Origin of the sequence: Amycolatopsis sp. cmx-4-83, assembly GCF_046548815.1 — a bacterium.
Classification (GTDB): Bacteria; Actinomycetota; Actinomycetes; order Mycobacteriales; family Pseudonocardiaceae; genus Amycolatopsis; species Amycolatopsis pretoriensis_A.
Window position 1 is genome coordinate 1 of sequence record NZ_JAEBEF010000020.1, and the last position, 112,078, is coordinate 112,078.

Below are 112,078 nucleotides of genomic sequence, written 5' to 3' on the forward strand. Positions count from 1 at the left end.
GGCGCCGCCGGTGGAGAACTGGATGATGCCGTCGCTCTCCGCCTCGGCGAACCCGCGGATGGCGGCGTTCACGGTCTCGGACGAGGTCACGTTGATGGCGGGGTAGGCGAACTCGTTCGCCTTCGCCTGGTCCAGCATCTCCGCGTAGACCTCGGGGGTCGCGATGGGCATGCGGGCTCCACTTCGGACTCGGATGGGTTCGGCCGGAACGCTAGCGGCGCGATGCTGGGGTTTTCCCCAGTGGCGGCCCGGTAGAACGGTGGTACCGGTCCGGCCGGTGGCAGGTGACGACGTCGTCCCGCCCGTGCCGTGTTCGTCCCGCCGGCCTTCCCCCTGAACCCGAGGTGCGACCCCGTCGTGCCGCTGAGGAGAAAAATGACTGCCATCGTCCAAGTCACCGGCCGGGAGATCCTGGACAGCCGCGGCAACCCGACGGTCGAGGTCGACGTCGAGCTGGCCGACGGGTCGTTCGGGCGCGCGGCGGTGCCGTCGGGTGCGTCGACGGGCACGCGCGAGGCCGTGGAGCTGCGGGACGGTGATCCGAGCCGGTTCCTCGGCAAGGGGGTCCGCAAGGCCGTCGACGCGGTGAACGGCGAGATCGCCGCCGCGGTCGTGGGTCTCGACTCGCGGTCGCAGGTCGAGGTGGACCGGGTGCTGTGCGAGCTGGACGGCACGCCGAACAAGGCGCGGCTGGGCGCGAACGCGATCCTCGGGGTGTCGCTGGCGGTGGCGAAGGCGGCCGCGCAGGCGCACGTGCTGCCGCTGTACCGGCACCTGGGCGGGGAGGGCACCTACCGGCTGCCGACGCCGATGATGAACATCGTCAACGGCGGCGCGCACGCCGACAACGGGATCGACTTCCAGGAGTTCATGATCGCGCCGGTCGGCGCGTCGAGCTTCGCCGAAGCGGTCCGGGTCGGCGCCGAGGTCTTCCACACGCTGCGCGGGATCCTGCGCGACGCGGGGCACAGCACGAACGTCGGCGACGAGGGCGGGTTCGCGCCCCAGCTCGACACCGCCGAGCAGGCGCTGGACTACGTCGTGCGTGCGATCGAGCGGGCCGGGTACGTGCCCGGCGACGACGTGGCGCTGATGCTGGACCTGGCCGCGTCGGAGTTCCACGAGGACGGGATCTACCACTACCGCGGCGAAGGCGTGAAGCGCTCGGCGTCCGAGCACGCCGGCTACCTGCGCGACCTGGTCGCCCGGTACCCGATCGCGTCCATCGAGGACGCCATGGCGGAGGACGACGTCGCCGGCTGGCAGCTGGTGACCCGCGCGCTGGGCGAGGAGATCCAGCTCGTCGGCGACGACGTCTTCTGCACCAATGTGGCGCTGCTGTCGGAGGGGATCGAGCAGGGCGTGGCCAACGCGATCCTGGTCAAGGTCAACCAGATCGGCACGCTGACCGAGACGCTCGACGCGGTCGAGGTGGCTTCGCGCGCCGGCTACGGCGTCGTGCTGTCGCACCGCTCGGGGGAGACCGAGGACACGACGATCGCCGACCTTTCGGTTGCCGTGGACTGCGGTCAGATCAAGACGGGGTCGCTGTCGCGGGCCGACCGCACGGCGAAGTACAACCAGCTGCTGCGGATCGAGGAGGACCTGGGCGCGGCGGCGGAGTACGCGGGCCGCGCCCCGCTGAACCGGAAGCGCTGAGCGAGCCGGCGCCGGGGCCCGCGGGTCCCGGCGTCAGGCTTCGGCCGGTGCCGCGCCCAATGCGTCGACGAGCGCGAAGTGCCGCAGCCCGGCGAACAGCCGCTCACCGAGCAGGGTCGCGATGAGCGCGGTCTCTGCCGGGCGCCGCGCCGGCCCGACGTCGTCGATCAGGGCCGCGTCGACGGCGGCGACCTCGCGGGCGAGCGCGAGGTAGTCGGCGAGCCTGCCGGAGACGGCGTCGTGCCCGAGACCGTGGCAGACGGCCAGCACGGTGACCAGGTTCGCCACGGCGGGATCGGTGTCGTCCGCGGGCTCGCCGAGCAGCTCGCCGACCCGTCCGAGCGCCCACGCCCGCGCCGGCGCGGAAACCGGCCGCACGGTGACCCGCCCGTCCTGCGCGACCCCGAGCACGACCCGCGCCGCACGGCCGGCGTCGAGCGCCCCGAGCACGTCGGCCACCTCGGCCAGCGACAGCCCGCCGATCTCGCGCAGCGCGCAGACCAGCCGCAGCCGCTTGACGTGCTCGGGGGAGTACTGCGCCTGGTTCGGCCCGACCCGGCGGCCGGCGGGCAGCAGGCCCTCGCGCAGGTAGTACTTGACGGTCGCGACCGGAACACCCGTCTCCGCGCTGAGTTCAGCCATCCGCATTGCGCCCGGTTCCCCCTTCTCCGCCCGCTCGCGCGGGGAGTCCAGTGAACCGCCCGCGGCCGCGCCGGGCCCAGCACCGGGCGCGAAGTCTGGTGGGATGCCCAGATTTCGGGCCCGCTCGACTAAGTGGGACAGTGTCCCGTAGGTTAAACGGGACAACGTCCCACTTGAAGGGTGACCGTTCATGACGACGACGTACGTGCTGGTCCACGGCGCTTGGCACACCGGCCAGGCCTGGGCGCGAGTCGTACCCCGGCTGGCCGCGAGCGGCAGCCGGGTCTTCACCCCGACGCTGACCGGCTACGGCGAGACCACCCACCTGCTCGGCCCGGACGTCGGGCTCGGCACGCACACCGCCGACGTCGTGCGGCTGCTGGTCGAGGCCGACCTGCACGACGTCGTCCTGGTCGGGCACAGCTACGCGGGCCTGGTGATCTCCGCGGTCGCCAACCAGGTGCCCGAGCGCATCGCGCGGCTGGTCTACCTCGACGCGATGGTGCCCACCGACGGCGAGAACGCGCTCGACGTCATGCCGGTCACGCGCACCATGCTCGGGAACGGCTGGCGCGTCCCGCCGCTGCCCGAGCTGCCCGCGCCCTTCGGGCTGTTCGGCGTGACCGATCCCGGGGACGTGGCCTGGGTGCGGACCATGCTGTCCGACCAGTCGCTGCGCTGCCTCGAAGAGCCGGTGGCGATGGACAACCCGGCCCTCGCCGCGATTCCGCGCACCCACATCCACTGCACCGTCAAGCCCGCGGGGTTCGACCGGCGCCCGGTGCCCGCCGTGCAGCCGAACGGCGAGCCCGCCGACGTGCGGGAGCTGGCCACCGGCCACGACTGCATGATCATCGAGCCGGCGGGGCTCGCCGCGCTGCTGCTGGACGTCGGGGAGCGGGCCGGTAGCCTGCGGACGTGAAGCGTGCCGACGCGCGGCGCAACGCCGAGAACGTCCTGGAGGCCGCGGCCGCGGTGTTCGTGACCACCGGCGTCGAGGCGCCCATCCGGGAGATCGCCGCACGGGCCGGGGTGGGCACGGCGACCATCTACCGCCACTACCCGACCCGCGCGGACCTGATCCTCGCGGTCTACCGGCTGCAGGTCGAGTCGCTGGCCGAAGCCGGCCCGGCGCTGCTCGCGGCCGGAGGAGGCCCGCACCGGGCGCTGGTGGCGTGGATCGACCGGTTCGTCGACTTCGTGATCACCAAGCAGGGGCTCGCGTCGGTGCTGCAGTCCGACGACCCGTGCTACGACCCGCTGCACGCCTACTTCCTCGAGCGCCTCGGCCCGGTGTGCACGCAGCTGCTGGAGGCGGCCGCGGAAGCCGGCGAGATCGCCCCCGGCCAGGACCCGTACGAGCTGATGCGCGGCGTCGGCAGCCTGTGCGCCGGCGCGGGCGCCGCCTACGACCCGCGTCACCTCGTGCGGCTCCTGGTCAACGGGCTCCGGCGCGCCTGAGCCGTCCGAGGGGTGGAACGCCCGCCGCCGGCCGGAGCGGTTTCTGCACGATGACCGCGTACCCCCGGCGCGAGCGAGGAACGCGATGAGATTCCAGGTCCTGGACATCCTGCCCCACCTGACGAACCCGGTGACCGGCCGCCGGATCCGCACTGACGAGCGCTTCGCGCAGGCGCTCACGTCGGCGCGCTACGCCGAGGAGTTCGGGTTCGACGCCGTCGCGCTCGGCGAGCGCCACGCCGGGCACTTCCTGAGCAGCGGCGTCACCGTGCTGCTGGGCGCGATCGCGGCGACGACGAGCCGCGTCCGGATCCAGACCGGCGTCTCGGTGCTGTCGGTGCACGACCCGCTGCGGGTCGCCGAGGACTACGCCACCGTCGACCAGCTGTCCCGCGGGCGGCTGGAACTGGTGATCGGCAAGGGCAACGAGCTGCGCCAGCTGCCGATGTTCGGCATCGGGAACGGCGACCAGTGGGACGCGCTCGCGGAGAAGTACGCGCTGCTGCGGCGGCTCTGGCGCGAGGAGGACGTCACCTGGACGGGCCGCTTCCGCGGTCCGCTCGACGCGGTCACCAGCCTGCCGCGCCCGTTCGCCGGCGCGCCGCGGGTCTGGCACGGTTCGGCCACGACGTCGACCTCGGCCGAGCTGGCGGCGCGGTGGGGCGACCCGCTCTTCTCGGCCAACGCGATCCAGCCGCGGGACAACTACACCGTGCTGATCGAGCACTACCGGAAGCACTACGCCGAGCACGGCCACGACCCGCGTTTCGCCTACGTCGGGGCAGGGGCGGGGTTCCTGTACCTGGCCGACACCACGCAGGAGGCGCGGGAGGCGTTCGGCCCGACCTACGAGCGGATCGTCGAGTACTTCAACCGGCCCGGGAACCACACGCCGGGCAACGCGATGGAGTTCCCGACGATCGACGACGCGATCGCGCGCGGCCCGGTCCTGGTCGGCAGCCCGCGGCAGATCACCGAGAAGATCCTGTGGTGGCACGAGGCCTACGGGCACGACCTGCAGTCCTTCAGCCTGCCGACGATGATCCCGCACGAGCAGCAGCTCGCGATGCTCGAACGCTTCGCCGCCGAGGTCGTGCCCGCCGTCCGCGCCGCGGCTTCGACGACACTGTGGACGGAGCACGATCCCTACGGCGGCCGCCCGGCCGTCCACGGGCGCACCGCCGCCGACGCGGCACGGACCGTCGAAGGAGCCTCGCTGTGAAGTCCCTGCACTTCAACGCTTTCATCTGGCCGAACGGCTACCACGAGTCCGCGTGGCGGGTGGTGGACGACGACGTCCGCGGCGTGCTCGGGCTGCCGTACTACGCCGGCATCGCGCGGACCGCCGAGCGCGGCCTGATGGACTCGATCTTCCTCGCCGACAACATCGCCATCGCCGAATACCGCGCCACCCACCTGCCGCAGACGCAGTTCGACCCGATCGCCGTGCTCTCCGCGCTGGCCGCGGTCACCGAGAAGATCGGCCTGATCGGCACCGGGTCGACGACCTACAACAAGCCGTGGGAGCTCGCGCGGAGGTTCGCGACGCTGGACCACCTCAGCGGCGGGCGCGCGGGCTGGAACATCGTCACGACCATCACTTCGCTGGCGGCGGCGAACTTCGGCGAGAAGGCCCACCCCGACCACGCCGACCGGTACGAGCGCGCGCACGAGTTCGTCGACGTCGTCACCCGGGTGTGGGACAGCTGGGACGCCGACGCGATCGTCGGCGACCGCGAGAACGGCGTCTGGGCCGACCGCGCGAAGCTGCACGCGCCGCGGTTCCACGGCCGGTTCTACGACGTCGAGGGCGTCCTGCCGTTCCCGCGGCCGCCGCAGGGGTGGCCGGTGCTCGTCCAGGCGGGACAGTCGGCCGCCGGGATCGGGCTCGCGGCCCGGTACGCGGAGCTGGTGTTCTCCGGGCCGCCGTCGCTGGAGGCGGCGGTGAAGTTCCGCGCGGAGCTGGACGCCCAGGTCGTCGCGGCGGGCCGGGACCCTGCCGGCGTGCGCGTGCTGCCCGCGCTGATGGTGACGCTGGGCGGCACCGAGGCCGAGGCGAAGGCCCGCGCGGAGCGGCTCGAAGAGCTGGCCAGCCCGGAGTTCCGCTGGCAGAACGCGTTGTACACGGCGGGCCTCGACCCGGACGCGTTCGACCCGGACGCCCCGCTGCCCGCCGAGCTGCGGGCGGAAGGCGGCTCGTCCCGGCTGCAGCAGCTCGCGGCGGCCGCGCGGGAGCGGCCGGAGGCCCCGCTGCGCGAGATCGCGGCCCGGATCACCGGGGGAGCGGGGCAGGTCCACTTCGTCGGCACGCCGGAGCAGCTCGCCGACCACGTGCTCACCTGGCAGGACGCCGGCGCCGTCGACGGGTTCACCATCATGGGATCGACGCTGCCGTACGAGCTGACCGCGTTCGTCGACCACGTCGTGCCGATCCTGCAGGCCAAGGGCCGGTACCGGACCGAGTACGAGGGCTCGACGCTGCGTGAGCACCTGGCCGGGTGACTCCCAGCATGTGGTTTCTGTCGGTGGTGCTGGTTAGGGTCGGAGACCGTCCGATCTTGACGACAGGAGTGTGGGACGTGGGCTGGACCCGGAACATCCGAGTGGCCGCGCTGGTGGCGGTGGCCGCTCTGGGCCTGACAGCGTGCGGCGGCGGGGACGACAAACCCGCCGCGGCGGGCAAAGGCGGGGCGCCGATCGTCGTCGCGTCCTTCAACTTCACCGACAGCCAGATCCTGGCCGAGATCTACGCGCAGGCGCTGGAGGCCAAGGGTTACCCGGTGACGAAGAAGCTGAACCTGGGCTCGCGGGAGCTGATCTACCCGTCCCTGAAGTCGGGCGAGCTGCAGTTCATCCCGGAGTACCAGGGTTCCGCGATCGCGGCCGGCTTCGGCAAGGAGCCGGTGAAGGACGCGAAGGGCGAGCACGAGCAGCTGGCGAAGCTGCTCGAGCCCAGCGGCGTCTCGCTGCTGGACTACGCCGCGGCCGAAGACAAGAACACCTACATCGTGAAGGCGGACCTGGCCCAGTCGAAGGGCCTGGCGACCATCGGCGACCTGAAGAAGCTGGACAAGGTCGTCCTGGCCGGAGGTCCGGAGTGCGAGAAGCGCGCGACGTGCTTCAAGGGCTTCACGGACGTGTACAAGCTGACGAACGCGACGTTCCAGACGGTCCAGGAGCTCGGGCCGCGCGCCCAGCAGCTCGATTCCGGCGCGGTGACGGTGATCCCGGTCGACTCGGTGAGCCCCCTGGCCGGTGACCCGAAGTACGTGGCGCTGAAGGACGACCTGAACATCGTGCCGACCGAGAACGTGGTCCCGGCGGTGACCAAGAAGGTACTGGACGAGCGAGGAGCCGACTTCGCGGCAGCGGTGAACGCGGTGAGCGCGAAGCTGACGACCGAGGGGATGCGGGAGCTGAACAAGCGAGTGGATTCGGAGGGCGAGAAGGCGGCGGACGTGGCGAAGGACTGGCTGGGACAGCAGGGCTTGGGCTGACGCTTCGGGGACCCGGGCGCCCGCCCGGGTCCTCACTCACCAGCAGCTGCTCGGCCGGCGAGCCGTGATCGGCCGGCGGTCGGCCACAGCTCGGCTGCTCGGGGCGTGGATCGTGCACTTCTTCTGCGCGCTCGGCATGGTCGTCGTCTGCCTGTGGCTGCTGGGACCCCTCGCACGCTGGGACCTGCTCGGGAAGCCTCGCCCGCGGGGTTGTCCCACGCCGGCGTCGCGGCGGCCGGCGCCCAGCTGCGAATCTCGCCGCCGGAGGGCCGTCAGCGCCTGCGGCGCACCGGTTCCGCGGCACTTGTGGAACCGGCAGGGGCCAGTCAGGCGTGGTACATCCGCGCCGGTTGTTCGAGTCGGCCTCGGGCGTAGCGCTCGTTCGGCGTTGGCCGGTCAGCTCCGGTCAGCCGGCGAGCAGCAACGGCACCAGGGCGTCGGGCCGGTCCAGCGGGATGATGTGGCCGCAGTCCTCGAGCAGGTGCTCCGTGAGGTCGTCGGCCACCGGGCGCAGCTGGCGTGCGAGCGCAGCACCCACCGGGTGCGCGCCGATCGCCGTGGTGGGCACCGTGAGGCGGCCGGCCGCGGTGGCCTCCGCGATCTGCCGCGCGCTCTCCGGCATCGCCCGGTAATGGCCGAAAGCGCTCCGCAGCGCCTCACTCCCGGTGTAGGCCGCGGTGAAGTGGTCGCGGACCGCGGGCGGCACCCCACGCCCGTGTGTCCCCGCGGCGAGGAACCAGTCGATGTACTCGGCCTCGTGCCCGGCGAGCACCGTCTCCCCGAGTCCGGGGACGGCGTGGAACCCGAACCACCACGGCGGCCCGCCGGCCAGAAAGTCCTCGGCGCCGGGCAGCCGTCCGAGCAGCGACTCCATCAGCACGAGCCGCCGCACCCGCTCCGGCCGTCGCATCGCGAGCAGGAACGCGGGTGGCGCACCCGCGTCGATGCCCGCGACCGTCGCCTCGGGTTCGCCCAGCGCGTCGAGGAGCGCCTCGGCGTCGTCGGCGAGGGTTCCGGCGTCGTAGCCGCCGTCGGTGCGGGTGGTCGCGCCGAGGCCGCGCAGGTCCGGCGCGATGACGCGGTGGTGCCGGGCCAGGTGCGGGACGACCTCCGTCCACAACCGCCAGGTGTGCGGGAAGCCGTGCAGCAGCAGAAAAGCCGGTTCTTCCCCGGCGACGGCCACGTTCACCTCGATGCCGTTCGCCCTGACCCGCCGCTCGCGCACGTGACCTCCTCAAGGGGTTACCATTGGTTACCGGCTGAGCGTAAGTAACCAGCCCGGCCGAGCCAAGAAGGCACTTCCCCGACAGGTGGTGAGCTCCAGGTGACCCCCTCACCCCGAGGCACGCGCGGCGACCTCTTCGACCCCGCCTGCCCGACCCGCAAGCTCCTCGACCGCATCGGCACGAAGTGGACGTCGATGGCGGTCAAGGTCCTGGCCGAAGCCGCCCCGGCCGAGGTGCGGTTCGCGGAGCTGCAACGCCGCATGCCGGGCGTCTCGCAGAAGATGCTCTCGACCACCCTGCAAAGCCTCACCCACGACGGCCTGGTCGCCCGCCGGGTGGAACCGACGGTCCCGCCCAAGGTGCACTACCGCCTCACCGAGCTGGGCCTTTCCCTGGAGGTCCCGCTGGCCGCGTTGCGCACGTGGGCGGAGGAGAACATGCCGGCGATCGACCGGGCGCTGAAACAATCGACCGGCTGAGGGCGACTCACCGGTGGTGAACGACACCCCGCCCACCGTCAGGCGAATCATCGAGGAGGAGGGCCGCACGCCGGGCCCCCGGATCGCCGAGTTCGCCTCGATGGTCTCGGCCGCGCAGCGGTACCGCCGCGAGCAGGGCGCGAGCGACACCACCGGCGTCACCAGGTCCACCGCGCTCCTGGCGCTCATGATGATGGACGAGGACATCAGGCGCGCGTTGCTCAAAAGCGGCGTGGAACCCGATCGGCTCGGCTCGATCCTCTCGCTCGAGAGAGTCACGTTCAGCTCGGCCGGCGAAGAAGGAGCGGTGCACGAGTGGTTCGCCCGCGCCCTCGCCGCCCACCTGCGGTCGCTGCCCCGCGACCAGCAGGTCGTCGACCTGGCCGACATCGCCGTCGCGATCATGCGGTCGGCCCGTGACGACAGAAGCGGCGCCTTGCCGGAACGGCTGAGGCAGATGGGCGCCGACGTCGATGCGGCCTTGACCGGCCTTTCGCGGCTCACCGGGCCGCGCGCCCGCCGTCCGGTGCCGTTGTCGCACAGCATGCAGGCGGTGGCCGACAGCCTTCCCGCGACCGGGCTGACCACCGTGGAGATCGTCCGGGCGATCGGACGGCGGCACCCGGAATACGCCGCCGGCCGGCTGGGGTCGGTCGTCACCCGGAGTCCGCGCCGGCAGCGCGACTGGGCCGAGTGGTACGAGCTGGTCACGCGCTGGTTCGACGCCGACGTCGTCGCGAAGACCCGCCACGAGGTGCTCGACGGGCGGCTGTTCCTGCTCGGCCTCGGTCTCGAAGCCCCCAACCTCTTGGACTCGCTCAAGAGCGAAGGCGCCTGGAGCGCGTTGCTCACGGAGATCGACGAGGCCGTCGCCCCGCCCGGCTCGCCCCTCTGGCCCGTCCTGAACGGCATCCGCTTCGCCCACGGCTACCGCAACGACGGCACCGGCGGCGCCGACCAGCTGGACGTCCAGGGGTACGTCAACGCCGTCTGCGAAGTCATCACCGATCCCGACGTCACCCCGCCCCTCTCCATCGGCCTCTTCGGCAAGTGGGGCACCGGCAAAAGCTTCTTCATGGAGAAGATGCGTGAACGGATCGCCGGACGCATCCCCGGTGAAGACGGCTTTTCCATCACCCAGATCCGCTTCAACGCCTGGCACTACGCGGACACCAGCCTCTGGGCGAGCCTCGCGATCGAGATCTTCGAGCGCCTGGCCGACCCCGAACCGGTCGACCCCCGCGAGCGGGAGGAGTGGCACCGCAGCCACGGCGACGCGTACCGCGCCGAACGTGAGGCGCTGCTGTCCGAGCTCGAGACCTACCGCGACGCCAAGTCCACATTGGACGCCGAGTGCACGCAGCTGGAGGGCGAGCGGAAGCAGCTCGAGGACCGGCGGACCGAAGTCACGGAGAAGCGCAAGGCGGAGATCCAGAAGGTCCGGCTCACCGAAGTCGCCAAAGAACTCGCGAAAAACACCGAAGTACAAGGCAAACTGAAGGACATTTCGAAAGAGCTCGGCTTCGAACCCGCCGTCGACGAACTCACCGGGCTCGGCAAGGACCTCCGCACCACCGCCGGCTACCTGCCGGCCCTCTGGCGTGGCATCAAGTACAAATCCCTGTTCGGGACGCTCGCCGCGGGGATCGCCGTGCTGGCCGTGCTCACCATCGCGCTCGCCGGGCGTGGGGGAGTGGAGTGGCTGTACTCCCTGGGCGCTACCGCCGCCTCGATCGTCGTGGTCACCCAGCAGCTCCGGCCGGCCGCGAAGCGGGTCAACACCGCGCTCGGGCACGTCCAGGACGCGATCCGGATCACCAACGAGGCGCGGGAAACCCTGCGGAGCAAGCGAAGCCGTGAGGAGCGCGTCCTCGACCTCGAACTCGCCGACGCCGAACGCGCGATCGCCGAGACCACGCAGGCGATCACCGCGCTCGACGAGAAGATCGCGACCGCCCGGGCCGCCGCCGAGGCGCTCAGCGTCGGGCGGAAGCTGTACGAGTTCCTCAACGATCGCGCCTCCGGGTACCAGAAGCACCAGGGCGTCGTCGGCACGCTGCACCGCGACTTCCGGTTCCTCGACGCCCTGCTGCGCAACCACGGCCGGAGCGTCGAGGCCGGTGTCAAACCCGTCTCCCGGGTCGTGCTCTACATCGACGACCTCGACCGCTGCCCGCCGGCCAAGGTCCTCGAGGTGCTGGAAGCGGTGCACCTGCTGCTCGCGCTGGAGCTGTTCGTGGTCGTCGTCGGCGTGGACCCGCGCTGGCTGAGCAGCAGCCTGTGGCACCAGTACCGCGACCTCGCCGTCGGCGGCGATCCCCGCACCGACGCCTACCTGCGCGGCATGCCGGTCGAGTACCTGGAGAAGATCTTCCAGATCCCCTTCACCCTGCCGGAAATGGAACCCGAGGCCTACGCGCGGCTGATCGGGAGTGTCGCGGACGTCGCGCTGGCGCCCACGTCCGTGCCGGCGGACACGCCGGCCACGGTCCGCCCCGACGACTCGGCCACCGGTGAAGAGCGCACGCCGGCCCGGGCCGAGCTGGACGTCGAGCCCGGCTCCGCGGCCGCCGCCGAGCCGGGGGAGCGGATCGGGCTCACCGGGCCCGAGGTGGAGTTCGCCCAGCAGCTGGGCGCCCTGGTCACCAGCCCGCGGGCGGCGAAACGGCTGATGAACACCTACCGCCTGATCCGCGCCACCAGGCACGTCGGGTCGCGCTCGCGCTTCCTCGGCGGCGACGGGCGGCCGGGTGAGTTCCAGGCCGTGCTCACGCTGCTCGCGGCGGTCGCCGGGCGCCCGACGCTGGCGAACCCGCTGTTCCTCGCCCTCCAGGACGCCGACGGCGACAGCTGGGCCGGCTTCCTCGCGCAGCTGGCGAACGACACCGAGCCCAGCGGGCTGCCGCATGACGTCGCGGAATGGGGGCGCCTGCACCGCGGCCTCGAAGCGGGCCGCCGACCGGGCACGCTCGACGACCTCGCCACCTACCAGCGCTGGGGCCCGGTCATCGCCCGGTTCGGGTTCACCCTCTAGCGCCGCTCCAGCAGCGGCAGGAACAGGTCGTCGACGATCGCCCGGATGCGGGCGGGCGACGGCGTCTTCAGTTCCATCAGCAGGTCGTGGCGCACCAGGTCGAACGGCATCTCGAGCAGCGTGACGGACACGCGCTCCAGGTCGAGCTCGCCGCGGTCGTGGGCGCGCCGGTACAGGGGCCGCTCGCCCGGGCGTGCCGCCTCGCCCAGCACCCGCGTGCGGACCTGCGCCGGCGTCAGGCCGGTGCCGGCCAGCAGGCCCGAGTACGCGGTGGCCGCGGCGATGGCGAAGAACGTGGCGCGGGTTTCGCTCACCGCCGCCAGCTCGGCGAGCAGGTCGCCGCGCAGGGTGCCGGTGTCGGGGATCGCCACCCGGTGGGTGGCCCGGTAGTGCTCGAGCGCGGCCATGACGACCTCGTCCTTGTGGGCCCAGCGGCGGTAGAGCACGGCCTCGCTGGTGCGCGCGCGGACGGCGATCGACTCCATCGTCAGGCGCGCGTACCCGGTCTCGATCAGCTCGTCCCAGGCCGCCGCGAGGAGCTCGGCTTCGAGCTGCTTGCCGTGCCGGCGACGGCGGACGGGTTCGGTGGCCACGCGCTCACGATAGGGCTACGCTGACAAGAAAGGAAAAACTTTCTTGGGGGCAGGAAGATGCCGACCGAAGTGCTGATCGCCGGCGCGGGCCCGACCGGGCTCACGCTGGCCTGCGAACTCGCTCGCGGCGGCGTCCCGTTCCGCCTGGTCGAGGCCGCTCCCGGTCCGCGGCCCGGCTCGCGCGGCAAAGGCGTCCAGCCGCGCACCCTCGAGGTGTTCGACGACCTCGGCGTCGTCGGCCGCGTGCTCGCCCACGGCCGGCTCGCGATGCCGATCCGGTCGACCGCGCCCGACGGCGGGGTGACGACGAGCGGTGCCGAACCGGCGGGGGAGCGGCCCGACATCCCTTACCCGGCGAGCCTGATCACGCCCGAATGGCGGGTCGAAGAAGCACTGCGGCTGCGGCTGGCGGAACTCGGCGGCGCCGTCGAGTTCGGCACCGCGCTCGACGGCTTCGAGCAGACCGGCGACGGCGTGACGGCGGTGCTCGTCAAGGACGGCCGGCCCGAAACGGTCACCGCGCGGTGGCTGGTGGGGTGCGACGGCGGCCACAGCGTCGTCCGCAAGCGGGCCGGGATCCCGTTCGAGGGCGAGACCCGCGACGAGGTGCGGATGATCGTCGCCGACGTCGGTGCCGACGGCCTGGACCGCGACGCCTGGCACATGTGGCGCCACCCCGAAGGACTCGTCAACCTCTGCCCGCTGCCTTCGACGGATCTTTTCCAGTACCAGGCGAGCATCGCGCCCGGGCAGGATCCCGGGCTCGGTCTGGCGAACCTGCAGGAGATCCTCGACCGGCGGAGCGGCCGCACCGACCTCCGCCTGGGCGAGCCGGAGTGGGTTTCGTTGTGGCGGGCCAACGTCCGGCTCGCCGCCCGCTACCGCGAAGGACGCGTGTTCCTCGCCGGCGACGCCGCGCACATCCATTCGCCGGCCGGCGGGCAGGGGATGAACACCGGTATCCAGGACGCGCACAACCTCGGCTGGAAGTTCGCGGCGGGCGCCTCGCCGGTGCTGCTCGACAGCTACGAAGCCGAGCGACGACCGGTCGCCGCGGACGTGCTCGCGCTGTCCGACGCGCGTCTCAAGCTGGCGGTCGAGCAGAAGGGCATCCCGATCCGCCGGGACGCCAAGACGATGCAGCTGGGCGTGAACTACCGCGGCTCGGTCCAGGCGCGCGACGACCGCGACGAGACGGCCGCGCTCCGCGCCGGCGACCGGGCCCCGGACGCGACCGGTCTGTCGACAGTGGACGGTGATCGCCGGCTGTTCGACCTGACCCGCGGCGGCCGCTTCACGGTGCTGGACTTCGGGACCGCGGAGCTTCCGCCGGACCTGACGACCTACCGCGTGGTGGCGCGACCGGCCGGTGCCGGCGAACTCGCCGACACCGCCGGTCACCTCGCCGCCGCCTACGGGGGGACCGGCAGCACGCTCGTGCTGATCCGCCCCGACGGCTACGTCGGCCTGATCTCCGATGCGGGGGACGGCGAGGCGGTTTCGGCCTACCTCGCCGCGCTCCGCTAGCCGAAGTTCACGTCACTGCACCACATGTACGTCTGGTCCAGGTGCGAGGCCTGCCAGATCGTGAACACCACGTGCCGGCCCCGGTAGGCGCCGGACGTCTGGACGGTGAACGTGATGTCCTTGGCCGGGGCGTACTTCCCGGTCTGGGTGACGAAGTCGAGGTTGCCCCAGCCGAGGCGCTGCGTGGTGGGGTCGAACCCGTTCTTGCTGACGTAGACCCGGAAGTAGTCGGCGCCGTGGCTGGCCTGGTCGTACAGGTGCATGGCGAAGCTGCTGCCGAGGCTGGTCGCCTTCCACGCGCCCGGGGTGTTGAGGGAGTTGTTGCGGGACAGGGCGTTGCTGCAGAGCTGCCCGTCGGGGGTCAGGCCCTGGAAGTTGCCGCCGAGCCCGTCCCGCAGCGCGCTCATCCAGTTCCACATGGTGTCGGCGTTGGCCTGGAAGGCCTGCCAGCACATGGGGTCCTGCTGCTGCATGGCCGGGTTCGTGTGCTGGCTGCCCCAGTCCGTCCAGCACTGGTAGGCGCGGGTGGCGGGGCTGACGATGGTGCCGTGCGCCGACGCGGCCGGGACTCCGATGAAGAGTCCGGCGAGCGTGGCGATGATCAGCGCGAGGACGCTCCGCCGTCGGGTGACGGACCTGGAGCTGCTGCACTTGCGCATGGATGGGCCTCCATTCTCGGCGATGAGTGGTGCTGATCCATGTGGGAGCGCTCCCAGTGCGGAAGGGAGCTTAGCGGCGAATCGGGCAAAGTTCAACCAACAAGGTGGCCGTGCTGTTGGTCTGTTCCGCACGAGAGCCGGGTCGTTAAGGTGAAGACGTGGTGACCCGGGCGGAGCGCAACGCGACGGACCCCGATCTGGGCGTCCTGTCCGGCCGGCTCCTGTTCGCCGTCCAGCGCGAGCTCTTCGCCACGCTCGCCGCCCAGGGCTTCGACGACCTGAAGCCCCGGCACGGCGCCGTGCTCGCGTACCTGGACGACGGCGGCGTCCGGGCGACCGAGCTGTCCCGGTCTTCCGGGCAGCACAAGCAGATCATCGGGACGCTCATCGACGAACTGGAAGCCCTCGGTTACGTCGAACGGCGGCCCGACCCGCGCGACCGGCGCGCGAAGCTGATCTGCCCGACCGGGCGCGGGCTCGCCCAGATGCGCGCGGCCGACGCGATCATGGCCGCCATCCAGCAGCGGCACGCCGACCGCGTCGGCCCGCGGGCCTACCAGGAGTTCAAGCGGGTCCTCGCCGACATCACCGAGCACCAGCGCGGCCGGTCCTGACCCCGATCCACTCGACGACGGCCGGCCAGGCCGGGTTTCCCGGCTGTAGCACGTCGAAGTGGCTACCGCCGTCGACCTCGAGGTAGCGAGCCTCGCCGCTCTTCTCCGCGTAGCGGCGGCTCCACTCGGCGGGGACCACTTCGTCCGCGCCGCCGTGCACGGCCAGGACCGGGACGCCCGCGCCGGCCAGTTCGAGCGGCGACGTCCAGCGGTAGCGCTCGGGGTGGTGCCCGCCGAGCAGGAGGGGCACGACGCCGTCGCCGACGGTCTCGGTGAGGGCGGGCCACAGGTCGGGACGCGCCGGCTCGGGCGCGCCCTGCGGCGGCTCGGCACCGGGGTCGGTGAGGACGGCGCCGGTACCGGCCGCGGCGGCCGCTTCGAGGTCGAGCGCGCCGGCCAGCGTCACCACGCCGACCGGCGTGATCTTCGGGCGGGCGCCCGGCGCGTCCGGCGGGAGCACGCCGCGGTGCGCGGCCCACGCGGCCAGGTGCCCGCCCGCCGAGTGCCCGAGCAGCACGACGCGGCCGGTGTCGAGGGCCGGGTCCATGCCGTCGAGGGCGTCGACCGCGGCGGCGACGTCGAGGAACGTGCCGGGCCAGCCGCCGCCGGGCTCGCCGAGCCGCCGGTACTCGACGTTCCACACCGCGTACCCGCGAGCGACCAGGTCGTCGGCGACGCCGGTGGTCTGGCGGCGGTCCCAGAGCGCGGTCCAGAAGCCGCCGTGGAACACGGTCACGACCGGGAAGGGGCCGTCGCCTTCGGGCAGGTACAGCTCGCCCACCTGCGACGGCCCGGTTCCGTAGGCGACGGTGCGCACGCGGCGCGGACCGTCCTCGGCGTCGTCGTAGCGCACTCCGCGCTCGGCGCCGACCAGCCCGCCGATGGTGCCGAAGAAGGCGGCGATCGCGGGCAGGTTCGCGCCCTTGGCCTTCGACTCGTCCCACGCGGTGTCGTCGGTCCACTCCACGAAGTCCAGCCACGTGGTCTCGTCGACGCGGACCAGGCGCGCGGACAGGAACCCGCGGCGGTCGGCCCGGAACGCCGCCACCATGCCCGGGCGCGCGTCCAGCATCGCCTGGGTGTTCTCCGGAGCCACCGTGAAGGTGGTCATTTCGATGACGGACATCGCCGGCTCCTCGCTCGTTCCAGATAGTCAAGATTTATGACTAAATCCGGCCGGTCGGCATTCCGCGGTGGGGCGGTTGCGTTCGTGTGGCACATCACACTTCGAGTGCACTTGATCCACTAGTGGCCGTCTTTCTTCGTGAGAGCACTTCCGGTGAAAAGATCACCGGAAGGTGGAGGGAGATCTCATGAACCGCATCGGAATCGTCCGCACCGCCACGGTCACCGGCGTCGCCGCCGCGCTGGGCCTGGCCGCCGTCGTGCCGGCGCTGGCCGCGCCCGCCGCCGACCCGGTCACCACGGTCGCCGACCTGAACGGCGACGGCGAACTCGAGACGGTGACCGCGCAGCTGGTGGGGGACGACCAGGTCATCTCGGCCACGGTGAACGGCACCTACACCTCGATCCACCTGCCGGCGGACAGCCAGGCCGGCCTCGAGGCCCCGCGGGTGGCCGACCTCAACGGCGACGGCCGCGCCGAGCTGATCGTGACCCAGTCGGTCGGCGCCAACACCACGTTCTTCTCCGCGCTGCACTTCGACGGCCGCAACCTCAGCCCGGTCGTCGGCCCGGACGACCAGCCGTTCTCGCTCGCCGAAGGCGGCGGCGTCGCCGCGCACCTCGGCTACCGGTGCACGCCGTTCGAGGGCGGCCGCGCGTTCGCGGTCGTCGCCAGTGAAAACGACGACGTCAGCCGCCCGGCCGACCGGTTCACCTACTCGGGCACGCGCACGGTCTACACCCTGCGCGACGGCGCGTTGAGCATCCAGGAGTCGACGCCGATCACCGCCCGGCCGGCGACCGACCCGCTGCTCGCGGTGGACGCGGCCAGCTGCGCCTGACCCCTTTGTTTTCCGTATGCCGTACGATGTCGTACGGCATACGGGAACGAGGAGGGTGCGATGACGATCCTGGTGACGGGCGCGACCGGCAGCGTGGGGCGCCTGGTGGTCGACGAGCTGCTGGCCACGGGGGTGCCGGTGCGGGCGCTGACCGTCGACCCCGGTCGCGCGAAGCTGCCGCCGGAAGCCGAGGTGGTGGTCGGTTCGCTGGCCAAGCCCTCGACGCTGCCGGTCGCGCTCAAGGGGGTCTCGGCGGTCTACCTGGCACCGATGGCGCGGACCGTGCGGCGGTTCTGCGAGCTGGCGGCCGACGCCGGTGTCGAGCGGGTGGTCGCGCTGTCGGGCAGTAGTGTCGGGGACGGCCACGAGGGGTCCAGCGGCAACGAGTACGGCGCCGTCGAGGCGGCTGTCCGGGAAGCCGGGTTCGCCTGGACCTTCCTGCGGCCGGGGGCGTTCATGAACAACACGCTCGACTGGGCCGACATGGTCCGCGCGGGCGAGGTCCGGATGGCGTTCGGCGACGCCACGCAGACGCCGATCGACCTGGCCGACATCGCGGCGGTGGCCGCCCGGGTGTGCACTTCGGACGGACACGTCGGCGCGACGCACGTCCTCAGCGGGCCGGAGGCGATCAGCCTGCGTCAGCAGGTCTCTACGCTGGGATCGGTGCTGGGCAGGGAGATCCGCTTCCACGAGCTGACCCGCGACGAGCAGCGCGCGCAGTGGATCGGCTACGGCGTCCCGGAAGCAGCCGTCGACTGGCTGCTCGACGGCTTCGAGGAGACGCTGCGGCACCCGCAGGTCCCGACCGGCGTCGTCGAGGACCTGCTCGGCCGCCCCGGGACGACGTACGCGCAATGGGCGGCCGCGCGGCGGGACGTCTTCGCCTAGGACGTGTCCTGGGGATCTTCATCGGAGATGGAGCACGATGCGGGCGAGGACGATCTCTGCGCGGTGATAGGCCGCTCGTTTGGCACAATTGCGCAGCTTGTGGAGGCTGGAGTCGAAAGCCGCCCCCTTTGCCTTGCGACGGGCGATCTGGTCCGCGCGTTCGGGAATGGTGGCCTTGATCCTGCGCGACCGCAGAGCCTTGCGTGTGCTCGGGTGGGTGTAGGCCTTGTCGGCCAGCACCCGCCCGGCCCGCACCTGCTGCCCGTTCACGTCGAGATCCCGGATCTCGTCCAGCGGCGGCGTCAACGGCCAGGTGAAGTTTGGTCGTCAGTCCTCCGCAGGAACGTCCGAGGCACTCCCCGTCGATGGCGAGGATGCGGCCGGCGCCCGGAAAAAGGGGGCTGTGCGGACTGGATCGAAGACGCTCGTGCGCGGTCTTCCCCGGCCCGTACCGCTCAGGCAGGTCACGCCATGGTGCACCGGTCCGCTCATTCCACAGAATCGCGTTGATCACCTGCCGGTGACTCCGCCGCCCACCTCGCCGCCCCGTCTCTGCAGGTAGCAAAGCCTCGATCCGCGCCCACGCCTTGTCTGTCAGCTCACCACGCCCAACCACAACCCATTGTCTGCACACGATCATGAACAAGATCCGCAGGACACGTCCTAGACGCGGGTGCGGGCCATCCCGGCCAGGCCGAGCAGGGGGAGCACGCCGGCGAAGACGACGACCGCCGTCCAGCCGCCGAGGTGGAACGCGATCGAGCCGGCCTGGGAGCCGATCGCGCCGCCGATGAAGAACGTGCCGAGGTAGATGCTGTTGACGCGGGCGCGGGCCGACGGGTCGAGCTGGTAGATCACGTGCTGGCCGGTCACCAGCGTCGCCTGGACGGCCATGTCGACGGCGATCGCGGCGATCGCCAGCAGGACGACGTTGTGCGCGCCGAACCCGGCGAGCGCGAAGGCGGCCGCGCACAGCACGAAGGCGCCCGCGGTGAGCCGCCGGCCGTGGCCGTGGTCCGCCCACCGCCCGGCCAGCGGCGCCACCGCGGCGCCGGCCGCCCCGGCCAGCGCGAACAGGCCGACGCCGAGCTGGCTGTAGTCGAACGGCGGCGCGGTCAGCACGAAGGCGATCGTCGTCCAGAACGCGCTGAAGGCGCCGAACATCGCCGACTGGTACAGCGCGCGGTGGCGCAGCGCGGGGTGCTTGCGCCACATGGCCAGTGTCGAGCGGATCAGCTGCCCGTAGGGGACGTCGGTCTTCGGCGCCCGCCGCGGCAGGGTGAACCGCAGCACGACGGCGAGCGCGGCCATCGCCGCCGCCGAGATCAGGAAGACGACCCGCCAGCTCGTCACCTCGGCCAGGAAGCTGGCGACCACGCGCGAGAGCAGGATGCCGAACAGCAGCCCGCTCACGACCCGCCCGACGATCCGGCCGCGGATGTCGTCGGGGGAGAGGTCGGCGGCGAACGGGATGAGGATCTGCACGACGACCGACGTCGCGCCGACGAGCAGGGAAGCGAGCAGCAGCACGGCGAACCCGGGCGCGACGCCGGTGACGACCAGGCCGCCGCAGGCGACGGCGAGCAGCGTCGCGACGAGGCCGCGGTTCTCCAGCCGGTCCCCGAGCGGGACGAGCAGCAGCATCCCGGCCGCGTAGCCGATCTGGGTGGCGGTGACGACCCCGCCGGCCGCGGCTTCGCCCACCCCGAACGTCCCGCGCAGCTCGGCGAGCAGCGGCTGGGCGTAGTAGAGGTTCGCGACCGTCAGTCCACAGGAGACGGCCAGCAGCAGCACCAGCCAGCCGGGCGGCGCCTGCTGCTTGGTCTCGGTCATGCGTGCCCCCAGGATCGGCGGAACCGTTTTGATCGGTTCCCAACGGTACCAGTCAAACCGGTTCCGGCGTACTGTGACCCCTATGACGGAACGCTTCCGCTCGGGCGCGGGCAGGCTGTGCCTCGACTTCATCCGCACGCTGCGCTACCGCGGCACGCCCGCGGAGACGGAGGAACTCCCGGACGCGGCGGCCTGGGGAGCGTGGATCGACCAGCTGGGCCCGTTTTCCTCGCCGGTCCGCCCCGCGGATGTCGACGACGCCCGGAGCGCGCGGGAGGCGATCCACGAGCTGCTCACCGGCGCGGTGCGGCCGTCGTCGCGGCAGCGGTTGAACCGTTTCGCCGCGCTGCCGGTACCGGCACCTTCGCTGACGTCGTCGGGCGAAGTGCGTTGGCAGGCCGAGGATCCCGCGTCGGCGATGCTGGCCCTGCTGGTCCGCGACGCGCTGGACCTGGCGACGTCCCCGGAGTTCGCGCGGGTCCGCCGATGCGCGGGCCCGGCGTGCGGCGCGCTGTTCCTGGACACGTCGAGGCCGGGCACGCGCCGGTGGTGCTCGATGGAGATCTGCGGCAACCAGGCCAAGAAGTCGACTTATCGAGCCAAGGCGACCACCCGCTGACACGGGAACGGCCCCTCGCCGAGCCGGTGAGGGGCCGTTCGCGGGGCTGGGGCTCAGTTGATGGCCGCGTCCAGGGTGATCGTCGTGCCCGCCAGCGCCTTCGACACCGGGCAGGTCTTTTCCGCGGTCTCGGCGTACTCGGCGAACTGCTCCGCCGTCACGCCCTCGATGGACGCGCGCAGCGTGATGGCGATGCCGCTGATCTCGAAGCCGCCGCCGGCCGCCGGGCCGAGCGTGACCTCCGCGCTCACGTCGATCGAGTCCGCGGTGAGCTTCTGCGCCTCGAGCACGCCCGACAGGTTCATCGCCAGGCACGACGAGTGCGCCGCGGCGATGAGCTCTTCGGGGCTGGTCTGGCCGTCCGGGTTGCCCGCGCGGGTCGGGAACGAGACGGAGAACGTGCCCGCGTTGGACGAGTCCAGCGTGACCTCGCCCTTCCCGTTCTGCAGTCCGCCGACCCAGTGGGTGGTCGCGTCACGGCTGGGCATCAGGGCCTCCAAGTGAGTAGGCGGCGGCCGACGCCGTCAGCCGCCGCAGGGTGTCGATGAGCTGCCGCCGCTCGGTGTCGTCGAGGCCCAGCGCACAGCCGATGGCCGAGGGGACACCGGCGGCGCGCGTACGCGTCGAACGGCCTTCCTCGGTCAGGCTGACCACCACGGTGCGTTCGTCTTCGGGCAGCCGCGCCCGGGTGACGAGCCCGTTGGCCTCGAGTCGTTTGAGCAGCGGGGAAAGCGTGCCGTAGTCCAGGTGCAGCGCCTCGCCGATCTCCTTGACCGGCCGGGCGTCGGACTCCCACAGCACCAGCAGCACCAGGTACTGCGGGTAGGTGAGACCCAGCTCGCCCAGCAGGGGACGGTACGTGTCCGTCACCGCTCGCGACGCCGCGTAGAGCGCGAAGCAGGCTTGCTCGTCTAGAAGGAACTCGTCCGGCACGTCCGCAAACCTAGCCCACGATTACATCGTGCGCAAGGTATTTGCGGATCAGGGTTGCCTGCCAGCGGGAGACCGCCTTGCTCGAGGGCTCGGGGACCGGATCCCCCGGGCGGCCGGGGCGGGTTCGGCTCACGCTCGGTTCGCGTGGCGGGCGGGGTGCGGGAGGAAGGCAGGTCGCCGACCGGGCGATGCCGGCGCGGCTCGTCTCAAGCCGACTCCGAGCCACGCGCCGCACAGCAGAAAGTGTCGGACCCCTCTGGCAGAGTCCCCGCCATGACCCGACCCGAGCGCCCGAAAGTTCCGCTGACCGGCGGCGAGCGCGAAATCCTGACCAGCCAGCTCGACTACCTGCGCGCCACCGTCGCCTGGAAGTCCGAAGGCCTCACCGACGAGCAGGCGCGGCGCGTCCACCTGCCCAGCGAGCTGACCACCGTCGCCGGGCTGCTCGGCCACCTCACCCTGAACGAGTGGTTCTGGTTCGCCGTCGTCGTCGACGGTGAGGAGGACACCTGGGACGAGCGGCTCGAAGCCGATCCCGATGCCGAGTTCCGGTTCGCCGCCCAGACGCCGGTGCCGCAGCTGCTCGCGGACTACGCGAAGCAGTCCCAGCGCAGCCGGGAGATCGTCGCGGCGCGCGATCTCGACGACCAGGTGACGCACAAGGGCGAAACGTTCAACGTCCGCTGGGTGCTCACCCACATGATCGAGGAGACCGCGCGCCACACCGGTCACTTCGACGTGCTGCGCGAGCTGACCGACGGCCTCACCGGGGAGTGACCTTCTTGGGCGGCAGCGGGAAGAAGCCGCTCGTGCGCTCGACGTAGTGCGCGTACGCCGGGCGGGTCTTCGCCATGCCCTTCTCCAGCATGGGTTTCCCGGTGCCGCGGGCCAGGGTGAACGTCATCGCCACGGGGGAGAGGATCGTCAGCGCGCCCGGCCACGTCGAGCAGGCCAGCAGGTAGAGGCCCCACCACACGCACGCGTCGCCGAAGTAGTTCGGGTGCCGCGTGTAGCGCCACAACCCCGTGTCGAGCACTTTGCCCTTGTTCGACGGGTCGGCCTTGAACCGGCGCAGCTGGTCGTCGCCGATCGTCTCGAAGCCGAACCCGAGCAGCCACACCGCGACGCCGAGCCAGCCGAGCACGCCGATCCCGGTGCCGTACATCGCGAACTGCACCGGCAGCGAGACGAAGTACAGGATCAGCCCCTGGAACAGGTACACGCGCACGAAGATCCGCAGCGGCTCCTGCCGCATCCGCGCGTACCGCGGGTCCTCGGGCAGCTTGTGGTTGCGCAGGTGCAGGTGCAGCGAAAGCCGCCCGCCCCAGACGACCGTCAGCACCAGCACCACCAGCCGCAGGTACAGCGGCCCGTCGCCGAAGGGGAATGCGGCCAGCGCCACGACCGCGAAGCCGAGCCCCCAGAACGTGTCGACCGTGTCGTAGCGCTTGCGGGCCCGCGCGATCCCGAAGGTCACCAGCACCGCCACCACCGTGACGCCGGCGGTGAAGAGCAGCGTCGTGCCGAGCGTCATCGCAGCCACTCCCGCGTCGCCGGCATCCCGCTCGTCCCGTCCGGGTGCGGTCGCACCGACAGGATCTGGTCCACGCCCATCCGGTTCTCCTCGAACGCCAGTGCCCCGCCCACCAGGTACAGCCGCCAGACCCGCGCGCCGGTCTCGCCGATCAGCGCGACGACGTCGGCCCAGTTCTCCTCCAGGGTGTCGGCCCAGGCGCGCACCGTCCAGACGTAGTGCTCGCGCATCGCGTGCACGTCCCGGACCTCGAGGCCCGCGTTTTCCAGGTGCTCGACCGTGCGGCCCACCGGGCGCATCGTCATGTCGGGGGCGATGTACCGCTCGATGAACGCGCCGCCGCCGGGGGCGACGTTCCCGCGGGACATCTGCTGGATCAGCACGCGGCCGCCGGGCTTGACCATCTTGTGCAGCGTCGCCGTGTACACCGGGTAGTTCACCTCGCCGACGTGCTCGCCCATCTCGATCGACGCGACCGCGTCGAACGGCGCGTCCGGCAGCTCGCGGTAGTCCTGGCGGCGGACCTCGACGCGGTCTTCGAGGTCGTGCTGGGCGAGCCGGGCGCGGATGTGCTGCAGCTGCTCGCCCGAGAGCGTGATGCCCACGGCGTGCACGCCGTGGTGCTTGGCCGCGTGGACCAGCAGCGAACCCCAGCCGCAGCCGATGTCGAGCAGCCGCATGCCCGGGCGCAGGCCCAGCTTGCGGCAGATCATCTCCAGCTTGTCGTGCTGCGCTTCCGCCAGGCCGTAGCCCGGTTCGTCGGAGGTGAAGTACGCGCTCGAGTAGGCCATCGACTCGTCCATGAGCAGCTGGTAGAACGCGTTGCTCAGGTCGTAGTGGTGGGCGATGGCGGACCTGTCGCGCAGCAGGCTGTGCAGCTTCCCGGTCAGCCGGGCCTCCTCGGCGGGCGGCTTCGGCGGCGGTCCGACGACGCCGAGGCGGGCGGCGAGCTTGACGGCTTCGGCCCAGTCCGCCGGGCCCAGTTTCACGCGGTTGAGCTCCCCCGAGCGGGTGAGGGCCCAGATCCGGCGGAAGCCGTCCGCCAGATCTCCTTCGACGTCGAGGTCTCCGGTGACGTAGGCGCGGGCGAGCCCCAGCTCGCCCGGTGCGTAGAGCAGGCGCCGCAGGGCGCGGCGGTTGCGCAGGACGACGGTGGGCGCGTCCACCGGACCCACCCGGGTCCCGTCCCAGGTCCGGAGGCCGACGGGGAGCTGCCCGCCGAGGAGCTTCCCGGCGAACGAGGCGAGGCGGTGCGCGGTGCTGTTCGGCATGTCCGGGATTCGCTCCGCCCCGCGCGGTGGATTGGTGCCGCCGCCCGCCAATCCACATCCGCACCGGTGGCGAAGTACCGGTGTGGAGATCACGGGAGAACGCATCGCCGTCATCGGCAGCGGGGTGGCCGGGCTGACGGCGGCATACCTGCTGCAACGCAAGTACGAGGTCTTGCTGTTCGAGGCCGACGACCGCCTGGGCGGACACGCGCACACGCACGACGTGCCGAGCTCGCACGGCGGCACGATCGGCGTGGACTCCGGCTTCATCGTCCACAACGAGCGCACCTACCCGACCCTGCTGCGGCTGTTCGCCGAGCTCGGCGTCCGGACCCGCGACACCGAGATGTCGATGAGCATCCGCTGCGACGGCTGCGGCCTGCAGTACGCCGGGGCGAAGGGGCTGGCCGGGCTGTTCGCCCAGCGCGGCAACCTCGCCCGGCCCCGCTACCTGCGGATGCTCGCCGAAGTGAAGCGGTTCCACCGGCACGCGAAGCGGCTGCTGGCGGCGAAGGACGCGGGGGACGTCACCCTCGGCGCGTTCCTCGCCATCGGCGGCTACACGCGCTACTTCGTGGACCACTTCATGCTGCCGCTGGTGTCCACGGTCTGGTCCGCCGACCGCAGCGACACCCTCCGGTACCCCGCGCGGTACCTGTTCGAGTTCCTCCGCAACCACGGCATGCTCTCGGTCAAGGACTCGCCGTCCTGGCGGACCGTCACCGGCGGGTCCCGCGAATACGTCGAACGCGCGGCGAAGCAGCTGACGGCCGTCCACCTCTCGACGCCGGTGCGGTCGGTGCTGCGGACCGCGAACGGCGTCGAGATCCGCGACGACGCCGACACGCCGCACCGGGTCGACAAGGTCGTCGTCGCCACGCACGCCGACCAGGCGCTGGCCCTGCTGGCCAACCCGACCGCCGCCGAGCGCGAGGTGCTCGGCCCGTTCCGCTACTCCGCCAACGAAGCCTGGCTGCACACCGACACGAGCGTGCTGCCGTCGCTGGCCGACGCGCGGGCCGGGTGGAACTACCGCGCGCCCGTCTGCGGCGCGCCGACCGGTGCCGTCCAGGTCAGCTACGACATGAACCGGCTGATGCGGCTCGACGAGCCGACCGGCTACGTCGTCACGCTGAACCCGGGCGACGGCCCCGAAGCGGCGCACCTGGTCGCGCGGATGCGGTACGAGCACCCGGTCTACACGCCGGAATCCGTTGCCGCGCAACGACGGCTGCCCGAGCTCAACGACGGCGTCTTCGCCTACGCCGGCGCCTACCACGGCTGGGGCTTCCACGAGGACGGCTGCTCGTCGGGGGCCCGCGCCGCCGAAAGCCTCGGGGTGACCTGGTGACGAACGCGCTCTACGACGCCACGGTCGCGCACGTGCGGCGGATCGACCCGCCGCACTCCTTCGCCCACCGCGTGTACCTGTGGCTGGTGGACCTGGACGCGCCGCCGCGGCTGCCGTGGTGGCTGCGGCCGTTCGCGCGCTTCGACCGCCGCGACCACTTCGTCGCGAGCGACCCCCGCGGGATCCGGGAGAAGCTCGACGCGTGGCTCGCCGAACGCGACGTCGACCTGCGCGGCGGCCGGGTCGTCATGCTGGCCGCTGCGCGCGTGCTCGGCTACGTCTTCAACCCGATCAGCGTCTACTGGTGCCACGACCCGGACGGGCGGCTCGAGTGCGTCGTGGCCGAGGTGCACAACACCTACGGCGGGCGGCACGCCTACCTGCTGCGCCCCGACGAGGCCGGCCTCGCCTGCGCGGCCAAGGAGTTCTACGTCTCGCCGTTCCAGGAGATGGACGGCGAGTACCGGATGCGGCTGCCCCACCCGGAAGCGTTGCTCGACCTCACGGTCGCGTTGCGCCGCGGGAGTTCCACGCCGCTGGTCGCTACGCTGCGGGGAGTCCGCCGCCCGGTGGACCCGCGGTGGCTGGCCCGGCTCGTGCTGGCCCGGCCGCTGCTCCCGCAGCGGGTGTCCGCGCTGATCCGCCGCCACGGCGTCGCACTGTGGCTGCGGAAGGCGCCGGTCATCGCGCGCACCCCGCAGAACGCCGGAGGACAGCTGCATGGATGAGCAGGCTCGACGGCGCCCGTTGGCGCCGGTGCCCGCCGAAGTGCCGGCGGGTCCGACCGCGGAAGAGCTCATGGTGCGCGTCGCCAAGGGCGACGAACGGGCCTTCGAGCTGCTCTACGACCAGTTCGCGGGCCCCATCTTCGGGCTCGTCCGCCGGATCGTGCGCGATGCGGCCCAGTCCGAAGAGGTCGCCCAGGAGGTCCTCGTCGAGCTGTGGCGCACCGCGACGCGGTACGCGCCGGAGAAGGGGTCCGCGCTGAACTGGGCGATGACGCTGGCGCACCGCCGCGCGGTCGACCGGGTCCGCTCCGCCCGGGCCAGCACCGAACGCGAGCAGAAGGCGACCTTCGAAGCCGCCCGCGGCCGTCCCTTCGACGAGGTCGCCGAGTCCGTCACCGCGCGGCTCGAACGCTCCCAGGTGCGCAAGTGCCTGTCCTTCCTGACCGATCTGCAGCGCGAGTCCGTGCTGCTCGCCTACTACCAGGGCTATACGTATCGCGAGGTGGCCGAAGTGCTGTCGACGCCACAAGGAACCATCAAGACGCGGCTGCGGGACGGGCTGATCCGCCTGCGGGACTGCCTGGGGGTGACCGCTTGAGCACGCCGGAAATGCACACCCTGGCCGGTGCCTTCGCCCTCGACGCCGTGTCGGACGTCGAGCGCGCGGAGTTCTCCCGCCACCTCGAGCAGTGCGAGTCGTGCGCCCAGGAGGTCGCCGAGCTGCGCGCGACCGCGGCGCGGCTGGGCGCGGCGATGGCCGAGGAGCCGCCGCCGGAGTTCAAGGACCGGGTCCTGGCCGCCATGCACGCCACCCGCCAGCTGCCGCCGCGCACCCGCCCCGGCTCGCCCGAGCGGCACCGGCGGTCGGCGCGGGCCCCGCGCTGGGCGGTCCTCGTGGCGGCCGCGGCCGCCGTCGTCGGGCTCGCCGCGGGCGGCGTGTTCGGCTGGATCGCGCTGACCCAGCAGCAGGAGCTGCAGTCCGCGCAGTCCCAGCTCGACCAGGCGAAGGACCGGTACGCGCCGGTCGCCGCGCTGCTCGCGGCCCCGGACGCGAAGACCGCGCACGGCGAGGCGCCCACCGGCGGCGGCGTGACGGTCGTCCTGTCGAAGTCGCTGAACCGCGTGATGGTGATGGACGCCGGGCTGCCGGCGCAGGCGGGCGGGAAGGTCTACGAGGCCTGGCTGATCACCGGTGCGGGCGCGCCGCGCTCGGCGGGCGTGCTCACCACATCCGACGACGGTGGCCTGGTCGTGGCCGAGGGCATCGGGAACGCCGACCACCTCGCGGTGAGCCTCGAGCAGGCCGGGGGATCGCCCAGCGGGACGCCCACCGACGTGCTCATGAGCATGCCCGTGCCGGCCTGATCCGGGTGCCATACCAGACCGGGCCGGAGCGGTGCTCGCGGCTCCTCGCTCTTGCGCGCTCGAACGTGTTGTGGCAAAACACCTTTGCGACACACGGCGTGCCTACTGGATTAGAGCGTGCCTGGTGCCTACCGTCCTGCCTAACGTCGGCAGTTGACATAACTCTCAATCTGGGGTTTAGGTTGAGAGTTCGATCACCCGCCGGCGGGCTGTACGGGCACAACGATCAGGAAGGCGGACTTCGATGACGCCCCCGCACAACTACCTTGCGGTGATCAAGGTGGTCGGCATCGGCGGTGGCGGCGTGAACGCCGTGAACCGCATGATCGAGGTCGGCCTCAAGGGTGTCGAGTTCATCGCGGTGAACACCGACGCCCAGGCACTGCTCATGTCCGACGCCGACGTCAAGCTCGACATCGGCCGCGAACTCACCCGGGGCCTCGGCGCGGGTGCCGCCCCCGAGGTCGGCCAGAAGGCCGCCGAAGACCACCGTGAAGAGATCGAAGAGGTCATCAAGGGCGCCGACATGGTGTTCGTGACGGCCGGCGAAGGCGGTGGCACCGGCACCGGTGGCGCCCCGGTCGTGGCGCAGATCGCCCGCAAGCTGGGCGCGCTGACCATCGGCGTCGTGACCCGTCCGTTCACCTTCGAGGGCAAGCGCCGCGGCAAGCAGGCCGAGGACGGCATCCAGTCGCTGCGCAACGAGTGCGACACCCTCATCGTGATCCCGAACGACCGGCTCCTGCAGCTCGGCGACATCGGCGTCTCGCTGATGGACGCGTTCCGCTCCGCGGACGAGGTGCTGCTGTCCGGTGTCCAGGGCATCACCGACCTGATCACCACCCCGGGCCTGATCAACCTCGACTTCGCCGACGTCAAGAGCGTGATGTCCGGCGCGGGCTCGGCGTTGATGGGAATAGGGTCCGCACGCGGTGAAGGCAGGGCCATCCAGGCGGCCGAGAAGGCGATCAACTCGCCGCTCCTCGAGGCCTCCATGGACGGTGCGCACGGCGCGCTGCTTTCGATCGCGGGTGGTTCGGACCTGGGCCTGTTCGAGATCAACGAGGCCGCCTCGCTGGTGCAGGAGTCGGCGCACCCCGACGCCAACATCATCTTCGGCACGATCATCGACGACTCCCTCGGCGACGAGGTCCGCGTCACGGTGATCGCGGCCGGGTTCGACGCCGGCGCGCCGACGCACAAGAAGCTCGACCCGTCGACCTTCGGCTCCGGCTCGCGCCAGTCGTCGACGACCGCGTCGGCCTCGGCCGGCCAGGTGTCGAACCCGCCGGCCCCGTCGTCGGGGGCCACCCCGGTGCCGTCCACGGGCAGCTCCGGCTACCCGGTGGCGCCGCCGCGCTCGCACTCGCCGCTGCCGTCGGCGACCGGCGGACAGCCGTCCGGCGGTCTCCCGCAGCCCGGCGGCGGCTCGCGCGGCTACTCGCCGATCGGCTCCAACTCGACCCAGGGCAGCCTGCCCGGGCGCGCGATGCCGGTCCACGACGACCCGTCGGACGACGAGGTCGACGTCCCGCCGTTCATGCGGCGCTAGGTCAGCTGCTGTCCGTGAAGGCCACCTCGGGGAACTCGTAGTTCCTGGAGGTGGCCTTCGCGGCGTTTGGGAGGATGGGGACATGCGGGTACGGCGAGTGGTGACGACCAGGGCGGGCGGCGCGTCGCGGCCGCCGTACGACACTTTCAACCTGGGGGACCACGTCGGCGACGACGAGGGCGACGTCTACGCCAACCGCAAGCGCCTCGCGGCCGAGCTGGGCCTGGCCGAGGACAAGCTGGCCTGGATGGAGCAGGTCCACGGCCGCACGGCGACCACTGTGGACGGCTCCGAGACCAGCGCCGCCGAAGCGACCGACGCGCTGGTGACCGCGACCCCGGGCGTCGCGCTCGTGGTGCTGGTCGCGGACTGCGTGCCGATCCTGCTGGCCGACGCCGAGGCCGGCGTGGTCTCGGCGGTGCACGCGGGCCGCGTGGGCACGCGCGTCGGCGTCGTCCCGGCCGCCGTGGCCGCGATGCGCGAAGCGGGCGCCGAGCCGCACCGGATCGAAGCGCTGCTCGGCCCGGCCATCTGCGGCGACTGCTACGAGGTCCCCGCGGAAATGGCCGCCGACGTCGAGAAGCACGTCCCCGGCAGCGCCTGCAAGACCCGCAAGGGCACGCCCGGCCTCGACCTGCGCGCCGGTCTCTGGCGCCAGCTCGCCGACCTCGGCGTCGGCAAGATCGGCGTCGACCCGCGGTGCACGAACGAGGACAAGACGCTGTTCAGCTACCGCCGCGACGGGACGACCGGGCGGATCGCCGGCATCACCTGGGTCGAAGCGTGACCGACCGCAAGGCCGAGCTGGCCGGGAACCTCGCCGAGGTCGAAGCGCGGATCGCCGCCGCCTGCCGCGCCGCCGGGCGCGCCCGCGACGAGGTGAAGCTGATCGCCGTCACCAAGACCTTCCCGGCGTCGGACGCCGCGCTGCTCGCCGACCTCGGCGTCACCGACCTCGGCGAGAACCGCGACCAGGACGCCGGGCCGAAAACGCTCGAAGTCGCCGAGCTGCGGCCCGGGGCCCGCCTGCGCTGGCACATGGTCGGCCGGCTGCAGCGCAACAAGGCACGATCCGTGGTCGCCTGGGCGCACGAAGTGCAGTCCCTCGATTCGGCGCGGCTCGCCGACGCGCTCGCGAAGGCGGTGCGTGCGGCCCGGGACGCGCAGATACGTGACGAACCCCTCGACGTGCTGCTCCAGGCCAGCCTCGACGACGACCCCGCGCGCGGCGGCTGCCCCCTCGGCGAGCTCGGTGCGCTCGCCGAGCATGTCACCCACATGGATGAGCTGCGGCTTCGCGGGCTGATGGCCGTCGCGCCGCTCGGCGCCGACCCCGCCGCCGCCTTCGAACGCCTCGCTCGCGCGGGTGAGGCGCTCCGCAAAGATCACCCGAATGCCGCAACGGTGTCCGCCGGGATGAGCCATGATCTCGAACAGGCGATCACGCACGGCTCAACCTCTGTGCGTGTCGGAACCGCGTTGCTCGGTGGACGCGGTTTAGCCTCGCCGTAGGGAGCTCGCACGGCCGTCACGTTTAGTGGCCGTCCGCGCGGGGCATTGACGGCGTGGAGAATCGTTGGTGCGGGAGCGGCTAGGGCTAGGGAGAGGCATGAGCGCGCTGCAGAAGCTGAAGGCCTACTTCGGGATGGTGCCCGCTGACGACGATGGCTACGACGCCGAGGACGATTACCGGCGCGGTTACGACGACGAGTACGACTCCTACGAGGAGCCGGCTCCCCGGTCGTCCCGCTCACGGTACCGCGACGTCGACGACACGTACGACGAGCCCGTCAGCCGCAGCAGGTCACGCTCCGTGCCCAGCTCGGAGCCGGCCGTCCACGGCGCGCTCGCGATGGACCGGCAGCCGGAACCCGTGGCACGGCTCCGGCCGGTCACGGAGCCGGTCGTGCGCCAGCCGGTGCGTGACCCGTTGAGCCGGATCACGACACTGCACCCGACGAGCTACGCGGAGGCGCGGGCGATCGGGGAGCACTACCGCGAGGGCATCCCGGTGATCATGAACCTCACCGAGATGGAGAACGCGGACGCGAAGCGCCTCGTGGACTTCGCGGCCGGGCTGGCGTTCGCGCTCCGCGGGTCGATGGACAAGGTCACCAACAAGGTGTTCCTTCTCTCACCGCCCGATGTGGACGTGACCGCCGAAGACCGTCGGCGGATCGCCGAAGGGGGATTGTTTTTGCGGGGCTGAAGTCGCGCGGACCGCTGAGCGCAAGCAGACGTGATTTTGTCGACTCGATGCGGCGTCGACCCCCCTTGACTGCGTCTTATGGCCGGACGCCTGGTTAGAGTAGGCATGTGGAAGCTGTGTGGCTGGTCGTCTGGTACGTGCTGTTCGCCTTTTGGCTGCTGCTGACGGCGCGGATCGTGGTCGAACTCGTCCGGACGTTCGCGCGTGAGTGGCATCCGGCCGGAGGGGTTGCGGTGACGCTCGAGACCATCTACACAGTGACGGACCCGCCGGTCCGGTTGTTCAGAAGGATCATTCCGATGGTCCGGATCGGCGGCGTCGGACTGGACTTGTCGATTATGGTGCTGCTGTTGGTTGTGTTCTTCGCGATGCAACTGGCGACTCCAAGTTGATCGGGGAAACTTGGGTGGACCCTGCAGGCCATGGAGTGCGTGAGGTGATCTGATGTCGTTGACCCCCGCTGACGTGCATAACGTTGCGTTCAGCAAGCCGCCCATCGGCAAGAGGGGCTACAACGAGGACGAGGTGGACGCGTTCCTCGACCTGGTGGAGACCGAGCTGGCCCGCTTGATCGAAGACAACAACGAGCTGCGCCAGCAGATGGAACAGCTCGACTCCGAGCTCGAGTCGACTCGAAGCGAGCTCGACAGTGCCAAATCTGCACAGCCCCCGATGCGTGAAGAGCCGTCGCGCCGGCTGGCGCCGGTGCCGCCGCCGCAGTCCGCCATGGAGCAGACCCAGGCGCACTCGATGGTCGGCGACAGCACGGAGCCGAACGTGCAGGCGGCCAAGGTCCTGGGCCTCGCCCAGGAGATGGCCGACCGGCTGACCGCCGAGGCGAAGACCGAGTCCGACGGGATGCTGGCCGAGGCCCGCACCAAGTCCGAGCAGCTGCTCTCGGACGCTCGGGCGAAGTCCGACTCGATGGTCAACGAGGCGCGCACGCGCGTCGACACGATGCTGAACGACGCGCGGACCCGGGCCGAGACGCTGGAGCGCCAGGCGCGCGACAAGGCGACGACGCTCGAGCGCGAGTCGCAGCGCAAGTACACCGAGACGATGAACAGCCTCAACTCGGAGAAGAGCGGGCTGGGCAAGAAGATCGAAGAGCTGCGCACGATCGAGCGGGAGTACCGCACGAGGCTGCGCGGGTTCCTCGAGTCCCAGCTGCGCGAACTCGACGACCGCGGTTCCGCCGCGCCCGCGTCGGCTTCGTCGGGCTCCGGCCAGTCGTCCGGCTCGTCCAGCGGCGGCCAGGGCTACTCGTTCGGCCCTCGCGCCGAAGCCGGCTGATTTTCCTTCCGGGCCTACCCCGCCGGCACGAGCCGGCGGGGTAGGCCACGGTTCGGAGTCGATCCGGTACGGCACGTGGGTGGGTCGCAGGCCGATCTTGCCCGGTTCGTGCTCTAATGCAGCGTGCTTTACATCGTGCTGGTACTGGTACTGGCGGCTCTGGGGTTGCTCGTCACCGCGCTGATCACCGCTTCTTCGCTGTGGGCGTGGGTTTCCATCGACTTGTCGGTACTGGCGGGCCTGCTCCTGGTGGCCGACTGGCTGCGCCGCCGTCGCCGGGCTTCGGCCGCGTCGGCTCCGGAGCCTGCCGAGTCCGCGCCCGAAGCGGAACCCGAGCCGGCGCCGGAACCCGAGCCGGCCGAGGAGCAGACGACGCTGATCCCGAAGGCCGGCGAGCTGGGCGACCCGGCCGACACGCCCTCGCCGGAACCCGAACCGGAACCCGTCGCTGCGGAGGAACCCGCCGAGGACGAGGAAGCGGAACCGGACGAGGAGAAGACCCCGGCCGCCGACATCGCGCTCCTGGCGGACCTCGAGGACGAGGTCGTGGTCGTCGACGAGCACCCGCGCTACCACTTGAGGGCCTGCCCGTGGCTCGGCAGGCGCGAACTGATCCCGATCGGCATCGGCGAGGCCCGCCAGCTCGGCTTCACCCCGTGCGGCCGCTGCGCCCCGGACGCCACCTTGGTGGCTGCTCACCGTTAGGCCGCGAGGTTGGCCGGTCCCGTGGGACTGGGCCTGCATGCGCTGTGCGATCTTGGTGGCCGCTCACCGTTAGGCCGCGAGGTTGGGCGGTCTCGTGGGCCTGGGCCTGCATGCGCTGCGCGATCTTGGTGGCCGCTCACCGTTAGCCGCGAGGTTGGCCGGTCCTGTGGGACTGGGCCTGCATGCGCTGCGCGATCTTGGTGGCCGCCCACCGCTGAGCCGACAGGCCGGGCCGGCCCCGGATTGGTGGCCGCGCACCGTTAGGCCGCCAGTCGGGCCGTCCTGTGGGACTGGGCCTGCATGCGCCGCGCGATCTTGGTGGCCGCCCACCGCTAACCCGCCAGGCAGGGCCAGCCCCGGACCTGGCCCTGCTGCGCGACCCTGATGTTCCCACCGCTAAGCCGCCAGACCGGCCAGTCCCAAGTGGATCGCCAGCGCCCGCGCCCCTTCCGGTGTGAGCCGGATCGCTCTATGGGCTTCCGCACGCCGTCGGACCCAGCCCGCTTCCGTGAACCGCGTCGCCACCGCCGCGCCCAGGGCGCCTGCCAGGTGGTGGCGTTGCTCGCTCCAGTCCAGGCAGAACTTCAGCAGCGGCCGGCGTCCGGTCGAGGCCGCGGCCAGGTCGATGCCCAGCTCACCGAACACCGGCTCCGCCGCCGGGCCGAGGGAGTACGGGTGTTCGCGCAGCGGAGCCGAAATCCGGTCGCCCGCGCGCCGTCGCGTGTCCGGGGCTCCCGCCAACGCGCCCCGCGCCAGCAACGCCGACGTCACCGCGACCCCGAGCCGGCCGGCCAGGTGGTCGTAGCACGTCCGGGCCGTCCGCAACGCCTCCGCGCGCGTGCCCTCGCGCAACGACGTCACCGGCTGGGACGGCGAGAACCGCGCCAGCGTCTCCAGCAGCTCCGCCGGGTCCGGCCCGGCCAGCCGGTAGAACCGGTGGCGCCCCGACTTCTCCGCGACGACCAGGCCCGCCGCCCGCAGCTTCGCCAGGTGTGCGCTGACCCCCGGTGCGGACAGGCGCGCCTCGGCGGCCAGCACGGACGCCGCCAGCGCCCGGCCGTCGGCGAGCGCGAGCAGCACCCGGACCCGCGCCGGGTCCGCGAACAACGCGGCGGTGCGGGCGATGTCGGCGTCCCCTTCCACGGCTCCAGGATGCCCCCGGCACGCTTCCACCGCGACGGAAGCGTCCGCGCGGTGCACTGGAGGCATGCTCCTGTTCACCCTGTGCGCCGGGATGTTCCTGGTGCAGCTGGACGTCACGGTCGTCAACGTCGCCCTGCCCACCCTGGGCACCGGCCTGCACGCGGATCTCGCCGCGCAGCAGTGGGTGGTCGACGGCTACACCGTCGTCCTGGCCGCGTTCCTGCTCACCGGCGGTGCGCTCGGCGACGTCGTCGGCCACCGCCGGATCGTCCTGACCGGGTTCGGGCTGTTCGGCGTGGCGTCGGCGGCGTGCGGGCTCGCGGCCACGGCCCCGGAGCTCGTCGCCGCCCGCGCCGGCCAGGGGCTGGGCGCGGCGCTGCTGCTGCCCGGCACGCTCGCCGTCATCACCAACGCCCACCCGGGACGCGCCGAGCGGGCCCGCGCCCTCGGTGTCTGGGCCGGGGTGTCCGCGCTCGCGCTGGCGGCGGGCCCGGTGCTGGGCGGCGCGGTCGTGACGGCGGGGGGCTGGCGGCCGGTGTTCTGGCTCAACGTCCCGATCGTGGTCGCGGCGGCCTTCGCCACCTGGCGGCTCGTGCCGCGGGGAGAGCGGGCGCCCGGCCGGCTCGATCCGGCGGGTGCCGCCACCGCCGCGCCCGCTCTCGGCGCCGGGGTGTACGCGGTGATCGGCGGGAGTGCGGTGGCCGCGGTGGTGGCGGCCGTCGCGCTGGCGGCGTTCGTGGCCGTGGAGCGCCGGTCACCGGACCCGATGCTGCCCCTGGACGTCGTCAGGCGGACGCTGAGCGCCACCTTCGTGGCGGCGGCGATGAACTTCGTCGGGATCGGCGCGATCCTGGTGCTGACGCTGTACTTGCAGGGCGTGCGGCACGCGTCCCCGCTGACGACGGGGTTCGAGGTGCTGCCGTTGTTCGGCCCGCTGTCGGTACTGGCCCCGATCGCGGGCCGGCTGACCGCCCGGTTCGGGCCGCGGCTGCTGATGGTCGCCGGGCTCGCGCTGGGGGTGCTCGGGATGGCGAACCTGGTGCTGCTCGGGGAAAACAGCGGCTACCCGGCCCTCCTACCGACGCTGCTGGGCCTCGGCGCGGGCATGGGCCTGCTGACGACGGCGGTGGTGACGGCCGCGGTGTCCGGCCTCCCGCCCGGGCGGGCGGGGGTGGCCAGCGGGGTCAACAACACGGCCCGCCAGGCGGGCGGCGCCCTCGGGGTGGCGGTACTGGGCGCGGTGGTGGGGACGCCGGGGGAGGGGTTCCTCGACGGCCTGCACGTGGTCGGCGCGATCGCGGCGGCCCTGTGGCTGACGGCGATCGGCGTGACACTGGCGGGCGTGCGGAACCCTTCCCCCGCACCGGTTCAGCCCTCGAGTTCCGCCAGCAGCGCCTCGATGTCCGCGCGCTGCCCGGCCGCCTCTTCCGGCAGCCGCGACAACGCCGCGGTCAGCACCTCCCGGGCCTCCGCCACCTTCCCGAGGTCGCGCCACAACCGTCCACTGAGGACGTCCGCAGCCGCCGCCGGGCCCTCGGCTTCCATGGCCCGCAAGGCTTCCGCCGCCGCCGTGGCGCGGGGAAGCGCCTCCGCCGGACGCTCCAGGTTGGCCAGCAGCCGGGCGCCGTCGTAAGCCGCCAGTGCGCTTTCCCACTCGAACTGCGGTCCTTCGCCCGTCACCGCGTCGGCCACCGCCAGCGCTTCCTCCGCACTCGCGGGTTCGCCGGCCCACAGCCACGACAGCGCCGCGCGACGGCGGTTGCGCAGTTCCTCGGCCGGCAGCCCGGCCGTGTGGAAGTACGAAGCCGCGGTGGTGAAGTCGGCCGCCGCTTCGGCGTCGCGGTCCAGCCGGTCGAGGACCTCGGCGCGGGACTCCGTCGCCTGCCCCGCCGCGGCCTCGTTCCCCATCGCCGCAAAGTGCCCGGCGGACACGGCGAACAGCTCCGCCGCCTGGACCTCGCGGTCCAGCTCCTGGCACGCCTTCGCCAGCAGGTACCGGCCGCGCGCCAGCTCGTGGTCCGCGCCCGCCCGCTCCAGGACCGCTTCGGCGTCCTCGATCGCTTCGGCCGCCTCTTCCGGACGGCCGGCGTCCAGGGCCGCGGCCGCGAATTCGACGCGGGCCACCGCCGCGTCCACGTCGGCGCCGAGCGCGGTGAAGTCGCCGGCGGCGGCCCGGAAGCCGGCGGCGGCGTCCTCGGGGCGGCCGAGGTCGTTGGCCAGGTGCCCGCGCAGCTGGTGCAAGCGCGCCGACGCCGACCGGTCCGTGCCCGGGTCGATCGACGTCGTCTCGGCGAACGCCGTCTCCCGGTCGCCGAGGCCGGCCCGGAACTGGACGCCCAGCAGCCGCGAGTTCGCGGCCCGTTCGGGCGAACCCAGCTCCGTGTACCGCTCCGCCGCGTCCACGACCAGCTCGATCGCGCCCGGGAGGTCGCCCTGGTTCGCCAGCACCAGGGCCCGGCGCTGCAGCCACGCCGCGGCGAGCTCGGGGGTGGCGCGGACCGGTTCGGCGGCCCGGTCGAGGACGTCGGTGGTGGCGTCGAAGTCGTTCCGCGCGAAGTGGAGCACGGCCACCCGCAGCAGGGCGCGGGCGTGGTCGGCGGGCTCGCCGATGGCCGCGAGGCGCGCGGCGGACGCTTCGAGCTCCTCGCCCGCGCCCGGGCGGTCCCCGGCCAGCGCCGCGAACAGGATTTCCTTGCCCCGCGCGGCTTCCGCCCCGACGGCGTCGCCGGCTTCCTCGAACACCCCGGCCGCCCGCGCGAAGCCGCGGCTCGCGGCCTCGAGGTCGCCGGGCAGCTCGGCGTCCGCCGCCGCGGTCAGCCGCCGGGCCCGCAGCGTCCCCGACGGTTCCGGGCACACCTCGTCGAAGCGGGCCCAGACGTCGTCGGGCGAGCGGCCCAGCCGGGCCTCCTGCTCGCCGAGGTCGGCCAGCTCCGCCGGCGACTCCGGCCAGACCCGGGCGGGTGCGGGAACCGGCTCGGGTGCGGTGGTCCCGGACAGCGGCAGGTGCTCGACGAGCGGTTCGGCGGCGAGCACCGCGCGGACCCGCTCGCCCTGTTCGGCCGTGCCGTTGCGCGCGTCGAACCGCGCCGCGATTTCCAGCGCGCGCCCGGCCAGCTCGTCGCGCAGCTCGGCCACCGTGGTCGTGCCCCCGGCGCGGCGCACCGGCGCGTCGCCGTGGCCGCCCTCGGCCACCAACCGCAGGTTCAGCGCGGCCGCGGCGGCGAACTCCTGCTCCGCGTACGGCGTCGGCGGCGCCTCGAGCCAGCCGAGGTGCCGCTCGACGAGGTCGAGCCCGCGGGCGTGGTTCCCGGTCAGCGCGCAGAACGCGAGGTGCGTGGCGATCGACTGCAGCTGCGCCGGGTCGTGCCGCATCGCCCGGTACGCGCGGCGGTGCGCCTGCACGGCGTCGTCGTACCGGCCGATGTGGACGTAGGGGAGCAGCAGCTCGGTCAGGATGTGCTGCGGCTGCTCGACGCAGCTGAACTCCCCGCCCAGCACCGGCTCGGCCACCTGGGCGGCTTCGGCGTACCGGCCGAGCCAGTTCAGGTGCGCGACCTTGTCGCTCGGTTCGCAGCCGACGCAGTCGGACATCCGGCCGCGGGGCGCGGCCGACCACAGCCGGTACTGCTCGGCGGCCGTTTCGCGGTCGCCGATGTGCCGCGCGAGCACCGCGCGGTACTGGTGCACCGGGTTCATCGAGTACCCGGCCTGGCGGTACCGGCGTTCCATGTCGTCGAGCACGGCGCGGGTGCGGTCGAGCGGCACCTCCGGGAAGGTCGCCATCGACCCGGCCATGAACTTGAAGTACCAGTGCAGGTCGTGGGTCCAGCGCGAGTCGGCCTCGCCGCGGTCGTGCACCGCCAGGCACCACGCGAACGGCACGAACGCCTTCGCCGGCTCGCCGCCCTGCTGGTAGGCGCTGGTGATCAGGATCCGGGCGCCGAAGCGCAGCTCGGGCGAGCCGTGGGCGTCGGCTTCCCGGAGCCCGGCTTCGAGCGCGGCGATCTGGGCGCGCCCGCGCGGCAGCCGCTCGGCGGCCCACAACCGGTCCCAGACCTCCTGCTCGCCGGCGGTGGGGGTGGTCATCGGGTCTCCTCTTCGGGGACGGCCTGCTCCAGCAGGCCGAGGAACGAGCGGTTCAGCAGCGCGGCGTCGGCCGGCCGGATCGGGTGCCTGCCGAAGAGCAGGGCCTGCCCGTAGAGCGACTCGACGGCCAGCCCGCGCAGCGTGTCGTCCCGCAGCAGGCTGATCCGCCGCACCAGCGGGTTGCGGTGGTTGAGCACCAGCTGCGGGCGGTCGTCGGCCGGCTTCTCGAACGCCGAAAGCACCCCCGCCCACAGCTCGTCGACCTGCTCCTTGGTGGCCCGCAGCTCGCCGGCGAACGCGGCGGCCCGGTCCAGCAGGTAGAGCACCGGCAGGCTCGAGGGCTGGAACTCGCGCAGCACGACCTCGCAGCCCAGCCGGTCGAGGTGGCGCTGCGCGGCCGCGACGAACGGCCGGGTGGCCAGCGCCGTGGCGCTGTCGAGCTCGGCGAACGCCGTGGTGAGGTCGCTCGGGTCGAGCCGGGTCACCACCAGGTCCGGTTCGAGCGCCCGCAGCCGCTCGGCCAGCTCGCTGTCGTAGGTGTAGCCGCCGTTGATCACGGCGATGTCCTGCGCGGCCGCGACCCCGGCCAGCTGCTGGAACTCGTCGGTGGTGGCGCAGTAGCGCAGCAGCCCGTAGCGGCCGCGGAACTCGGCCATGGTCATCCGGCCGACGTTGGTCTCCAGCGGCCACCACTGCTCGACCAGCCGCAGCATCTCGTCGTCGTGCAGGGCGAGGGCCTTGACGCCGAGGTGGTGGATCCCGAGGAACCGGTTCAGCCGGTCGGGCGCGGTCCGCGCCAGCCCGGCGAGCCAGCCGCGCAGCCGGTCGCCGAGCGCCTCGCGCGCCGCCTCCAGCTGGCCGTCGTCGTAGAGCGCTTCCCGGCCCGCCGTCGGCCGCAGCTCGCCCGCGTCGACGACGCAGCGGGCGAAGAACGCCCAGTCCGGCAGCAGCCCGGGCGCGTTTTCCGCGAGCAGCATCCGCTTGAGGTAGACGCGGTGGCCACCGTGCTCGGCCGGGCTGGCCGGGAACGGCAGCACGTACGCCACGCCGGTCAGCCCGGCGGCGGGCACGTCCAGCTCGACGACGTCGAACGGCGTGAAGCCCAGGGTGTCCTGCGCGTAGCCGACCAGATCGGCCTGCCGCCGCCCGGGCGCGCGGTCGTCGTGGGCCCACGGCACGGGGGTGGTGACCGGACGGCCGTCGACGGTGATCCCGAACGGCAGCATCGAGCCGTAGAGCGTGGCCAGCTCGGTGACCGTGCCGGGGACGAACCACTCTTCGGCGCCGGGGCGCGCGGCGAGGGTGACCGTGGTGCCCGGGGCGTCCCGTTCGCCCGGTCCGATGGCGTACGTGCCGTCGGACCGGCCGGTCCACGTGACGGCCGGGCCGCCGCCGGCCGAGCGCGTCACGACGCGCACCTCGTCGGCGACGAGGAACGCCGACAGCAGCCCGATCCCGAACTGGCCGAGGAACTCGTGGCGCTGGAAGCCCAGTTCGTCCCTTTTGGAGCTGCGCCCGATCGTCGCGAGCAGTTCGTGCACCTGGGCTTCGGTCAGGCCGATCCCGGTGTCGGTCACGCGCAGGACGCCGTCGCCGGCCTCGACCGCGATCTCCGCGGGCGCACCGGGTTCCCGCGCCCGGCGCGCGGTCACCGCGTCGACGGCGTTCTGCAGCAGTTCCCGCACGTACACGCGCGGGCTCGAGTAGAGGTGGCGGCTGAGGAGGTCGACGACCCCGCGAAGATCCACCTGAAAAGTGCGGCTCACCGTGAAAAGTTCCCCCGTGGGTTCCGGCCGCGGACCCTTCGGCGGCACGCGGTCATGCTAACGGGGGATCGCCGCGGCGGTCGCGTTCGTTTCCGGTGCGCCCCTCGTGGCAACGGGTTGCGCGGGGCGGTTAACCTGGTACCAGCAAGGCGCCGATCCGGCCATCACCGGGGAGCCTCCGGAAGAACCGAGCTTCACCGCTCTCAGTAGAACCGGACGGGTGCGGCCCGTGACAGCCGTCGAACGAAGCGGCCCGCGAGAGCGGGCAAGCGGGGTGGTACCGCGGAACGCCGCAAGGCGTCTCGTCCCCGTGTGGGTGACCGGGAGCCGGTCGTCCGTACGAGAGCGACGAACCGAGGAGCACCCGGATGTACCCCCAGGCCCAGCTGAACGACGGTGCGGGCGTCCCGTCGCAGCCGTCCTTCCCCGAGCTGGAGAAGCAGGTCCTCGCCTACTGGGAGACGGACCGGACGTTCCAGGCGACCATCGACGCGCGCCCGGCCGGCGAGCGCGGCGACAACGAGTACGTCTTCTACGACGGCCCGCCCTTCGCCAACGGCCTGCCGCACTACGGCCACCTGCTCACCGGGTACGTCAAGGACCTGGTGCCGCGCTACCAGACGATGAAGGGCCGCAAGGTCGAGCGCCGCTTCGGCTGGGACACCCACGGCCTGCCCGCCGAACTCGAGGCCATGCGCCAGCTCGGCATCACCGAGAAGGCCCAGATCGACGAGATGGGCATCGCGAAGTTCAACGAGGTTTCGCGCGAGTCCGTCCTGCGCTACACGAACGAGTGGCGCGACTACGTCACCCGCCAGGCCCGCTGGGTCGACTTCGACAACGACTACAAGACCCTCGACGTCAGCTACATGGAGTCGGTGCTGTGGGCGTTCAAACGCCTGTGGGACAAGGGACTCGTGTACGAGGGCTACCGCGTCCTGCCGTACTGCTGGCGCGACGAGACGCCGCTGTCCAACCACGAGCTGCGGATGGACGACGACGTCTACGCCACCCGCCAGGACCCGGCCGTCACCGTCGGCTTCCGGCTGCAGGACAACGGCACCGAGCTCGACGGCACCTACCTGCTGATCTGGACGACGACGCCGTGGACGCTGCCGTCCAACCTCGCGACGGCGGTGCACCCGGACGTCGACTACGTCGTCGTCGAGAGCGACGGCAAGCGGTTCCTGCTCGCCGAAGCACGCGTCGCCGCGTACGCGCGGGAACTCGGCGAAGAGCCGCCGGTCGTCGCGCGCTACACCGGCGAGCAGCTGCTCGGCACCCGCTACGCGCCGCCGTTCCCGTACTTCACCGGCACCGAGAACGCGCACCGGGTCCTCCCCGCGGACTACGTCACGACCGAAGACGGCACCGGGATCGTGCACATCGCGCCCGCCTACGGTGAAGAGGACAAGGTCGTCACCGACGCCGCCGGCATCACCCCGGTGACGCCGGTCGACGCGCAGGGCAAGTTCGACGCGACCGTGCCGGACTACGCCGGCCAGCAGGTGTTCGACGCCAACCCGAACATCATCCGCGACCTGAAGAACGGCACGGGTTCCGCGGCCGAGCAGGGCGCGCTGCTGCTGCGCCACGAGACCTACGACCACCCGTACCCGCACTGCTGGCGCTGCCGCAACCCGCTGATCTACCGCGCGGTCTCGTCGTGGTTCGTCGCGGTGACGCAGTTCAAGGACCGGATGATCGAGCTGAACCAGCAGATCACCTGGTACCCGGAGAACGTCAAGGACGGCCAGTTCGGCAAGTGGCTGGAGAACGCGCGCGACTGGTCGGTCTCGCGCAACCGCTACTGGGGCACGCCGATCCCGGTGTGGCAGTCCGACGACCCGGCGTACCCGCGCACCGACGTCTACGGCTCGCTCGACGAGCTGGAGGCGGACTTCGGCGTGCGGCTGGACAACCTGCACCGGCCCTACATCGACGAGCTGACCCGGCCGAACCCGGACGACCCGACCGGCAAGTCGACCATGCGCCGCGTCGAGGACGTCCTGGACGTCTGGTTCGACTCCGGCTCGATGCCGTACGCCCAGGTGCACTACCCGTTCGAGAACGCCGAGTGGTTCGAGCACCACTACCCGAGCGACTTCATCGTCGAGTACATCGGGCAGACCCGCGGCTGGTTCTACCTGCTGCACGTGCTCGCGACGGCGCTGTTCGACCGGCCGGCGTTCCGCGCCTGCGTCTCGCACGGCATCGTGCTGGGGTCCGACGGCGCGAAGATGTCGAAGTCGCTGCGCAACTACCCGGACGTCAACGAGGTCTTCGAGCGCGACGGCTCCGACGCCATGCGCTGGTACCTGATGGCGAGCCCGATCCTGCGCGGCGGCAACCTGATCGTCACCGACAAGGGCATCCGCGACGCCGTCCGCCAGGCCGTGCTGCCGCTGTGGAACTCGTACTACTTCCTCGCGCTGTACGCGAACGCCGAGGGCGTGGCAGGCAAGTGGCGCACGGATTCGCCGAACGTGCTCGACCGGTACGTCCTGGCGAAGACGCACGAGCTGGTCACCGACGTCGAGTTCGCGATGGACAGCTACGACGTCGCGGGCGCGTGCCAGACCGTGCGGGACTTCCTGGAGGTGCTGACCAACTGGTACGTGCGCCGCTCGCGGGACCGCTTCTGGGCCGGCGACCAGGACGCGATCGACACGCTGCACACCGTGCTCGAGGTGACTTCGCGGGTCACGGCGCCGCTGCTGCCGCTGACCACCGAGGTCGTCTGGCGCGGCCTGACCGGTGGCCGCTCGGTGCACCTGACCGACTGGCCGAACGCGCTCGACCTGCCCGCCGACGCGGCGCTCGTCACCGCGATGGACCGGGTGCGGCAGGTGGCGTCGTCGGCGCTGTCGCTGCGCAAGGCGAACAAGCTGCGCGTGCGGCTGCCGCTGTCGTCGCTGGTCGTGGCGGCCGAGGACGCCGAGTCTCTGACGGCCTTCGCGGACATCCTGCGCGACGAGGTGAACGTCAAGGCGGTCGAGCTGACCACTGACGTCGCCGCGCACGGCGGGTTCGAGGTCGCGGTCAACGCCCGCGCCGCCGGCCCGCGGCTGGGCAAGGACGTCCAGACGGTGATCAAGGCCGTCAAGGCGGGCGACTGGTCGCTGCAGGGCGACACCGTCGTCGCGGCCGGGATCGCGCTGCAGGAGGGCGAGTTCGAGCGCCGGCTGGTCGCCAAGAGCGGCGGCGCGGCGGCCGAGCTGCCCGGCGGGTCCGGGCTGGTCCTGATCGACACCGAGGTCACGCCGGAGCTGGCGGCCGAAGGTGTGGCCCGCGACCTGGTCCGGGTCGTGCAGCAGGCCCGCCGCGACGCCGGGCTCGACGTCGCGGACCGGATCGCGCTGACCGTCGACGCCCCGGCCGACGTCGTCGAGGCCGCCCGGGCGTACGAGGAGTTCCTGGCCGCGGAGGTGCTGGCGACGTCGGTGGCCTACGAGCCGGTGGGCGAGGGCTTCGCCGGCACGGTCGGCGACGGCACGAAGGTGACCGCCGGGGTCGCAAAAGCCTGACGCCGATCGTGAGTGGCAAGTAAGGTGCTGACCCGACTTGCCACTCACGGTCGTGGCGGGCACGGGGGAGGGAACCGGGATGAGTCCTGGCAAGAGACGCGGGATCCTGATCGGCGGCGCGCTGCTGGTCGTCGCGGTCGTGGTGGCGGCGTTCTTCGTGCTCAACGGCGGGGACACGGCGCCGACGGCGGAAGCCGGGGCGACTTCGGTCGACAACCCGGGCGCGCTCGACCCGCACTCGGCCATCACCGAGTACCTGCAGGACCTGACCGAGAACAACCCCGACGCGGCCGCCCGGCTGACCGACGACAACGCGGCGGCCGCGGTGGCGCTGCGGGACGCCCGGAACACGCTGAACCCGACGTCGGTCGGGGCCAAGCTGACCCTGCTGCAGCCGACGCCGGCCGGCGCGAAGACGACCGGGGGCACGTTCACCTTCTCGTGGTCGCTGAAGGGCGGCCTGTGGAGCTACGACGTGCAGTTCCAGCTCGGGCTGGCCGGCGGCAAGTGGCTCGTGCACTGGGCGCCGTCGCTGCTGCACCCGAAGCTGGAGGCGGGCCAGCGGCTGGTGGTGGGCACCGTCGCGACGGACACCACCGCGGTCGCCGACCGCGACGGCAAGCCGCTGCTCATCGCCGGGTCGGGCGGCCTGCGCCCGGTCGAGGGCAACCCGGCGCCGCTGCTGCGGTCGGCGCTCGCCGGCCAGGTCACGGCCGCTTCGGGCAGCGGGTTCGCCGTCCAGCGCGTCGACGTCGGAGGCAAGAGCCTGGAGACGCTGTTCGGGAAGCCGGCCGACGCCGGGTCCAAGCCCCTGACGTCGAGCTTGAGCCTGGCCGCGCAGAACTCCGCGCAGGCCGCGGTCGACGGCTACCCGGGATCGGCCATGCTGGTCGCGCTCGACACCGGCTCGGGCGACCTCCTCGCCGTCGCCCAGAACGCGGCGGCCGGGAACTCCCCGAAGGCGCTCAGCGGGCTGTACGAACCCGGTTCGTCGTTCAAGATCGCGACGTCCGTGGCGGCGGTCCAGCAGAGCGGGCTCACCGCGGGCTCGCCGGTGGACTGCCCCGGCGTCGCCACGATCGGCACGCGCACGGTGCGCAACGAGGACTTCGAGCTGGGCGCGACGAACCTGCAGACGGCGTTCGCGCGGTCCTGCAACACGACGTTCGGGCAGCTCGCGCTGGCGCTCCCGGCGGACGGGCTGAAGAAGGCGGCCGACGAGCTGGGCCTCAACGCCGACTACGAGATCCCCGGCATCAAGACGGAGCTGGGCAAGGTCGAGCCGGCGGCGAGCAAGGACGAGCAGGTCGAGGACGGTTTCGGCCAGGGCCGCATCCAGGCCAGCGCCCTCGGCGGCGCGGTGATGGCCGCGACGGTGGCGGCGGGCAAGGCGATCACGCCGAGGCTGTGGCACGACCTCCCGACCACGGTGGTCAAGGGCTACTCGGCCCCGCCCGCAGCGGTGCTCGGCGAGGTCCGCAAGCTGATGCGCGCGGTGGTGACCAGCGGAACGGGCCGAGCCGCGGCGGGCGCGGGAACGGTGTTCGGCAAGACGGGCACGGCCCAGTTCGGCGACGGTTCCGACGCGACCGGCTGGTTCGTCGGGTACCGGGGGACCGTGGCGTTCGCGGTGGTGCTGGAGAACTCGAACGACTCAGGCCCGGCGGTCACCCTGGCGGCGAAGTTCCTGAAAGCGCTCTGACCGCCCAAGCCGCACTTTCACGTGAAAGTGCGGCTCCCAGGTGGGCACTTTCACGTGAAAGTGCCGGGTCCTTGGACGGAACTTTCCCTATGAAAGTGACGCTTCGGCGGGGGCCGAAGGGTGGAGCTCGTAGCGTGGGGGCATGGAGACGATCGCCCTCGCCGAGGTCGCCGCGGTGCTCGCCGACCCGAGCCGGGCCACCATGTGCCTCGTCCTGCTCGACGGGCGGGCCTGGACCGTCGGCGAGCTCGCGAAAGCGGCCGGGATCGCGCTCTCCACCGCCAGTGAGCACGTCACGCGGCTGTCCGACGCCGGCTTCGTCGCCCGCGTCAAGCAGGGCCGCGCCAGCTACGTGCGGATCGCCGACCCGCGCGTGGCCGAGCTGATCGAGCACCTGGCCCAGCACGCCGCACACCGCCCGGTCACCGGGCTGAAGGCGTCGCTGCGGGTGAAGCGGCTCGGCTTCGCGCGCACCTGCTACGACCACCTCGCCGGCGTGCTCGGGGTCGCCCTCCGCGACGGCATGCTCGCGACCGGGCTGGTCGACACCGCCGACGGCCTGACGCTGACCGGGCACGGCCGCGAGGTCCTGGACGGTCTCGGCGTGCCGGTCGCCGCCGGGCGGCGGGCGCTGCTGCGCGACTGTCTGGATTGGACGGAGCGCCGCGACCACCTCGCCGGCGCGCTCCCGGCGGCGTTGCTGGACCGGGCCGTCGACGCCGGCTGGGTCGTCCGCGACGGGCACCGCGCTGTGAAGGTCCTCCCGGCGGCGCGGCGGCCGTTCGCGGCGCTCGGGGTCGAGCTCGACGCGCTCGGCTGTCCTTAACACACCGGGTGTCCGACTCGCGGCAGCGGTACACGAACGTGTTAACCCGCCCGCCTCACTATTCTGAGGGCCCCACGGCACTCGGGAGGGAGGCGGCATGGACCAGCTTCCCGTGCTGCTCGGCGTCGGCGGCGTCGTGCTGCTCGCCTCCGTGCTCGCCGTGCGGGTCTCGATCCGGCTCGGCCTGCCCTCGCTGCTGCTCTACCTCGCGATGGGCGTGCTGCTGGGCGAAGCCGGCTTCGGCATCCGCTTCGACAACCCCGAGCTGACCCAGTCGCTCGGCCTCGCCGCGCTCGTCATGATCCTCGCCGAAGGCGGGCTGACCACGCGGTGGTCGGCCGTCAAACCCGCGCTGGGCATCGGTATCGCACTGTCCACAGTGTCCGTCGTGGTCAGCGTCGCGGTCACCGGCGCGGCTCTGCACTGGCTGCTGGGCCTCGACTGGCGGATCGCGCTGCTGTGGGGCGCGGTGCTCGCCTCGACCGACGCGGCGGCGGTGTTCTCGGTGCTCCGCTCGGCCGGGATCGGCAAACGGCTCACCGGCGCGCTCGAACTGGAGTCCGGCATCAACGACGCGCCGGCCTACATCGCCGTCGTCGTGCTGGCCGAAGGCACCACTGTGGACTGGTCGCTGCCGCTGCTCGTGGTCTACGAGCTCGCGGCGGGCCTGGCCATCGGGCTCGCGTTCGGCTGGCTCGGTGGGATCGCGCTGCGCCGCGCCGCGCTGCCGGCGACCGGCCTGTACCCGCTGGCCACGGTCGCGGTGTGCGTCGTGGCGTATTCGTCCGGGCAGCTGCTGCACGCGTCCGGGCTGCTCGCCACCTACGTCGCCGCGCTGGTGCTCGGCAATTCGCGGCTCCCGCACCGCTCCGACACGCTCTCGTTCGCCGAGGGGCTGGGCTGGCTGGCCCAGATCGGGTTGTTCGTGCTGCTCGGCCTGTTCGCCTCGCCGGGCCGGCTGCTCGACGCGATCGTGCCCGGCCTGGTCGCGGGCGCCGTCGTGCTGCTGCTGGCGCGGCCGATCTCGGTCGTGCTGGCGATGCTGCCGTTCCGGCTGCCGTGGCGGGAACAGGCGTTCCTGTCGTGGGCCGGACTGCGCGGCGCGGTGCCGATCGTGCTCGCCATGATCCCGCTGTCGCACGGGGTGCCCGGCGCGCAACGGCTGGTCGACGCGGTGTTCGTGCTGGTCATCGTGCTGACGCTGCTGCAGGGCGCGACGCTCGGCCCGCTCGGGCGCTGGCTCGGGCTGGCGAAGAAGTCCGAGGCGCACGAGATCGAGGTCGACTCGGCCCCGCTGGACGAGCTCGGCGCCGAACTGCTGCAGGTGCGCATCCAGCCCGGGTCCAAGCTGCACGGCGTGTACCTCTCCGAGCTGCGGCTCCCCGTCGGCGCGACGGTCAGCCTGGTCGTCCGCGGCGAAGCGGGCTTCACCCCGCAGAAGACCAGCCGGCTGCAGGAGCACGACCAGCTGCTGGTGGTCACGACGTCGGCGGTGCGCGACGCCGTCGAGCTCCGCCTGCGCGCCGTCGACCGGGCCGGGCGCCTGGCCCGCTGGAAGGGCGAGTCGGGTCGCTGACGCGGCCGGCTCTCGTTCTCATGGGTGGCTACCCACGCCGCTCGCCGCCACCGGCCACCTGCAGCACCGCGCCGGCGGCCACTGGGTGACCCTCGACCACGCCGAGCAGTACGAAGGCACCGCGACGCACCTCGCCGACGACGCCGTGATCCCGCTGCCCGGCCGGTTCCGCGCGAAGCTCTGACCAGGGCGCGCTGTGAACGGCGTCTCAGAATGTGAGGAGGGGGTTGGCCACCCGGCGCGTTCTCGGTTACCTTCTGTGCCAGGTCATGAGTGCCAGCGCGAAGCCCCGGCTTGCTGGCCGGCAACCCTCCTACCGCGGTGGGGTGCCCCGGGTGAAGACCGGGCCGGTCGCGTCCCGCGACGGGCAAGCGCGGGCCCCTCGCCGGGGTCCCCCGGACCGCCAGGAGGCACCCCGATGACTCTCGCCATCGACCGCACCAGCGCCACGACTTCCGGAACCCCGCACGCCGCCGAACCGGGTCTCGCCACCGCCCCGGCCGCCCGTGGCACCGAAACCCTTGCCCCGCAGGGCATCCCCACTGTCGCCGGCGCGTCGCTGCGCGTCCCGCTCGTCACCGGCGAAACCATCGGGTACGCCAACCTCGACCACGCGGCGAGCGCCCCCTGCCTCGACGCCGTCCGCGCCAAGGTCGACGAGTTCCTGCCCTGGTACGCCAGCGTCCACCGCGGCGCCGGCTTCGCCTCGCAGGTCTCCACCAAGCTCTACGAGCGCACCCGCGACGTCCTGCGCCGGTTCGTCGGCGCCCGCCGGACCGACACCGTCGTCTTCACCCGCAACACCACCGACTCCTTCAACCTGCTCGCCCGCAGCCTGCCGCGGCACACCACCGTCGTCGTCTTCGACACCGAGCACCACGCCGCGCTGCTGCCGTGGCAGGGCCCGAACGTCCGGCGGATCCCGGCCCCGCGCACCCGCCTCGCGGCAGTGTCCGCTGTGGACGAAGCACTCGCGGGTTCCCCGCAGGGGCCCCGGCTCGTGGTCGTCACCGGCGCGTCCAACGTGACCGGTGAGCTGCTCCCGGTGGCCGAAATCGCCGCCGTGGCGCGGAAGCACGGCGCCCGCATCGCCCTCGACGCCGCGCAGCTCGCGCCGCACCGCCGGATCTCGATCCGGGACCTGGACGTCGACTACGTCGCCGTTTCCGGCCACAAGCTGTACGCCCCCTTCGGCGCCGGCGCGCTGATCGGCCGCGCGGACTGGCTGCGCGCCGCGCGCCCGTACCTCGCCGGCGGCGGCGCGACGAAGCTCGTCACCGAAGACGCCGTCGTCTGGAACGACGGCCCCGAGCGCCACGAAGCCGGTTCGCCCAACACCGTCGGCGTGTACGCGCTGGGCGTCGCGTGCGAGACCCTCTCCCGCGACTGGGACGCCGTCGTCGCGCACGAGCAGGCGCTGCTCACCCGGCTGCGCAAGGGACTCGAGAGCATCCCGGGCTGCGCCGAACTGCGCCTGTTCGACGCGCCGGTCGACCGCGTCGGCACGGTCAGCTTCACCGTCGCGGGGTTCGACCCGGGCTGGCTCGCGGCGGTCCTGTCCGCGGAGTACGGCATCGGCGTGCGCGACGGCGCCTTCTGCGCCCACATCGCGGCCAAGCGCCTGATCGCCGTCGCCGGTGGCGAGGGGCAGCAGGCGATCCGCGTCAGCCTCGGCCTGGGCAGCACCGAAGAGCACGTCGACCGCGTGCTGCTGGCGCTGCGCCGGATCGTCGCGCGCGGAGCGGACTGGGAGTACGCGAAGGTGGACGGCCGCTGGGCGCCGGTCGGCGACCCGCGGGAGCTCCCGCCGTTCTGCTGAGCGTTAGCCTGGCCCGATGGGGAGAGGACCGCGTTTCTGGTTTCCGCTGGCGTTGCTGGGTTTCGCGCTGATCGGCGCGGCGGTGGTGCGGCTGCTGTCGCGCCGGAGCCCGGCCGAGGGCGACGCCGTGAACCTCGTTTCCGGACCGCTGGAGCAGCAGCACCTCGGCACCGGCGGCGTCGGCGGCACGGGCTACCCGGCGACGCAGTTCTTCACCCAGGACACCTACTACGCCGCGGGGGCGGAGCTGCCCGCCGGGCCGGTGTGGCTGGTCGCGCTGCTCGTGGTGGTGGCCGGCACGGCCGTCTGGTACGCCCTCGCGCTGCGCCCGGCCGCACCGGGTGGTTCGTCCTCGGCACGCTCGGCGCGCTGCTCGCCGTCCCGCTGCTCGACCTGGTGGGGTCCTGGCAGTTCCGGCTCGGGGACGGGCTGCGCGGCCCGCTGCTGGCCACCCTCGGCCTGCTGGTGCTCGCGGCGTACGAACGCAGCGTGTTCCTCCTGGTCACCGCGGCCCTGTTCGCGCTCGTGGCCGTCGTGCTCTCGGCGGACCTCGTGGGCGTGCTGCTGGCGGCGCTCGTCCTGCTCGCCGCCGCCTTCGCCGCCCTGCTCCGGCACCGCCGCGACACCGCTTGACCAGCGCCGTGGACAATGGACCGGTGAGCACCGAGCCCAGCCGTTCCGAACCCGACACCGCCGCGCCCGAAGAGGCGGTGCCCGACCCGGCTGCCGACGCCCCGGAGAACCCCGAGGTCCCGGCGAAGCCGTTGCTGCCGAAGCGGCGGGTCGGCTGGGTGTTCGCGATCGCCGTCGTGTTCTGGGCGATCGACCTGGTGACGAAGAACCTGGTCACCGCCAACCTGGAGGGCAAGGAGCCGGTCAAGATCCTCGGCGGGCTCATCTACCTGCAGGTGATCCGCAACCCCGGCGCCGCGTTCTCGATGGCCACCGGCATGACGTGGGTGCTGGCGCTGGTCGCGCTCGCCGTCGTCATCGCGATCATCTGGCTGTCGCGGCGGCTGCGCTCGATCGGCTGGGCGATCGGCCTGGGCCTGGTGCTCGCCGGGGCCACCGGCAACCTGACCGACCGCATCTTCCGCGCGCCCGGCGGGCTGCAGGGCCACGTCGTCGACTTCATCTCGGCGTTCGCGCCCAACGGCAAGGGCTTCGCGATCTTCAACATCGCCGACTCGGCGATCTGTGTCGGCGGCGCGCTGATCGTGCTGCTGTCCCTGCTGGGCAAGGACTACGACGGCACGTCGACCAAGGACAAGAAGAAGATCGAAAAGACGCAGGAGGAGCAGGCGTGAGCTCGCGGATGCTCCCGGTGCCCGACGGGCTCGACGGGATGCGGGTCGACGCCGGCCTCGCCAAGCTGCTGGGCCTGTCCCGCACGGTCGTCGCCGAACTGGCCGAGTCCGGGGACGTGCTGCTCGACGGCCGTCCCGCCGGCAAGTCCGACCGGCTCTCCGGCGGCGGCCTGCTGGAGATCACCCTGCCGGAGCCGGCCAACCCCGTCGAGATCGTCGCGGAGCCGGTCGAGGGCATGAAGATCCTCCACGACGACGACGACATCGTGGTGATCTCGAAGCCGGTCGGCGTCGCCGTGCACCCGAGCCCGGGCTGGACCGGCCCGACGGTGGTCGGCGGCCTCGCCGCGGCCGGCCTGCGCATCGCGACGTCGGGCGCGGCCGAGCGCCAGGGCGTCGTGCACCGGCTCGACGCGGGCACGACCGGCGTGATGGTGGTGGCCAAGAGCGAGCACGCGTACACGGTGCTGAAGCGCGCGTTCAAGGAGCGCACGGTCGACAAGGGCTACCACGCGATCGTCCAGGGCCACCCGGACCCGACGCGCGGCACGATCGACGCCCCGATCGACCGCCACCCCCGCCACGACTACAAGTTCGCCGTGGTCCAGGGCGGCCGCCCGAGCGTGACGCACTACGAGGTGGTCGAGGCCTTCCGGGCCGCGTCGCTGACGCACATCAAGCTCGAAACCGGGCGCACGCACCAGATCCGCGTCCACTTCTCGGCGCTCCGGCACCCCTGCGTCGGCGACCTGACCTACGGCGCGGACCCGGTGCTGGCCCGCCACCTCGGCCTGAGCCGCCAGTGGCTGCACGCGAAGACCCTGGCCTTCGCCCACCCGGCGGACGGCCGGTGGGTGGAGTTCGAGTCCGAGTACCCGGACGACCTGGCGAAAGCGCTGGAGACCCTGCGGGACGAGAGCTACTAGTCCTCGATCGCCCAGGTCAGCGTGCGCTCGTCCGGCTCCGGCCGGGGGCTCCACCGGACCGACACCACGCGCGTCGCGTCCGGTAGGACGTACACCGTGTGCCCGCCGAGGGTCTCGCCCGGTTTGACGCCGATCTTGTGCGGGGGCCGCGAGGTCAGCGAGACCGGCGCCTTGCCGATCGCCGTGCCGTCGGCGGCGATCAGCTCGAGGTAGTTGTCGGGCAGCGACGCGAACGGGATCGCCCCGCGGTTGGTGATCTCGGTGTGCACGACCACCGCGCGCTCGCCGTCCTCCAGGCGGTAGCCGGCCGCGCTGAACAGGTAGTCCGCCGGGTCCTGGACCTCCAGGAGCTGCACCGACAGCTGCTCGCCCTCCAGGCCCTGGGTCTCCATGACCTCGCCGAGCCGGCCGCGCTTGCCCGTGCCGGCCGGTTTGACCGGCTCGTCGCCGCGGGCCCAGGACGCCGTCTGCGGCAGTCCCCAGGTGCTCACGGCGGGGTCCACCGGCGGCGGCGTGAACGAGCGCGGTGGCTGCGGCGGGCGCGGCGGCGGGCCCGGGTACCGCCCGGACGGCGTGCCCTGCACGTTGTACGGCCCCGACGGCGCACCTTGCACGTTGTAGGGACCCGACGGCGCACCCTGCACGTTGTACGGGCCGGAGGGCACACCCTGGACGTTGTACGGCCCCGACGGCGCGCCTTGGACGTTGTACGGCCCCGGCGGACCGCCCTGGACCGGCGGCGGCTGCTGCGGTACCGGCTGCGACGGCGGCGCCGGGTACTGCTGCTGCGGCGGCCGGTTCGCCCACGATGGCGGGGCGCCGGCGATGGCCGCCCGCAGCCCCTGCGGGTCGCTTTCCACGCCGACGAGCAGCGGGAGCCCGCTGCCGGACAGCGCCACCAGCCGGTAGGCCACCTCGCGGGGATCCATGCCGACCTTGGCCGCGAGCTCGTGCACCGCGGTCTTGCCGAGTTCGGCGAGCGCGGCGAGCAGGCGGGCATCCACGGGATCGGTCACGGCCACTCCCGGAACGCTACCGCTTCGCCCGTCCGGCCGTACCGAAGGCCGTCCACCCCCGGCGTAATGCGCACCGTTTCTGTCGGTGATCTCCGTTAGGGTCGCGGGCGAGACACCGATCGAAGCTGGGGGGTCCTGCCCATGACCGCGGTCACCGAACTCGCCGACGAGTTCGTCGAAGCGCTGTTCGCCGCCGATCCGCTGACGCCCGCGTTGCTGGGCATCCGCCCGGCGGAACCCGGTCTGCCCGACCAGTCCGCCGAAGCCGAGCGCGCGTTCCGGGCGCGGCTGGCGGAGTTCCGGGAGCGCGCCCGCGCGATCGCCGCCGACGGCCTCTCGGCCGAGGACCGCGTCACCCGCGAGGTGCTGATCTCCACGGCCGAGAACCGCATCGCGTCGGCCGAGAGCCGGATGGCCGAGTTCACCGTCACCGACCTCTCGATCGGGCCCGCGGCCGGCCTGCTCCTGGCCCTGCCGATGACGACCGTGACCGCGGGCGAGGCCGCGCAGGCGCAGCTCGGGCGGCTCGCCGCCGTCCCGGAGTTCCTCCGCCAGTCCGCCCGGCGCCACACCGAGGGCATCGCCGACGGCCTGGTCCCGGTGGCCCACCTGGTCGACGCCGCGATCGCCCACCTCGACCGCTACCTCGCCGACCCGGCGGCCGACCCGCTGCGCCGCCAGCCCGCGCCGGACGAAGAGTTCGAGCGGCGGCGCGAGGAGCTGCTCACCGGCGTCGTGCGCCCGGCCTTCGCCGAGTACCGGGCGTTCCTCGCCGACGAGGTGAAGCCGCACGGGCGGCCCGAAGACCGGCCCGGCCTGTCGTGGCTGCCGGACGGCGAAGCGACGTACGCGCGCTTGGCGCGGATGCACACGACGACCGAGCACACCCCGGCGGAACTGCACCGGATCGGGCTCGACGTCATCGACTCGCTCGCCACCGAGTACCGCGAGCTGGGCCGGAAGGCGTTCGGCACCGACGACCTCGCCGAGATCTTCGAGCGCCTGCGCACCGACCCCTCGCTGCGCTGGGGCAGCGCCGACGACCTGCTGGACACCGCCCGCACCGCCGTCGCCCGCGCGGCCGCGGAGGCGCCGAAGTGGTTCGGCCGGATCCCCGAGGAGCAGTGCACGGTCGAAGCGGTGCCGTCGGAGGTCGCGCCCGGCGCGCCCGCGGCGTACTACCTGCGCCCGGCCGCCGACGGCTCGCGGCCCGGCATCTACTTCGCGAACACCCACCAGGCCACCGAGCGGCTCCGGCACATGGCGGAGACGACCGCGTTCCACGAAGCCGTGCCGGGGCACCACTTCCAGCTCAGCATCGCGCAAGGGCTCACCGAGCTGCCGCTGCTGCGCCGCATCGGCGGCTTCACCGCGTACATCGAAGGCTGGGGGCTCTACAGCGAGCGCCTCGCCGCGGAGATGGGGCTCTACTCCGACGACATCGCCCGGCTCGGCATGCTGGCCGGCGACTCGCTGCGGGCGGGCCGGCTGGTCGTCGACACGGGGCTGCACGCGCTGGGCTGGAGCCGCCAGCAGGCCATCGACTACCTGCTGGAGCACACGCCGGAGGCGCGCCCCGAGATCGAGTCGGAGGTCGACCGCTACATCGCGTGGCCGGGCCAGGCGCTGTCGTACATGGTGGGGCGGCTGGAGATCCAGCGGAACCGGGCCCGCGCCGCCGAGCGGCTCGGCTCGCGGTTCGACGTCCGCGCGTTCCACGATCTCGTGCTGGCCGGCGGCCCGCTGCCGCTGTCGGTGCTGACCTCCGTCGTCGACGAGTGGGTGGCCGGGCACGGTGACACCGTGGGCGGCCTGGCGAACGAGCTCGTCGAGCTGACGTTCGAGCAGGAGCCGATGACCCCGTCGATCCTGGGCCTGCCCGGCGACCACGACCGGCTCGGCGACCAGAGCCGGGCCGGGAAGGAACGCTTCCGGGCCTCCTACACCGCGCTGGCGGCCCGTGCGCGGGCGCTGCCCGCCGAAGGCCTGTCGCGGGAAGAAGCTGTCACGCGCGAGGTCGTCATCGCCGCCGCCGAGGTGGAGGCCGACCGGCTGGGTGCGCGCACGGCCGACATCGCGGTCAGCGACGGGCTCACCGCGCCCGCGCTCGAGCTGCTGATGTACCTGCCGTACTACAAGCTCGACGACGAGGAGAAGGCCCGCGGCTACCTGGCCCGGCTCGCCGCGGTCGAGTCGTTCCTGGCGACGCTGACCGAGCGACAGCGCGAGAGCCTCGCCGACGGGCTCGTCCCGCCGGCGTACCTCGCCCGCGTCGGCGTCGAGTACATCGACCGCTACCTCGCCGCACCGGAGCGGGACCCGCTCAAGGTCGGCACGACCGCCGCCGTCGAAGGCTTCGAAGCCGAGCGCGACCGGTTGCTCGCCGAGATCGTCCACCCGGCGTACGCGCGCTACCGCGACTTCCTGCGCACGGAGGTCGAGCCGGTCGGGCGCCCCGACACCGCACCCGGGATCAGCCACGTCCCGGGCGGTGCGGAGCGGTACGCGGCGCTGATCCGCGCCGAAACGACCACCGAGCGCACGGCGCAGGACCTGCACGAAACCGGGCTGGCGCTGATCGAAAAGCTCGGGGAGGAGTACCGCGAACTCGGCGCGAAGGTGTTCGGCACCACCGAACTCGCGGAGATCTTCGACCGGCTGCGCACCGACCCGGCCCTGCGCTGGCGCGACGGCGACGAGCTGCTGTCCGCGGCGCGGGACGCCATCGCCCGTGCCGAAGCCGTCGCCCCGCGGTGGTTCTCGCACCTCCCGGCGGAAAAGTGCGAGGTCGCGCCGGTCCCCGAGGCCGACGCGGCGAGCGGCACGATCGCGTACTACCTCCCGCCGTCGCTCGACGGCACGCGGCCGGGCACCTACTACGCGAACACGCACGAAGCGGAGAAGCGGCCGCGGTTCACCAGCGAGGCCATCGCCTTCCACGAAGCCGTGCCGGGCCACCACTTCCAGCTCAGCCTGGCCCAGGAGCTGAGTGACCTGCCGCTGCTGCGGCGGGTCGGCATGTTCAACGCCTACGCCGAGGGCTGGGGCCTGTACGCCGAGCGCCTCGCCGACGAGATGGGCCTGTACTCCGACGACGTCTCGCGCTTCGGCATGCTGACGCAGGACTCGATGCGGGCCGGCCGGCTGGTCGTCGACACCGGGCTGCACGCGCTGGGCTGGAGCCGGCAGCAGGCCATCGACTTCCTGGTCGAGCACACGCCGATGGCGCGGCTGGAGATCGAAGCCGAGATCGACCGGTACGTCGCCTGGCCCGCCCAGGCGCTCGGGTACATGGTCGGGCGGCTGGAGATCCGGCGGCTGCGCACCGAAGCCGAAGTGGCGCTGGGGGAGCGGTTCGACATTCGCGGCTTCCACGAAGTCGTGCTGGGCCACGGCATGCTGCCGCTGTCCGCGCTGGCCAAGGTGGTCACGGACTGGGTGGCCGACCAGGGCGACACGCCCGACCGGCTGGCCGACGACCTGCTGGCGCTCAACTTCGAGCGGCAGCCGCTGTACCCGTCGGTGTTCGGGCTGCCCGGCGACCACGGCAAGCTGCCGGACCCGGGCGCGGAAGACCGCTTCCGGGCCGGGTACGCGGCGATCGTCGCGCGGGCGGAGGCGCTCGACCCGGCGGGGCTGCCGGCCGCCGATCGGGTCACCCGCGAGGTCGTGCTTTCCCAGGCGCGCACCGAAATCGACGAGATCGATTCGCGCCGCGGCGACATCGCGGTCAGCGACGGTCTCGGCTCGCCCGCGTTGCAGCTGCTGCTCTACCTGCCGCAGACGGTGCTGGACGACGAGCCGAAGGTCCGCGGCTACCTGAGCAGGCTCGCCGGGGTCGGCGGCTACCTCGAGGCCATGATCACCCGGCAGCGGGCCGCGCTCGCCGAGGGCCTGACGCCGCCGGAATTCCTGGTGCGCATCGGCATCGGCTACGTCGACCGGTACCTCGCCGCCCCGGAGAGCGACCCGCTGCGGGTGACACCGCCGTACGCGGTCGAAGGCTTCGAGGCCGAACGCGACCGGCTGCTCGCGGAGGTCGTCCACCCGGCGTACCGGCGGTACCGCGCGTTCCTGGCCGACGAGGTCGTGCCGGTCGCGCGGCCGGAGACGTCCCCGGGCATCGGTGACCTGCCGGGCGGCCCGGAGCGGTACGCGGCGCTGATCCGCGCCGAAACGACCACCGAGCGCACGGCGCAGGACCTGCACGAGACCGGGCTGGCGCTGATCGAGAAGCTGGGGGAGGAGTACCGCGAGCTGGGCGAGAAGATCTTCGGCACGACCGAACTCGCCGAGATCTTCGACCGGATCCGCACCGACCCGGCGCTGCGCTGGCGTGACGGCGAGGAGCTGCTGGCCGGGGCCCGCGCCGCCATCACGCGCGCGGAAGCCGTGGCCCCGCAGTGGTTCTCGCGGGTCCCGGCGGAAAAGTGCCAGGTCGCGGCGGTACCCGAAGCGGAGGCGGCGAGCGGCACGATCGCGTACTACCTCCAGCCCTCGCTCGACGGGACGCGCCCGGGCACCTACTACGCGAACACCCACGAGGCCGAGAAGCGGCCGCGGTTCACCAGCGAGGCCGTGGCGTTCCACGAAGCCGTGCCGGGGCACCACTTCCAGCTGTGCCTCGCGCAGAACCTCACCGGCCTGCCGCTGCTGCGCCGGATCGCGCACGTGAACGCCTACGGCGAGGGCTGGGGCCTGTACGCCGAGCGGCTGGCCGACGAAATGGGGCTGTACTCCGACGACGTCGCGCGGCTGGGCATGCTGACGCAGGACTCGATGCGCGCCGGTCGCCTGGTCGTCGACACCGGGCTGCACGCGCTCGGCTGGAGCCGGCAGCAGGCGGTCGACTACCTCGTCGAGCACACGCCGATGGCGCGGCTGGAGATCGAGGCGGAGATCGACCGGTACGCCGCCAACCCAGGCCAGGCGCTCGGGTACATGGTGGGGCGCCTGGAGATCCAGCGCCTGCGGGCCGAAGCCGAGCAGGCGCTGGGCGAGCGGTTCGACATCCGCGAGTTCCACGACGTCGTCCTCGGCAGCGGGACGCTCCCGCTGCCAGTGCTGGCCGGCGTCGTAGCCGACTGGGTGGCCGGGTACCGCGACACGCCCGACCGGCTCGCGGACGAGTGCCTGGAGCTGATGTTCGAGGCGCAGCCGCTGCTCCCGTCGCTCTACGGCCTGCCGGGCACGCACGACAAGCTCGCCGACCAGACCGCCGAGGCGGCCGGGCGGTACCGCGCCGGGCTGGCCGGGATCATCGAGCGGGCCGAAGCGCTCGACGCGTCGGCGCTGGACCAGGCCGAGCGCGTGACGCGGGACGTGGTGATCTGGCAGGCGCGCACCGAGATCGACCTGCTCGACTCCGGCCGGGCGGACATCGCGGTGAGCGACGGCCTGGCCGCCCCGGCCCTGCTGCTGCTGGTGGAGCTGCCGCAGACGGTGCTCGACGACGAGCCCAAGGCCCGCGGCTACCTGAGCCGGCTCGCGGCCATCGGCACGTACCTCGACCAGCTGATCGAGCGGCAGCGGGCGGCGCTCGCCGAGGGGCTGACGCCGCCGGAGTTCCTGGCGCGCATCGGCATCGGGTACGTCGAGCGCTACCTCGGCGCCCCGGACGAAGACCCGCTGAAGGTCCCGGTCCACGGGCACGAGGCCGAACGCGACCGGCTGCTCACCGAAGTCGTGCGGCCCGCCTACGAGCGGTACCGCGACTTCCTGGCCGGCGAGGTCGTCCCGGTCGCGCGCCCGGAGACGTCTCCCGGCCTCGGCGACCTGCCGGGCGGCCCGCAGCGGTACGCGGCCCTCATCCGCGCGGAGACGACGACCGAGCGCACGGCCCAAGAGCTGCACGACACCGGGCTGGCGATCATCGAGAAGCTGGCGGAGGAGTACCGCGAGCTGGGCGAAAAGGTGTTCGGCACGACCGAACTCACCGCGATCTTCGAGCGCATCCGCACCGACCCGGCGTTGCGCTGGCGCGACGGCGAGGAGCTGCTGGAATCGGCCCGGCGGACGATCGCCCGGGCGGAAGCGGTGGCGCCGCAATGGTTCCTGCGCGTCCCGGAGCAGCGCTGCGAGGTCGCGCCGGTCCCGCCGGCCGAGGCCGAAAGCGGCTCGATCGCGTACTACATCGACCCGTCACTGGACGGTTCGCGGCCGGGCACCTACTACGCCAACACGAACGAGGCCGACCAGCGGCAGCGGACGCTGAGCGAGTCGGTCGCGTTCCACGAAGCCGTGCCGGGGCACCACTTCCAGCTGACGCTGGCCCAGCAGCTGACGGGGCTGCCGCTGCTGCGCCGGATCTGCATCTTCAACGCCTACGTCGAAGGCTGGGGCCTGTACGCCGAGCGGCTGGCCGACGAGATGGGCCTGTACTCCGACGACGTCTCGCGCTTCGGCCTGCTGACCCAGGATTCGATGCGCGCGGCCCGCCTGGTGGTGGACACGGGCATGCACGCACTGGGCTGGAGCCGCCAACGCGCGGCGGACTTCCTGCGGGACAACACCCCGATGGCCCCGATCGAGATCGAGGCGGAGATCGACCGCTACGCGGGCCACCCCGCCCAGGCCCTCAGCTACATGGTGGGCCGCCTGGAGATCATGCGCTTGCGCGAGGAAGCGGAGCAGGCGCTGGGGGAGCGCTTCGACATCCGTGAGTTCCACGACACGGTCCTGGGCAGCGGCTCGCTACCCCTCCCGGTCCTGGCCACGGTGGTAGCCGACTGGGTGGCCGCCCGCTCCGCGGCAGGCAGCGAGTGACGACTGCGCCCCACCGGACCCCGGCAAGCCTTAGCGGGTCCCGGCCGGCGCGCCGGGCACCTGCTCACCCGGCGGCCGGGACCGTGGCGGTGTTCGCGAGCTGCCCGTCCCGCCCCGAACGAGCAGCGTGCAGCCGTCCCGTCGCGCGGATCGCGGCGGCGTTCGGTGTTCGCCCGGGCGGCGGGGTCTGGCCGGAACGACCAGCGGCCGGCGATCCGGCGGCCCGGACCGTGGCGGCGTTCGCGAGCCGCCCGTCCCGCCCCGAACGACCAACGCACGACCATCCCGTCGCGCGGACCGTGGCGGCGTTCGGTGTTCGCCCGGGCGGCGAGGTCCGTCCGGAACCACCAGCGGCCGGTCACCCGGCGGTGCCGACCGTGGCGGTGTTCGCAAGCCACCCGGCCCGCCCCGGCGGCCGCCCGCAACGACCCACGCGCGGCCGTCCCGTCGTGCGGACCGCCCGGAACGAGGAGCGATCGTGACCTGGCTCGAACTCGCCGAAGACACGCCGTTCGGCTTGGCCAACCTGCCTTACGGCGTGTTCTCGGTGGCCGGCGCGCCCGAGCGGCGCATCGGTGTCCCCATCGGCGAGCACGTCCTCGACCTGACCGCCGCGGCCGCCGAGACCGCGGCCGCCTTCGCGCCCCTGCTCACCGCCGGGGTGCTCAACCCGCTGCTGGCCGCCGGGCCGGGAACCTGGCGCGAGGTCCGCGAGAGCGTCCGGGAGTGGCTGACCGAACCCCGGTACGCCGATGCCCTGCGCCCGCACCTGGTGCCGCTGACCGAGGTGACCACCCACCTCGCCTTCGACGTCGCCGACTACGTCGACTTCTACTCCAGCGAGCACCACGCCCTCAACGCCAGCCGGATCTTCCAGCCCGACGTCACCGAGCTGGCGCCGAACTGGAAGCACCTGCCGATCGCCTACCACGGCCGGGCCGGCACCGTCGTCGCTTCCGGCACGCCGGTCGTCCGGCCGCACGGGCAACGCAAGCCGCGCAACGCCGACGCGCCTTCGTTCGGGCCGTCGCAGCGGCTGGACATCGAGGCGGAGGTGGGGTTCGTCGTCGGCGTTCCGTCCACTCCGGGCACGCCGGTGTCCACCGCGGACTTCGCCGGCCACGTCTTCGGCGTCTGCCTGGTCAACGACTGGTCGGCGCGCGACATCCAGGCGTGGGAGATGCAGCCGCTGGGCCCGTTCCTCGGCAAGTCGTTCGCGACGTCGGTGTCGCCGTGGATCGTGCCGCTGGCCGCGCTCGACCACGCGCGCGTCGACGGGCCGCCGCAGGACCCGGAGCCGTTCGAGTACTTGCGGACCGGCGAGAAGTGGGGTCTGGACCTGGCGCTGGAGATCCGGCTCAACGGCCACCTGGTCTCGAGCCCGCCGTTCGCGACGCAGTACTGGACGGCGCCGCAGCAGCTGGCGCACCTGACCGTCAACGGCGCGAGCCTGCGCACCGGCGACCTCTACGCGTCGGGCACGGTGACCGGCCCGGAGCGCGATCAGCGCGGTTCGCTGCTGGAGCTGTCCTGGGGCGGGCGGGAACCGTTCGAGCTGCCCGGCGGTCAGACCCGCGCGTTCCTGGAGGACGGCGACGAAGTGGTGATCAGCGCGACCGCGCCCGGTCCCGGCGGCACGCGGATCGGGTTCGGCGACGTGCGGGGCACGGTGGTGCCCGGCTAGCGCGTGACGATCCGGCGCCCGCCGTGTCCGGACTGCGGAGGACACGTGCGGATGAGAGGGTCGGTGCGGTGCGAGAAGCGGTGAAGAGGGGGTTCCGGCGAGCCGGGGCGACGCTGGCCCGGTACCGGGAGCGCGACGGCGACCACTACGCCGCCGCGGTGACGTTCTTCAGCCTGCTCGCGCTCGTCCCGCTGATCATGGTCGCCGTCTCGGTGGCCGGCTTCGTGCTGGCCGGTGACCGGATCCTGGCCGCCGAGCTCGACCGCGTGATCGGCAGCTCGCTGCCGCCCGAACTCTCGGGCCAGGCGACGAACGTCGTGCACACGGTCGTCGGCGAGCGCGGCCGGATCGGGCTGCTGGCGCTGGCCGTCGCGGTCTACTCGGGGTGGAGCTGGATCAGCAACGTCCGCGACGCGGTCACGGCGATGCTCGGCCAGGAACGCACCCCGCGCCCGCTGCTGCGCGGCATCGTCACCGACGTCCTGGTGCTCATCGGCATCGGGCTGGCGATGGCGGTCTCGTTCGGCCTGGCCTCACTGACCGGCGCGGCCGGCGCGGGCCTGCTCCGCCTGACCGGCCTGGATGGCGGCTTCGCGCACTTCGTGCTGGTCGCGGGCTCGCTGCTGCTCGGTCTGGCGGCGAACTGGCTGGTCATCGCCTGGTGCCTGGCCCGCCTGCCCCGCCGTCCGCTGCCCTTGCGTTCGACCCTGCGCCCGGCCGGCGCGGCCGCGGTCGGCCTCGGCGCGATCCAGCAGGCCGGCGGCCTCTACCTGCACCTGCTGGGCCGTTCCCCGGCGGTCGCGGCCTTCGGCACCCTGGTCGGCCTCCTGCTGTTCGGCTACCTGATCGTCCGCTGGCTCCTGATGGTCACGGTCTGGCTGACGGTCCGCGACGAGCCGACGGGCACCCTCGCGGCCGACGTCCGCTACGCGGGCACGACGCTGGGCGCGGGAGCGTCGGCGGAGCTGGTGGTCCGCACCCTCTCCGGCCGCTGAGCAACGGGGAGCGGCCGGTGCCCTACGTGTGCTGTTGCGGGGCATAACGGCACGGTGGATCTGCGCGGCCGTGGCCTCGTTCTCGTGCCCACGGCCTTCGGGTGGCCGAACCCCGGGATCGGGCCCACCGACGACACCTCCGTCACCCCTCCCGCGCTGGTTTACCCGATGCTCGGCGCGGCACGGCTGCGGGAACCGGCCACGCGATCACCCGCCATCGCGCGGCTCCTCGGCTCCGGACGCGCATCCGTGCGGGCCGAAACCCTCGTTCCGAGTACCACTCGCAGCCTGGCCCACCGAGCCGGCCTCGCTCCGGCAACGGTCTCCGAGCACCTCGCGGTACTTCGCGAAGCCGGCCTGGTCACCGCCACACGACGCGGTCGGGAAGTGCTCTACTGCCAGACACCGCTCGCGCAGCACTCCTCCACCCCGCGTCGCCCTGAGGGCGACCGCAGGTCGGGCAGGGCGTCTCGTCAGAGTTGGTTGCCGTGCTCAGATCCCGCACGGCTCCTCGGCGACGCCGTAGACGATCATGCCGCCGCCGCGGTTGGCCATCGCTGCACTGTCTTTGGGCACGTCGCTCGTGGCGAGTTTTTTGGCCGGCGGAAGCGACTTCTTCCCGTTCGGGTCGTCGGTCTCGGCCACATGCGCGGTGACGGCTTCGTCAAGGAGTTCGTCGGTGAGCGGGGACTTCAGGCCGGCACGTGGCCTGGACGAGCCGGCGGGCAGGGCGGGCGCCAGTCCGCCGATCACGGTGGCCGTCCGCAGGTCGGCCGATGGCAGTTTGTGGCCAACGGATCGCGCCGAGAGCGGCCGGTCGCCACAGTGGAGGCCGAGGGAAGGGAGCAGCGGTGGGCGGTGAAATCAATGCGGACATCGATCCGACGGCGGCAGCGGCGATCCGCTTCCAGCGGGACCATCCGGCCGGGAGCACCAAGGCCAAGCTGGAGGATGCCCTGGCCGCCGGGGCAGCCCATCCCGGTTGGGCGGTGTCGCCGATGAATGCCACCTGTGTCTACAGCTGGGAAGTGCGGCTGCGGCAACTGGGCCGGGTCGCGGAAGAGGCGGCCGACGGGGTCACGAAGTCGATGGACATCTACCTGACGGCGGATACGACGGCGGCGGACGAGCTGCGCCGGAGTGCCAAGTGGCTGGAGGACGCCTGATGCTTTCGGTGTCCGCGGTGAGGAACGCGAAACCGCAAGCGTGGCGGGATGCGGCCGACGACGCCACCCAGGCCGCGCAACATTGCCGGGACGTGGCGTCGGACGCGCGCTACCTCGCCCAAACCTTGACGCAGACCTGGCCCGATGACGCGGGGAGGGAGGCGCGGCAGAGGTTCGTGCAACACGCTGCGGACTACGAGATCGCGGGCACGATCCTCGCGAAGCTGGTGATCGTGTACGACGCGTTCGCCGGCCACATAGACGATGCGCAGCAGATGCTCGACAGCGCGCTCGACTACGCCCAGCGGAACGAGTTGACGGTCGGCGATGACGGCAAGGTCACCGGTGAGGCCGAGAAGGGGCCGGAGATCCGGACGACGGGTCAACTGGTCGCGGGGGGCCCTCAACTACGCGACCAACTGGGACCAGACGACGGCCAACTGGTTGCGGACGATCGGCAGCCTCACCACCGAGACTGATCCGGAAGTGGTGAACTTGCGGCTGGAGCACGGTGGCGACAGCGCGAGCGATATCGCCAACCGGCTGAAGAACCGGCCCGACGATGTGCACGAGGTGAACATCTCTCCTGATCTGCTGGACGAGGTCCGCAAGATCTCGAAGGAAACCGGAATCAGCGAGGGCCTGTTGATGGCGATTCTCTGGCAGGAGGAACAGTGGTACCAGCAGTGGGAGAAGAACGGCGGCCCGGTGACTGAGCTCGGACACGTACTGAACGAAGAAGTGCAAGGCGTCAAACCTGACAAGTCGCTTGGCATCACCCATGTGAAGCTCGACGCTGCCCGGGAAGTGATCGGCAAGAATCCCGCGGCCTTCACCGAAGACGGGCAGTACCTCGGTGACCTGACCGATGCGGAGCTGGTGCAAAGGATTGAGCAGGACCGCAACCTGGATGTGAAGCTTTCGGGATACTACCTGGCCGAGCTGAAGAAGAACCCCTACGGAGCGGAAACCGACAAGCAGCTCTTTATCCTGTACGCGACCGGAGACGATCCTGCCACGCGGGCCAACAACCACGAGTTCGGCGATGCCACCGCGCCTCGGCAAAACGACATCCGCCCCCGGGCGGAGAACTGGGACCGGCTCCAGCCGCGGTTGGCCGACGCCGCCGATTGGGCGTCGGTCTCCGAGCCGGAACGCCAACGGGCCCTGTCCGGGCTGGCCTATGAAACGCACGTGGGGGAGAAGGTCGACCTCCACCCTGTCTACGGCTCCGACAGCATGGCCGACGGCAAGAAGAACTACCCCCGGCCGGGGGCGCCTCGTTGAATTCGGTCACTCACGGGTGTTCGCCTTGGCAGAAGTACCAAGGCGACCAGTGCGGCGCTCTCAAGCTGTCCGGGGACGATAGGCGACCTCGCACGTCCGGGTAGGGGGCGAACTCGCGTCGGTCGCTGTAGCTGAACGCGACCCGGGGACTTCGCAACCGGCTGGTCGAGCGGCATGCGGAGCTTGACGAGCACCAACTCGGCGGCCGCTTCGTCTGCCTGAGGGTTCGGCCCGGTCACGGACGACCTCCCCGGAGCGCGCGTCCGTCCTCGACCGACGGCCAGTGACCGAGCTGGGACATCGTGTAGACGACGAGCTCATCTCGGCGAGCGGGCCCGAGTTCGGAGCCCGGACGTCAGAGGGGATAAGGGCGGGCACTGCCTGTTCGGGCACGTGACCACCGCCACCCGGACAGGTGCCCGCCACGTGCTGAGATCAGGGGCGCAGGGAGCAGTGGGCCGTGCGTGAGGTATCACGTAAAAGCTAGACTAAGCGCTTGCTCAGCAACGGAGGTGGACATGCGGATCGGGACCGCGATCAACTACGCCGGAGGCTTCGCCGACAGCGTCGCGGACATCGTCGAACTGGAGAAGGTGGGGCTCGACGTCGCCTTCGTGCCGGAGGCGTATTCGTTCGACGCCGTCAGTCAGCTCGGCTACCTCGCGGCCAAGACCGAACGCGTCCAGCTGGCGTCCGGGATCTTCCAGATCTACACGCGCACGCCGACGCTCACCGCGATGACCGCCGCCGGGCTCGACTTCGTTTCCGATGGGCGGTTCATCCTCGGGCTCGGGGCGTCCGGGCCGCAGGTCATCGAGGGCTTTCACGGCGTGAAGTACGACGCGCCGCTGGGGCGCACGCGGGAGATCGTCGAGGTCTGCCGGCAGGTGTGGCGCCGTGAGCGCGTCGTGCACGAGGGCAAGCACTACACGATCCCGCTGCCGGCGGAGCAGGGCACCGGGCTCGGGAAGCCGCTGAAGCTGATCAACCACCCCGTGCGCGAGCGCATCCCCGTGCTGCTGGCTTCGCTCGGCCCGAAGAACGTCGCGCTCACCGCGGAAATCGCCGAAGGCTGGCAGCCGATCTTCTTCCACCCGGAGAAGGCGGCCGACGCCTGGGGCGCCGCGCTGGCAGAGGGCAAGGCGAAGCGCGCTCCGGAGCTGGGTGAGCTGGACACCTTCGTGTCGGTGGCCCTGGCCATCGGCGACGACGTCGAGCCGCTGCTGGACCACCTGCGCCCGATCCTCGCGCTGTACATCGGCGGGATGGGCGCGCGGGGCAAGAACTTCTACAACGACCTCGCCCGCCGCTACGGCTACGAGGCCGAGGCGAAGCTGATCCAGGACCTCTACCTCGACGGCAAGAAGGAAGAAGCGGCGGCGGCCGTCCCGCTCGAACTGCTGCGCGCGATCTCCCTGGTCGGCCCGGCCGGCTACGTGAAGGAGCGGCTGGCGGCCTTCGAGGAAGCCGGCGCGACGACGCTGGTCGTGAACCCGATGCTCCCGGGCCGCGACGCCCGCGTGGCGGCGGTTTCCCAGCTGCGCGAGCTGATCGGCTAGCCGGCGTCAGGCGGGGGTCGCGTAGACCGCGACCCTCGCCCCGCTGAAGCCCGCGCCGTCGTAGACGCCGTCGCTGGTGATCAAGCGCAGCTGGGGTCCCGCGCCTTCGGGGGCGACCAGCGTGCTGTCCGGCTCGTTCGACGGGAACAGTGCCGTACGCCGGACCGTGAAGCGGGTCTCGCGGCCGGTGTCGTCGCGGATCGTGATCGACGCGCTCGGCCGCAGCGTCGACAGCCGGGCGAACGCGCCCGCCGAGTAGCCGAACCCCGCGTGGCCGGACAGCACCGCGACGCCGGCCGCGCCCGGGGCCGGGCCGTCGGCGAACCAGCCCACCCCGAGTGCCGTGCCCGGCTGCTCGCGGCGGCCGCCGACGTGGCCCAACGGGATCACGCGGTCCAGCGCCAGGCCGAGCTCGGGGATCCCGACCGACGCCGGCGGGGCGCCGGCGAGCGGGAGTGAGGCCGCGGCTCCGGTGGGGACCGTCGTGGCCGGGGCGAGCACCGCCGTCACGCCCAGGAGCACGCAGCCGAGCCCGGCCACGACCGCGAGCACAGCCGCGGCCGGCCGGGCGAGCTCGGATCGCCGCTCGGGCCGTTCGGTCACTTTTCCCGCTCCACACCGGTGCTGATGTCCGGTAGATCGCAGCGCCGCCCTCGACGTTACCGAATCGTGTCCAATTCACTCGTTCGGGTTATCTCGCTGTGACCTTCGCGTCAGAAAAGCACCGCCAGAGGGTGCAATCCCGTGAAACGCCCGGCAGAACGCGGTGAGATCCGACATCATTGCTGGTTTCAACCACCCCCAGGGGGGATATTCACCAGCGGAAGTGAGGTGCGCCGAGTCGTGCGAAAAATCGCAGAGCCCGCGGTGGGCGTGCTGGACGTCGGTTCGTTCAGTGCCCGGCTCGTGGTGGTGCCCGTCACCGGGTCCCCGCGGGAGCCGGTGCTGAACCACCAGACCCGGCTGCGCCTGGACCGCGAACTCGACGTCCGCGGCCGGCTCTCCGACCGGGGCATCGCCGCGGTCACCGCCGCCGTCGCCGCGGGGATGAGCACGGCCTACCGGCACGGCGTCCACGGCGTGTACCCGCTGGCGACCTCCTCGATCCGCGACGCGGCCAACTCCGCCGACGTCGTCCGGCACGTGGCCGGCGAAACCGGGGTCGAGCTGCGGTTCCTGACCGGCCCGGCCGAAGCCGGGCTCGCCTACCTGGCCACCCGTCGCTGGTACGGGGCCGACGCCGGGCCGCTGCTGGTGCTCGACATCGGCGGCGGCACCGTCGAACTGGCCGCCGGCCGCGGCGAGCGGGCCGAGTTCGCGCGGTCGCTGCCGCTGGGCGCCCGGTCGATGACGCGGGACTGGCTGCCGTCCGAGCGCGTGTCGAACAAGCAGGTCAAGGCGCTGCGCACGCACGCGCTCGACGTCGTGAGCACCACCCTCGGCGCCGCCGATGTCGACGACCCGCGGGTCGTCGGCTGCTCGAAGGTGCTGCAGCAGCTGGCCCGGCTGTCCGGCGCCCGCCCCGGGAAGTGCCGGGAGCTGCGGCTCGACGACCTGCGAGCCTGGATCCCGCGACTCGCCGCGCTCCCGCCGGCCAAGCGGGCGGAACTGCCGGGCATCTCGCGCAGCCGCGCCCACCAGGCGCTGGCCGGCGCGATCGTGGCCGAGGCGCTGCTGACGGTCGCCGGCGGCAAGGTCGCGATTTGCCCGTGGTCGACCCGCGACGGCCTGCTCCTCACCCTGCAGGACAAGGCGAAAGCCGCCGCCGCGGCGAACCGGGCCGCCTGAACCCCTGGCCGGGACCGGGAAAACCGGGTATTCCGGAAACCATGAGCGAACTGCAGCGCAGCCACGGCCGCGACGAGGAAGACGAAGAGCTTCCGAAGCTCCCGACGCCGGGGCAGCTGACCCACGACGTGCCGACCGCGCCCGACCCGGACGTGAACCCGGGCGGGACCGAAGACGTACCGGCCCCGCCCGGACGGGACGTCGTCAGCGACCTTCCGCAGTGATCGGGTTGGCCGGTTCCGCGTACTGACGCACCTTTTCCGAGTCGCGCCGCATCGGGGCGCGGCCCGGGGGCTGCTTCGGCGGGTCGCCCGCGTCGATCTTCGGGATCGGGAACCGCTGCGGCTCCGGGGTGAGCGTGATGCGCTCGCCGTGGTGCAGCACTTCCAGCGGCTCGCCGTCGAGCACGTGGTAGGTCACCTGGTCGGGGTCGATCTCGACCTGGAACCGCGTGCCGCGGAACATCAGCCGGAAGGTGATCCGCCCCAGGTGCTCCGGCAGCCGGGGCGAGAACGCCAGCGTCCCGCCGTGGTCGCGCAGCCCGCCGAACCCGGCCACCGCGCCCTGCCACGCCCCGGCCAGCGACGCCATGTGCAGGCCGTTGCGCACGTTGTTGTGCACGTCGTGCAGGTCGGTCAGCGCGGCTTCGGCGAGGTAGTCGTAGGCCAGCTGCAGGTGCCCGACCTCGGCCGCGACGACGGCCTGCGTCCCCGCCGACAGCGAGGAATCCCGCACCGTCCTCGCCTCGTAGTAGGCGAAGTTGCGGGCCTTCTCCTCCGGGCTGAACGAGTCGCCGCACAGGTGCAGCGCCAGCACCAGGTCCGCCTGCTTCACGACCTGCTTGCGGTACAGGTCGAAGTACGGGTAGTGCAGCAGCAGCGGGTAGTGCGCCGGATCGGTGTTCTGGTAGTCCCACTCGTCGTGCTCGAGGAACCCCTCCGACTGGGGGTGCACGCCGAGTTCCGCGTCGTAGGGCAGGTACATCGCCGCGGCGGCCGCGCGCCACGAGTCCAGTTCGACGGTGTCGACGCCGAAGTGCGCCGCCACGTCCCGCTGCCGTTCGCAGGATTCCGCCGCCGCCAGCAGGTTCCGGCGCGCCATCAGGTTGGTGTAGACGTTGTTGTCCGCCACCGCCGAGTACTCGTCCGGCCCGGTGACGCCGTCGATGCGGAACGTCCCGTGCCGGTCGTGGTGGCCCAGCGACGCCCACAGCCGCGCGGTTTCCAGCAGCAGCTCGGTGCCGTAGTCGCGCTCGAACTCATCGTCGCCGGTCGCGTTGAGGTAGCGCAGCACGGCGTCGGCGATGTCCGCGCTGACGTGGAACGCCGCCGTGCCGGCCGGCCAGTACGCCGAGCACTCGGCGCCGTTGATCGAGCGCCACGGGAAGGCCGCGCCGCGCAACCCCAGCTGGTGCGCGCGTTCCCGCGCTTTGTCCATTGTGGAGTGCCGCCAGCGCAGCGCGTCGCGCGCCGCGTCCGGGATGGTGTAGGTGAGCACCGGCAGGACGAACGATTCGGTGTCCCAGAAGGCGTGCCCGTCGTAGCCCGGCCCGGTCAGCCCCTTGCCCGCGATCGCGCGGCTTTCGCCGCGGGCCCCGGCCTGCAGGAGGTGGAAGAGGGCGAAGCGGACGGCTTGCTGCAGCTCGGGATCGCCCTCGATCTCGATGTCGGAGGTGGCCCAGTAGTCGTCGAGGAACTCGCGCTGCTCGGCGACCAGGCCCTTCCAGCCGGTCTGGCGCGCGCCCGCCAGCGCCGCCTCCACCTGGGAGCGCAGCGCGGGCACCGAGCGCTGCGCCGACCAGCCGTAGGCGAGGAACTTGGTGATGCGCAGCTTGCCGCCCTTGGGGACGTCGACGGCGACGGTGAGCCGCGCGAGGTCCTCCTCGGAGTGGATGCGGGCGCGGATGCCGTCGTCCACCTCGATCTTGTGGTCCATCGCCGCGGCCATCCGCAGCCCGGACCGGCGGGTCCGGTGCACCAGCACGGCGTTGTACTCGTTCGCCCGGTGGAACTCGCCGACCAGCGGGGAGTTCAGCGCGGCGGCCACCCGCGGGTCGCTGGTGTCGGACTCGATCGGCTCGTTGGCCAGCAGGTCGGACTGCACGACGAGCTGCAGGTCCTCGTCGAGCGGCTCGACCTCGTAGCGGATCGCCGCGATCGCGCGCTGGGTGAACGACACCAGCCGTTCGGTGCGCACGCGCACCCGCCGCCCGGTCGGCGACGACCACTCGGTGCTGCGGCAGAGCGTGCCCTTGCGGAAGTCGAGCACGCGGTCGTGCTTGGTGGCCGTGCCGTAGCGCATGTCCAGCGGCTCGTCCTCGACGAGCAGCCGGATGATCTTGCCGTCGGTCACGTTGACGACGGTCTGGCCCTCTTCGGGGTAGCCGTAGCCCGCTTCGGCGTAGGGGAGTTCGTGCTGTTCGTAGAACCCGTTGAGGTAGGTGCCGGGCAGCCCGCGCGGCTCGGCCTCCTCGAGGGTGCCGCGCAGTCCGATGTGGCCGTTGGACACCGCGAACGCCGATTCGGTGCGCTGCAGGGCGTCGACGTCCATACCGCGCCAGCGCAGCTCCCACGGGGAGCATTCGTAGCCGCGGGGTTCGTCGGTCATCGGTCCTCCAGCAGGTCGGCGAGGTCGTCGACGACGATGTCGGCCCCGTGGGCCTTCAGTTCGGCGGCCTGGTCGGCCCGGTTCACGCCCACGACGTAGCCGAAGCCGCCGGCTTTCCCGGCCTGGACGCCGGATTGGGCGTCCTCGAAGACGGCCGCGTGCGCGGGTTCGACGCCGAGCGCCTCGGCGCCGGCCAGGAAGGAGTCGGGCGCGGGCTTGCCCTTGAGGTTGCGCTCGCGGATGACGAGGCCGTCGATGCGGGCCTCGATGTACTTGCTCAGGTCACCGGCGTCGAGGACCTTGGCGCCGTTGGCCGACGACGTCACGACGGCGATCCGCAGCCCGGCGGCCTTGACCGCTTCGAGGTAGCGGATCGAGCCGGGGTAGGGGCTGACGCCGCGTTCGTCGATGATCTTCAGGACCAGGTCGTTCTTGCGGTTGCCGACGCCGTTCACGGTGGGCGCGTCCGGCGGGTCGTCGGGAGTGCCCTCGGGCAGCTCGATGTCGCGTGACCGCAGGAATTCCCGCACGCCGTCGGCGCGGGGGCGGCCGTCCACGAAGGCCGCGTAGTCGTGGTCGGTGAACTCGGCGAACCCGGCACCGTCACGGGCCCGGAGAAACTCGTCGAATGTCCGTTTCCACGCTTCGCGGTGGAGAATCGCCGTCCCGGTCAGCACTCCGTCGAGGTCGAACAGGCAGGCGGTGATGGCTTCCGGCAGTCCCGTCATGCCCGCACGCTACCGGTCCGGCTCGTCGGGCGCGGGGTGTGGCCGCACGTGGTGGATGAGTTCGTGCACGGTCGCGTCGGCGAGCCGGTAGCGCACGACGCGGCCGGTGCGCTGCGGGGTGACCAGACCGTGGGCGCGCAGCAGCCGCAGGGCCTGCGACACGGCGGTGTCGGTCATGCCGGTGGCCGCGGCGAGGTCGGTGACGCTGATTTCGCGGGCGTAGTGGATGGAGACCAGCAGGGCCAGCCGCGACGGGTCGGCGACCACGGAGAAGCGCCGGGCCCATTCGTCGATGACGGCGCGGTCGCCGAGCCCGTCGACCGCCGCCGAGACGCGTTCCGGGTCGATCAGCTTGCGCTCGGTGCTCACCCCCGGATGATTCCACCCGCGCCGCGGGCGGACCACCGGTGGCCTGGGTCACGCCGAGCTTGACGCCGCCCCGGCGCCGGGCGAAGCTGCGGTTAAGACACCTGTCATAGTCGAGGAGCCCGAGATGACCGACGTGGCCGCCGAAGCGGAAACCCGCTCGAAGACCATCACCTGGCAGGACCCGCTGCCGACCGCCCGGCTCGGCGCCACGATGTCCGGCCTGGAGTACTTGACGGCCATCAAGGACGGCCGCATCCCGGGCCCGCCGATCGCCGCGCACTTCGGGCTCCGCTGGGAGCGCATCGAGCACGGCGAGGTCGAGGCGGTCGCCGAGCCGGACGAGTCGCTGTACAACCCGATCGGCATGGTCCACGGCGGCGTCGCGGCCACGATGCTGGACTCGGTGGTCGGCTGCGCGGTGCACACGACGCTGCCGGCGGGCGTCGGCTATTCGTCGGTGGAGCTGAAGGTGAGCTACCTGCGCGCGATCCACGCCGGCCGCGGCGAAATCCGGGCGGTCGGCCGGGTGGTCAAGGAGGGGTCGCGGATCGCGTTCGCCGAGGGGGAGATCCGCGACGCCGAGGGCAAACTGCTCGCGACGGCGTCGGGGACCTGCGTGCTCACCCGCTAGCGTCGAAGCGTCCGGTTCGGTGACGGCTGGGAATGCGCCCCAATGGGGCTGTTTCATCGTGGTTTGGTCCGGTCAGGCCGGGTTGACCAGCTGGGGTAACGGTCAGACGCATGCCACCCGGGTAGCGACGCGGACGCTCTGCTCGTGCCGGGTCGGCGCCGGCAGAGCCCGCAGCAACGTGGTGGCATGCCCCGGTGCCATCCGGAGTTTGTCCAGGACCCCCCAGGCTTTGAGAGGCTCGGGTCTGTCGCGACAGGGGAAGGGGCACCCGATAGGAACGTGGACCGAAGCCCTCGGCGGGTGGTTGACAAGGCCACCCCGGTCCGGTCGGCACTTCCTGCCAGGCCGCCGAAACACTGCGTGTTCACCACCGTGACCAGTCACAACCACGATGAAACAACCCCGATGTGGCGTTGGGTGCATCTGACGCACCGAACGCCACATCGGGGCGCTCGTTTCCTCGGCGCCTTCGCGGCGTTGAAGTCCTTGGGCGCGAACGGGTTCTCGAACCGGCCGGCGATGGCGTCGCCGGTGGTCAGCGGGGTGGCCGGACGCGGCGGCCGCGGATCGCGTCGTCGCCGCCGAAGCGTCCGATCACCGACGCCAGCAGCGCGCGGGCGGCCTCGACGCGTCCGGCGCCGTACTCCGCCACCAGTTCCTCCTGGAGTTCCTGCCGCAGCACGCGGGTCGCCTCGACGGCGGCGACCGCGTGCTCGGTCAGGTGCAGCAGCTTGGTGCGCGCGTCGGCGGGATCGGGTTCGCGCCGGAGCAGGCCCCGGCGTTCGAGGTCCGCGACGGCCTTCGACGCCGCCTGCTGCGAGACGCCCATCCGCTCGGCCAGCGCGGTGATCGAGAGCGGGGCAGCCAGGACGTGCTGGATCACGACGCCGTCGTTGAACCGCAGGTCGCCGAAGCCCTGCCCGGTCAGGCGCCGCTGGACCTCGTCGGTCATCGCCCAGCCCGAGAAGAGCGCGGTCAGCGAGAGGTCGAGGGTGCTAGGATGCACAACCATGGTTGTGGAATCTAGCAGAGTGCCGGCCGAGCTGGCTGAAGCGTTCGTGCGCGTGGCGCACCGGATCGTCTGGTGCACGCTGGTGACGGTCGACCGACGGGGGCGTCCGCGGTCCCGGGTCGTGCACCCGATCTGGGAGCGGACGCCGGAGGGCCTGACGGGCCGGCTGTTCACCCGCCCGACGCCGCTGAAGCTCGCGCACCTGGCGGCGTCGCCGTACGTGTCGTGCTCGTACTGGGACCCGCAGCACGAAGTCGCGGTCGCGGAGTGCCGGGCGGAGTTCGCCGACGACGAAGCCTCGCGCAAGGACCTCTGGGACCTCTTCGCGTCGACGCCGGAGCCACTCGGCTACGACCCGAAGATCCTGGGCGGCGAAGACCACCTCGATCCGAAGATCACGGTGCTGCGCTTGACACCCTGGCGCCTCTCGGCCGCCGGCGAAGCCTGGCGGGCGGCCTGATACTGCAACGGCAGTGAGTGAGCGGATCGCGGGCCGGTTCGCGCGGTCGGAGCCGCGGACTCGGGCGCGAGAGTATGTGTCGGGGCTGGAGCGGAAGAACGGCTGGACGCTGGCCGAGGAGGCCGGTGAAGTCTCGCCGGACGGGATGCAGCGGCAGTACTCCGGTACGCGGGCCGGATCGGGAACTACCGGATCGGGACGTTCCTGGCCGATGCCTCGCCTCGCGGGCATGCGCTGATCGACCGCGAAAGCCACGGCAAGCACTGGCGATGCCCGGGTCACTGCTGACGAGGCCTACGGGCAGGTCAAACACCTGCGGTTATGGCTGGAAGCCCACCTGCCCATGGCCAGCTTCGCGGGGCGTGTCGACGCGCTCGTCGGTGTGATCGCACGCCGACCCGGCCGTGCACCCGCCATCGCGGCAGCGGTGCTGCATGCGCCGGATGAAGATGATGCCTTGCTTCGCGGCGCTCTGCTTCCTCACTGGCCTTGGCCGCGACGATCCGATCGAGGCGGTCAGGCCGATGCCGAGCTGCTGGGGATCTTGCCGAACAGGTGCGCCGCGGGGGCGTCCGGGTCTTCGCCGTAGAAGAACTCCGTCAGTGCCTGGTGGAATTCGGCTCGATCCAGGCCGCCCGAGCTGTCCAGGTCCAGTGCGGTGAAGACCGCGGCACAGTCCTCCGGGGACACATTGCCCGCCTGGCCGAAGATTTCCGCGAACTCGGTCCGGTCGACCCGGTCGTCACCGTCGAGGTCGATCAGGTCGAAGTAGCAGTCAGCCACCGGGCCGACCTGCTGCGGGTACAAGACGGGGTCGGCCAGCGCCTGCCGGAACCCCTCGGTCATCTCCCGCAGATCGACTTTGCCGTCGCCGTCCTGGTCCATCGGCGCGATCACGTTGGCCCAGAATGCGTCCAGGCCCTCGGTCAGCCGCCGGGCTGTCGCGGCCTCCGGCATGGCGCCACGGGCCGCGATGTAGCGCTCGCCCATCAACCGGACGTCCTGACGGGTGATCACCCCGTCGCCATCGACGTCTGCGCCCTTGAACCACTGGCGGTACTTGAGTTCCCTGACTTCGGTCATGGCCACGGAAGCTATTCACGCTGGCGAGCAATGTCCAGCGTTCTACCCGAAGGAGGAATCGGGTCACACGTTCGGGCGGTTCACCGCAGCGGTGGTGAGAAGCCGGCCGGATGCACGTCAACCGGGTGGCACGAGGCGTGGTGGTGCGAAGGCGAGCACATCGGGAAGGGGGCCGTCGTAGCGCTCGACGTCGACCAGTGCGCTGAGGGCACTCGGGCCTTGGGACAGGCGCGAGCACGGCCGGTCCGCGGTGAGAACGTTCGGGTTGCCGTGGCGGTCCAATGTTCCGCTCTGCCCCGGCTGGACCGGATCCCACCAGGCCCCCGTGGACAGTTGCACGACGCCGGGCATGACGTCGTCCGACAGGACCACGCCCGCGAGACAGCTTCCCCGGTCGTTGTAGACGCGCACGATCATGCCGCTTTCGATGCCGCGCGACGCGGCGTCCGAGGGATTGATCGTCATCGGCTCACGGCCATGGATCTTCGAACCGAGGCTGTGGCCACCGTTGTCGTACTGGCTGTGCAGGCGCGAAGCGGGCTGGTTCGAGATCAGGTGCAGCGGGAACCGGTCCGACAGATCGGCACGCAGCCACTCCGCCGGCTCGAACCACTTCGGGTGCCCGGCGCAGTCGTCGTACCCGAACGAGTCGATCTCCTCGGAGAAGATCTCGATCCGGCCCGACGGCGTCGTGAGGGGGAACTGGCGCGGATCCGAGCGCAGGGCTTCGAAACTGCCGGGATACGGCCCGGTCGACGCGGGCAGCTCAGCGGTGGAGCTTCGCCAGAAGTCGTCGAAACGCGGCAAGGCGGCATCGTCGCCGAGCTTGTCCCTCGTCTGTTCGTAAAGGTGCCTGACCCATTCGATTTCCGACCGCGACTCCGTGAATTCCCGCTCGAACCCGAGCCGGGCGGCCAAGGCCGCGAAGATCTCGTGATCGGTGCGCGACTCGCCCGCCGGCTCGCGGGCTTTCGGCATCGCGACGAGGTGGGGGTCGGAGAACCCGGCGGCGAAGTCGTCCCGCTCCAGGCTGGTGGCGACGGGCAGGACGATGTCGGCGAACTTGGCCGTCGTGTTCCACCAGGCTTCGTGCACCACCACCGTGTCCGGGAGCTGCCAGGCGCGGGTCAGCCGGTGGAGGTCCTGGTGGTGGTGGAACGGGTTCCCGCCGCACCAGTAGATCAGGCGGAGCTCGGGTAACGTGAGGCGCCGGCCGTCGTAGTCGATGACCTCGCCCGGACGCAGCAGGGTGTCCGCGATCCTCGCGACGGGGATGAAATCCGGGACCGGGTTGGCCACCTCCGGTACCGACGCCACGAAGGCGCGGTTTTCGGCCACGCCTGTCGCGTCCATCGTCGCGTAACCCGTGCCCCAGCCGCACCCGGGCCGCCCCATCGAACCGGCCATGGCGGCCAGCACGACCGACATCCAGACCGGTTGTTCGCCGTGGTCTCCACGCTGCACCGCGTAGTTGACCATGATGAGAGAACGTCGGGAGGTGAGGCGGCGAGCGAGGTCGGCGAGCACGTCGCGATCGATGCCCGTGATCTTCTCCGCCCAGGCGGCGTCCTTCCGGACGCCGTCGAGTTCGCCGGTCAGGTAGGCGGCGAAGCGGTCGAACCCGGTGCAGCACCGGCGCAGGAAATCCTCGTCGTGCCACCCGTTGACCAGCATTGTGTGGGCGATGCCGAGCATCGCGGCGGTGTCGGTGCCGGGGATGACGGGCAGCCACTCGGCGTCGACGAAGCCGGCGACGTCGCTGCGGAGGGGACTGATGTTCACGAACCGCACTCCGGCCGCGCGGCACTGGCGCAGCAGGTCCCGCGTCCGGTGCTTGACCAGCCCGCCGGGGTTGATCTGGCTGTTTTTGAGGGCTAGGCCGCCGAACGCCACCACCAGCTCGCAATTCCCGGCTATGGCGTCCCACATCGGCATCCGGCTCTGGTAGCTCCACGGGTGACCGCCGATCACGTGGGGGAGGATGACCTCCAACGCCGCGGTGCTGTAGGTGTTGCGAGAATCGGTGTAGCCCCCGCCCAGCGCGAGGAACCGGTGGAGTTGCCCCTGCGCGTTGTGGAACCTGCCGGCGCTCGCCCAGCCGTAGGAGCCGCCGAACACCGCGCTGTCCCCGTGCCGGTCACGAACTCGACGGAGTTCCTCGCTCACCAGGGTGATCGCCTGGTCCCAGCTCACCTCCACGAAGGCGTCCGCGCCCCTGGCGGCACCGGGGGCGCGGGGCTCGCCGTTCAGCCAGCCCCGGCGCACGGCGGGGCGCAGCACGCGAGCGCTGTCGTCGGCGGCGGTCACCATTCCGGGGCCGATGGGCGATGGCGCCGGGTCGTCGGGCCTCGGCTCGATGCGCACCAATCGGCCGGAGTCGACGACGGCGACGAAACTGCCCCAGTGCGTCGCCACCGACACGCGTCGTTCCATCACGCATCAACCCCATCCTGAAGTGTGCTCGGCCTGGTGCCCACGTCGCCGGAGTGGTGTGTCACAACGGAAGATACCCGGGCCGGGAGAGGTTGACGACGTCCGTGCGGGTCCTGATCGAGGCCGGGTGCAGTACGCGGCAGCGCGACGTCGGTCCGGGGATCGACGGCGCTGGTCCTCGGGTTGCTCGCCGAGGCGATCCGGGAAGGACCGTGGGCAACGATCGCGGTCGGAGCCGCGGGGCCGAGCGCGGGAGTAGGTGTCCGGGCTGGTCGCAGGCCTGGAGCGGAAGTACGGCTGGACGCTGGCCGAGCAGGCCGGTGAGGTCTCGCCGGACGGGATGCGGCGGTTGCTGCGCTGGGCGGACTGGGACATCGACGACGTCCCTGTCAGATCGGGACGTTCCTGGCCTGTGCCCCGAGCGCGGGCACGCGGTGATCGACCGGGCGTCGTATCTGCCCGAGCCGTGGATCGCCGACCGGGAGCGGTGCCGGCGGGCGGGGATTGCGGACGGGACCGGGTTCGAGACGAAGCCGCGGCAGGCGATGGCGATACCGGCGCGGGCGTTCGCCGCGAGGGTGCCGTTCGCGTGGGTCACCGCCGATGAGGCTTGTGGGCAGGTCAAGTACCTGCGGGTGTGGTTGGAAGATCCGGACGCCGCGTAGGTGCTGGCCACCACCGACGGTGCCGAGGCGAGGGCGGACGAGCTGGTCGAGCGGGCGTGGCGGCGGTTGTCGGTCGGGGCTGGTGCACCCGGGCCCCGCGAGTACGACTGGGGCCCGGATCCCCATCGGAACCAGCCGGCGGGCCGGGCGCGGGCACTGGCTGCTCGCCCGCCGCAAGATCAGCGATCCGACTGGGATCGTTCACTACGTCTGGTACGGGCCCCGCGGCTCGAGCCTGCTGGACCTGGCCTGGATCGCCGGGACCCGCCGGCGGATCGAGGAATGCTTCCAGCAGGCCGAGGACGAAGCCGGATTCGACCACCACCAGGTTCGCTCCAGGCGAGCTGGTACGCCCACATCACCCTGTCCATGCTCGCCCACGCCTGGCTCGCCGTCTCCCGATCCCTGGCCGCAAACGGAGATCCGGCGCCTGCTCACCAAGCTGGTCCTGCGTGTCACCGACACCGCCGAGCACGTCCGGGCCTGGTCATACTTCCGCCGACGAACACAACACCAAGCCCGCCTCGGTCACTACAAACGCCGCGGCTACCCACTCACCTGACTGCCGTTGCAGTACTAAGCGCCGACGCGGTGGTCGAAGACCAGGCCTTCCGCCGCCCGCAGGCCGACGCTGATCGCGCCGGTCAGGACCGCGTCCTCGCCCAGTTCGCCCTGGACCACTTTCGGCACCAGCGGCGTGAACGCGCGCAGGGCGCGGTCGATCGGCTCCAGCAGCAGGTCGGCCGCCGTGCCCATGCCGCCGCCCAGGACGATCAGCTCCGGGTCGATCACCGCGGCCACCGAGGCCACCGTGTAGGCCAGGCGGTCGGCTTCGGTTTCCACCGCGCGCCGGGCGAGTTCGTCGCCTTCGCGGGCCAGGCGGAAGACCTCGCGGGCCGACTTCGCCGTGCCGAGGCCGAGTTCGCGGGCGCCGCGGACCACCGACTGCGCCGCCGTCGCCTCTTCGAGGTGGCCGCGCGCGGGCGGGCTCGTGGGCTCCTCGGCCGCGCGCGTGCGGCCGTAGGGCAGGTAGCCGATCTCGCCCGCCGCGCCGGTCGCGCCGCGGAACACCCGGCCGTCGACCATCATGCCCATGCCGACGCCGGTGCCGATCGTGATGCAGCCGAACACCGACGCACCGCGTGCGGCACCGCTTTCCCACTCGCCGACCGCGGTCAGGTTCGCGTCGTTCTCGACCATCAGGTCCGGGCCCAGCGCGGCTTCGAGGTCGTCGATCAGCCCGGCCCGGCCCCAGCCCGGCAGGTTCGGCGCGTGCCGGAAACAGCGCTTCTCCGGATCGGCGACGCCGGGGGAGCCGACCACGCGGACAACGATGTCGGCAGCCGTCAGGCCCGCTTCGGCGACGGCGTCGGCGGCGATCTTCCCGACCGCGGTCACCAGCGCCGCCCCGGACCGCGCCGTGTTGCGCTCGTCGCGGCGCGCCACCAGCACGCGCCCGAGGTCGGACACCGCGACGCGCAGGTGCTCGCGGCCGATGTCGATCCCGAGCACGTACCCCGCCGTGGGGTCGGCCTCGTACAGCACGGCCGACCGGCCGGTGCCGGTGGACGTCTGCCCCGTCGGGCGCGCCAGCCCCGCGGCCTCGAGCGCCAGCAGCGCCTGGCTGACCGTCGGCTTCGACAGCCCGGTGTCCTTCGCGACCTGCGGCCGCGTCGCCGGCCCGCTGCGGCGCAGCAGGTCCAGCACCGCCCGCTGGTTGATCTTGCGCATCCCGGCGGGGGTCCCGACCGTTGGAGCTCCTACGCCGGTCACCCGTGCCCGCCTCTCGTTTTCGTTCTCCCCGCCACGCTAGCCGCCCGGAACCCGGTTTTTCCGGAATACGTCCGATCCGGAACCCGTTGACCGGGGCATGAGCACTCCGGTACGCGGCCGGGTCCGCGTGGCACAAGGCGCGAAGCGGGTACGCGTGTTCCTCGGCGGGGAACTCGTCGCGGACACGGTGCACCCCCTTCTGGTGTGGGAAGTCCCGTACTACCCCACGTACTACTTCCCGCGCGCGGACGTCGTGAGCGGCGTGCTCACCCCCTCCGGCCGGACGACGCATTCGCCCAGCCGGGGAGAAGGTGTTCTGTCGACGATAAAGGTCGGCCGGGCCGAGGCGGTGGACGGCGCGCTGGAACACCCGGATTCGCCCATCGGGGAGCTCCGGGACCACGTCCGCTTCGACTTCGCCGCCTTCGACTGGTTCGAAGAGGACGAGCAGATCTTCACGCACCCGCGCGACCCCGGCGTGCGCGTGGACGTCCTGCCGAGCTCGCGCCACGTCCGGATCGAGGTGGACGGCGTCACGGTCGCCGACTCGGTCCGCCCGCACCTGCTCTTCGAGACCGGCCTGCCGGTCCGCTACTACCTGCCCCGCGTCGACGTCCGGATGGACCTGCTCGAGAAGACCGACGTCGTCACGCACTGCCCGTACAAGGGTGCGGCCGACCACTTCGACGTGGCCGGGCACGGCGACCTCGCGTGGAGCTACCCGACGCCGCTGCCGGAGAGCATCCGGGCGGCCGGGCTGGTGGCGTTCCTCGACGAGAAGGTGGACGTCTACGTCGACGGAGTGCGGCAGGAGCGCCCGAAGACCAAGTTCGCCTGACCGTTCCCCCGAGCCGTCGCCGGGTCCCCGGTTACTGCTACGTTCCGGATCATGACCCGCGGTGAGGACGACGAACGCGTCACGGCTCTCGCGCTGGCCGCCGGCCGGGGCGACCGGCGCGCGCTGGAGGAGTGGGTCCGCGCGACTCAGGCCGACGTCTGGCGCTTCCTCGCGCACCTCACCGACGCGGCCGCCGCCGACGACCTGGCGCAGGAGACCTACCTGCGCGCCTTCGGCAGTCTCCGCCGCTTCGCCGGCCGTTCGTCGTCCCGCACCTGGTTGCTGGCCATCGCGCGCCGGGTGGTCGTCGACCAGATCCGGGCCGCCTCCGCCCGGCCGAAGATCGACTGGGACGCCCCCGTCGACCAGGGCCGCGCCGCCGCCGGGTTCGAAGACCTCGTCGAGCTCGGCGTGCTGCTCGACGGCCTCGACCCGGACCGGCGCGAGGTGCTCGTGCTGACCCAGGTGCTCGGGCTGTCCTACGCCGAGGCCGCGGACGTCTGCGGCGTGCCCGTCGGCACCGTCCGCTCACGCGTCGCGCGCGCCCGCGACGACCTGCTCGAAGCCCGCCGGGAACGCGGCTCGGACGCCGGCTGAACCAGCCGGTTGGGCCGTCCGGCACTGTGGCGGCGCACACATTCGGCGGCTTCGACTGTCACCCCGTCACAGGAATGGGCGAACACGACTACGCCGCGTTGACGGCCTGACAACGCCTGCTTAGCGTGGCGCGCACCCCGCCACCACGCCTGCAAGGGATTCCCGATGGCCAGTCCCACCACCGAACCCGCCGACCCCGCCGAAGCCGGGCAGGTCGGCCGCCGCCGCTTCCTGACCTACCTGGTCGCCGCCCCCACGCTCACCGTCGCCACGAAGCTCACCACCGACGCGGTGGCCCCGGCGACCGCGGACGCCGTCGTCCCGACCCTGCCGCAGCCCGCGGAGATCCTCGACCTCGGCGACGTGCTGACGCTGTCGTGCGCACCGACCGCCGGGATGCTCGTGCTGGAGCTGACGGCCGACGGGCGGGCGCGGCTGCAGCTGCCGCGCGCCGAAGTCGGGCAGGGCATCTCGACGGCGACCGCGATGCTCGTCGCCGAGGAGCTGGACCTGCCGCTCGACCGCGTCGACGTCGTGCTGTCCGACGCCCGCACCGAGCTGTTGTTCAACCAGCTCACCGGCGGCTCCAACACGATGCGCTCGCTCTACGACCCGGTCCGCGCCACGGCGGCGACCGCGCGCGCCCGGATGGTCGCCGCGGCCGGGGCGAAGTGGGGGACCGACGCGTCCCGGCTGTCCACTCGCGACGGTGCGGTGTGGGCGCCCGACGGCCGCAGCGCCGGCTACGGCGTGCTCGCCGGACCCGCGTCGCGCACGGACCTGAGCACCGGGGCCATCGCGCCGAAAGCCGAGTCGGCGCACACGCTCGTGGGGACGCCGACCTCGCGCAAGGACGCCCGCGCGATGGTCACCGGCAAGCAGGTCTACACGCTCGACCTCGACGTGCCCGGCGCGAACCCGGTGATGGTGCGGCGGCCGCCGTCGATCAACGGCACGGTGCGGAAGGTCGACAACGAAGCCGCGGTCCGGGCGATGCCCGGGATCATCGACATCGCCGTCGTGCCCACCGGCGTCGCGGTGATGGCGGAGACGTTCGGGCAGGCCCTCGACGGCAAGAACGCCCTCGACGTCACCTGGGGACCGGGCACAGTGGACGGTGAGGACAACGAGAGCGTCAAGAAGAAGCTGCGCGGGGCCGCGCTGCCGTTCGTGGTGCCGCCGCTGCTGACGCAGTACGTCGACGGTGAGTTCGACTTCGCCTTCGCCAGCCACGCGCCGATGGAGTCGAACTCCGCGGTCGCCGACGTCCGCGAGGACAGCGCGACCATCTGGGCCGGGCTGAAGTCGCCGATCGTGGCGAAGCAGACCATCGCCCAGGAGCTGGGGCTGCCCGAGAACAAGGTCACCGTGCACGTCCAGCAGGGCGGCGGGTCGTTCGGGCGGCGGCTGTTCTTCGACGCCGCCCTCGAAGCCGCGCACATCTCGAAGGCGATGAAGAAGCCCGTCCGGCTGATGTGGAGCCGGATCGACGACATGCGCCACGGCCGGGCGCGCGCGGCGAGCTACCACCGGATCCGCGCCACCTTCGCGCTCGGGCAGGTGCTGACGTTCGAGCACCGCGTCGCCAGCGTCGAAACCGACTGGAGCCACGGGCTCGGCGAGATCCTGACCGCGTTCGCGGCGAAGCTGCCCGTCGGCGGCAACCTGAGCTTCGCGCAGACGGTGTTCCTGCTGACGGTGAAGTCGCCGTACAACTTCGGCGTCACCACGCAGCTGCTCAACGAGGTCCCGCTGAAGTTCCACACCTCGGCGTGGCGGTCGGTCTACTCGGCGAACACCCGCGGTGCCGAAGAGATCATGGTCGACGAGATCGCGAAGAAGCTCGGCAAGGACCCGGTGGCCTTCCGCCGCGAGTTCATCAAGGACGAGCGCCAGCGCGCGGTGCTGGACAAGGTCGCGGAACTCGGCGAGTGGGGCAAGAAGATGCCGGCGGGCTTCGCCCAGGGCGTCGCGGTGCACGGCGAGTACAAGTCGTTCACCGCCTGCCTGGTCGAACTCGACGCGCGCGACCCGAAGCACCCGCGCGTCACGAAGGCGACCATCGCGGTCGACGTCGGCAAGCCGGTGAACCCGCGCGGGATCCAGGCGCAGATGCTCGGCGGCCTGACCGACGCGATTTCGACGACGCTCACCGCCGGCCTGCACATCGACCACGGCCTGCCGCTCGAAGGCAGCTACTCGCAGTTCCACTACGCGCGGCAGAAGAACTCGCCGATGGACGTCCAGGTGCACGTCATGCCGGCGGCCGGCGAGGACATCGGCGGCGCGGGCGAACTCGGCGTGCCCGCCCCGGTCGGCGCGATCGCCAACGCCTACGCCCGGGCGACCGGGATCAAGCCCCGCAGCTTCCCGATCACCTTCCCGGTCGACTTCGACCCGTTCCCGCGCTGAGGAGAGTCCCCATGCCCAACTACACCTTCGTGGTGAACGGGAAGACCGTCACCGTCGACGCGCCCGCCGACCTGCCGATGCTGTGGGCGCTGCGCGACAAGCTCAAGGTCCGCGGGCCGAAGTACGGCTGCGGCATCAACGTCTGCAAGGCCTGCACCAGCCACCTCGACGGCGAGGCGTTCAACCCCTGCGTCACCCCGGTTTCGGAGTGCTCCGGGCGTGAAGTCACCACGATCGAAGGCCTGTCGGACGGCGAAGAGCTGCACCCGGTCCAGGAAGCCTGGCTGGAGCAGGACGTCGCGCAGTGCGGCTACTGCCAGCCGGGGCAGATCATGGCGGCCGTGGCGCTGCTGAAGAAGACGAAGAACCCGACGGACGCGGACATCGACGCCATCCAGAACGTGTGCCGGTGCGGCACCTACTTCCGGATCCGCGAAGCGATCAAGAGCGCGGCCGCCAAGATGGCCTGACGCGGATGCGGAGGTTCTCCGGAAGAACCTCCGCATCCGCGGTGCCTGAGGAAAGTTCACCCGGTCGTGGTTGATGCTTTCGGGTTAGATGCGGATCTCGGGTCTCGACGAGGAGGTCCGGGGACCGGAGGGCACGATGCACCACCCAGCGCTGCTGTCCGGCGGGCTCGCCCCGCGGGTCGCCGTCCTCGCCGCCGACGTCGAGCGGAAGCTGCCCGAGCTGATCGACAGCACCGTGCGGCAGATCCGCGCCGAAATGCCGGTCTACGCCGACGCCCGGTTCGTCACGCACGCCGAGCTGCGGAACTCGGTGCGCGCCAACCTCGAACACGTGATGCGCACGCTGCGCGGCTCGGACGGCCCCGACCTGGCGCAGGCCCACGCGACCGCCCGGGCCCGGGCGCTGCAGGGCGCGCCGCTGCCGGAACTGCTGCGGGCGTACCGGGTCGGGCTGACCGAGGTGTGGCACCGGTTCGTCGAGCTGACCGCCCGCGAGCAGGACCTGGCCGGGCTGGTCGCCGCCACGACGGCGATCTGGGCGCTCGTCGACGACCTCGCCGAAGCCCTCACGACGTCCTATAGGGACACGACGGCGGAAGTCGTGGTGGCGCACCAGACCCGGCGCTCGGCGCTGGTCGAGGCGCTGTTCGCGGGCGGCACGGCGACCGAGGGCACGCTGTGGGACATCGCCCGCGTGCTCGAGCTGTCGCTGGACGGCACATTCGTCGTCGTCGCGGCGGAAGCCCCGCGCCTGGGCCAGGAACCGCTGCCCCAGATCGAGGCCCGGCTGCGGGCGGTGCACCACGCGTCGGCCTGGCGGCTGACGCCGGACCTGCAGGTGGGCGTGGTGTCCCTGCGCGACCCGGCGGCGTCGAAGGCGATCGTGGAGCTGGTCCGCGAGCACCCGGTGGGCCGCGTCGGCATCAGCCCGGTGTTCACCGGCCTGGGCAACACGGCCCGCGCGCTGCACCTGGCCCGGGTGGCGCTGTCCAGCATGACGCCGGGCACGCCGGGCCTGGTCCAGTTCACCGAGTCGCCGCTGGCCGGGCTGGTCGCGAGCGCCCCGGAGGCGTCGGTGCAGCTGGCCCACCACGTTCTCCAGCCGGTGCTCGACCTCCCGGGCGACGACCGGAACGTGCTGCTGCTGACGCTGCGCGCGTGGTTCGACTGCCAGGGCTCGACGAAGCTGACGTCGGAGCGGATGTTCTGCCACCCCAACACGATCCGCCACCGCCTCAAGCGCATCACGGAGGAGCTGGGCCGCTCCCTGACGAACCCGGCGGACATCGCGGAGCTGGGCGCGGCGCTGCGAGCGTTGAACCTCTTCCCGGAGGCGACCCACCTGCCGGCCCCGCGCTGAGGAATCAGGCGGCGAACCCGGCGAGCGCGCGCACTTCGACCGGCAGGTGGACGGCGGCGGTGACCCGGGCGGCCCACCCCAGCGCGGCGGCGAGGCCGGCGGCTTCGATCAGGGAGAACCCCGCCGAGGTGCTCCTTGCCTTCGGCGAAGGGCCCGGGCCATGACGGCTCGTCCTCGCGGACGGACGGGTCCCGTCGCCCAGTGTCCACACGAACGGGCCGGGCCCGGATCGACGGTGGGCGAGTGGTCCGATCGGGTCACGCGCTGCCGGGCCCGTAGCGCCGGGCCATCCCGGCGAGCCACTCCCGGCCGACGGGGTTCGCCGTGTGGATCCGCACTTCGGGCGGCCAGCGTTCGTGCTCGCACATCCACAGCACCACCGGCCGGGTGGTGTCGTCGCCGCCGAGGTCGTGGTCGAGGGAGATCGCGGTGAACTCGCCGCCGGCGAGGAGCTCGATCGCCTCCGCGCTCGACTTGGCCCACGTCCACCCCTCCGGAGCCGGGCGCAGGTCGTCCACCCAGAGCTTGTCCACGCCGCTGACCCTAGCCACCCGGCGGTCCGTGACCGGGGTCACCGGCGGGTGCTGTCACGGGGTTCCGGGCGCCGGTGTCCTGGTGGCGATCGCCCGGACGGGGCGAAGAACGGGGAAACGTCGTGAGCAAGGTTTGGTTCGTCACCGGTTCGTCGCGCGGCCTCGGCCGGTGTTTCGTCGAGGCCGCGCTCGCCCGCGGCGACCGGGTGGCCGCGACCGCCCGGTCCACCGAGGGTTTCGGCGCGCTGGTCGCCGCCTACGGCGATGCCGTGCTGCCGCTGGAGCTGGACGTGACCGGCAAGGCCGCCGTGTTCGAAGCGGTGAAGCGGGCCGCCGGGCACTTCGGCCGCCTGGACGTCGTCGTGAACAACGCCGGGTACGCGCAGATCGGCGCGATCGAGGAGCTGACCGAGCGGGAGCTGCGCGATCAGCTGGAGACCAACGTCTTCGGGGCGGTGTGGGTCGTCCAGGCCGCGTTGCCGTACCTGCGCGAACAGGGCGCCGGGCACTTCGTCCAGCTGTCGTCGGCCGCGGGGCTCGTCGCGATGCCGCTCGGCGGCGCGTACCAGGCGTCGAAGTGGGCGCTCGAAGCGCTGAACGAAACCCTGGCCAAGGAGGTCGCGGGCTTCGGGATCAAGGTCACGGTGGTCGAGCCCGGCGGCTTCGCCACCCGCGACGGCCGGAACCCGGACCCCCTCGCCAACGGTCACGTCGCCACGACGAGCCCGGCCTACGACGGTCTCCGCCGCCGGATCGCCGAGGTCGCGGGCGGGCAGCCCGCCGGTGACCCGGCCGCCGCCGCGCAGGCACTGCTCAAGGTCGTCGACGCCGCGAACCCGCCCCTGCGGGTGCTCTTCGGGCAGGGCTTCTACCCGATGATCAAGCAGGCCTACGCCGACCGGCTCGAGACGTGGGCCGCGTGGCAGGACCTCTCGGCGCAAGCCCAGGGCACCCGGTGATCCCGGGCGGCGGGGGCGCGCACGGCGCCCCACCGCCCGGGACCGATCAGGCGTCCGAGGACCGCTTCCAGAGGTTGATGTCCGCGTCGGTCGCGTGGCCGTCGATCTCGGTCAGCTCCTCGGAGGAGAAGTCGAGGTTGCCGAGCGCGCCGACGTTGTCCTCGAGCTGCTTGACGCTGCTCGCGCCGACGAGCACCGACGTCACCCGGTGGTCGCGCAGCGCCCACGCCAGCGCCAGCTGGGCCAGGGACTGGCCGCGCCGGCCCGCGATGTCGTTGAGCGCGCGGACGCGGTTCAGGCGGTTCTCGTCCAGGGTGTCCGGGTTCAGCGACTTGCCCTGCGCGGCCCGCGAGTCCGCCGGGACGCCGTCGAGGTACTTGTCCGTCAGCAGGCCCTGGGCGAGCGGCGAGAACGCGATGCAGCCCGCACCCGCCTCGTCCAGGGTGTCGAGGAGGCCGTCCTCCTCGATCCAGCGGTTGAGCATCGAGTACGACGGCTGGTGGATCAGCAGCGGCGTGCCGAGCTCCCGCAGCATCCGCGCCGCCTCGGCGGTCCGCTCCGAGCTGTAGGACGAGATGCCGACGTAGAGCGCTTTCCCGGCGCGGACGGCGCGGTCGAGCGCCCCGACGGTCTCCTCCAGCGGCGTCTCGGGGTCGAAGCGGTGGGAGTAGAAGATGTCGACGTAGTCCAGGCCCAGCCGGCCGAGCGACTGGTCCAGAGAGGACAGCAGGTACTTGCGCGAGCCCCACTCGCCGTACGGGCCGGGCCACATGTCGTAGCCCGCCTTGGTCGAGATCACCAGCTCGTCGCGGTAGGGCTTGAAGTCGGTGGCCAGCAGCCGCCCGAAGTTCTCCTCCGCCGAGCCGTAGGGCGGGCCGTAGTTGTTCGCCAGGTCGAAGTGGGTGATGCCGAGGTCGAAGGCGCGGCGGGTGATGTCCCGCTGCGTCTGCAGGGGCTTGTCGTGGCCGAAGTTGTGCCACAGCCCGAGCGAGATCGCCGGCAGCTTCAGCCCGGAACGCCCGCAGCGCCGGTAGGGAATCGAGTCGTATCGGCCGGATGCCGCAAGGTAGGTCACACGGCCGATGCTAGTCCGGTAGTCGGGTACGCTCCGGGTGAGCGACCGCTTAGGAGGCACGTGGTGGGCACCGGATTCTTCACGTCCGTCGACGACGTGTCGGCGAAGCTGGCCGAGGCGGGCTACCTGGCCTCCACCGCGGTCGCGACCACGGTGTTCCTCGCCGACCGGCTGGGCAAGCCGTTGCTGGTCGAGGGCCCGGCCGGCGTCGGCAAGACCGAGCTCGCCAAGGCGGTCGCCCAGGTCAGCGGCTCGCGCCTGGTGCGCCTGCAGTGCTACGAGGGCATCGACGAGGCCCGCGCGCTCTACGAGTGGAACCACGCCAAGCAGCTGCTGCGGATCACCGCCGGCCGCGACGAGACGTGGGAGGACGCCCGCACCGACATCTTCGGCGAGGAGTTCCTGCTCCGCCGGCCGCTGCTCACCGCGATCTCCTCCGCCGAGCCGACCGTGCTGCTCATCGACGAGACCGACAAGGCCGACATGGAGGTCGAGGGCCTGCTGCTGGAGGTGCTCGGCGACTTCCAGGTCACCGTCCCGGAGCTCGGCACGATCACCGCCACGCGCCCGCCGTTCGCCGTCCTGACCTCGAACGCCACGCGCGAGCTGTCCGAAGCGCTGCGCCGCCGGTGCCTGTTCCTGCACATCGACTTCCCGGACGAGGACCTCGAGCGCGAGATCGTCCGGCTCAAGGTCCCGGGGATCGACGCCGCACTCGCGGATTCCGTCGTCCGGGTGATCGCCGCCCTGCGCGCGATGGACCTGCGGAAGCTGCCCTCGGTCGCGGAGACCATCGACTGGGCGCGCACGCTGCTCGCGCTCGGCGCGTCCACGCTGGACGAGCGGGTGGTGCGGGAGAGCCTCGGCGTCGTCCTCAAGCACCAGGACGACATCGCCAAGGCGGGCGCCGGGCTGCAGCTCGAACAGGTCCTGGACGCGTCGTGACCGGCGGCGTGCCGGAGCGGCTCGCGTCGTTCGTCAAGGCACTCCGGGCCCAGGGCATCCCGGCCGGTCCGGCCGAGACGGTCGACGCCGCGGCGGCGTTGGAGGTGCTCGGCTTCGACGACCGCGAACTGGTCCGCGAGGGGCTGGCCGCGGCGCTGGTCCGGCGCGGCGGGCAGCGCGCGGTCTTCGACGCCGCTTTCGACCTGTACTTCCCGGCCGGGATCGGGACGCCCGAGCGCGCCCGCGAAGACGAGCCGTCGACGCTGGAGGAGCTGCGGGAAGAGCTGGCCGCCGCGCTCGCCGACGGCGACCAGCAGGCGCTCGCCCAGCTTGCCGGGCTCGCGGTCGACATGCTCGGCCAGTACGGCTCGTCCACCGGACCCGGTGGCGGGTTTTCGGCGCACCAGACCCTGGAGCGGCTCCAGCCGCAGACGCTGATCGCGCGGGTGCTGGCCGCGGTCCGCGGCGGGGGCGCGCGCGGCGAGTTCACCGACCGGCTCGACCGGGACGAGATCCGGCGTCGCGTCGAAGGGTTCCGCGGGCGGATCCGGACCGAAGCGCGCCGCCGTGCGGCCGAGGTCCGCGGCCGCGAGCGCGTCGCCAAGCACGCCATCGCCCCGGCGCCCGACCGCGTCGACTTCCTCATCGCCAGCCGCAACCAGCTCGCCGAACTGCGTCGCACGATCCAGCCGCTGTCCCGCAAGCTGGCCACGCGCCTGGCCGCCCGCCGCAAACGCACCACGCGCGGCCAGATCGACCTGCGCCGCACGCTGCGGCGGTCGCTGTCCACCGGCGGCGTCCCGCTGCGCCCGGCCTACCGCCACCGGCGGCCCGGCCGACCGGAAATCGTGCTGCTGTGCGACCTGTCCGGCTCGGTGGCGGGGTTCGCGAACTTCACCATGCTGCTGGTCCAGGCGCTGCGCGACCAGTTCAGCAAGATCCGCGTGTTCGCCTTCGTCGACAGCGCCGACGAGGTCACCCACCTGGTCACCACCGGCACCGCCGACCCCGAGCACCTCACCGCGCGCATGCTCTCCGAAGCGGCGCTGGTCCGCTGGGACGGCCACAGCGACTACGGCGGCTCCCTGCGCCAGTTCACGGAGAACTGGCCGGCGGCGGTCGGCCCCCGGACGTCGGTCCTGATCCTCGGCGACGCCCGCACCAACGGCGGCGACCCCAACCTCGACGCGGTCCGCGAGATCAAGTCCCGCGCCCGCCACGTCTACTGGCTGAACCCCGAGCGGCGGTCGCTGTGGTCGACCGGCGACTCGGCGGCGCTGGAGTACGCCGACGTCGTCGAGATGCACGAGTGCCGCACGGTGCAGCAGCTTTCCACGCTGGTCACGCGCCTGCTGCCGGTGTGAGCCATGCGTCGATGCCGTCGAGGATCTTCCGCTTCGTCGTTTCGGGGGCGAAGGACGCCGTGACGCTCGCGCGGGCGAAGTCCGCCATCGTGGCGTCGTCGTAGCCGAAGGCGTCCCGGACGCGGGCGTACTCCTCGGCGAGCTGCGCGCCGGTCACCGAAGGGACATCGGTGTTGAGCGTGACCGTCAGGCCGGCGTCGCGCAGGCGGGGGAGCGGGTGCTCGGGCAGCGAGGGCACCAGCCCCAGCGTCACGTTCGACGACGGGCAGACTTCCAGCGCCAGGCCGCGGTCGCGCACCTCGGCGACGAGCGCCGGGTCGTCGAGGACGCGGATGCCGTGCCCGAGCCGTTCGGTCCGGCCGACTTCGAGCGCTTCGCGGATGCTCTCCGGCCCCGCGTCCTCGCCGGTGTGGTGCAGCAGGCGGATCCCGGCCGCCCGGGCCTTCTCGAAGAGTGTCGCGAACGGACGCAGGGAGTGGTTTTCTTCGCCCGCCATGCCGATCGCGAACACCTCGTCGTACTTCAGCGCGAGGTCGAGGGTGCGCTCGGCGCGTTCGACCGAGCGCCGCCGGGAGTGGTCGAGCACGAGCCGGGTTTCGAGCCCGGACAGTCCTTTGAGGACGGATGCCAGGGGCATTTCCGGGTCGCCCAGCCGTTCCCCGTGCGCGGCCGCGGTGAACGTGACTTCGGCGTAGCGCGTGCCTTGGGCGAGCTCGTCTTCGCAGTACTCGCGTGCGATGCGCTCGAAGTCCTCGGGCTGCCGGAGGCAGGCCCGGATGAGCGCGTTGTAGTCGGCGAACGCGCGAAAGCCGTCGAACTCCGGCGGTTCGGCCGGGACGGCGACGCCGTTCGCCTCGCCGAGTTCGCGGAGCGTGCCCGGCCGGATCGTGCTCTCGAGGTGGACGTGCAGGTGGGCCTTGGGCAGGGTCGCCAGGTCGCGCATGAGCCCGACCCTAGAGGCCGCCGGGCACCACTCGCGTGGCAATTTTGTTTGGCCCTCGTCACACGGGGAACCTCCGGGTGGTTCGTCCGCGTTGTCAGGATGACCGCACACCGACGAGGGAGACGACGATGGCTTTCCTGCGCAAGCTCACCGTGCTGGCCGGCGCGGCCGGCGCCGCCCGCGCGTACGCCAAGAAAAACCCCGAAAAGGTGAACGGGGCCGTCGGCAAGGCGGCCAAGTTCGTCGACGACAAGACCAAGGGCAAGTACCACGAGCAGATCGCCGGCGCGGTGCGCAAGGTCAACTCCGTGACCGGGGAGCCGGGACAGCCCGGCCGGCCGGGGCCGGCCGCCCGCTAGTCACTCGGCGGTCAGGACTTCGAGGACCCCCTCGCCGTACTTGGCGAGCTTGTTCTCGCCGACGCCGCTGACCGTGCCCAGATCCGCCAGCGAAGACGGCTTTCGCGTGGCGATCTGGCGCAGGGTCGCGTCGTGGAAGATGACGTACGCGGGCACGCCCTGCTCCTTCGCCACGCCGGCCCGCCAGGCACGCAGACGTTCGAACAGCGGAGCCGCCTCCGCGGGCATGTCCACCGCGGCGGCGGCTTTGCGCGTGCCGCGGACCTTCGCGGCCGCCGCGCGCTCGGGCTCGCGGCGCAGCATCACCTGGCGGTCGCCGCCGAGCACCTCGGCACTGGCTTCGGTGAGCACGAGCGAGCCGTAGTCGCCCTCGACCGCGAGCAGGCCCTGGGCGAGCAGCTGGCGCACGACCGCCCGCCAATCCTGCTCGCGCAGCTCGGTGCCGATGCCGAACGTCTTGAGCGTGTCGTGCTGGAACTGCGTGACCTTCGGGGTGGTCTTGCCCAGCAGGATGTCGATGACCTGCCCGGCGCCGAACTTCTGCCGCCGCTCGTTGCGCAGCCGCACGATCGTCGACAGCAGCTTCTGCGCCGCGATCGTCCCGTCCCACTTTTCGGGCGGGTTCAGGCAGGTGTCGCAGTTGCCGCACGGCTCGGCCTGCTGGCCGAAGTAGTTGAGGACCTGCACCCGGCGGCATTCGACCGTCTCGCACAGCGCAAGCATCGCGTTCAGGTGCGCGCCCAGCCGGCGGCGGTGCGCCTCGTCGCCCTCGGACGTGTCGATCATCTTGCGCTGCTGCACGACGTCCTGCAGCCCGTACGCGAGCCAGGCCGTCGACGGCAGGCCGTCCCGGCCCGCGCGGCCGGTTTCCTGGTAGTAGCCCTCGACCGACTTCGGCAGGTCGAGGTGGGCGACGAACCGGACGTCCGGTTTGTCGATGCCCATGCCGAACGCGATCGTCGCGACCACGATCAGCCCGTCCTCGCGCAGGAACCGCGACTGGTGCTTCGCCCGCGTGCGCGCGTCGAGCCCCGCGTGGTACGGGACCGCCGGAATCCCGTTCTGCACCAGGAATTCCGCGGTCTTCTCGACCGAGTTCCGGGACAGGCAGTAGACGATCCCGGCGTCACCCGGGTGTTCGGTGCGCAGCAGCTCGAGCAGCTGCCGCTGCGGCGAGTTCTTCCCGACGATCCGGTACTGGATGTTGGGCCGGTCGAAGCTCGCGACGAAGTGCCGCGCTTCCTCGAGCCCCAGCCGCGTGGAGATCTCCTGGTGCGTGGCCTCGGTCGCGGTCGCCGTCAGCGCGATCCGCGGCACGTCCGGCCAGCGCTGGTGCAGCGCGGAGAGCTGGAGGTAGTCGGGCCGGAAGTCGTGGCCCCACTGGGCGACGCAGTGCGCTTCGTCGATCGCGAACAGCGAAATCTTGCCGCGGTCGAGCAGCCGCACGGTGGACTCGACCGAAAGCCGTTCCGGCGCCAGGTAGAGCAGGTCGAGCTCGCCGCTCACGAACGCCGACTCGACCTCCTGCCGGGCCGCGTAGTCCTGGGTGGAGTTGAGGAACCCGGCGCGGACGCCGGCGTTGCGCAGCGCGTCGACCTGGTCCTGCATCAGCGCGATCAGGGGCGAGATCACCACGCCGACGCCGGGCCGCACGAGCGCGGGAATCTGGTAGCACAAGGATTTTCCGCCGCCGGTGGGCATCAGCACGAGCGCGTCGCCGCCGGCGATCACGTGCTCGACGATCGCCGCCTGGTCGCCGCGGAAGCTGTCGTAGCCGAACACGCGCCGGAGGGTCTCCAGCGCGTCGGACGCGGGTGCGAGGTCGGTCTCTGCCACGCGGCCGACTATAGAGCGGGGGTCCGACAGTTCCGGCCCGGCCCGCCGCGGGGTGGCAGACTGGGCGCGTGGAGTACTGGCCGGTTCCCGATCTCACCGCGCATTTCGCCGGCCCGTGGCGGCTGGACCGCGAAATCCTCACCGCCGCAGGAGAGCCGGCGGGGGAGGTGACCGGGACCGCCACGTTCACCGAGGAGGACGGCGACCTCGTCTACCGCGAGGTGGGCGAGCTGCGCCTCGGGACCTACACCGGTCCGGTCACCCGCACCCTGCACTACCGGCCCACCGCGCCCGGCCGGGCCGACGTCCACTTCGACCACGGCGGGTTTTTCCACGAGCTCGACCTGCGTGCGGGGCATTGGGTGACCGACCACCCCTGCCGCGCCGACCTGTACCGCGGGAGTTACGAGGTGCTCGACGAGCGGCGCTGGCGGCAGGAGTGGGCGGTCCGCGGGCCGGCGAAGGACCACGTGATCGTCACCCGCTTCACTCGGCCGGCCTGAGCGGGTCGGCGAGGTCGGTTCGCACCCTGGGTTCGGGCGGGCGTGCTGGTGAGGTCGGTTCGGACCCGGTTCGGGCGGGGCTGGTGCGGTCGGTCCGGACCCGGTTCGGGCAGCGAGGTTGCTCCGCACCCTGGGTCGGGCGGGCTGGCTGGTGGGGTCGCTTTGCGCCCCGGTTCAGACGGCCGGGCTGGTGCGGTCGCTCCGGGCCCGGTTCGGGCGAGCGGGCGGCGGGGTTGCTCCGCGCCCCGGAGTTCGGGCGAGTGGGCTGGTGAGGTCGCTTCGCGCCCCGGTTCAGACGGCCGGGCTGATGAGGTCGGTTCGCGCCCCGGTTCGGGCGAGCGGGCGGCGAGGTTGCTCCGCGCCCCGGTGTGGCAAGCGGGCGGCGAGGTTGCTTCGCGGGGTCGGGCGGGTGGGCTGTGGGCTGCCGAGGTCTGATCCGGGCGAGCTGGGCTGCCGAGGTCGCGCCGCATCCGGTGCACGCGGGCGATGGGCTGACCGGGGCGGTGAAGTCGGCCGCGCCCGGTCCGGGCGAGCGGGCCGGCGATGGCGCCGCCTGCCCGGCTCAGGCGAGCGGGCCGCCGAGGTCGAGCCGCGGCCGGGTCACGCGGGGGATGGGCTGAGCAGGTCGGCGAGGTCGATCCGCCGCAGGAACTCCTGACGGATGCGGTCGCCGACCTCCGCGACCAGCCAACCGCCGTCGTCGGCCGGGTCGATGTGGACCCGGAACGGCCGCTTCCCCTTCGGCAGGTCCACCACGCGCGCCAGCTCCTCGGCCACCTTCGCCACGTCCGCGTCGGCCGGGGTGATCTCGGCCAGCTTGCGGCCGACGTGCTCGCTCAGGCCGGCGTAGCGCTCTTCGTAGGCCGTTTCGACGGCCGCGTCGGCCGGGTGGCCCGCGTGCGGGAAGTGGTTGGTGCCCGCGGTGAACGCGCCCGGCACCACGATCGTGGTGTCGATGCCGAAGCGGGCGAGCTCGCCCGCGTAGCTGACCGCGAGGCTGTCCATCGCCGCCTTCGCCGCGAAGTACGGCGCGAGGTAGGGCGGGGTGCCGCCGCGGACGCTGCTGCTCGACACCCACACCAGGAGCCCGTCCCGCTGCGCGCGCAGGTGGGGCAGGGCCGCGCGGTTGACGCGCTGGGTGCCGATCGCGTTGGTGTCGTAGAGCTCGGCGAGCTGCTCCGGCGTGAACGCCTCGGCCGGGCCGAGCGCCATGTGCCCGGCGTTGTGGACGACCACGTCCAGCCGGCCGTGCTCGGCGACGATCGACGCGATGGCCGCGTCCGCCGACTCCTGGCTGGACACGTCGAGCTCGACGGCGCGCAGGTCGACGCCGTGCTCCCGGGAGTACACGGCGGCGGCTTCGGCCTGGGGCGCGTTGCGGCCGCCGGTGTCGCGCATGCCCGCGTGGACGGTGTGCCCGGCGCGGGCCAGCGCCCGGGCGGAGAGGGCGCCGATCCCGCTGGAGGCGCCGGTGACGATGATGATCATGGGCTTTCCTTCGCGTTCGGAGGGGGAGGGGGCGTCAGACGATGCCGCCGTTGGCGCGCAGCACCTGGCCGTTGACCCAGCGGGCCGGGCCGGCGAGGAACGCGACGACCTCGGCGATGTCTTCGGGCTGGCCGAGCCGCTCCAGCGGCGGCTGCTTGGCCATCCGCTCGACCGTCTCCTCGTCCTTGCCGTCGAGGAACAGCGCGGTCGCGGTCGGGCCCGGCGCCACGGTGTTGACGGTGATGTCGCGCCCGCGCAGCTCGCGGGCCAGGATCATGGTGATCGCCTCGACCGCGCCCTTGGTCGCGTTGTAGATGCCGTAGCCGGGCAGGTTCAGGCCGAGCACGGACGTCGAGGTGGTGATCACGGCGCCGCCGTCGCGCACCCGCTTCGCGGCCTGCTGGGCCACCGCGAACGTGCCGCGGATGTTGGTGCGGTGCACCCGGTCGAGGACCTCGAAGTCGGTGTCCGCGATCGGCGTCGGCGCGGTCATCACCCCGGCCAGGTGCGCGACGACGTCGACGCCGCCGTAGGTGCGTTCCGCGGTGTCGAACAGCTCCGCGACCTGGGCGGGCTCGGCTACGTCGGCCCGGACGGCGATGGCCTGCCCGCCGCGCCCGGTGATGGCGTCGACGGCGGCCTGCGCCTCCTTCTCGTTGCCGGCGTAGTTGACGACGACGGCCATGCCGTCGGCGGCCAGCCGCTCGGCGACCTGGCGGCCGATGCCGCGGGAGCCGCCGGTGACGATCGCGACGCGGGGTTCGGTGGTGCTCATCGCTGCCTTCTTCCTGGTTGGTAACGCTGGTTCCGTCTTGCTGTTATCGACGATACCACGAGGTGGGTAGCGTCGCTAGTGGCCGGTTGTTATCGGCGTTATCGCGGCATCCGGCGGCATCGGCGCCGCCGGTCGGCCGAATCGCGCGTGACAATGGTTTTCGGCAGCCGGGTTCCGGGCACACGGGTCCCATCGGGGGCGACATTCGCGAAGGAGTTGTTCGATGCCCACCTGGCTGATCGTCGTGATCGTCGTCGTGGCCCTTGCCGTGCTCGGCGCCGTGATCTGGCTTGTGTCACAAGAGATGCAGCGAAAACGGCTGCAGCAGCGGTTCGGTCCGGAGTACGACCGCGCCGTGGAGGAGAGCGACAACCCGCGTGCCGCACAACGCGAACTCGCCGAGCGGGAACGCCGGCACAAGGAGCTCGACATCCGCCCGCTGTCGGCCACGGCACGGGAGCGCTACGCCCGGGAATGGGCGCAGGTGCAGGAAAAGTTCGTCGACCAGCCGTCCGCGGCGGTCACCGAGGCGGACCGGCTCCTGGTCGCGCTGATGGCCGAGCGCGGCTACCCGACCGAGGGGTACGAGCAGCAGGTTTCCGACCTTTCCGTGCGCCACGCCAAGACCCTGGAGCACTACCGGGCCGCGCACACCACGCAGCAGAAACGTGACGGAGCGTCCACAGAGGACCTGCGTGACGCGATGGTCCGCTACCGGACCGTCTTCGAAGACCTGCTGACCGACGGCGCCGACGACGAGCGCCACGACCACGATCACGGCCGTGACCACGACCGTGACCACCACGACCGCCGCAACGGTCACCAGCACGACCGCGACGACGACGCCGATCGCGACGGCCGTCGTGACACCGACCAGCACGAGCACCAAGCGTCCGCGCAGCCGCGGACCGAGTGGAACGGAGGACGCTGACCATGACCGAGCACCTGACGCGGCACAGCACCGACCGGGACGACGACCTCGGCCGCGAGGACCTCGCGCACGACGGCACGTCCCACGACGAGCTGTCCGGTGACGAGCTGTCCCGCGACGACTTGTCCCGCGACGACGCCTCCGACCGGGAGCACGCCGAGTTCCGCGAGCCGGGCACCGGCCAGGACCACAGCCTGAGCACCGCCGACCTGGCTTCGGCGTCGGCCGGCTCCGACACAGCTGGTCCGGCTTCGGACCCGAAGCCCGCCGAATCGGGTGGGGACGTCGAGACGCCGCCGTTGATCGACGAGGAGAAGGTCACCGGCTTCCGCGACCGCTGGCAGAACGTCCAGACCGGCTTCGTCGACGACCCGAAGCAGGCCGTCCACCAGGCCGACGAACTCGTCGCCGCCGTGATCAGCGCGCTGGCCACCACGTTCGCCGAGCACAAGAGCGAGCTGGAAAGCCAGTGGCAGCAGGGCGAGCCGGCCACCGAGGAGCTGCGGATCGCGCTGCGGCGCTACCGCTCGTTCTTCGACCAGTTGCTGCCGCGCTAGCGGGAACCGTTTGCCGGCGGGCATGATCGGGTAGCCGCCGGCAAACGGCGTCAGCAACGGGAGGCAGCCGAATGAACGTGGCCGATCTGCTCGTCCACGGGTTCAGCCGGGTCCAGGGCACGGTGCATGCGGCGGTCGAAGGACTCGCCGCCGACCGGCTCGGGGCCCGGCTGGACGACGAGGCCAACTCGATCGCCTGGCTGGTCTGGCACCTGACCCGGGTCCAGGACGACCACGTCGCCGACGTGGCGGGCACGGAGCAGGTGTGGACCGGCCAGGACTGGCTGTCGCGCTTCGGCCTCCCGTTCCCGGCGGGCGACACCGGCTACGGCCACCGCCCCGCCGACGTCGAGGCGGTTCGCGTCGACAATCCGGACCTGCTCACCGGTTACTACGACGCCGTGCACGAGCAGACCATCCGGTACGTGACCGGCCTCGACGCCGAGGCGCTCGACCGGGTCGTCGACGAGGCGTGGGACCCGCCGGTCACGCTGGGCGTGCGCCTGATCAGCGTCCTCGACGACGACATCCAGCACGCCGGCCAGGCGATGTTCCTGCGAGGCGTGCTCGAACGTCAATCTTCGTAGCCGTCCCCGCGGTGATCGGCGAGGCGCCGCGGCCCCGGGCCGTCGGCGCCGAGCCGGTCGCCCGGGTTCGCCAGCCGGCACTTGGCCAGTGACATGCAGCCGCAGCCGATGCAGTCGCTCAGGTCGTCGCGCAGCTGTTCCATCTGGCGGATCCGCGCGTTCAGGTCTTCCTTCCAGCACTGGGAGATTCGCGCCCAGTCGGCGCGCGTGGGCGTGCGGTCGTCGGGCAGCAGCGCCAGCACTTCCCGGATGGCGGACAGCGGCATGCCCACCCGCTGCGACATCCGGATGAACGTCACCCGCCGCAAGGCATCCCGGCAGTACCGCCGCTGGTTCCCGGCGGTCCGGCGGCTGCGGATCAGCCCTTCGTCTTCGTAGAACCGCAAGGCCGACGCGGGTACCCCGCTGCGCCGGGAAAGTTCGCCGACCGTCAATTCGGGCAGCGTCGCGTTCACCGTGCCGGTCATGCAACCACAGCCGCGCGCTTGACTTCAAGCGAGCTTGAAGTCCCATCCTGGCCCGGACGGCGACAACGCCGCAGTGGCAAGGAGGAAAGCGTGTCCGAAGCACCCGTGCGGGTCGCGGTGATCGTGGGAAGTGTCCGGGAAGGACGGTTCGGCCCGGTGGTGGCGGACTGGCTGGCCGCCGTCGCGGGGGCCAGCGGCGGCTTCGAAGTCGACGTCGTCGACCTGGCCGAGCCCGACCTGCCGCTGGCGATGCCCGCGTTCGGGTCGGCGCCGGCGCCGTCGGTGGTGGCGGAGCTCGGGAAGATGAACCCGCGCCTCGCCGCGGCGGACGCGTTCGTGGTCGTGACCCCGGAGTACAACCACAGCTACCCGGCCTCGCTCAAGAACGCGATCGACTGGCACCGCGACGAATGGCGCGCCAAGCCGGTCGCGTTCGTGTCCTACGGCGGGATTTCGGGCGGGCTGCGCGCGGTCGAGCACCTGCGCGCGGTCTTCGCCGAGCTCCACGCCGTGACGATCCGCGAGACGGTCAGCTTCCACGGCGCCCACGCCCGCTTCGGCCCGGACGGGGTACCGACGGACGAAGCGGCGGGGGTCGCGGCGAAGGCGATGCTGGACCAGCTGGCGTGGTGGGTCCGGTCGCTGACCGAAGCGAGGGCGGCGCGGCCCTACCCCGGATGAGGAAACCGAGGCCGGGTCAGAACGCCTGGCAGCTCTGCGGTGGCAGCTTCGTGTCGGTCCCCGCGAGGACGACGGTGCTCGCCAGGACGAATCGCCCCTCGGCGGCCAGCGCCGCGAACGTCGTGCAGACCAGCTGGCTGACCGCGGTCGGGTTGAGCTGCTCCACCGCGAAGGGCACCGTGATCGTCGCGGGTGCTTCGAGGGACAGGCTGACCTGCCCGCCGCCCCGCGGCAGCATCGTCACGTAGCCGTCGGCCGATTCGGCGTAGGACGGGCCACCCAGCAGCAGCGACAGCGTCGTGGTGGGGCCCACCGTGCTGGTGATCGGGCGCGTCACCGGGGTGAGCCGTCCGTCGAGGACGAAGTAGAGGATCACCTCGGTGCCGCGCCCGCTGCCCACCGGGTTGCGCAACGTCGGCGCCGGGCCGGCGCCGATCACCGGGGTCGGCTTGACCCCGCACGCGCTCACCAGCAGCAGCACCGCCAGGACGAGGAGCTTCTTCACCACGCCTCCCGGGGCAGCCGCAGCTCGAACCGGGCGCCGGAACCGGTGTTGGCCGCGGTGATGTCACCGCCGTGCAGCCGCGCGTTCTCCCGCGCGATGGACAGCCCGAGCCCGCTGCCCTCGGACCGCGCGCGGGCGGTGTCGGCCTTGGTGAACCGGTCGAACACCGCGGGCAGGACCGCGTCCGGAATGCCCGGCCCGTGGTCGGTCACGGTCAGCACGACGTCCCCGCGCTCGGCCCGCAGGGCCACCTCCACCGGCGGCGCGCCGTGGCGCACCGCGTTGCCGACCAGGTTCGCCACGACGATGTCGAGCCGCCGCCGGTCGAGCGAAGCCGTGACGCCGACCGGGAGGTCGACCACGAGGTCTTCGCCGGCTTCCCAGCCGCGCGCGTCGAGGCTGTCGGCGACCGCCGAGGCGACGTCCAGCTGTTCGCGCCGCAGTTCGGCGCGCCCGGCGTCGAACCGCGAGATCTCGATCAGGTCCTGCACCAGCCGCGTCAGCCGCTTGGTCTCCGCCGACACCAGCCGCGCCGCGACCGCGGTGTCCGCCGGCAGCTGGCCGGCGTCCTCGTCGAGGACGTCGGTGACCGCGTTCATCGCGGCCAGTGGCGTGCGCAGCTCGTGCGAGACGTCGGCGACGAACCGGCGCGCGTCCGCTTCCATCGCCTGCAGCGTGCCGACCGTGCGCTGGAGCTCCGCCGCCGTGTTGTTGAACGTGGTGACCAGCTGGGCCAGCTCGTCGGACCCCGTGGTGCGCAACCGCACGTCCAGCCGTCCCCGGCCCAGCTGGCTGGCCGCGGTGTTCAGCGCGCGCACCGGCCGCAGCACCTGCCTCGCCGCCAGCAAGGCCACCGCCACCGCGACCGGCAGCGCCAGCCCGGAGTACGTCCACGCCTTGGTGGCCAGGTCGTCGATCGCCTCCTGCTGCTGGCCGAGCGAAACCATCGCGTAGACCTCGAGCCCGCTCGGCTCACCGCCGTTCTGCCCGGTCTGCACCGGGATCCCGACGAAGAAGAACGGGAAGCCGTGCAGGTCGACGCGCTGGAACTGGATGTACGTGCTGTGCGCGACCGCCTCGCGCAGCTCGCCGGGCACGCTCTCGTAGTCGATGCTCGAGGTCGAGTGCAGGTCGTGGTAGACGACGAGGGCGCCGCTCGACTTCAGCGCCGTCGCGAAGGCGTCGAGCGTGCCCTGCGTCGGCGGCAGCGACACGGTCGGCAGGTACGCGGTGATCTGGTCGCGCAGCTTCAGCATCGTCTGGTCCTGGATGCCGCCGAGGATGGCGGTGCGCGCGGAGACGTAGCTGGCGCCGGCCGCGGCGGTGGCGCCGAGGATCATGATCACCGCGAAGGCGGCGACCAGCCGGAAGCGCAGCCCGGTGAGCCACGAGCGGACCCGGCTCACGACCGGCCGAACCGGTAGCCGAACCCGCGGACGGTCTGCACGTACTCCGGCTTGGCCGGCACGTCCTCGATCTTGGCGCGCAGCCGCTGCACGCACGCGTCGACCAGCCGCGAGTCGCCGAGGTAGTCGTGGTCCCACACCGCGGAGAGGATCTGACGGCGGCTGTAGACCTGACCCGGCGTGCGCGAAAGCTCCAGCAGCAGCTTCAGTTCGGTCGGGGTCAGCGACACCGCCGCGCCGCGCTTGGTCACCTCGAGCGAGGCCCGGTCGATCACGAGGTCGCCGTGGCGTTCCTCGGGCTCGGACGGCTCGCTCGGCCGCTCGGCGACCGCCCGCCGCAGCACCGCCCGGATCCGCGCGTCCAGCACCCGCGGCTCGACCGGCTTGGCCACGTAGTCGTCCGCGCCGGCTTCGAGCCCGGCCACGATGTCGAAGTCGTCGCTGCGCGCGGTGAGCATGATGATCGGGACCGGCCCGGAGGCCCGCATCCGGCGGCACGTTTCGAAGCCGTCCATGCCCGGCAGCATCAGGTCGAGCACCACGATGTCGGGCCGGTGGTGCACGAGCAGCTCGATCCCGAGCTCACCCGATTCCGCGGTGCGCACCACGTGTCCCTGCCGGCGCAGGGCGAGTTGCAGTCCTTCCCGCACCGCCGCGTCGTCTTCCACCACCAGTACCTCGGCCACGGCGCCATTATTCGGAAAACCGCACGTCGTGGCGACCCGGGCCGATCTTGTAGCAAAACCATGACATCACGCTGACGGGATCTCGAAACGCCGGAAGCAGACTCGGGGACATGGCAGTGATCAGTTCCGAGGTCCGTCCCGTCACCCCGCCCGCCGGAGGCCACGCGCTCGTGACGCGGGCCGCGTCCCGCACGACCGTGCTCGCGGCGAGCGCGGCCGGGTTCACCCTCGCCTTCGTCGCGGCCTACCTGCTCTTCGTCCGCACCGAAGCCGGGCGCGGCGTCGAGAACGGCGTCGTCCGCAGCGCCCAGTCCGCGGGCCACGCCGTGGAGTGGGCCGACCCGCTCCGGCAGACGGACCAGGTGGTGGTGCTCGGCGGCATCGCGCTGCTGATCGTGGTGCTCTCCCTGCTGCGACGGCGGCTCGCGCTGGGCGTCACGGCGCTGGCCCTGCTGGCGGCGCCGCTGGTGGTGGCGCAGCTGCTCAAGCTGTACGTCCTGGACCGCCCGAGCACCGGCGACCGCTTCGGCGTCGCGAGCCACAACAGCTTCCCGAGCGGGCACGTCAGCGCGGCGATGGCCATGCTGGTGGCGCTCGCGATCGTCCTGCCCCGCCGTTTCCGCCTGCCCGCCCTGGTGGCCGGCGGCGTGGGGGTCGCCTGGGTCTCGGCTGCGGCCGTGGCACTGGGCTGGCACCGGTTGAGCGACACCGTCGGCGGCTGCCTCCTGGTCGCCGCGGTCACCTGCGCCGGGGCGGCGGTGGTCTCCGCCCGCCGCCCCGACGGTGACCGGGTCCCGCTGGTGCCGGTGCTGTCCGGACTGTTCGCACCGCTGGCACTGGTGCTGGTCGGGTACGCCGTGCTCGGGACGGCGACGTCCGGCGCGGCGCAGTTCGTGGCCGCGATGGTGCTGGCGGCGCTGTCGGCGATGGCGGTGGTGCTGCTGCTCGCGGGCCCGTTGAGGAGGGTGACGTTCGACCCGGCCGAGGCCCGCGTCCGCCGGCTCCGGGGTCATCGGGCGGCGTAGAAGGCCTCGAGTTGTTTCGCGAGGTCCACGGCGTCGCGGTTGTTCCGCCGGCGAGCTGCTTCGTCGAGGAGCGGGCGCATGCGGTCGGCAGGTTCGAAAACGTAGGCGCCGGTGAAGCGGCCGCCGGACACCCGGGTGGTCGTCAGCCGTGCGTCCGGCCAGCTGCCGGATTCGGGGCCGAAGACGGCGGCTCCCATGGTGCCTTCGGCGGCGTGGGCGAGGAAGCTCGCCGTGGCCGGTCCGGCGCTCTCCGGTGGATCGGGCTCGGCGGCGGCCGGCCGGTTTCGGGAACGCAGGTCGCCGATGCGAGCCGGCACCCCGTCGAACAAGACCGTGGCGCACTGCCCGAACACCCAGGTCAGCCGCTCCCGAACGGGCACCGCGTCCAGTTCGGCCGGGAGTTCGCGGCGGCGAGGGTGGTCTCGCGGGTACACCAGCACGATCAGGTTCACGACGAACTTGGGGAAGAAGCCGAAGAGCGTCGCGACGGTGAGCATCGTGCCGACGCCCCATTCCGTGACGAGCGCGAGCAGGTCGTCGGTCACGCGTACCCCAGGTTCATCCCGCGGAACCGCTGGTCCCGGTCAGCCGAGCTCAGCAGGGCGCCCAGCTCGGTTTTCCCCTTCTCGGTGAGGGTGTAGTAGCGGCGAGGAGGCCGGCCGCCGGCCTCCTGCCGGTCTTCCCAGCCGTCCTCGAGCCAGCCTTCCGCCAGCATCGAACTGAGCCGGGGGTACATGGCACCGGACCGGACGCCGGAAGCCTTCGACAACTGGTAACCCCAGTGCCGGTCTTCGGGCGCCGCCATCAGCGCAGCGGCGAGCTGCACCAAGGCGTGAGTGGTTCGCATGGGGCAAGTTTGACCTATGTCGCGGAAGCAGCCTTCGAAGCGGCGATACCGGGCGTGTCGCGGCGGGTCGGAGTCGGGGCGTGGGCGGGCCAGTTTCGCGGGATTGGCCCGCGACAGCCGCGGTCGAGGGCGCTTAGCGTCGGGGGATGTACGCGAGGCTTGCCGAAGACCTGGATGCGCTGCCCGATCTGCTTGACGCCGCGAGCAAGCTCGCTGCCGGTGCGCTGGCCGGGGTGGGGGAGCGGGCGGTGGTCGTTCCGCCTGGGGTTGTCACGCCGGCGGCGCTGCCGGGTGGTGGGGTGGGGGCGCGGGGTGCGCTCGAGGAGTTTTCGCGGCGGTGGGAAGGCGGGTTCGCCGCCAGTGCGGGGCCTCGGTACCTCGGGTTCGTCACCGGTGGGGCGACGCCCGCCGCGCTGGCCGGGGACTGGCTGACCTCGGCGCACGACCAGAACCCCGCCAGTGGGATGGACTCCTCGGCCCAGGACCTCGAGCGCGAGACCGTCGGCTGGCTGGCCGAGCTCTTCGGGCTGGGGCCCGATTTCTCCGGGGCGTTCGTCACCGGGGCCACCATGTCGACGGTGACCGGGCTGGCCATCGCCCGCGAGTGGCTCGGGGAGCGGGCCGGGGTGACGGTTTCCGACGACGGTGCCGCCGCGCTCGGGCCGGTGACCGTGCTGTCCGGGGCGCCGCATTCGAGTGTGCTGAAGGCGTTGTCGTTCCTCGGGATGGGGCGCTCGGCGCTGCGGGAGGTGCCGGTGCTCCCGGGACGTGAGGCCGTCGACGTCGGGAAGCTCGCCGAAGTGCTCGAGACGCTTGACGGGCCGGCCATCGTCGTCGCCAACGCGGGGACCGTCAACACCGTCGACTTCGACGACCTGCGTGCGATCGCCGAGCTCAAGCGGCGCCACGACTTCTGGCTGCACGTCGACGCCGCGTTCGGCGGGTTCGCCGCGCTGGTACCGGAACACGCCGAGCTGACCGCGGGGCTCGAGCTGGCCGACTCGGTCGTCGTCGACCTGCACAAGTGGCTCAACGTGCCCTACGACTCGGCCGTCCAGTTCACCCGGCGGCGCGACCTGCAGCTGCGGGTGTTCGCCAACAACGCCGCCTACCTCGGCGAAATCGGCGAGACGCCGGACTTCCTGCACCTCACCCCGGAGAATTCCCGGAGGCTGCGCGCCCTTCCGGCGTGGTTCTCGTTGACGGCCTACGGTCGCGACGGGCACCGCGAGATCGTCGAGCGCTGCGTCGCGCTGGCACGCGACCTCGGCGCGCGGGTCGACGACTCGCCGCACTGGCACCTGCTCGCGCCGGTGCGGCTCAACGTCGTCTGCTTCGCCCCGGCCGGGGACGCCACCCAGGACCGCGTCGACGCCCTCGTCCGCGCCATCGCCGAGGAGGGGACCACCTTCCTCACCCCGACGGTGTACGACGGCCGCCCGGCGCTGCGTGCCGCGTTCAGCAACTGGCGGACCACTCCGGCCGACGTCGAGCGGGTTTTCGCCGCGCTGGAGCGCGTCGCCGCCGGCTAGCTGCGGTCGGACTTCGGCATCAGGTACTTCCACGGCGAGGCGCCGGCGCCCAGTTCGCACGGGACGTGCACCAGGGCCGGGCGGCCCGACGCGAACGCCTTGTCCAGTGCGCCGCGCAGGTCGTCCGGGGTGCGGGCGGTCAGGCCGAGCGCGCCGAACGTCTCGGCGAGGCGGGCGAAGTCCGGGTTTCGCAGCTGCCCGCCCAGTGCGCGGCCCTCGAACAGGCGCTCCTGGTCGAGGTGGACGTTGCCGTAGTAGCCGTTGTCGAACACCACCGCGACCACGTTGAGTCCGTATTGGACGGCGGTCGAGAGCTCCTGCGCCGCGAACATGAAGCCGCCGTCGCCGGCCACCGAAACCACCGGGCGGCCGGGGAAGGCCGCCTGCACGCCCAGTGCCGTCGGGTAGCCGAAGCCGAGCGTGCCCTGGTGGCCGCACGTGATGAAGGTGCGCGGCGCGTAGACCTCGAACCCGAAGTAGGACGCGAAGCCGACCTGGCAGATCTCTTCGACGAAGAAACCGTCGCGGGGCAGCACGTCGCGGATCGCCCGCAGGTACTCCAGCTCCGGCCCGACGTCGGTGAAGCGCCGCGCCACCGCGGCCTTCAGCGCGGTGAACTCCGCCGTCCGGTCCGTCCGTTGTGGACCGACGGCCGCGGTGAGGGCGGCCGTCGCGTCGGCCGCGTCGGCGATGACCGGGACGTCCGCTTCGAGCCGGGTCGCCTGCCGCGGGTCGATGTCGAGCAGGATCGTCTTCAGGCCGGCGGGCTTGCCCGGCCAGCGGAACCAGGACAGCTCCATCCGCGACCCGATGCCGACCACGACGTCCGTCTCGGCCCACCGCTCGAAGCCGGCGGCGCAGGTGAAGCCGAGCGGGTGGTCGTCGCCCACGATGCCGCGCCCGCCGCGGAACGCGACCACCGGTGCCTGCAGCCGCTCGGCCAGCGCCCGGACTTCGGCGGCCGCGTGCCGGGCGCCGCCGCCCACCATGATCATCGGGTGCTTCGCGCCGGCCAGCAGCTCCGCTGCCTGCTCCACCGCGGCCGGGTCGACGACCGGCCGGGGAAGCGGCAGCGGGCCGGCGGCTTCCGCCGGGGCGCGCATCCCCAGCACGTCCCACGGCACCGCCAGCGAAACCGGCCGAGGGCGGCCGCCCGCCGCCTCCCGGAACGCGGTCGCCAGCGCGTCCGGGACCGCGGAGGGGTGCTCGGCCAGCGCCGACCACTTCGTCATCGTGCGCAGCGTCGCCAGCTGGTCGGGCATCTCGTGCAGGTGCCCCAGCCCGCGGCCGAGGTACGCGCGCGGGATCTCGCTCGTCAGGCACAGCACCGGCGCGCTCGCCCCGAACGCCGAGAGCAGCGCGGCCGACGCGTTGAGGACACCCGGTCCCGGCACGACGGTGCAGACGCCGGTCCGGCCGGTCGCCTGCGCGTACCCGAACGCCATGTAGGCCACGGTCTGCTCGTGCCGGGCGCCGATCACCCGGATCTCGCCGCCGGCGCGGGCGAGGCTGTCGAACAGGTCGTAGGTCTGCACGCCGGGCAGCCCGAAGACGGTGTCCACGCCGTGGGCCCGCAGCCCGTCGACGATCAGGTCGGCCGCGGTCGGGGCCGGAGGCGCAGGGGAGACCATATATTGTTTCCTACATGATCAGCGCGTCCTCGGGAAGACCGGTCACGAAGTCCCAGCTGGCCTACGAGACGATCAAAGCCAGGATCCTGGACGGCAGCTACGGCCCGGGGTACCGGCTGGTGCTGGACCAGATCGGCCGCGAACTCGAGGTCAGCGCCGTGCCCGTGCGCGAGGCGCTGCGCCGGCTGGAGGCCGAGGAGCTGATCGAGTTCGAACGGAACGTCGGCGCCCGGGTGACCGCCATCGACCCCGTCGCCTACCAGTACGCGATGCAGACCGTCGCGATCGTCGAGGGCGCCGCCACCGGACTGGCCGCGCCGCTGCTCACGCCGGACGCGCTGGTGCGGGCCCGCGCGCTCAACGACCGGATGCGCCGCAGCCTCGCCGAGTTCGACCCGCTGGCGTTCACCGCGCTGAACGCCGAGTTCCACGAGGTGCTGTTCGGCGCCTGCCCGAACCCGAACCTGGTCGACCTGGTGCAGCGCTGCTGGACGCGGCTCGCCGCCGTCCGCGACAGCACCTTCGCCTCCGTGCCGGGGCGGGCGCCGGAGTCCGTCGAGGAGCACGATCGCCTGCTCGCGCTGATCGAGGGCGGCGCCGCGCCGGACGAGGTCGAGCGGTTCGCCCGCGAGCACCGGCTCGCGACGCTGGAGGCCTACCTCGCCCGGACCCGGTGACGCTTGTCCCGGCCGGCGCCGGGTGCCAGGGTCGGGCCATGCCGATCTTCTCCGCGCCGGACGGGACCGGGCTCGCCGTCCACCTCGCCGGCTCCGGTGCCGAGCCGCCGGTGGTCTGCCTGCCCGGCGGCCCGATGCGGGCCGGGGCCTACCTGGGGGACCTCGGCGGGCTCGGCGCGCACCGGCGGATGGCGGTGCTGGACCTGCGGGGCACCGGGGACTCCGCGGAGCCGGTGGACCCGGGCACCTACCGGTGCGACCGCCAGGTCGAGGACGTCGAGGCGCTGCGCAAGCACCTCGGCCTCGACCGGTTCGACCTGCTCGGGCACTCGGCGGGCGCGAGCCTGGCCGTCCGGTACACCGAGCGGTACCCGGAACGCCTGCGCCGGCTCGCGCTGATCACCCCGAGCCCGCGGGCCGTCGGTCTCGAGCTGCCGGTGACCGAACGGCGGCGGATCATGGCGCGGCGGGCCGGCGCGCCGTGGTTCGAGGCCGCGGCCGCCGCCTACGAGGCCATCGCCGCCCGGACGGCGACCCGTGCCGACTGGGCCGCCTTCGCGCCGATGTACTACGGCCACTGGGACGACGCGGCCCGGCGGCACCAGGCCACCGAACCCGGCCAGCGCAACGGTCCGGCCGCGCGGGCGTACAACGCCCCCGGCGCCTTCGAGCCCCCGGTGACCCGGGCCGCGCTCGGCGGTGTCACCGCCGAAGTGCTGGTGCTGGCCGGCGAACTGGACTGGATCGTCAGCCCCGCCGTCGCCGCCGAGTTCGCCGCGCTCTTCCCGCACGGCCGGGCGGTGGTGGTGCCCGGTGCCGCGCACTACCCGTGGCTGGACGACGCGGCCGCGTTCGGCTCAGCCGTGGGCGGTTTCCTGGCCTGACGCCGGGTTGCGGCGCGGCTTGATGCGGACCGCGGGCAGCGCCGGGGCTGGCAGCCGCTCGCCCGGGTAGCCGGTGACGCTGCCGAACTGGTCGGACTCCGCCTCCCAGGCTTCGCGGAAGGCCGCGATCTCCTCGTGGGTGCGGCCGACGAAGTTCCACCACATGAGGATTTCCTCCTCGAACGGTGTGCCGCCGAGCAGGAGGAACCGGGCCGGGCCCGGCCCGCGGTTGCTGAGCGTCAAGGTGCGGACGCCGGTACCCACGTAACCCAGCTCCGCCGCCCGGACGCGGGTGCCGGCGACCTCGACGTCGCCGGCGTCGACGAGGACGCCGTGCTCGAAGCGGGGATCGACGCCCAGGGACATGTGGGCGTCGGGGCCGAGGACGATCTCCGCGCCGAGCAGCGGGGTGAACGTCGGGATCGGGGACGTGCGCCCGGCCAGCGACCCGAGGAACACGCGGATCTCGGCGCCTTCGATCCGGTTCACCGACGGCACGTAGTGGTCGAACGCGCGGGCCGTGTGCCGGTGCCGCTCCGGCAGCGCCACCCAGAGCTGGACACCGTGCAGGGTTAGCGTGGCCGCTGTCGAGACCTCCGAGTGGCAGATTCCGTTGCCGCCCGTCATCAGGTTGAGCTCGCCGGGGCGGACCATCGCGTGCGTGCCGAGGCTGTCGCGGTGCTCGATCTCGCCGTCGAAGAGCCAGCTCACCGTCTGGAGGCCGGTGTGCGGGTGCGGGGCGACGTCCATCGCGCCGGGGGCGGCGACTTCGTCGGGGCCGTAGTGGTCGGCGAAGCACCAGGCGCCGATGAGCGAGCGGGAGCGCTGGGGGAGGGTCCGCCGGACACGCATCGCGCGCGGGCCGCCGAGGGGGACTTCGCGCGGGGTGAGGATCTCGACGGCGGGGCGGTCGGGATCGGTGGCCGTCGGGCGGTCGGCGCACGCGAGCTCGGCCGGGGTGGCCTCGGTGTTGCTCATGGCCGCCACGGTAGTCGCGGTGGGCGCGCCGGGCCGAGGCGCTGCCCGCCCGGGACGGGTGCGCGAGGCAGCTGCCGGTGGCCGGTTGCTCGCCGGGGCGTCCCCCGGCGAACGCCCGGGACTTTGCTTTGTGGAGTTGTCAAACAGCTACCCGATCGCCCTCAGGCGGCCGGGCGGTGCTTCTCGGTCAGGACGGCGTGGCCCGCCGTCGTCAGGATCGCCGGGACCAGCTCGCCGGGCCGGCCGGGGCGGGAGGGGCGGACCAGTCCCTGGTGGGCCAGTGCGTGGGCGGAGAACTGGTCGCCGCACGAGAGGCCGTCGATGAAGAGGTCCGGTTCGCTGCTGCAGGAGACCAGGCCCCGGCCCGCGGCGACGGCTCTCAGCATCGCGCGCATCCGGTGGTTGAGCTCGGGGCGTGCTCCCGGTGATCCGGCGTTCTCGTTCCCGTTCATCTCGGTCCCTCCCGCTCTGGTTCGGCCTCGTCCTACCCGTGCGTCGAACCGGCTGAGCGGATTTCGACAGCACACCCGGGTTCGGTCCGGCCTGAGCGCTCCTCCATCGTCACCGCCGTTGATCCAGTACGGCTCGAAACCCCGTCGACGGGTGTTCGGGTGCCGGGCGCGAACGGATGGGGTCAGAACGGAGGCGCGGCCGCCGCCACCGGTTCCGGGGTCCAGGTGCTGCTCCCTTCGACACCGGCCGGGCGGCTGGTCTTGGTGACCTTGGCGGTGGCGTAGCGCAGGCAGGGGCCGAGTTCGTCGACGTCGAGTTCCGTCACCGTGCGCTTCTCGCCCTCTGCGGTGTCGTACGACCGCTGTCTCAGCCGGCCGTGCGCGATCACGCGGGACCCGCGCAGGAGGGACTCCGCCGCGTTTTCCGCGTACTGCCGCCACACGCTGCAGCGCAGGAACATCGGGTCGCCGTCGCGCCATTCGCCGGACTCGCGATCGAGCTGACGGGGCGTGGACGCGATTGTGAAGTTCGCGACCGCCGCGCCGGCCGGGGTGAACCGCAGTTCCGGGTCCGCCGTCAGATTGCCGATCACCGTGACCATCGTTTCGCCCGCCATGGGACTCTCCTTCCGCTCCGGTGCGGGGTGCACCGCTCTCGCCGTCGAGGAGAGCACGGGGGACCGACAATTCCGGGCCGGGCGACGAGGTGCCGGAACCCGGCCGGGCTGGTTTCCTGCCGCCATGCCGACGGCGTTTCAGAAGGAACTGGTCACGCTCGCCCACCGGCTGGCGGACCTGTGCGCGCTCGTCGCGAGCGCGCTCGAAGAGGCCACGCGCGCGGCCCTCGAAAGTGACCACACGCTGGGCGGACGTGCCCGCGAACAGGCCGCGGCGGTGGCCGCGCTCGGGGCCGCTTGCGAGGACCAGGCGGGGGCGCTGCTGGCCCTGCACGCGCCGCGGGAGGAGGTGAAGGCGGTTCTCGCCGCCGTGCACGTCGCTGCCGAAGTCACTCGGATGGGTGGACTTGCGCGGGAGATCGCGGAGGCGCGGGGAGTCGTGCCGGCGCCGGTGCGGCCCGTGGTGGCCCGGTTGGGGGCGCAGGCGGCCGAGGCTGCCCGGGTTCTGGGGGAGCTGCTCGGGGGTGGGGACGGGGGCGGGCTCGGTGACGTCGTCGCGTCGGCTGCCGCGGGTGAGGGGGAGTTGCGGGAGCTGGCTGGTGGGCCGGAGTGGGTTTACGGGCGGCGGGCGGCGGTGGAAGTGGTGCTGCTCGGTGCCGTGTTCGCGCGGTTTGCCGGAATGGCGGGGCGGGTTGCTCGGCGGGCTGCCGGATTTGCTCCGGTTGGGGCTTAACGGGAATTGGTGAGGCGCCGGGTTGCCTGCGCTGGGGATCGGTGAGGAGGCGGCGCCTGGCACCGCAACGGTGGATGGGGCCGG

General features: G+C 72.3%; 105 protein-coding genes, 4 pseudogenes and 1 riboswitch. Of the genes and pseudogenes, 67 read left to right on the forward strand and 42 right to left on the reverse strand.

All coding sequences use genetic code 11. From position 1 onward, the window contains the following. Positions 1-171 (reverse strand): class II fructose-bisphosphate aldolase (locus ACLJQM_RS43885; protein ID WP_410636250.1); only part of this gene is annotated, 171 nt, incomplete at its 3' end. 204 nt (positions 172-375) lie between these two features. On the opposite strand from ACLJQM_RS43885, the gene eno reads away from it, so the two are divergent. Then, positions 376-1,659, forward strand: coding sequence for a phosphopyruvate hydratase (gene eno, locus ACLJQM_RS43890; RefSeq protein ID WP_360781048.1), 1,284 nt, complete (start codon positions 376-378; stop codon positions 1,657-1,659). A gap of 33 nt (positions 1,660-1,692) precedes the next feature. Here the strand turns inward: eno and ACLJQM_RS43895 are convergent, their stop codons facing one another. Next, complete coding sequence (locus tag ACLJQM_RS43895) at positions 1,693-2,301, reverse strand: MerR family transcriptional regulator (RefSeq protein WP_247024776.1); 609 nt, start codon at positions 2,299-2,301, stop codon at positions 1,693-1,695. A gap of 190 nt (positions 2,302-2,491) precedes the next feature. Between ACLJQM_RS43895 and ACLJQM_RS43900 the strand changes: the two genes are divergently transcribed. From ACLJQM_RS43900 to ACLJQM_RS43920, 5 genes are all read left to right on the forward strand, one after another. Further along, positions 2,492-3,223 carry an alpha/beta fold hydrolase gene (locus ACLJQM_RS43900; RefSeq protein ID WP_410636153.1) on the forward strand — a complete coding sequence of 244 codons (732 nt, stop codon included), beginning with the start codon at positions 2,492-2,494 and terminating at the stop codon, positions 3,221-3,223. Continuing rightward, positions 3,220-3,762 (forward strand): TetR/AcrR family transcriptional regulator, encoded by a 543-nt coding sequence (locus ACLJQM_RS43905; protein ID WP_247024773.1) that lies wholly within the window; start codon positions 3,220-3,222, stop codon positions 3,760-3,762. Before ACLJQM_RS43900 ends, ACLJQM_RS43905 begins: the two co-directional genes overlap by 4 nt. Before the next feature lie 85 nt (positions 3,763-3,847). Further along, a complete protein-coding gene (locus tag ACLJQM_RS43910) occupies positions 3,848-4,984 on the forward strand; it encodes an LLM class flavin-dependent oxidoreductase (RefSeq protein WP_410636154.1) in 1,137 nt (378 codons plus the stop codon). Next, a complete protein-coding gene (locus ACLJQM_RS43915) occupies positions 4,981-6,264 on the forward strand; it encodes an NtaA/DmoA family FMN-dependent monooxygenase (protein WP_360781056.1) in 1,284 nt (427 codons plus the stop codon). Before ACLJQM_RS43910 ends, ACLJQM_RS43915 begins: the two co-directional genes overlap by 4 nt. A gap of 77 nt (positions 6,265-6,341) precedes the next feature. Further along, positions 6,342-7,259, forward strand: coding sequence for an ABC transporter substrate-binding protein (locus ACLJQM_RS43920; RefSeq protein ID WP_410636251.1), 918 nt, complete (start codon positions 6,342-6,344; stop codon positions 7,257-7,259). A gap of 406 nt (positions 7,260-7,665) precedes the next feature. Here the strand turns inward: ACLJQM_RS43920 and ACLJQM_RS43925 are convergent, their stop codons facing one another. Beyond that, positions 7,666-8,484 (reverse strand): alpha/beta fold hydrolase, encoded by an 819-nt coding sequence (locus tag ACLJQM_RS43925; protein ID WP_410636155.1) that lies wholly within the window; start codon positions 8,482-8,484, stop codon positions 7,666-7,668. Between the two features lie 99 nt (positions 8,485-8,583). On the opposite strand from ACLJQM_RS43925, the gene ACLJQM_RS43930 reads away from it, so the two are divergent. Both ACLJQM_RS43930 and ACLJQM_RS43935 read left to right on the forward strand, forming a co-directional pair. Then, positions 8,584-8,964: a winged helix-turn-helix transcriptional regulator gene (locus tag ACLJQM_RS43930; RefSeq protein WP_247024765.1), complete on the forward strand. Its 381-nt coding sequence runs from the start codon at positions 8,584-8,586 to the stop codon at positions 8,962-8,964. Positions 8,965-8,980: 16 nt separating this feature from the next. Continuing rightward, on the forward strand, positions 8,981-11,998 hold the full coding sequence (locus ACLJQM_RS43935) for a P-loop NTPase fold protein (RefSeq protein ID WP_410636156.1): 3,018 nt from the start codon (positions 8,981-8,983) through the stop codon (positions 11,996-11,998). Here the strand turns inward: ACLJQM_RS43935 and ACLJQM_RS43940 are convergent. Further along, positions 11,995-12,591, reverse strand: coding sequence for a TetR/AcrR family transcriptional regulator (locus tag ACLJQM_RS43940; RefSeq protein WP_410636157.1), 597 nt, complete (start codon positions 12,589-12,591; stop codon positions 11,995-11,997). The two genes, ACLJQM_RS43935 and ACLJQM_RS43940, sit on opposite strands and share 4 nt — an antisense overlap. 57 nt (positions 12,592-12,648) lie before the next feature. On the opposite strand from ACLJQM_RS43940, the gene ACLJQM_RS43945 reads away from it, so the two are divergent. Continuing rightward, entirely contained in the window at positions 12,649-14,118 is a 1,470-nt protein-coding gene (locus ACLJQM_RS43945) for an FAD-dependent oxidoreductase (protein WP_410636158.1), read from the forward strand. Here ACLJQM_RS43945 and ACLJQM_RS43950 read toward each other — a convergent pair. Next, a complete protein-coding gene (locus tag ACLJQM_RS43950; protein WP_247024757.1) occupies positions 14,115-14,777 on the reverse strand; it encodes a lytic polysaccharide monooxygenase in 663 nt (220 codons plus the stop codon). The genes ACLJQM_RS43945 and ACLJQM_RS43950 overlap by 4 nt on opposite strands. A gap of 158 nt (positions 14,778-14,935) precedes the next feature. Between ACLJQM_RS43950 and ACLJQM_RS43955 the strand changes: the two genes are divergently transcribed. Next, positions 14,936-15,391 (forward strand): MarR family winged helix-turn-helix transcriptional regulator, encoded by a 456-nt coding sequence (locus ACLJQM_RS43955; protein WP_247024755.1) that lies wholly within the window; start codon positions 14,936-14,938, stop codon positions 15,389-15,391. Here the strand turns inward: ACLJQM_RS43955 and ACLJQM_RS43960 are convergent. Next, positions 15,363-16,517: an alpha/beta fold hydrolase gene (locus tag ACLJQM_RS43960; protein ID WP_410636159.1), complete on the reverse strand. Its 1,155-nt coding sequence runs from the start codon at positions 16,515-16,517 to the stop codon at positions 15,363-15,365. The two genes, ACLJQM_RS43955 and ACLJQM_RS43960, sit on opposite strands and share 29 nt — an antisense overlap. A 187-nt stretch (positions 16,518-16,704) precedes the next feature. Here ACLJQM_RS43960 and ACLJQM_RS43965 point away from each other — a divergent pair, with 187 nt between their 5' ends. Both ACLJQM_RS43965 and ACLJQM_RS43970 read left to right on the forward strand, forming a co-directional pair. Continuing rightward, complete coding sequence (locus tag ACLJQM_RS43965; RefSeq protein WP_410636160.1) at positions 16,705-17,358, forward strand: FG-GAP repeat domain-containing protein; 654 nt, start codon at positions 16,705-16,707, stop codon at positions 17,356-17,358. A 60-nt stretch (positions 17,359-17,418) separates the two neighbouring features. Beyond that, positions 17,419-18,249, forward strand: a complete 831-nt coding sequence (locus tag ACLJQM_RS43970) for an NAD(P)H-binding protein (protein ID WP_410636161.1) — start codon at positions 17,419-17,421, stop codon at positions 18,247-18,249. 18 nt (positions 18,250-18,267) lie between these two features. Here ACLJQM_RS43970 and ACLJQM_RS43975 read toward each other — a convergent pair whose 3' ends face one another. The 3 genes and pseudogenes from ACLJQM_RS43975 to ACLJQM_RS43985 all read right to left on the reverse strand — a co-directional run bounded on the left by ACLJQM_RS43975 (position 18,268) and on the right by ACLJQM_RS43985 (position 20,082). Continuing rightward, complete coding sequence (locus tag ACLJQM_RS43975; protein WP_410636162.1) at positions 18,268-18,555, reverse strand: hypothetical protein; 288 nt, start codon at positions 18,553-18,555, stop codon at positions 18,268-18,270. 121 nt (positions 18,556-18,676) lie between these two features. Then, positions 18,677-18,889, reverse strand: a pseudogene (locus tag ACLJQM_RS43980) (transposase); the annotation flags it as partial. A 23-nt stretch (positions 18,890-18,912) separates the two neighbouring features. Beyond that, entirely contained in the window at positions 18,913-20,082 is a 1,170-nt protein-coding gene (locus tag ACLJQM_RS43985; protein WP_410636163.1) for an MFS transporter, read from the reverse strand. An 82-nt stretch (positions 20,083-20,164) separates the two neighbouring features. On the opposite strand from ACLJQM_RS43985, the gene ACLJQM_RS43990 reads away from it, so the two are divergent. Continuing rightward, positions 20,165-20,701, forward strand: coding sequence for a CGNR zinc finger domain-containing protein (locus ACLJQM_RS43990; protein ID WP_410636164.1), 537 nt, complete (start codon positions 20,165-20,167; stop codon positions 20,699-20,701). Positions 20,702-20,754: 53 nt separating this feature from the next. Here the strand turns inward: ACLJQM_RS43990 and ACLJQM_RS43995 are convergent, their stop codons facing one another. Together ACLJQM_RS43995 and ACLJQM_RS44000 are read right to left on the reverse strand one after the other, a co-directional pair. Beyond that, a complete protein-coding gene (locus tag ACLJQM_RS43995; RefSeq protein WP_410636165.1) occupies positions 20,755-21,189 on the reverse strand; it encodes an OsmC family peroxiredoxin in 435 nt (144 codons plus the stop codon). Next, positions 21,176-21,634, reverse strand: a complete 459-nt coding sequence (locus ACLJQM_RS44000; protein ID WP_360781087.1) for a MarR family winged helix-turn-helix transcriptional regulator — start codon at positions 21,632-21,634, stop codon at positions 21,176-21,178. The genes ACLJQM_RS43995 and ACLJQM_RS44000 overlap by 14 nt, the downstream gene beginning before the upstream one ends. Before the next feature lie 273 nt (positions 21,635-21,907). Between ACLJQM_RS44000 and ACLJQM_RS44005 the strand changes: the two genes are divergently transcribed. Beyond that, positions 21,908-22,411, forward strand: a complete 504-nt coding sequence (locus ACLJQM_RS44005; protein ID WP_247024739.1) for a DinB family protein — start codon at positions 21,908-21,910, stop codon at positions 22,409-22,411. Here the strand turns inward: ACLJQM_RS44005 and ACLJQM_RS44010 are convergent. Further along, a complete protein-coding gene (locus tag ACLJQM_RS44010; protein ID WP_247024738.1) occupies positions 22,398-23,168 on the reverse strand; it encodes a DUF1295 domain-containing protein in 771 nt (256 codons plus the stop codon). The genes ACLJQM_RS44005 and ACLJQM_RS44010 overlap by 14 nt on opposite strands. Beyond that, positions 23,165-24,439 carry a class I SAM-dependent methyltransferase gene (locus ACLJQM_RS44015; RefSeq protein ID WP_410636166.1) on the reverse strand — a complete coding sequence of 425 codons (1,275 nt, stop codon included), beginning with the start codon at positions 24,437-24,439 and terminating at the stop codon, positions 23,165-23,167. Before ACLJQM_RS44015 ends, ACLJQM_RS44010 begins: the two co-directional genes overlap by 4 nt. A gap of 82 nt (positions 24,440-24,521) precedes the next feature. On the opposite strand from ACLJQM_RS44015, the gene ACLJQM_RS44020 reads away from it, so the two are divergent. From ACLJQM_RS44020 to ACLJQM_RS44070, 11 genes are all read left to right on the forward strand, one after another. After that, the gene (locus ACLJQM_RS44020; RefSeq protein ID WP_410636167.1) at positions 24,522-25,790 is read left to right on the forward strand and encodes an NAD(P)/FAD-dependent oxidoreductase; all 1,269 of its coding nucleotides are present in this window, start codon (positions 24,522-24,524) and stop codon (positions 25,788-25,790) included. Then, complete coding sequence (locus ACLJQM_RS44025) at positions 25,784-26,518, forward strand: DUF1365 domain-containing protein (protein WP_410636252.1); 735 nt, start codon at positions 25,784-25,786, stop codon at positions 26,516-26,518. Before ACLJQM_RS44020 ends, ACLJQM_RS44025 begins: the two co-directional genes overlap by 7 nt. Continuing rightward, a complete protein-coding gene (gene sigK, locus ACLJQM_RS44030) occupies positions 26,511-27,116 on the forward strand; it encodes an ECF RNA polymerase sigma factor SigK (protein ID WP_360781097.1) in 606 nt (201 codons plus the stop codon). The genes ACLJQM_RS44025 and sigK overlap by 8 nt, the downstream gene beginning before the upstream one ends. 11 nt (positions 27,117-27,127) lie before the next feature. Beyond that, a complete protein-coding gene (locus tag ACLJQM_RS44035; RefSeq protein WP_410636253.1) occupies positions 27,128-27,883 on the forward strand; it encodes an anti-sigma factor domain-containing protein in 756 nt (251 codons plus the stop codon). 244 nt (positions 27,884-28,127) lie between these two features. Beyond that, on the forward strand, positions 28,128-29,435 hold the full coding sequence (gene ftsZ / locus ACLJQM_RS44040) for a cell division protein FtsZ (protein WP_360781100.1): 1,308 nt from the start codon (positions 28,128-28,130) through the stop codon (positions 29,433-29,435). A gap of 82 nt (positions 29,436-29,517) precedes the next feature. Next, on the forward strand, positions 29,518-30,222 hold the full coding sequence (gene pgeF, locus ACLJQM_RS44045; protein ID WP_410636168.1) for a peptidoglycan editing factor PgeF: 705 nt from the start codon (positions 29,518-29,520) through the stop codon (positions 30,220-30,222). Beyond that, positions 30,219-30,947, forward strand: a complete 729-nt coding sequence (locus ACLJQM_RS44050) for a YggS family pyridoxal phosphate-dependent enzyme (protein WP_247024727.1) — start codon at positions 30,219-30,221, stop codon at positions 30,945-30,947. The genes pgeF and ACLJQM_RS44050 overlap by 4 nt, the downstream gene beginning before the upstream one ends. A 97-nt stretch (positions 30,948-31,044) precedes the next feature. Beyond that, positions 31,045-31,644, forward strand: coding sequence for a cell division protein SepF (locus ACLJQM_RS44055; RefSeq protein WP_360781109.1), 600 nt, complete (start codon positions 31,045-31,047; stop codon positions 31,642-31,644). A gap of 116 nt (positions 31,645-31,760) precedes the next feature. Continuing rightward, the gene (locus tag ACLJQM_RS44060; RefSeq protein WP_013224824.1) at positions 31,761-32,036 is read left to right on the forward strand and encodes a YggT family protein; all 276 of its coding nucleotides are present in this window, start codon (positions 31,761-31,763) and stop codon (positions 32,034-32,036) included. Positions 32,037-32,088: 52 nt separating this feature from the next. Then, complete coding sequence (locus tag ACLJQM_RS44065; RefSeq protein WP_247024724.1) at positions 32,089-32,937, forward strand: DivIVA domain-containing protein; 849 nt, start codon at positions 32,089-32,091, stop codon at positions 32,935-32,937. Between the two features lie 123 nt (positions 32,938-33,060). Next, on the forward strand, positions 33,061-33,642 hold the full coding sequence (locus ACLJQM_RS44070) for a hypothetical protein (RefSeq protein ID WP_410636169.1): 582 nt from the start codon (positions 33,061-33,063) through the stop codon (positions 33,640-33,642). Positions 33,643-34,038: 396 nt separating this feature from the next. Here ACLJQM_RS44070 and ACLJQM_RS44075 read toward each other — a convergent pair whose 3' ends face one another. Beyond that, positions 34,039-34,785, reverse strand: a complete 747-nt coding sequence (locus tag ACLJQM_RS44075) for an ArsR/SmtB family transcription factor (protein WP_410636170.1) — start codon at positions 34,783-34,785, stop codon at positions 34,039-34,041. Between the two features lie 64 nt (positions 34,786-34,849). Between ACLJQM_RS44075 and ACLJQM_RS44080 the strand changes: the two genes are divergently transcribed. Continuing rightward, positions 34,850-36,418: an MFS transporter gene (locus ACLJQM_RS44080; protein ID WP_410636171.1), complete on the forward strand. Its 1,569-nt coding sequence runs from the start codon at positions 34,850-34,852 to the stop codon at positions 36,416-36,418. 2,449 nt (positions 36,419-38,867) lie between these two features. On the opposite strand, the gene ACLJQM_RS44085 is transcribed toward ACLJQM_RS44080, so the two are convergent. Further along, entirely contained in the window at positions 38,868-40,637 is a 1,770-nt protein-coding gene (locus ACLJQM_RS44085; protein WP_410636172.1) for an HSP90 family protein, read from the reverse strand. Positions 40,638-41,005: 368 nt separating this feature from the next. On the opposite strand from ACLJQM_RS44085, the gene ileS reads away from it, so the two are divergent. The 8 genes from ileS to ACLJQM_RS44125 all read left to right on the forward strand — a co-directional run bounded on the left by ileS (position 41,006) and on the right by ACLJQM_RS44125 (position 52,320). Beyond that, positions 41,006-44,164 (forward strand): isoleucine--tRNA ligase, encoded by a 3,159-nt coding sequence (gene ileS / locus ACLJQM_RS44090; protein WP_360781126.1) that lies wholly within the window; start codon positions 41,006-41,008, stop codon positions 44,162-44,164. A 79-nt stretch (positions 44,165-44,243) separates the two neighbouring features. Then, the gene (locus tag ACLJQM_RS44095) at positions 44,244-45,866 is read left to right on the forward strand and encodes a penicillin-binding transpeptidase domain-containing protein (RefSeq protein WP_410636173.1); all 1,623 of its coding nucleotides are present in this window, start codon (positions 44,244-44,246) and stop codon (positions 45,864-45,866) included. 142 nt (positions 45,867-46,008) lie between these two features. Next, the gene (locus tag ACLJQM_RS44100) at positions 46,009-46,692 is read left to right on the forward strand and encodes an ArsR/SmtB family transcription factor (protein WP_410636174.1); all 684 of its coding nucleotides are present in this window, start codon (positions 46,009-46,011) and stop codon (positions 46,690-46,692) included. A 97-nt stretch (positions 46,693-46,789) separates the two neighbouring features. Then, positions 46,790-48,268: a potassium/proton antiporter gene (locus ACLJQM_RS44105; protein WP_247024708.1), complete on the forward strand. Its 1,479-nt coding sequence runs from the start codon at positions 46,790-46,792 to the stop codon at positions 48,266-48,268. 265 nt (positions 48,269-48,533) lie between these two features. Then, positions 48,534-48,648, forward strand: a riboswitch (SAM riboswitch). Positions 48,649-48,686: 38 nt separating this feature from the next. Beyond that, entirely contained in the window at positions 48,687-50,087 is a 1,401-nt protein-coding gene (locus ACLJQM_RS44110; RefSeq protein WP_410636175.1) for an aminotransferase class V-fold PLP-dependent enzyme, read from the forward strand. A 264-nt stretch (positions 50,088-50,351) separates the two neighbouring features. Next, complete coding sequence (locus ACLJQM_RS44115) at positions 50,352-50,720, forward strand: hypothetical protein (protein WP_410636176.1); 369 nt, start codon at positions 50,352-50,354, stop codon at positions 50,718-50,720. A 23-nt stretch (positions 50,721-50,743) separates the two neighbouring features. After that, complete coding sequence (gene lspA / locus ACLJQM_RS44120; RefSeq protein WP_396126829.1) at positions 50,744-51,394, forward strand: signal peptidase II; 651 nt, start codon at positions 50,744-50,746, stop codon at positions 51,392-51,394. Then, complete coding sequence (locus ACLJQM_RS44125; RefSeq protein ID WP_247024703.1) at positions 51,391-52,320, forward strand: RluA family pseudouridine synthase; 930 nt, start codon at positions 51,391-51,393, stop codon at positions 52,318-52,320. The genes lspA and ACLJQM_RS44125 overlap by 4 nt, the downstream gene beginning before the upstream one ends. On the opposite strand, the gene ACLJQM_RS44130 is transcribed toward ACLJQM_RS44125, so the two are convergent. Beyond that, entirely contained in the window at positions 52,317-53,342 is a 1,026-nt protein-coding gene (locus tag ACLJQM_RS44130; protein ID WP_410636177.1) for an AsnC family transcriptional regulator, read from the reverse strand. The genes ACLJQM_RS44125 and ACLJQM_RS44130 overlap by 4 nt on opposite strands. A gap of 135 nt (positions 53,343-53,477) precedes the next feature. Between ACLJQM_RS44130 and ACLJQM_RS44135 the strand changes: the two genes are divergently transcribed. From ACLJQM_RS44135 to ACLJQM_RS44150, 4 genes and pseudogenes are all read left to right on the forward strand, one after another. Further along, complete coding sequence (locus ACLJQM_RS44135) at positions 53,478-60,101, forward strand: DUF885 domain-containing protein (protein ID WP_410636178.1); 6,624 nt, start codon at positions 53,478-53,480, stop codon at positions 60,099-60,101. Positions 60,102-60,579: 478 nt separating this feature from the next. Continuing rightward, on the forward strand, positions 60,580-61,785 hold the full coding sequence (gene fahA, locus ACLJQM_RS44140; protein WP_410636179.1) for a fumarylacetoacetase: 1,206 nt from the start codon (positions 60,580-60,582) through the stop codon (positions 61,783-61,785). An 80-nt stretch (positions 61,786-61,865) separates the two neighbouring features. Further along, complete coding sequence (locus ACLJQM_RS44145) at positions 61,866-62,780, forward strand: YhjD/YihY/BrkB family envelope integrity protein (RefSeq protein WP_360781152.1); 915 nt, start codon at positions 61,866-61,868, stop codon at positions 62,778-62,780. A gap of 168 nt (positions 62,781-62,948) precedes the next feature. Continuing rightward, positions 62,949-63,134, forward strand: a pseudogene (locus ACLJQM_RS44150) (ArsR family transcriptional regulator); the annotation flags it as partial. A 138-nt stretch (positions 63,135-63,272) separates the two neighbouring features. On the opposite strand, the gene ACLJQM_RS44155 reads toward ACLJQM_RS44150, so the two are convergent. Continuing rightward, positions 63,273-63,533 (reverse strand): hypothetical protein, encoded by a 261-nt coding sequence (locus ACLJQM_RS44155; protein WP_410636258.1) that lies wholly within the window; start codon positions 63,531-63,533, stop codon positions 63,273-63,275. A gap of 98 nt (positions 63,534-63,631) precedes the next feature. Here ACLJQM_RS44155 and ACLJQM_RS44160 point away from each other — a divergent pair, with 98 nt between their 5' ends. From ACLJQM_RS44160 to ACLJQM_RS44175, 4 genes are all read left to right on the forward strand, one after another. Further along, positions 63,632-63,946: a hypothetical protein gene (locus ACLJQM_RS44160; RefSeq protein ID WP_410636259.1), complete on the forward strand. Its 315-nt coding sequence runs from the start codon at positions 63,632-63,634 to the stop codon at positions 63,944-63,946. Beyond that, positions 63,946-64,425 carry a hypothetical protein gene (locus tag ACLJQM_RS44165; protein ID WP_410636180.1) on the forward strand — a complete coding sequence of 160 codons (480 nt, stop codon included), beginning with the start codon at positions 63,946-63,948 and terminating at the stop codon, positions 64,423-64,425. Before ACLJQM_RS44160 ends, ACLJQM_RS44165 begins: the two co-directional genes overlap by 1 nt. Beyond that, complete coding sequence (locus ACLJQM_RS44170; RefSeq protein WP_410636181.1) at positions 64,391-65,233, forward strand: hypothetical protein; 843 nt, start codon at positions 64,391-64,393, stop codon at positions 65,231-65,233. Before ACLJQM_RS44165 ends, ACLJQM_RS44170 begins: the two co-directional genes overlap by 35 nt. Before the next feature lie 518 nt (positions 65,234-65,751). Further along, on the forward strand, positions 65,752-66,792 hold the full coding sequence (locus ACLJQM_RS44175; protein ID WP_360781155.1) for an LLM class F420-dependent oxidoreductase: 1,041 nt from the start codon (positions 65,752-65,754) through the stop codon (positions 66,790-66,792). 6 nt (positions 66,793-66,798) lie between these two features. On the opposite strand, the gene ACLJQM_RS44180 is transcribed toward ACLJQM_RS44175, so the two are convergent. Then, positions 66,799-67,395 carry a class F sortase gene (locus tag ACLJQM_RS44180; protein WP_410636182.1) on the reverse strand — a complete coding sequence of 199 codons (597 nt, stop codon included), beginning with the start codon at positions 67,393-67,395 and terminating at the stop codon, positions 66,799-66,801. A 240-nt stretch (positions 67,396-67,635) separates the two neighbouring features. On the opposite strand from ACLJQM_RS44180, the gene ACLJQM_RS44185 reads away from it, so the two are divergent. Both ACLJQM_RS44185 and ACLJQM_RS44190 read left to right on the forward strand, forming a co-directional pair. Continuing rightward, on the forward strand, positions 67,636-68,580 hold the full coding sequence (locus ACLJQM_RS44185; protein WP_247024690.1) for a Ppx/GppA phosphatase family protein: 945 nt from the start codon (positions 67,636-67,638) through the stop codon (positions 68,578-68,580). A 41-nt stretch (positions 68,581-68,621) separates the two neighbouring features. Further along, positions 68,622-68,804, forward strand: coding sequence for a hypothetical protein (locus tag ACLJQM_RS44190; protein WP_360781163.1), 183 nt, complete (start codon positions 68,622-68,624; stop codon positions 68,802-68,804). Here ACLJQM_RS44190 and ACLJQM_RS44195 read toward each other — a convergent pair. From ACLJQM_RS44195 to ACLJQM_RS44205, 3 genes are read right to left on the reverse strand one after another with little or no spacing between them, the layout of a single operon-like run. Further along, positions 68,785-71,187 (reverse strand): glycoside hydrolase family 65 protein, encoded by a 2,403-nt coding sequence (locus ACLJQM_RS44195; RefSeq protein WP_360781166.1) that lies wholly within the window; start codon positions 71,185-71,187, stop codon positions 68,785-68,787. The genes ACLJQM_RS44190 and ACLJQM_RS44195 overlap by 20 nt on opposite strands. Continuing rightward, on the reverse strand, positions 71,184-71,915 hold the full coding sequence (locus ACLJQM_RS44200) for an HAD family hydrolase (protein ID WP_360781169.1): 732 nt from the start codon (positions 71,913-71,915) through the stop codon (positions 71,184-71,186). Before ACLJQM_RS44200 ends, ACLJQM_RS44195 begins: the two co-directional genes overlap by 4 nt. A 9-nt stretch (positions 71,916-71,924) precedes the next feature. Continuing rightward, a complete protein-coding gene (locus ACLJQM_RS44205) occupies positions 71,925-72,284 on the reverse strand; it encodes an ArsR/SmtB family transcription factor (protein ID WP_247024682.1) in 360 nt (119 codons plus the stop codon). Between the two features lie 124 nt (positions 72,285-72,408). Between ACLJQM_RS44205 and ACLJQM_RS44210 the strand changes: the two genes are divergently transcribed. Beyond that, positions 72,409-72,915: a PaaI family thioesterase gene (locus ACLJQM_RS44210; protein ID WP_247024680.1), complete on the forward strand. Its 507-nt coding sequence runs from the start codon at positions 72,409-72,411 to the stop codon at positions 72,913-72,915. Positions 72,916-73,450: 535 nt separating this feature from the next. On the opposite strand, the gene ACLJQM_RS44215 is transcribed toward ACLJQM_RS44210, so the two are convergent. Further along, the gene (locus ACLJQM_RS44215) at positions 73,451-73,927 is read right to left on the reverse strand and encodes a MarR family transcriptional regulator (protein ID WP_410636183.1); all 477 of its coding nucleotides are present in this window, start codon (positions 73,925-73,927) and stop codon (positions 73,451-73,453) included. On the opposite strand from ACLJQM_RS44215, the gene ACLJQM_RS44220 reads away from it, so the two are divergent. Further along, positions 73,926-74,387 (forward strand): pyridoxamine 5'-phosphate oxidase family protein, encoded by a 462-nt coding sequence (locus tag ACLJQM_RS44220; RefSeq protein ID WP_410636184.1) that lies wholly within the window; start codon positions 73,926-73,928, stop codon positions 74,385-74,387. The two genes, ACLJQM_RS44215 and ACLJQM_RS44220, sit on opposite strands and share 2 nt — an antisense overlap. 13 nt (positions 74,388-74,400) lie before the next feature. Continuing rightward, a pseudogene (locus tag ACLJQM_RS44225) lies at positions 74,401-74,817 on the forward strand (hypothetical protein); the annotation flags it as partial. An 86-nt stretch (positions 74,818-74,903) separates the two neighbouring features. Here the strand turns inward: ACLJQM_RS44225 and ACLJQM_RS44230 are convergent. After that, positions 74,904-75,470: an EF-hand domain-containing protein gene (locus ACLJQM_RS44230; protein WP_360781301.1), complete on the reverse strand. Its 567-nt coding sequence runs from the start codon at positions 75,468-75,470 to the stop codon at positions 74,904-74,906. A 117-nt stretch (positions 75,471-75,587) separates the two neighbouring features. After that, a complete protein-coding gene (locus tag ACLJQM_RS44235; protein ID WP_410636185.1) occupies positions 75,588-77,903 on the reverse strand; it encodes a molybdopterin-dependent oxidoreductase in 2,316 nt (771 codons plus the stop codon). Positions 77,904-78,117: 214 nt separating this feature from the next. Here ACLJQM_RS44235 and ACLJQM_RS44240 point away from each other — a divergent pair. Beyond that, positions 78,118-78,991 (forward strand): annotated as a pseudogene (locus ACLJQM_RS44240) (transposase); the annotation flags it as partial. Between the two features lie 153 nt (positions 78,992-79,144). Here ACLJQM_RS44240 and ACLJQM_RS44245 read toward each other — a convergent pair. After that, a complete protein-coding gene (locus ACLJQM_RS44245; RefSeq protein WP_396126828.1) occupies positions 79,145-80,299 on the reverse strand; it encodes an ROK family protein in 1,155 nt (384 codons plus the stop codon). A gap of 139 nt (positions 80,300-80,438) precedes the next feature. Here ACLJQM_RS44245 and ACLJQM_RS44250 point away from each other — a divergent pair, with 139 nt between their 5' ends. The 5 genes from ACLJQM_RS44250 to ACLJQM_RS44270 all read left to right on the forward strand — a co-directional run bounded on the left by ACLJQM_RS44250 (position 80,439) and on the right by ACLJQM_RS44270 (position 86,018). Continuing rightward, the gene (locus tag ACLJQM_RS44250) at positions 80,439-81,179 is read left to right on the forward strand and encodes a DUF427 domain-containing protein (RefSeq protein ID WP_360781180.1); all 741 of its coding nucleotides are present in this window, start codon (positions 80,439-80,441) and stop codon (positions 81,177-81,179) included. 51 nt (positions 81,180-81,230) lie between these two features. Next, a complete protein-coding gene (gene sigC, locus ACLJQM_RS44255) occupies positions 81,231-81,776 on the forward strand; it encodes an RNA polymerase sigma factor SigC (RefSeq protein ID WP_410636186.1) in 546 nt (181 codons plus the stop codon). Between the two features lie 165 nt (positions 81,777-81,941). Beyond that, positions 81,942-84,188: a molybdopterin cofactor-binding domain-containing protein gene (locus ACLJQM_RS44260; protein ID WP_410636187.1), complete on the forward strand. Its 2,247-nt coding sequence runs from the start codon at positions 81,942-81,944 to the stop codon at positions 84,186-84,188. Positions 84,189-84,199: 11 nt separating this feature from the next. Continuing rightward, a complete protein-coding gene (locus ACLJQM_RS44265; protein WP_247024665.1) occupies positions 84,200-84,658 on the forward strand; it encodes a (2Fe-2S)-binding protein in 459 nt (152 codons plus the stop codon). 136 nt (positions 84,659-84,794) lie between these two features. Further along, entirely contained in the window at positions 84,795-86,018 is a 1,224-nt protein-coding gene (locus ACLJQM_RS44270) for a PucR family transcriptional regulator (RefSeq protein WP_410636254.1), read from the forward strand. A gap of 4 nt (positions 86,019-86,022) precedes the next feature. On the opposite strand, the gene ACLJQM_RS44275 is transcribed toward ACLJQM_RS44270, so the two are convergent. Both ACLJQM_RS44275 and ACLJQM_RS44280 read right to left on the reverse strand, forming a co-directional pair. Then, positions 86,023-86,229, reverse strand: coding sequence for a hypothetical protein (locus ACLJQM_RS44275; RefSeq protein ID WP_410636188.1), 207 nt, complete (start codon positions 86,227-86,229; stop codon positions 86,023-86,025). Positions 86,230-86,275: 46 nt separating this feature from the next. Continuing rightward, the gene (locus ACLJQM_RS44280) at positions 86,276-86,551 is read right to left on the reverse strand and encodes a cyclic-phosphate processing receiver domain-containing protein (RefSeq protein ID WP_410636189.1); all 276 of its coding nucleotides are present in this window, start codon (positions 86,549-86,551) and stop codon (positions 86,276-86,278) included. A gap of 122 nt (positions 86,552-86,673) precedes the next feature. On the opposite strand from ACLJQM_RS44280, the gene ACLJQM_RS44285 reads away from it, so the two are divergent. Then, the gene (locus ACLJQM_RS44285; RefSeq protein WP_410636190.1) at positions 86,674-87,510 is read left to right on the forward strand and encodes an SDR family NAD(P)-dependent oxidoreductase; all 837 of its coding nucleotides are present in this window, start codon (positions 86,674-86,676) and stop codon (positions 87,508-87,510) included. Positions 87,511-87,556: 46 nt separating this feature from the next. On the opposite strand, the gene mgrA is transcribed toward ACLJQM_RS44285, so the two are convergent. Beyond that, the gene (mgrA, locus tag ACLJQM_RS44290) at positions 87,557-88,585 is read right to left on the reverse strand and encodes an L-glyceraldehyde 3-phosphate reductase (protein ID WP_247024658.1); all 1,029 of its coding nucleotides are present in this window, start codon (positions 88,583-88,585) and stop codon (positions 87,557-87,559) included. A 63-nt stretch (positions 88,586-88,648) separates the two neighbouring features. On the opposite strand from mgrA, the gene ACLJQM_RS44295 reads away from it, so the two are divergent. Both ACLJQM_RS44295 and ACLJQM_RS44300 read left to right on the forward strand, forming a co-directional pair. After that, entirely contained in the window at positions 88,649-89,530 is an 882-nt protein-coding gene (locus tag ACLJQM_RS44295) for an AAA family ATPase (RefSeq protein WP_247024657.1), read from the forward strand. Next, the gene (locus tag ACLJQM_RS44300; protein ID WP_247024655.1) at positions 89,527-90,894 is read left to right on the forward strand and encodes a vWA domain-containing protein; all 1,368 of its coding nucleotides are present in this window, start codon (positions 89,527-89,529) and stop codon (positions 90,892-90,894) included. Before ACLJQM_RS44295 ends, ACLJQM_RS44300 begins: the two co-directional genes overlap by 4 nt. Here the strand turns inward: ACLJQM_RS44300 and add are convergent. After that, positions 90,872-91,837, reverse strand: a complete 966-nt coding sequence (gene add, locus ACLJQM_RS44305; RefSeq protein WP_410636191.1) for an adenosine deaminase — start codon at positions 91,835-91,837, stop codon at positions 90,872-90,874. The genes ACLJQM_RS44300 and add overlap by 23 nt on opposite strands. A 128-nt stretch (positions 91,838-91,965) precedes the next feature. Here add and ACLJQM_RS44310 point away from each other — a divergent pair, with 128 nt between their 5' ends. Then, positions 91,966-92,196, forward strand: coding sequence for an antitoxin (locus tag ACLJQM_RS44310; RefSeq protein ID WP_360781201.1), 231 nt, complete (start codon positions 91,966-91,968; stop codon positions 92,194-92,196). Here ACLJQM_RS44310 and recQ read toward each other — a convergent pair whose 3' ends face one another. Beyond that, a complete protein-coding gene (gene recQ, locus ACLJQM_RS44315) occupies positions 92,197-94,032 on the reverse strand; it encodes a DNA helicase RecQ (RefSeq protein WP_360781203.1) in 1,836 nt (611 codons plus the stop codon). Between the two features lie 68 nt (positions 94,033-94,100). On the opposite strand from recQ, the gene ACLJQM_RS44320 reads away from it, so the two are divergent. Then, positions 94,101-94,535, forward strand: coding sequence for a DUF6314 family protein (locus tag ACLJQM_RS44320; RefSeq protein WP_410636192.1), 435 nt, complete (start codon positions 94,101-94,103; stop codon positions 94,533-94,535). Between the two features lie 600 nt (positions 94,536-95,135). Here the strand turns inward: ACLJQM_RS44320 and ACLJQM_RS44325 are convergent. Both ACLJQM_RS44325 and ACLJQM_RS44330 read right to left on the reverse strand, forming a co-directional pair. Further along, complete coding sequence (locus tag ACLJQM_RS44325) at positions 95,136-96,023, reverse strand: SDR family oxidoreductase (RefSeq protein WP_410636193.1); 888 nt, start codon at positions 96,021-96,023, stop codon at positions 95,136-95,138. Between the two features lie 34 nt (positions 96,024-96,057). After that, the gene (locus ACLJQM_RS44330) at positions 96,058-96,798 is read right to left on the reverse strand and encodes an SDR family oxidoreductase (RefSeq protein WP_410636194.1); all 741 of its coding nucleotides are present in this window, start codon (positions 96,796-96,798) and stop codon (positions 96,058-96,060) included. A gap of 223 nt (positions 96,799-97,021) precedes the next feature. Between ACLJQM_RS44330 and ACLJQM_RS44335 the strand changes: the two genes are divergently transcribed. From ACLJQM_RS44335 to ACLJQM_RS44345, 3 genes are all read left to right on the forward strand, one after another. Further along, complete coding sequence (locus ACLJQM_RS44335; protein WP_410636195.1) at positions 97,022-97,729, forward strand: hypothetical protein; 708 nt, start codon at positions 97,022-97,024, stop codon at positions 97,727-97,729. Between the two features lie 2 nt (positions 97,730-97,731). Continuing rightward, positions 97,732-98,286 (forward strand): hypothetical protein, encoded by a 555-nt coding sequence (locus ACLJQM_RS44340; RefSeq protein WP_360781212.1) that lies wholly within the window; start codon positions 97,732-97,734, stop codon positions 98,284-98,286. A gap of 71 nt (positions 98,287-98,357) precedes the next feature. Next, a complete protein-coding gene (locus ACLJQM_RS44345) occupies positions 98,358-98,873 on the forward strand; it encodes a mycothiol transferase (RefSeq protein WP_410636196.1) in 516 nt (171 codons plus the stop codon). On the opposite strand, the gene soxR is transcribed toward ACLJQM_RS44345, so the two are convergent. Further along, on the reverse strand, positions 98,861-99,340 hold the full coding sequence (gene soxR, locus ACLJQM_RS44350) for a redox-sensitive transcriptional activator SoxR (protein WP_410636197.1): 480 nt from the start codon (positions 99,338-99,340) through the stop codon (positions 98,861-98,863). The genes ACLJQM_RS44345 and soxR overlap by 13 nt on opposite strands. Positions 99,341-99,430: 90 nt before the next feature. Here soxR and ACLJQM_RS44355 point away from each other — a divergent pair, with 90 nt between their 5' ends. Beyond that, the gene (locus tag ACLJQM_RS44355) at positions 99,431-100,021 is read left to right on the forward strand and encodes an NADPH-dependent FMN reductase (protein ID WP_410636198.1); all 591 of its coding nucleotides are present in this window, start codon (positions 99,431-99,433) and stop codon (positions 100,019-100,021) included. Positions 100,022-100,037: 16 nt separating this feature from the next. Here ACLJQM_RS44355 and ACLJQM_RS44360 read toward each other — a convergent pair whose 3' ends face one another. The 3 genes from ACLJQM_RS44360 to ACLJQM_RS44370 all read right to left on the reverse strand — a co-directional run bounded on the left by ACLJQM_RS44360 (position 100,038) and on the right by ACLJQM_RS44370 (position 102,618). Next, complete coding sequence (locus ACLJQM_RS44360) at positions 100,038-100,526, reverse strand: hypothetical protein (protein ID WP_360781219.1); 489 nt, start codon at positions 100,524-100,526, stop codon at positions 100,038-100,040. Beyond that, positions 100,523-101,866 (reverse strand): ATP-binding protein, encoded by a 1,344-nt coding sequence (locus ACLJQM_RS44365; RefSeq protein WP_410636255.1) that lies wholly within the window; start codon positions 101,864-101,866, stop codon positions 100,523-100,525. The genes ACLJQM_RS44360 and ACLJQM_RS44365 overlap by 4 nt, the downstream gene beginning before the upstream one ends. A 62-nt stretch (positions 101,867-101,928) precedes the next feature. Beyond that, positions 101,929-102,618, reverse strand: coding sequence for a response regulator transcription factor (locus ACLJQM_RS44370; protein WP_360781221.1), 690 nt, complete (start codon positions 102,616-102,618; stop codon positions 101,929-101,931). A gap of 110 nt (positions 102,619-102,728) precedes the next feature. Between ACLJQM_RS44370 and ACLJQM_RS44375 the strand changes: the two genes are divergently transcribed. After that, positions 102,729-103,643, forward strand: a complete 915-nt coding sequence (locus ACLJQM_RS44375) for a phosphatase PAP2 family protein (RefSeq protein WP_360781223.1) — start codon at positions 102,729-102,731, stop codon at positions 103,641-103,643. Here the strand turns inward: ACLJQM_RS44375 and ACLJQM_RS44380 are convergent. Together ACLJQM_RS44380 and ACLJQM_RS44385 are read right to left on the reverse strand one after the other, a co-directional pair. After that, on the reverse strand, positions 103,628-104,188 hold the full coding sequence (locus ACLJQM_RS44380; RefSeq protein WP_410636199.1) for a hypothetical protein: 561 nt from the start codon (positions 104,186-104,188) through the stop codon (positions 103,628-103,630). The genes ACLJQM_RS44375 and ACLJQM_RS44380 overlap by 16 nt on opposite strands. Continuing rightward, positions 104,185-104,490 (reverse strand): PadR family transcriptional regulator, encoded by a 306-nt coding sequence (locus ACLJQM_RS44385; RefSeq protein ID WP_247024624.1) that lies wholly within the window; start codon positions 104,488-104,490, stop codon positions 104,185-104,187. Before ACLJQM_RS44385 ends, ACLJQM_RS44380 begins: the two co-directional genes overlap by 4 nt. Before the next feature lie 146 nt (positions 104,491-104,636). On the opposite strand from ACLJQM_RS44385, the gene ACLJQM_RS44390 reads away from it, so the two are divergent. Then, positions 104,637-106,022, forward strand: coding sequence for a pyridoxal phosphate-dependent decarboxylase family protein (locus tag ACLJQM_RS44390; protein WP_410636200.1), 1,386 nt, complete (start codon positions 104,637-104,639; stop codon positions 106,020-106,022). Here the strand turns inward: ACLJQM_RS44390 and ACLJQM_RS44395 are convergent. Next, a complete protein-coding gene (locus ACLJQM_RS44395) occupies positions 106,019-107,653 on the reverse strand; it encodes a thiamine pyrophosphate-dependent enzyme (RefSeq protein WP_410636201.1) in 1,635 nt (544 codons plus the stop codon). The two genes, ACLJQM_RS44390 and ACLJQM_RS44395, sit on opposite strands and share 4 nt — an antisense overlap. 14 nt (positions 107,654-107,667) lie before the next feature. Here ACLJQM_RS44395 and ACLJQM_RS44400 point away from each other — a divergent pair, with 14 nt between their 5' ends. Together ACLJQM_RS44400 and ACLJQM_RS44405 are read left to right on the forward strand one after the other, a co-directional pair. Continuing rightward, entirely contained in the window at positions 107,668-108,330 is a 663-nt protein-coding gene (locus tag ACLJQM_RS44400; protein WP_247024620.1) for a GntR family transcriptional regulator, read from the forward strand. A gap of 38 nt (positions 108,331-108,368) precedes the next feature. Then, positions 108,369-109,214, forward strand: coding sequence for an alpha/beta fold hydrolase (locus tag ACLJQM_RS44405; RefSeq protein WP_410636202.1), 846 nt, complete (start codon positions 108,369-108,371; stop codon positions 109,212-109,214). Here ACLJQM_RS44405 and ACLJQM_RS44410 read toward each other — a convergent pair. From ACLJQM_RS44410 to ACLJQM_RS44420, 3 genes are all read right to left on the reverse strand, one after another. Then, on the reverse strand, positions 109,188-110,192 hold the full coding sequence (locus ACLJQM_RS44410) for a pirin family protein (protein ID WP_410636203.1): 1,005 nt from the start codon (positions 110,190-110,192) through the stop codon (positions 109,188-109,190). The genes ACLJQM_RS44405 and ACLJQM_RS44410 overlap by 27 nt on opposite strands. A gap of 161 nt (positions 110,193-110,353) precedes the next feature. Continuing rightward, entirely contained in the window at positions 110,354-110,644 is a 291-nt protein-coding gene (locus ACLJQM_RS44415; RefSeq protein ID WP_247024615.1) for a hypothetical protein, read from the reverse strand. A gap of 182 nt (positions 110,645-110,826) precedes the next feature. After that, positions 110,827-111,261 carry a single-stranded DNA-binding protein gene (locus ACLJQM_RS44420; protein WP_410636204.1) on the reverse strand — a complete coding sequence of 145 codons (435 nt, stop codon included), beginning with the start codon at positions 111,259-111,261 and terminating at the stop codon, positions 110,827-110,829. A 124-nt stretch (positions 111,262-111,385) separates the two neighbouring features. Here ACLJQM_RS44420 and ACLJQM_RS44425 point away from each other — a divergent pair, with 124 nt between their 5' ends. Then, entirely contained in the window at positions 111,386-111,994 is a 609-nt protein-coding gene (locus tag ACLJQM_RS44425) for a PhoU domain-containing protein (protein ID WP_410636205.1), read from the forward strand. Positions 111,995-112,078: the final 84 nt, after the last annotated feature.

Bases quoted from the DNA above. Each gene is read 5' to 3' on its own strand.
- eno (WP_360781048.1), top strand. From the start codon at position 376: ATGACTGCCATCGTCCAAGTCACCGGCCGGGAGATCCTGGACAGCCGC.
- ACLJQM_RS43895 (WP_247024776.1), bottom strand. From the start codon at position 2,301: ATGGCTGAACTCAGCGCGGAGACGGGTGTTCCGGTCGCGACCGTCAAG.
- ACLJQM_RS43900 (WP_410636153.1), top strand. From the start codon at position 2,492: ATGACGACGACGTACGTGCTGGTCCACGGCGCTTGGCACACCGGCCAG.
- ACLJQM_RS43910 (WP_410636154.1), top strand. From the start codon at position 3,848: ATGAGATTCCAGGTCCTGGACATCCTGCCCCACCTGACGAACCCGGTG.
- ACLJQM_RS43945 (WP_410636158.1), top strand. From the start codon at position 12,649: ATGCCGACCGAAGTGCTGATCGCCGGCGCGGGCCCGACCGGGCTCACG.
- ACLJQM_RS43950 (WP_247024757.1), bottom strand. From the start codon at position 14,777: ATGCGCAAGTGCAGCAGCTCCAGGTCCGTCACCCGACGGCGGAGCGTC.
- ACLJQM_RS43960 (WP_410636159.1), bottom strand. From the start codon at position 16,517: ATGTCCGTCATCGAAATGACCACCTTCACGGTGGCTCCGGAGAACACC.
- ACLJQM_RS43965 (WP_410636160.1), top strand. From the start codon at position 16,705: ATGAACCGCATCGGAATCGTCCGCACCGCCACGGTCACCGGCGTCGCC.
- ACLJQM_RS43970 (WP_410636161.1), top strand. From the start codon at position 17,419: ATGACGATCCTGGTGACGGGCGCGACCGGCAGCGTGGGGCGCCTGGTG.
- ACLJQM_RS43985 (WP_410636163.1), bottom strand. From the start codon at position 20,082: ATGACCGAGACCAAGCAGCAGGCGCCGCCCGGCTGGCTGGTGCTGCTG.
- ACLJQM_RS43990 (WP_410636164.1), top strand. From the start codon at position 20,165: ATGACGGAACGCTTCCGCTCGGGCGCGGGCAGGCTGTGCCTCGACTTC.
- ACLJQM_RS43995 (WP_410636165.1), bottom strand. From the start codon at position 21,189: ATGCCCAGCCGTGACGCGACCACCCACTGGGTCGGCGGACTGCAGAAC.
- ACLJQM_RS44005 (WP_247024739.1), top strand. From the start codon at position 21,908: ATGACCCGACCCGAGCGCCCGAAAGTTCCGCTGACCGGCGGCGAGCGC.
- ACLJQM_RS44010 (WP_247024738.1), bottom strand. From the start codon at position 23,168: ATGACGCTCGGCACGACGCTGCTCTTCACCGCCGGCGTCACGGTGGTG.
- ACLJQM_RS44015 (WP_410636166.1), bottom strand. From the start codon at position 24,439: ATGCCGAACAGCACCGCGCACCGCCTCGCCTCGTTCGCCGGGAAGCTC.
- sigK (WP_360781097.1), top strand. From the start codon at position 26,511: ATGGATGAGCAGGCTCGACGGCGCCCGTTGGCGCCGGTGCCCGCCGAA.
- ACLJQM_RS44035 (WP_410636253.1), top strand. From the start codon at position 27,128: ATGCACACCCTGGCCGGTGCCTTCGCCCTCGACGCCGTGTCGGACGTC.
- ftsZ (WP_360781100.1), top strand. From the start codon at position 28,128: ATGACGCCCCCGCACAACTACCTTGCGGTGATCAAGGTGGTCGGCATC.
- pgeF (WP_410636168.1), top strand. From the start codon at position 29,518: ATGCGGGTACGGCGAGTGGTGACGACCAGGGCGGGCGGCGCGTCGCGG.
- ACLJQM_RS44055 (WP_360781109.1), top strand. From the start codon at position 31,045: ATGAGCGCGCTGCAGAAGCTGAAGGCCTACTTCGGGATGGTGCCCGCT.
- ACLJQM_RS44065 (WP_247024724.1), top strand. From the start codon at position 32,089: ATGTCGTTGACCCCCGCTGACGTGCATAACGTTGCGTTCAGCAAGCCG.
- ACLJQM_RS44080 (WP_410636171.1), top strand. From the start codon at position 34,850: ATGCTCCTGTTCACCCTGTGCGCCGGGATGTTCCTGGTGCAGCTGGAC.
- ileS (WP_360781126.1), top strand. From the start codon at position 41,006: ATGTACCCCCAGGCCCAGCTGAACGACGGTGCGGGCGTCCCGTCGCAG.
- ACLJQM_RS44095 (WP_410636173.1), top strand. From the start codon at position 44,244: ATGAGTCCTGGCAAGAGACGCGGGATCCTGATCGGCGGCGCGCTGCTG.
- ACLJQM_RS44100 (WP_410636174.1), top strand. From the start codon at position 46,009: ATGGAGACGATCGCCCTCGCCGAGGTCGCCGCGGTGCTCGCCGACCCG.
- ACLJQM_RS44105 (WP_247024708.1), top strand. From the start codon at position 46,790: ATGGACCAGCTTCCCGTGCTGCTCGGCGTCGGCGGCGTCGTGCTGCTC.
- ACLJQM_RS44110 (WP_410636175.1), top strand. From the start codon at position 48,687: ATGACTCTCGCCATCGACCGCACCAGCGCCACGACTTCCGGAACCCCG.
- ACLJQM_RS44135 (WP_410636178.1), top strand. From the start codon at position 53,478: ATGACCGCGGTCACCGAACTCGCCGACGAGTTCGTCGAAGCGCTGTTC.
- ACLJQM_RS44165 (WP_410636180.1), top strand. From the start codon at position 63,946: ATGCTTTCGGTGTCCGCGGTGAGGAACGCGAAACCGCAAGCGTGGCGG.
- ACLJQM_RS44175 (WP_360781155.1), top strand. From the start codon at position 65,752: ATGCGGATCGGGACCGCGATCAACTACGCCGGAGGCTTCGCCGACAGC.
- ACLJQM_RS44190 (WP_360781163.1), top strand. From the start codon at position 68,622: ATGAGCGAACTGCAGCGCAGCCACGGCCGCGACGAGGAAGACGAAGAG.
- ACLJQM_RS44195 (WP_360781166.1), bottom strand. From the start codon at position 71,187: ATGACCGACGAACCCCGCGGCTACGAATGCTCCCCGTGGGAGCTGCGC.
- ACLJQM_RS44200 (WP_360781169.1), bottom strand. From the start codon at position 71,915: ATGACGGGACTGCCGGAAGCCATCACCGCCTGCCTGTTCGACCTCGAC.
- ACLJQM_RS44210 (WP_247024680.1), top strand. From the start codon at position 72,409: ATGACCGACGTGGCCGCCGAAGCGGAAACCCGCTCGAAGACCATCACC.
- ACLJQM_RS44220 (WP_410636184.1), top strand. From the start codon at position 73,926: ATGGTTGTGGAATCTAGCAGAGTGCCGGCCGAGCTGGCTGAAGCGTTC.
- ACLJQM_RS44215 (WP_410636183.1), bottom strand. From the start codon at position 73,927: ATGGTTGTGCATCCTAGCACCCTCGACCTCTCGCTGACCGCGCTCTTC.
- ACLJQM_RS44230 (WP_360781301.1), bottom strand. From the start codon at position 75,470: ATGACCGAAGTCAGGGAACTCAAGTACCGCCAGTGGTTCAAGGGCGCA.
- ACLJQM_RS44235 (WP_410636185.1), bottom strand. From the start codon at position 77,903: ATGGAACGACGCGTGTCGGTGGCGACGCACTGGGGCAGTTTCGTCGCC.
- ACLJQM_RS44245 (WP_396126828.1), bottom strand. From the start codon at position 80,299: ATGCGCAAGATCAACCAGCGGGCGGTGCTGGACCTGCTGCGCCGCAGC.
- ACLJQM_RS44250 (WP_360781180.1), top strand. From the start codon at position 80,439: ATGAGCACTCCGGTACGCGGCCGGGTCCGCGTGGCACAAGGCGCGAAG.
- sigC (WP_410636186.1), top strand. From the start codon at position 81,231: ATGACCCGCGGTGAGGACGACGAACGCGTCACGGCTCTCGCGCTGGCC.
- ACLJQM_RS44260 (WP_410636187.1), top strand. From the start codon at position 81,942: ATGGCCAGTCCCACCACCGAACCCGCCGACCCCGCCGAAGCCGGGCAG.
- ACLJQM_RS44265 (WP_247024665.1), top strand. From the start codon at position 84,200: ATGCCCAACTACACCTTCGTGGTGAACGGGAAGACCGTCACCGTCGAC.
- ACLJQM_RS44270 (WP_410636254.1), top strand. From the start codon at position 84,795: ATGCACCACCCAGCGCTGCTGTCCGGCGGGCTCGCCCCGCGGGTCGCC.
- add (WP_410636191.1), bottom strand. From the start codon at position 91,837: ATGCGCGACCTGGCGACCCTGCCCAAGGCCCACCTGCACGTCCACCTC.
- ACLJQM_RS44310 (WP_360781201.1), top strand. From the start codon at position 91,966: ATGGCTTTCCTGCGCAAGCTCACCGTGCTGGCCGGCGCGGCCGGCGCC.
- ACLJQM_RS44325 (WP_410636193.1), bottom strand. From the start codon at position 96,023: ATGATCATCATCGTCACCGGCGCCTCCAGCGGGATCGGCGCCCTCTCC.
- ACLJQM_RS44330 (WP_410636194.1), bottom strand. From the start codon at position 96,798: ATGAGCACCACCGAACCCCGCGTCGCGATCGTCACCGGCGGCTCCCGC.
- ACLJQM_RS44335 (WP_410636195.1), top strand. From the start codon at position 97,022: ATGCCCACCTGGCTGATCGTCGTGATCGTCGTCGTGGCCCTTGCCGTG.
- ACLJQM_RS44340 (WP_360781212.1), top strand. From the start codon at position 97,732: ATGACCGAGCACCTGACGCGGCACAGCACCGACCGGGACGACGACCTC.
- ACLJQM_RS44345 (WP_410636196.1), top strand. From the start codon at position 98,358: ATGAACGTGGCCGATCTGCTCGTCCACGGGTTCAGCCGGGTCCAGGGC.
- soxR (WP_410636197.1), bottom strand. From the start codon at position 99,340: ATGACCGGCACGGTGAACGCGACGCTGCCCGAATTGACGGTCGGCGAA.
- ACLJQM_RS44365 (WP_410636255.1), bottom strand. From the start codon at position 101,866: ATGATCCTCGGCGCCACCGCCGCGGCCGGCGCCAGCTACGTCTCCGCG.
- ACLJQM_RS44375 (WP_360781223.1), top strand. From the start codon at position 102,729: ATGGCAGTGATCAGTTCCGAGGTCCGTCCCGTCACCCCGCCCGCCGGA.
- ACLJQM_RS44385 (WP_247024624.1), bottom strand. From the start codon at position 104,490: ATGCGAACCACTCACGCCTTGGTGCAGCTCGCCGCTGCGCTGATGGCG.
- ACLJQM_RS44390 (WP_410636200.1), top strand. From the start codon at position 104,637: ATGTACGCGAGGCTTGCCGAAGACCTGGATGCGCTGCCCGATCTGCTT.
- ACLJQM_RS44395 (WP_410636201.1), bottom strand. From the start codon at position 107,653: ATGGTCTCCCCTGCGCCTCCGGCCCCGACCGCGGCCGACCTGATCGTC.
- ACLJQM_RS44400 (WP_247024620.1), top strand. From the start codon at position 107,668: ATGATCAGCGCGTCCTCGGGAAGACCGGTCACGAAGTCCCAGCTGGCC.
- ACLJQM_RS44405 (WP_410636202.1), top strand. From the start codon at position 108,369: ATGCCGATCTTCTCCGCGCCGGACGGGACCGGGCTCGCCGTCCACCTC.
- ACLJQM_RS44410 (WP_410636203.1), bottom strand. From the start codon at position 110,192: ATGAGCAACACCGAGGCCACCCCGGCCGAGCTCGCGTGCGCCGACCGC.
- ACLJQM_RS44415 (WP_247024615.1), bottom strand. From the start codon at position 110,644: ATGAACGGGAACGAGAACGCCGGATCACCGGGAGCACGCCCCGAGCTC.
- ACLJQM_RS44420 (WP_410636204.1), bottom strand. From the start codon at position 111,261: ATGGCGGGCGAAACGATGGTCACGGTGATCGGCAATCTGACGGCGGAC.
- ACLJQM_RS44425 (WP_410636205.1), top strand. From the start codon at position 111,386: ATGCCGACGGCGTTTCAGAAGGAACTGGTCACGCTCGCCCACCGGCTG.